This window comes from Microtetraspora malaysiensis (genome assembly GCF_050947145.1).
GTDB classification, from domain to species: domain Bacteria; phylum Actinomycetota; class Actinomycetes; order Streptosporangiales; family Streptosporangiaceae; genus Microtetraspora_A; species Microtetraspora_A malaysiensis.
The window spans coordinates 3,904,032-4,017,996 of sequence record NZ_CP191998.1 but is presented as its reverse complement, the minus strand read 5'-3'; the positions used below and the strand labels follow the sequence as shown (position 1 = coordinate 4,017,996).

Below are 113,965 nucleotides of genomic sequence, written 5' to 3'. Positions count from 1 at the left end.
GGCTCGATGAAGTTCCCGAACTGCGTGGCCGGTGCGCACGGCGAGGTGACCGGCAAGGTCACCTCCTCGGCGGGCGGCCCGATCGCCGGCGCCTCCGTGCGGGTGGGCGGCGGCGGCACCAGCACCGACGCGCAGGGCGCGTACAAGCTGACCCTGCCGACCGGCGAGCACGAGCTGACCGTCTCCGCCTTCGGGTACGCGACGAAGACCGCGAAGGTGGCCGTCCAGGACGGAGGCGCCGTCACGTCCGACTTCACCCTCGACCCCGTGTCCAAGCACCGCGTCTCCGGCGTGGTGAAGGACACATCCGGACACGGCTGGCCGCTGTACGCGCGGATCGACGTGGCCGGACGGCCCGGCGGACCGCTGTTCACCGACCCCGCCACCGGCGCGTACAGCGTCGACCTGCCAAGCGGTGAGTACTCCCTGACCGTCAAGGCGATGTACCCGGCGTACAAGGAGGCCACGGCGGAGCTCAGCGTCGAGAACGGCGACCAGGCGAAGGACTTCGGCCTCGCCGTGGACAGCGCCTGCCTCGCCGCCGGATACAAGTTCAGCTACGGCACCCCGCTGTTCACCGAGCAGTTCGAGTCCGGGGCGACCCCCGAGGGCTGGAACGTGGTGAACCGCACCGCCAGCGCCGGCTGGGTGTTCAACGACCCGAAGAACCGGGGCAACCTCACCGGCGGCACCGGCAAGTACGCGATCGCGGACAGCGACGCGGCCGGATCGGGCACGACCGTGGACAGCGATCTGGTGACGCCGGTCCTGGACCTGTCGGACGTGCCGGCGCCGGTGCTGCGGTTCAACAGCGACTACCGCGCTCTCAACGGGTTCGCCAACGTCGAGCTGAGCGTCGACCGCGGCGCCACGTGGACCACGGTGTCGAACTGGACCACCGCCAGCCGGCGCGGACCGGTCCTGGAGGAGCTGGCCATCCCGGCGGCCGGCGGCAAGTCCGGAGTCCAGATCCGGTTCCACTACCGGGCCAGCTACGCCTGGTGGTGGCAGCTCGACAACATCTCCCTGGTCAACCGGGCCTGCGACCCGATCCCCGGCGGCCTCGTCGTCGGGCGGGTGCTCGACGGCAACACCCACGACGGGCTGAACGGCGCGACCGTGACCAGCACCGACAAGCCCGCCGAGCGGGCAACCACGGCGCCGTCGCCCGACGACGCCAAGGTCGGCGACGGCTTCTACTGGATGTTCTCCTCCTTGGCCGGGAACCACCCGTTCGTCGCGGAGAGCACGGGTCGCGGATCCGCCACCTCGACAGTGGACGTGGCGGCTGACCGGGCCACCCGGGCCGACTTCACCCTCAAGGCGGGCCGGCTGACCATCACCCCGCCGAAGGTGAGCGGTGACCCGTTGCTGGGCCAGACCAAGACCATGAAGACGACCATCAGCAACACCGGCGACGCCCCGGCCACGGTGGAGCTGTCGGAACGCCGCGGCGGATTCGAGATCCTCGGGCCGCGCGGCGCGCCGCTGCAGCGCAACATGGTCAAGGGCGGCGGCGCCTCGCCCGCGTGGCGGGGCGACAGCAAGCCCGGTGACCCGTTCGAACCGTCGCCGTACGCGCCACCGTGGATCAACACGGCCAACTACCCGGTGGCGGTGATGGACAACGCCGCGGCGGCGTGGGACGGCAAGGTGTACTCGGTCGGCGGCGCCTCCGCCACCGCCAACCTCGCCAACGGCTACGTCTACGACCCGGCGGAGAACACCTGGACGAGGATCGCCGATCTTCCCGCGGCCCTGGAGAAGCCGGCGGCGACCTTCGTCGACGGGAAGATGTACGTCTTCGGCGGTTGGGACTCGGCCGGCAACACATCGACCAAGGTGTACGTCTACGACCCGGCCGCCAACACCTGGCAGACCCGGGCCGCGGTCAACCCCGCGCCGCGGGCGGCGGCCGGGCTCGCGGTGGTCGGCGGCCAGATCTACCTGGTCGGCGGATGCGTGGACGGCAACTGCGCCAAGTCCAACGCGGTCGTCAAGTACGACCCGGCGGCCGACACGTTCGCCACGGTCGCGCCGTACCCGGTCCCGGTGGCCTGGCACGGGTGCGGCGGGATCAACGGCACGGTGTACTGCGCCGGCGGCAACGGGACGACGACGCTGAAGAGCACCTACGCCTACCAGCCGAGCAGCAACACCTGGACCCAGCTCGCCGACCTACCGGTCGACTTCTGGGCCGCCGGCGTGGACACCGCCAACGGGCTGCTGCTCCTCTCCACCGGTGTCATCAACAACTCCACCGTGGTAACCAACCAGGGCTGGGCGTACGACCCGGCGGCCAACACCTGGTCGGAACTGCCCAACGCCAACTTCTCCCGCTACCGGGCCGGGGCGGCGTGCGGGTTCGTGAAGATCGGTGGATCGACCGGCGGGTTCACCCCGACGCCGGAAAGCGAGATGCTGCCCGGCTTCGACCAGTGCGCCACCGTCACCGATGTCCCGTGGCTGTCCGCCTCGCCGACCACGGCGACGTTGCAGCCCGGGCAGAGTGTCACGGTGACGGTCACCCTCGACGCCAAGTCGGACGCTGGCGTGGCTCAGCCGGGCGCGTACACCGCCCAGTTGGGCGTCAAGTCCAACACGCCGTACGCGGTGGCGCCGATCGACGTGACGATGAACGTGCAGCCGCCCAACAACTGGGGCAAGCTCACCGGCGTGGTCACCGGGGTCGACTGCAAGGGCGCGAGCGCGTCCCTGCGCGGCGCCACGGTCCAGGCCAGCGGCACGAAGGACTGGGCGTTCACGTTGAAGACCGATCCGGACGGCCGATACGCGATCTGGGGACCGACGAACGCCAACCCGATCCAGATGATCGTGTCCCGGGACGGCTGGATCCCGCAAACAACCAAGATCACCATCAAGGGCAAGACGGTGACCACCGACTTCGCCCTGCGCCCCGAGTCATGCTGATCGGGGTGTGATCCACCGGGCCCGCGCCGCCCCTCGGCGCGGGCCCGCTTTCTCCACGGCGCAGACGACAACCGGCGGCAGAGCGGCGGCCGTCAGCTCACCAGGTCACCCGCAGCGCGTGCAGGCCGTACACGATGCTGAAGACCCGGAAGTCCACCTGCTCGTACGGATCGGCCAGGGCGAGGCCGGGGAAGCGCCGCAGCAGCGCCGGGAAGGCGATGCGCATCTCCATCCGCGCCAGCGGCGCCCCGAGGCAGTGGTGCACCCCGTGGCCGAAGGCGACGTGGCCGGCGGCTCCCCGGGTGATGTCGAGGGTCTCGGGATCATCGATGAAGGCAGGGTCGCGGTTGGCGGCGGGAAGCGAAAGGAGCACGAGCGAGCCCGCGGGGATGGCCTGCCCGGCGATCTCCACATCCGTCGTGGTCGTGCGCGGCGGCAGCGACTGCACGATGGACAGCCAGCGCAACAGCTCCTCGACGGCGGGCTCGATCAGCGCCGGATCCTCGCGGATCATCGCGAGCTGGTCCGGGTGCCGGAGCAGGGCCAGGGCGCCCAGGCCGAGCATGTTCGAGGTCGTCTCGTGCCCGGCCAGCAGCAGAAGTCCGGCGATGCCGATCAGCTCGTCGGTGCTGAGATCGTCGCCGTGCTCGCGCACCAGCATGCCGAGCATGTCCTCGCCCGGGTCCGCCTGGGCGCGGGCCACCAGGCCGGCCATGTAGGTGCGGCCTTCCCGCTGCGCCGCGACGCGCTGCTCCATCGGCAAGGACGTGTCCAGCAGGCGCACGGAACGCCCGTGGAACTCGGCGCGGTCGGCATACGGCACGCCCAGCAGCTCGCAGATCACCAGCGACGGCGCCGGCAACGCGAAGTGCGACACCAGATCGGCCGGTTTACCGGCCCGCTCCAGATCGTCCAGAGCCGTCTGGACGATCTCGGTGATCCGCGGCTCAAGCCTGCGCATCCGACGCACCGTGAACTCCGGGGTGAGTATCCGGCGCAACCGCGTGTGCTCTGGCGGGTCGAACCCGATCAGCTGCCCGGCCTGCATTTTGGCCAGCTCGTCGGCGTCCATCTGCCCGGATCCCGGGAACGGTGTCCGGGCGCTGCTGAACCGGGCCGGATCCGACAGCACCTGGCGAACATCCTCCTGGCGGCAGACCAGGTATGCGGGCAGGCCGAACGGCGTCTCCACCCGCACCACACCCTCACTGTCGCGGGCCCGGGCCAGTTCCTCGACCGGGTCGAACCCGTTCCGCCGCATGTGCAGTGGCAATTCCAGTGCTTTCGTCATCATCTGTCCTTTCGCCCGATGATCGTGTGAGACCGCCTCCGCGCTACCGGACAAGTCAGGCCGGGATCGAGCCGGGCCGCCTCCTGGCTCGGACTGGATGTTCATGGTGCCGTCGGCTCCCTTGGTCGCATTCAGCCCCTACCCGTTCGACGAGACAGCGCCGTGAATTGTCAGGTTGACGCGTCACCTCACGTGTCGGTCGAATGGGCGGCGATCACGGATGGCTGTTCGGCGGGCTACCGTTCGACTCCGCGCGGCCCCCTGGGGTCGGAGTTCGCCCGGTAGGGTCGGCCGCATGTACTCGACGCGGGTCTCCCGGCACGTGAACGCGCCGCGGTCGGCGGTCTACCAGGCGCTCGTGGACGCGGACGCGATCGCGAAATGGCGGGTGCCGGCGGGCATGAGCAGCCACGTCCACGAGTTCGACGCCCGCGAGGGCGGCGCGTTCCGGGTCTCGCTCACGTACGACGCCCCGGGACCGACCGGCAAGTCGGCGGCGCGCACCGACACCTACCATGGCCACTTCGCGGAGCTCGTTCCGGACGAGCGCGTGGTCGAGGTGTTCGAGTTCGAGACGGCGGATCCCGGGCTGCGCGGGACCATGACGATGACAACGACGCTCACCGACGCCGCGGACGGCGGCACCGAGGTCGTCATCGCGCACGACAGGATCCCCGACGTCATACCTGCCTCCGACAACGAGACGGGCACGCGCATGGCGCTGGCGAACCTGGCCGCGCTCGTCGAGCCGGGCCACGCGGCGGCTCCCACCGGCCCCACCAGGTAAGCCCGGGGAAACCCGCACTCGGGCGGGCCGGGCCCAACGCCGGTGCGGCCGTGGCGTAAGGCGCCTCGCCGACCTCGCCTCCTGGGCCATGCCTTCCCGGCCCCGATTCGTGCGCGACGCGCCCTGCGATGCCGTCCGACCTGCGCGAACGCCGGTGTGACGCGCATCACATCGGCCGCGTGTCACGGACGGACCGGCAACTTCCATCTGGTGGTCGTCAACAGCCAGTCGAGGAAGGCAGCACGATGAGCGCACAGCACGAAGCCGGCGTGACGACCACCCACCGCGTGGTGATTCTGGGAGCGGGGTACGCCGGCCTGTCCGCGGCGATCCAGCTCGCGTCCCGGGTCAAGCGGAGCGAGAACGTGCGGGTGACCCTGGTGAACGCGCAGGAGCACTTCACCGAGCGGCTGCGGCTGCACATGACCGCGACCGGGCAGGAACTCGCCGAGCTGAGCATCCCGGAGCTGCTGGAGGGTACGGGTGCGCGGTTCGTCCGCGGCTGGGTGACGGCGGTGGACGCGGACGCGAAGACCGTACGGATCGACGACGAACACGTCCTGCCCTACGACACGCTGGTGTACGGGCTGGGCGGCGTGGCCGACACGGCGGCGGTGCCGGGCGTCGAGGACCACGCGTACGCGCTGAACAGCGCCCAGGACGCCGAGGCGCTGGCCGACCGGCTGGCCCGGCTCGGCCGCGGCACGGTGGTGGTCGCCGGCAGCGGGCTGACCGGCATCGAGTCGGCCGCGGAGATCGCCGAGCGGCACCCGGAGCTGAGCGTGGTGCTGCTGGGCCGGCGTGAACCCGGTGCGGCCATGAACCCGAAGGCCAAGGCGTACCTGCGGTCCGCGCTCGAGCGCCTGGGCGTGCGGGTGCGCAGCGGGGTCGAGGTGGCGAAGGTGCTGCCCGGCGCGGTCGAACTGGCCGGCGGGGAGAGTGTGCCGGCTGACGTGGTCCTGTGGACGAGCGGTACGCGGATGTCACCGCTGGCGGCCGCCGCCGGGCTGACCGTCGACGAGCACGGCCGCGTCGTCACCGACGCCACGCTGCGGTCGGTGTCCCACCCCGAGGTGTACGCCGTGGGCGACGCGGCCGCGATCCGCCAGGGTTACGGCGTCATGCACGGCACCTGCCAGGGGGGTATGCCGACCGGTGTGCACGCCGCGATGTCGATCGTCCGGGCGCTGAAGGGCAAGCAGCCCAAGCCGTTCCGGTTCGGCTACTACCACACGCCGGTGAGCCTGGGCCGCCACGACGCGGTCGTGCAGTTCACCCGCCCCGACGACAGCCCCCGACGGGTGCATCTCACCGGCCGCGTCGCGGCCCGGTATAAGGAGACGGTGACCGCTTCCCCTTGGCCCACGTGGGGCCGTATGAAGAAGATGCCCGCTTCGGGGGCGTTCTGGCCTCGCGGCGGGCGCTTCACCCGGGCCGGTGCGGCGCGGTGACCCAGCCACTGAACCTCGACGAGCAGGTGTTCGTCCGGAATCGGAACCTGCTGTTCTCGGTGGCCTACCGCATCCTCGGCAGTGCGGCCGATGCCGAGGACGCGGTGCAGGACGCCTGGATCAAGTGGTCGGCCGCCGACCGCTCCCAGGTGGCCGACCCCAAGGCGTACCTGACCCGGATCGTGTCGAATCAGGCGCTGGAGCGGCTGCGCTCCACCCAGCACAAACGTGAGACCTATGTGGGGCCGTGGCTTCCTGAGCCCATCCTCACCAGCGGAGACACCGCGGATTCCGTCACGGGCGCCGAGTCGGTGTCGATGGCGATGCTGGTGGTGCTGGAGACCCTGAGCCCGCTCGAGCGCGCGGTCTTCGTGCTGAAGGAGGTCTTCGACTTCAGCCACGCCGAGATCGCGGAGGCGGTGGAGCGCTCCGAGGCCGCGGTACGGCAGGCCGCGCACCGCGCGCGCGAACATGTGCAGGCCCGGCGGCCGCGCTTCGCCGCGGACCGGTCGCGGCAGCGTGCGGTCACCGAGCGGTTCTTCGCCGCCGCGACCGGCGGTGACGTCAACGCCCTGATGGAGCTGCTGTCCCCGGACGTCACGCTCTGGACCGACGGCGGCGGCAAGGTCCGCCAGGCCCTGCGCCCGGTCGTGGGCGCGGCGACGGTGGCAGGCTGGTTCGCGGCCATCGGCACCGTCACCTACCAGGGCATCGAGCCCGCCGACATGAACGCCGAACTCGTCGAGATCAACGGCGGGCCGGGCATCGTCTTCAGCGGCCCGGGCCGTGTGATCGCCACCGTCACCTTCGACTTCGACGGCGACGGCCGTATCACCGCCATCCACAACGTCGCCAACCCGGACAAGCTCCTGGCCGTCGCCGGCGGCACCGCCCGCAGCCTCGGGACGCGGTGAGCTACCCGCCCGTCGGCCGACCGGAAGGCGACCGCGCCGCCCGGCCGGCCGGGCCGGCTCATCCGCGAACGGCTCAGGAAAGCGGCGTTCCTACCTCTGCTGCCGTAAGCAGCATGATCAACTCCCGAGAGGGTTGACAGGTCTGCTCCCAGGGAGACCTGACCCGCATACGGGCGGCTCAGCCCACCGAGGCGATCGCGGTGAGTGACCTTGCTACGGATGGCGCTACGGACGACGACGGCATCCTCGACACCATGACAGCGCCGGCACATGACCGGGATGGCGCTGGACGGAGCACCTGACGCCGGGGCCGTGGCGGACGTAACCGTCAACGGCGCAAGGAAGGCGCGGTGGTTGGCACAAGCGTGTTCTCGGTCAGCACCTACGGAAGCGAGCCGTTTCCATACGCATGAATTGACGGCGAGGAAGCCCAGCGGAGCGATAACCCCAGATATTTCTCAGTAAAAATACCCCCGCGTATTTCAGAGCACGGCAAAACTAGCATTCCGCGGTTTTCGGGAGATTAACATCGGGGATACCGCAAAAGTGGGACATAGCTGAGGAAATGGTTTAACTATGAATCTATCTCCGGCAATATGGGGGGCAACGTCGCACACCAAGGGGTTTCACGTTGCTTCGGTCGGTTCAGGGTAGAAACGCTCTGGGTCGGGTTTCAGCACGTCGGCGCAGTCTCGCCTTGCGCGCGCACGATAGCGCGGACGCCACCCCTCCCTACACCACCACCGGCAAACCCGGCGACTACCGGCCGACCCCATCCGGACTTCAAGGCACGGAGTTCACCAACTGCGGCGCCACCCCATTCCTGCTCCATAACAGCCACCAGTTCCGTGGGTAACCCGGTGTGCTATCTCACAGTGTCGATGCCGGGTCGCGCTGAATGGATGGCACTCCAGCCATCGAGAGGGACATGAGTATGAGTCACGATATTCATCCCCGCATACCGCGCCGGCGGGCCCTGATCGGCGCGCTTGCTCTGATGGGCGCACTTGGTCTGGTCACCGCTTGCGGCGGCCCGCCGCCCCGCGGCCCGGCGTCCCGCGGGATCACCCCGGGCGCCGGCCAGACCCTGCCCGGCAGGCCCGGCGGCACCGGCCCGGCATCTTCCATCCCGGTGATGCCCAACACGGCCACAGCCCCACCCACACGCAGCGCGCCGGCCACGCCGGTGGGCCCGAACTCCGTGGCGATCAAGAATTTCGCCTTCCATCCCGCTGCGCTGACCGTCAAGGCAGGCACTACGGTGACCTGGACCAACCAGGACCCTGAACCGCACACCGTGACGAGCCAGGGCCAGGGCCAGGGCCCGCTCCGCTCCGCCACGCTGGCGTCCGGTGCCAGCTACCCCTACAAGTTCACCACGCCGGGCACCTACAAGTACCAGTGCAGCATCCACCCGTTCATGACCGCCACTGTGACGGTGACCCAGTGACCGGCCCCATCGATCCGCGTGGAGCCGAGCCGACGCCGGAACACGGGATGTCTCGCCGCCAACTGCTGCGCCACGCCGGCTGGTTCGGCGCCGCCGTGGTCTTGTCGGTGGCCGACGGCCAAGTGATCAGCAGCATCGCAGGCAGCCAGGACAGCGCCGCCGCACAGGCCGCCGCCGACTCTGGCGCGCTGCGGTTCGTGCAGATTTCCGACAGCCACATCGGCTTCACCGGCGCCGCCAACACCGACGTGAACCGAACGTTCACCGAAGCGCTCAATCAGGTCAACAGCCTGGGCTTCCTGCCCGACTTCGTCATGCACAGCGGCGACCTCACCCACCTCTCCACCCCGGGCCAGTTCGACCAGGTCAAGCAGATGTTGAGCGGCCTGCGTGCCGGTCGCGTCTTCACGGTGCCCGGGGAACACGACTCGATCGGCGATGCCGGACATGCGTACCGGCAGCGATTCGGCGCAAACACCCTCGGCGAGGGCTGGTACAGCTTCGACACCCATGGCGTCCACTTCATCGCTCTGGTCAACACCCTGAACATGCAGCAACTCGGGCACCTTGGCACCGACCAGATCGACTTCGTCCGCAAAGACGTCAATGGCCTATCGGCTGACACTCCCATCGTGGTGTTCAGCCATATCCCGCTGTTCGCCATGTACCCGGCTTGGGGCTGGGGCACCGATGACGCCATCAAGGTCCTGGGCCTGCTGCGCCGCTTCTCCTCTGTGACCTGCCTGAACGGCCACGTGCACCAGCTGTTCACCAAGACCGAAGGCAACGTCACCTTTCACAGCGCCACCACCACCGCCTATCCGCTGCCCAAACCGGGCATCGGGCCGGGACCCCTCCCGCAGGTGGTGCCAGCCGGCCGCCTCAAGGACGCGCTGGGCATCCGCACTGTCACCTACCGCAAGGGCGTAGCCGGCCTGGCCGTCACCGAACACAAGCTGACATGAAAGCGTCCGCGGCCTCGCCGTCCGCTTGAGCACGGCCGCCGCCATCGCCGTCAGCGGCTACATCCACGCCGACCTGGAAGATCGATGCCGGGGACACCGCGAAGGCGGGACATAACTAGCGTTGAGCGGGCTGTTGCGACGGCCCCGGCGGCCGGGACCATGGGAGGGAGCAGACGGACGTGGGAGCCCCAACGAAGATGTCACCCCGGCCGGCCCGGCTGCGGCTGGCGACGGCCGCCGGGCTCGCCCTGGCCGTGACGGCGGCCTTGTATGCGTTCGGCCGGATACACACACCCGACTACGCCAGCAGCTTGTTCGGGCGCCGCGGCAACGACGCGAACCTTCTGAAGGCGCAAGTCGGCACCGCCCTGCTGGGCCTGGCCTTCTACCAGCTCATATTGGCGCTGTGGATCTACCAGCGGCTACCCGGGGCCGGTGCCGCCCCCCGCCCGGTACACCTCGCCCACCGCATCGGCGGAGCCGTGCTGTTCGTGGTCTCCCTGCCCATCGCCTACCACTGCATCACCGCCTACGGAGTGCAGACGGACAGCGCCCGAGTCGCCCTGCACTCCCTCGCCGGCTGCTTCTTCTACGGCGCATTCGCCGCGAAGGTACTCATCGTCCGCAGCCGGCACCTACCCGGCTGGGCGTTGCCACTCGCCGGCGGCACCCTGGTCACCCTCATCGCGATCTTGTGGTCCGCAGCGGCCCTTTGGCAGCTGACCCAACCCTAGGTCGTGAGGTACTCGACCGCCCTCCCGATGCCCTCGCTCTCCGCCGCTCCGGTCACCGTCGGCAATAGGACGGGAAATTGCCTCCCGGCGTGGCAAAATGCCACGGCATCGGGGGAGCGTGAATACCGGCTGACACGTTCGTGAAATGCACGGGAATCGCGGTGGAAACGGCGGCTTCCTATCGTCCGTTCATGAGGCTCACTCCACACGAACAGGAACGCCTGCTCATCCACGTCGCCGCGGGGGTCGCCCGCGACCGCCGGGAGCGGGGCCTTGCAGATCGAGGCGACCTTCCCCGACGGCACCAAGCTCGTCACCGTCCACCGGCCGATCGCATGATCCCCGGGGAGATCGTGTACGGCGACGCCCCGGTCCCGCTCAACCCGGGCCGGCGGCGGATCACGCTGCGGGTCGTCAACACGGCGGACCGGCCGATCCAGGTGGGGTCGCACTACCACTTCGCCGCGGCCCCACAACGAGTGGATCGGTAGCCACGATCTCTGCACGGTCGGCCGAAGCCGACCGGGGCCCGCGAAGGCGTCCGGCTGACTGCTACTCCCCCGGGCTGACAAGCCTCGTCTCGTAGGCGAGAACAACCGCCTGAGCACGGTCGCGAAGGTCCAGTTTTGCGAAGATGCGAGTGACGTGGGTCTTGATGGTGGCTTCGCTGAGGACCAGTTCGCTGGCCAGCTCACTGTTGGACAGCCCGCGTCCGAGCAACATCAGCACCTCCAGTTCCCGGGGTGTCAGCGCCGCGAGGTCGCGGTGCAGGCTGGGGAGCCGAGGCTCGCCGTTCACCGGCCGACGATCGGGGGCGCTGTTCCGCCCTGCGCTGCCGACGGCGGTCTTGCGGTCGTCTCCGCCGCTCCGCCCGTTCTCGCCGGTGAAGCGTTCCACCAGCCGCCGCGTGATCGAAGGGGCGACAAGAGCATCACCCGTGTGGACGAGGCGTACGGCAGCGGCAAGGTGTTCCGCGGTGACGTCCTTGAGGAGGAACCCGCTCGCGCCGATCGCCAGCGCGGCATAGACGTAGTGGTCGAGGTCGAACGTGGTCAGCATGAGCACCCGGCAGTCCGGTACCTCCGCCAGAATGCGCCGTGCGGCCTCCAGGCCGTCCATGTTGGGCATCCTGATGTCCATGAGGACGACGTCCGGCCGCAGTTCGTGCGCCGCGGTCACCGCCTCGAGCCCGTCGACCGCTTCACCGACCACGTCGATGCCGCGGACGGTGAGGATCATGCGGAAGCCGGTGCGGATCAGCGCCTGATCGTCGGCGATCAGCACCCTGGGGGGCGCTGCGGCGGGTGGCAAGGCCGGCAGGGTCGCGTCCGTCCTGATCAGGTCGTCGGTGCGGTGATCAGCTGATTCTGGCATCGTCATGGCTTGTCCAACGGTATCCGGGCACGGACCCGGAATCCGCCGCCGAGGCGGCGCCGGGCATCGAATTCCCCCCCGTACATGGCAACCCGCTCCCGCAGGCCGACCAGTCCGCGCCCGGCACCGTCCTTGAGGGCCGGGCGCGGCCTCTTCGGCGCCGGGCCGTCGCCGGACACCGCGCTCGGGCCGTTGGTCAACACCTCGACCCGCAGGTGGTGATCGGCATACCGCACCGCCACCTCGGCCTTGGCGCGGTCGCCGTGCTTGAAGGCATTGGTCAGCCCCTCTTGAATGATCCGGTACGCCGTCAGCTCGATGCCGCCCGGGAGATCCCGCGGTTCCCCGGAGATCCGGACCTCGACGGGCATTCCGGCGAACGCGAACCGGTCCACCAGGGGGCTGAGCCGGCGCAGGCTCGGCTGCGGCGTCAACTCCGTCTCGTCGTCGCCGTTCTGAGGGGGCGCCAGCACGCCCAGCAGGTGCCGCAGCTCGGTCATCGCGTCGCGACCGGCGGTCTCCACGACCAGCAGCGCGGTGGCCGCATCCTCGGGCATCGTGGCCAACACCTCGCGGGCTGCGCCGGCCTGGACCACCATCAGGCTGACGTTGTGGCTCACGATGTCATGCAGCTCCCGTGCGATCCGCGCCCGTTCGGCCTCGACGGCGACCCGGCCGGCGGTTTCGCGCTCACGTTCCAGGAGCCAGCCCCGCTGCTCCAATGCCTTGCGGTGGGTACGCCGCGCTCGGACGAACGCCCGGCCGAGCCAGCCCGCAGCAAACAGGACCGCCACCAGTGCGACGAACGGCCAGGTGATCGCAAACCACTTCACCGCTTCATCCTCGCCTCTGCGCGGCCCGAGGGGTACCGCATCAACGTGAACATGCTCAAGCCCTGCGCTGCAGAAACAGAGCAGAGCGCTGTCGCTGGGTGGCACTCCCGCTGCACCTCATCGGGGCGCCCCGGTGCGACGGCCTGTCATTCGCTGTGCAGGACCGTGGCAATTGTGAGACGGGCCGCCGAGCGGGCCGGGATCAGCGCGCCCAGGACCGCGATCACGATGCCCGAGAGGAGCAGAGCGGCCAACTGCGGCGCGTGCCAGACATCCTTCATCGACTCCGGGAAGGCAAGCACGCCGGCGTGGTCCACGAGCACCCGGTGCCCGACCATCCCGATGGGGATGCCGATCAGCCCACCGACCAGGCCCAGTCCAGCCACGGACGTCACCGTCATCACCACGACCTGGCGTGGCGTCATCCCGATCGACTTGAGCACACCCAGCTGGCGGCGGCGCTCCCTCGTGCTCAGCAGGACGCTGTTGAAGACCCCGAGAGCCGAGACGATGGCCAGCAGCACCGTGAATACCGTCGAAAAGCTGATGACAACCGTGCTGGCGGTGTTCTGCGACTGAATCCGCAGCGACGAGTGGAGGCCCGGATCGATCCCCTCGACCCCATTGACGTAGGCCTGGCCATCGGCATGGGGGGCGAGCTGAACCGCGTACTCAACGGCGCTCGCGTCCGGGACGAGTTCGGCGGCGGTCGCCCAGTCCGCCTCCATCGCCTGGTTGTTGCCGAGCATCTCCTCACCAACGACGGTGACGCCGAGCTGCTTGCCGCTCAGATACACGACGGTCCGATCGCCGACCGCGAGCCCGTGCTGGGCCAGGAACCCCGGCCCGGCCGCGACCTCGCCCGGCCCGCTCGGCCAGCGCCCGTGGACGATCTGCTCGGCCGCGGCCGGGGGTTCCCCGCGATAGAGGTTGAGGAACACGGTGTCCGTACTCCCGGCGAGGAGCACCTTGGTGAACGCGCGAGCGGTCACCCGGTCTGCTCCGGGCAGGGCTCGCAACCGCGCCTCGATCTGGCTGTCACTCAGCTGCGCGGCACTCTGGCCCGATGTCTTGCCGTCCGCCGCCACCAGGACCTGCGTGATTCCGCTGCGTTGACCCGCGTTTCCGGCCGCCACCATGGTGCTGGCCAGGCCGGTCGTCAGGGTGACGGTGGTGACCCCGAGGATGACAGCCGACATCGTGAGCATCGCGCGGGCCGGGCGGGCGAACGACTGGCCCAGGCCGAGGCTCACGGAGCGCGGCAGTCGGGTACCGCCGAGTTTGCGCTGGGCAAGCAGCCCGCGGCCGGCCTTCGGCGCGCTACCGGCGCCGATCGCCTCTGCCGCGGAAAGCCGGTGTGCGCGCAACGCGGGAATCAGTGCGGCGATGGCGACGATGGTGGGCATGGCCAGCAGGCAGGCGACCGACACCCAGGGGGTGGTACCGATGGTGGCGGTGCCGGTTTCGACGCCAGCGAACGCAGCCTTGAGGATGGGCTGCTCCAGCACGGTGCCGGCCAGGGTGCCGACCACAGAGCCCACGACGGCTGGAACGGAAATCATTCCAAGGTAGACGGCGACCACCTGGTTCGGGGTGAACCCGAGGGCCTTGAGGACACCGATATGCCGGTAGCCGGAAACGACCGCCCCGCTGACCACGTTGCCGACGATCAGAACGGAGACCAGAACGCCGAGCACGCCGAACATGGTCATGAACGGGAGATAGGAGTCGGCCGACGCGGAGAAGGCCTGCTTGAGGCTGAGGTAGGTCTGGGCATGGGTCAGCGAGTCCGCCGGCTGCCCGGCGGTGGCCGCTTCCAGGTCGCTGTGGAGCTGCCCGCTCGTGGCAGCCGATGCGAAGCGGTAGAGCATCTGGAAGCTGGTCGGGTGCAGGGCGGTCATCTGCTCGGGTGACACCCAGGCGCCGGCGGACTTGCTCATGCTGGTGGCGAACCCGACCACGGTGAGCGGCGGCCCCCCGGGGACGTCGAGCTTCGAGCCCAGCAGGCGGGAGGAGGCGCCGCCGACCGGCGAGTTGACGACAATCTCACCGAGGGCGGCGGCCCAGCGGCCGGCCAGCAGATCGACGCGGTCCACGGGGCCTGCCGGATCGGCCCGCCCCACCACCTGCAGCGGACCGGCCGCCATCCACAGCCATGGCTGGGGGATCTCGATGACGGCCTGGCCGAAGGGACCGGCCGCGGCCTGGACGCCCGGCCGCTGGACGGTCTGCGTCAGTTGCGCCTCCGAGGTCTTGGCGGCATCGAAGGTCGCCACGACGTGGGCGCCGCGTTGGCGGGCGAAGGCGGCGTCGAAGGGCGATGAGGCGGCTGTGAGCACCGTCAACGCAAGCACCGTCGTCATCGTCGAGCACAGCACGACGAGTCCGATGACGATCGTCTGAACCCTGCGGCGCTTGACCGCCGCGCGTGAGGCCTGCCAAACGGCGCTCATGCGGTCGCCTCCAGGGTGCTCTCACGGGCGACCTTGCCGTCGGCGAACTCGATCAGGCGGTTGGCGCACCGGGTGGCCAGATTCGGGTCGTGGGTGACAATGAGCAGGGTCTGACCCATCTGGTTGAGGTCAATCAGCAGGTCCATCACCTGCTCGCCCGAGCGGCTGTCCAGGGCTCCGGTCGGCTCGTCGGCCAGCAGCAGCGCCGGACGGTTCATCAGGGCCCGGGCCGCGGCGACACGTTGCCGCTGACCACCGCTGAGCGCCGCCGGATAGTTGTCCTTGCGGTCCGCCACACCGAGTTCGTCCAGAAGTTCCAGCGCCCGACCACGCGCCTGCCGAGCCGAGCTACCGGTCAGCTGTGCGGCCAGCGCCACGTTGTCCAGCGCCGGCAGGTCGTCGATGAGGTTGAAGAACTGGAAGATCATGCCGATGTGCTTGCGTCGGAACAGGGCCAGCCCAGTCTCGTTCAGTTGCCACAGGTCCTGCCCGTTGACCTCGACCGTCCCCGAGGTCGGACGGTCGAGGCCGGCGACCATGTTGAGCAGGGTGGACTTGCCACAGCCGGAGGGCCCCATCACCGCGACCGCATCTCCCGCGCGGATCTCCAGCGACGCGCCGTCCAGCGCCTTCGAGTCACCGTATTTCTTGTGCATATCCGCTACTCGGACGACGATCTGCTGGGAGCTGCCGGGGTGATTCATCATGGCTCGAATCTAGGAGCGCGGGGACCGCCGGAGCATCCCTCCGCGGATGTATCAGTGCTCGTCATCCTGTGGTTGTAGGGGAGCTGACGTCATGCCGTGGGCGGACGCACAGGTTCACCCGGGTGTCTCTGCAGAGCGCAGTCCACAGTGATCTGGATCGCTTGGTAGACATACCCGCTACCTACTCCCCGAGTTCGCCTCGGTCCCAGCCGCGGCCCGTTCACGTCCAGGGAGATGGTGTGCGGGTGATCTAGACCTGGCGCTGGCACGGCCAGTTGACCCCCCTGAGGAAACATCGCCTTCTCATCCGCGGTTGGCCTGGGAAAGCGGCGTTCCCAACTCTGTTGCTGACGGCGGGGAGATCCCTGCTCGCCACACGATCTTGTGGTCAGGCGAGGTAGGAGAGACGCGCCGACCTGTACAAGCTGATGATGAACCACGCGATGACGATGAAACCGGTGATCGCGACGATGAATGCGATGCCCTGCATCCGGGCGGCCGTATACGCGAGCAGCGACGCGACAACGCTGACTATCGTCAGAATCCAGCGGATCGCGTCGAAAGTCGAAGCGGTGGAGACGTCACCGAAAGCTCGTGCCCGGGTAACGATGCCCGTTGCCACCAGCCATATCGTGACGAGTTTTCCCGCACCGTAAAGCAGGCCGATGACGATGTTCTCCGTCAGCCCGGTGAGCTCCGCGAGCGAGAGCACCAACGTCACGAGGGCGGCCATCCGAGCCTTGCCGAAGGCGGGATCCACCGCCGTTTCCAGGCGCGAGAGCCCCGAAACCACGAGCGCCCATCCGATGGCGTCTACGAGCAGGTCGAATCCGTTGACGCGCAACGCCAGTGAGGCGATGAGGATTCCGGCCGCGATGCGATAGAGAGGAAACACGGTCGAGATCATCTCATGAGCGGCAAAAGTAGATCGACCAATGACTTCTACCCGAATCCGGTCGATCTCCTGACGTGGAAAAATGTCGCGGCGACCGGCAGAGTCGCGGGTCGCCGACTGACACGTCCGCGAAATGCGCGGGAAACGCGGTGGAAACGGCGGCTTCCTATCGTCCGTTCATGAGGCTCACTCCACACGAACAGGAACGCCTGCTCATCCACGTCGCCGCGGGGGTCGCCCGCGACCGCCGGGACCGGGGCCTTCTCCTCAACCATCCCGAGGCCACCGCGCTCATCGCGTCCTTCCTGCTGGAGGGCGCGCGCGACGGCCGCAGCGTGGCGGACCTGATGGACGCGGGCCGCAAGGTGCTCCAGCGCGAGGACGTCATGGAGGGCGTCCCCGAGATGCTGGAGTCGGTGCAGATCGAGGCGACCTTCCCCGACGGCACCAAGCTCGTCACCGTCCACCGGCCGATCGCATGATCCCCGGGGAGATCGTGTACGGCGACGCCCCGGTCCCACTCAACCCGGGCCGGCGGCGGATCACGCTGCGGGTCGTCAACACGGCGGACCGGCCGATCCAGGTGGGGTCGCACTACCATTTCGCCGCGGCCAACCCCGCGCTGGAGTTCGACCGGCGGGCCGCCTGGGGCACCCGCCTGGACGTGCCGGCCGGGACCGCGGTCAGGTTCGAGCCCGGCATCGAGCGCGACGTGACGCTCGTTCCCCTGGCGGGCCACCGCGTCGTCCCGGGGCTGCGTCCGGACTGGGCGGGCCCGCTCGACCGTGAGGAGTCCCGATGACCGCCGTCGAACGGGAACGCTACGCCGCGCTGTACGGTCCGACCACCGGCGACCGGGTGCGGCTGGCCGACACGGATCTGTTCGTCGAGGTGACCGAGGACCTCGCGATGGGCCCGGCCGGCGCGGGCGACGAGGCCGTCTTCGGCGGCGGCAAGGTGATCCGCGAGTCCATGGGGCAGGCCCGCGCGACCCGGGCCGAGGGCGCGCCCGACCTGGTCGTCACCGGCGCCGTGATCCTCGACCACTGGGGCGTCGTCAAGGCCGACATCGGCATCCGCGACGGGCGGATCTCGGCGATCGGCAAGGCGGGCAACCCCGACACGATGGACGGCGTCCATCCGGATCTCGTGATCGGGCCGTCCACGGAGATCCTCGCGGGCAACGGCAAGATCGTCACAGCGGGGGCGGTGGACTCCCACGTGCACCTGATCTGCCCGCAACTCCTGGACGAGGCGCTGGCGTCGGGCGTCACGACGATCATCGGCGGCGGCACGGGCCCCGCCGAGGGGACCAAGGCGACCACGGTCACCGGCACGTGGTACCTCGCCCGCATGCTGGAGTCGCTGGACTCCCACCCGGTGAACGTGGCCCTGCTCGGCAAGGGCAACACCGTGAGCATCGAGGGCCTGTACGAGCAGCTCAGGGCCGGGGCCTCCGGGTTCAAGCTGCACGAGGACTGGGGCACGACGCCCGCCGCGATCGACGCCTGCCTCGGCGTGTGCGAGGCCACGGGGGCACAGGCGGCGATCCACACGGACACGCTGAACGAGGCCGGGTTCGTCGAGTCGACGCTCGCGGCGATCGGCGGGCGGATGATCCACGCGTACCACACCGAGGGCGCCGGAGGCGGGCACGCCCCCGACATCATCAAGGTGGCGGGCTATCGGAACATCCTGCCGTCGTCCACCAACCCGACCCGGCCGCACACCGTCAACACGCACCACGAGCACCTGGACATGCTGATGGTGTGCCATCACCTCAACCCGTCGATCCCCGAGGACCTGGCGTTCGCCGAGTCCCGGATCCGCCCGGCGACGATGGCGGCCGAGGACGTCCTGCACGACGTCGGAGCCATCTCGATGATCGGCTCCGACTCACAGGCCATGGGCCGGATCGGCGAGACGATCATCCGCACGTGGCAGACCGCGCACGTCATGAAGGGGCGGCGCGGCGCGCTTCCCGGTGAGTCCGGTACGGCGTCCGCCCGCGGGACCGCCCACCCCGCCGACAATCTCCGCGCCCGCCGCTATATCGCGAAATACACGATAAATCCGGCGATAGCGCATGGGCTGGAGGCCGAGGTCGGCTCGGTCGAACCCGGCAAACTGGCCGACCTCGTGCTCTGGAGTCCCGCGTTCTTCGGGGTGAAGCCGGATCTCGTGATCAAGGGCGGCGTGATCGCGTACGCGCAGATGGGCGACGCGAACGCGTCGATCCCGACCCCGCAGCCGGTGCTCCCCCGGCCCATGTTCGGCGCGGCGCCGGCCACGGCGGCGGCGACGTCACTGCACTTCGTGTCCCCGCTCGCCATCGAGGACGGCCTCGCCGACCGGCTCCGGATCGCCCGCAGGCTCGCCCCCGTCTCCGGCGTACGGCGGCGCGGCAAGGAGGCGATGGTGCTCAACGACGCGCTTCCCTCGATCGAGGTGAACCCCGACACCTTCGCGGTGCGGGTGGACGGCGAGCTCGTCGAGCCCGCCCCCGCCGAGGTGCTTCCCATGGCCCAGCGCTACTTCCTCTTCTGAGCCGACTGCTGGGCCGACTGCTGGGCCGACTGCTGGGCCGATGACCTCGATCGACCACGACGAAGGACGGTGACCGTGGACGCCGCGCTCCTGCTGCTCGCCGACTCCCGGCTGCCCGCCGGAGGCCACGCTCATTCCGGCGGCGTCGAGGAGGCCGTACGCGCGGGTGCGGTGACCGGCCCCGGCGACCTGGCGCGCTTCCTACGCGGGCGGCTCGCCACGGCCGGCCTGGTCGCCGCCGCGCTCGCCGCCGCCGCCTGCGAGCTCGGCTCCACCTGCGATATCGGCTCCGCCCGTGAACTCGGCTCCGCCGTCATCGACGCTCCGGCGCCCTTGGCGAACGCCCGGCGACGACCGGCCGACCTCGACTCCGAGAGCACCGCGCCGGAGCCGGCCGGCGGCGCGCCGGAGCCGATCGTCCTCTGGAGAAGGCTCGACGCCGAGGCGGACGCCCGTACCTCGTCGCCCGCGCAGCGGGAGGCCGCTCGCACCCAGGGGCGGCTCCTGGTCAGGACGGCCCGGCGGATCTGGCCGTCGCCCGTCCTCGAGACGCTCGCGCGAGCCGTACCCGAGGGCGCGCACCATCCGATCGCGCTCGGCGCGGCGGCCGCGGCGGCGGGCTGCGACCCGGACCAGGCCGCGCTGGCCGCGGCCTACGCGTCGGTGACGGGGCCGGCAACGGCGGCCGTACGGCTCCTCGGCCTGGACCCGGTGGCGGTGCACCGGCTACTCGCCGACCTGGCTCCCTCGCTGGACGAGACCGCACGCGCCGCTCGTACGGCCGCGCGCCCGGAGCGCACGGCCGCCGATCCGGACAGCCGGTGGACCCCCTGCCCGGACGGCGAGGGGGCGGCGGACCCGGATCTCGCCGGTCCGGAGGTCGCGGGCGACGCGTGGTGGGCGGCGTTACCCGCGGCGGCCGCGCCCGCGCTCGACCTTTTGGCCGAGAACCACCTGAAGGCCGCGACCCGGCTCTTCGTCTCCTGACCGGCTCCATCCCTGACGGCTACGCAGAAGGACGGTGACCCGCAGATGGGCGCACACCACGACGACCGGCACGACGCGCCGGACGGCCACGGCCGGGCGCTCCGCCTCGGCGTCGGCGGCCCGGTCGGCAGCGGCAAGACCGCTCTGGTGGCCGCGCTGTGCCGCGGCCTCGGCCGGTCGATGCGGCTCGGCGTCGTGACGAACGACATCTACACGACCGAGGACGCCGACTTCCTGCGCCGCGCGGGGGTGCTCGACCCCGAACGCATCCTCGCGGTGCAGACCGGCTGCTGCCCCCACACCGCGATCCGCGACGACATCGCGGCCAATCTGGACGCGGTCGAGACCCTGGAGGAGCGCTTCGGGCCGCTCGATCTGGTGATCGTCGAGAGCGGAGGCGACAATCTGACCGCCACCTTCAGCCGCGGGCTGGCGGACGCCCAGATCTTCGTGCTCGACGTCTCCGGCGGGGACAAGGTCCCGCGCAAGGGCGGTCCGGGCGTCACCACGGCCGACCTGCTCGTGGTCAACAAGACCGATCTCGCTCCCCTCGTCGGCGCGGACCTGGCCGTCATGGCCCGGGACGCGGAAGCCGTACGCGAGGGCAGGCCCGTGCTGTTCACCTCGATCAGGGGGGACGGCGGCGCGCCCGGCGTCGCCGACTGGGTGTCCGGCGTCGTCCACTCGTGGCGGCACCGGCACGGCCGCACCCATGACCACGCGGACGGGCCGGTTGGGATCCCCATGCCCCTCGACCTGGCATGACGTCGGGTCCGAAGGAGACGCGATGACGGCGCCGCCACTCGGCACCCGGTCGTCCGTGCGGGCGCGCGCGGCGGTCAGGACGGAGCGCGGCCCCGGAGGCCGCACCCGGCTGGAGACCCTGCGGTCGGATCCGCCGCTGACCCTCCGGCAGACCGGACCCGACGTGGTCCACCTCGTCTCGACGGCGGCCGGACCGCTGGGAGGCGACCGCCTCGTGCTCGACGTCGCCGTCGCGCCCGGCACCACGCTGGAGGTCCGTTCGATCGCGAGCACGCTGGTCCTGCCCGGTCCCCGCGCGGCGGACTCCGTCCTGGTCGTCACCGCCCGGGTCGGCGCGGGCGGCTCGCTGCGCTTCGTGCCGGAGCCGACCGTACTGGCCGCCGGATGCGCGCACCGCGTCGCCGTACGGCTCTCGCTCGCGCGGGACGCCGCCGTGTTCTGGAGGGAGGAGATCGTCTTCGGCCGGCACGGCGAGCGGCCGGGGCGGTGCCGGTCCCGGTTCGACGCGGTCGTGGACGGGACGCCGCTGCTCCGTCAGGAACTCGTCGTCGGCGAACCGGCGGCCGACGGCAGCCCCGCCGTGTACGGCACCGCCCGCTGCGTCGGGAGCACCCTCATCGCGGGGCGCGGTCACGCTGCCGACGCCCCTATGGCCGGGGACGGTCTGCCGCGCGGCACGCGACCCGGTTCTCCGGAGAGCGCGCCGCGGCGGGCCGTGCTGGGCAACGGCTGCGCGGTGCTTCCTCTGGCCGGGCCCGGCGTCCTGGTGTCGGCCCTGGCCGAGGACGCCGTCCAGCTGCGCAGGCGCCTCGAATGGGGCGAAGCGCTCGCCGCGCCGTAACCGCCGCCGCGTCCGAGCTCGGGGCGGCGGCGGACAGGGCCGGCGGACGGGGTCAGCGGCCGGCGCCCGGGATCCGGTCGGCGAGGCCGGCGTGCAGGTCCCGCAGCTCGCGCTTGAGGATCTTGCCGCTCGGGTTCTTCGGGAGCGCGTCGACGAAGGCGACCGCCTTGGGCACCTTGAAGGCGGCCAGCCGCGACCGCGTGTGGGCCCGCAGCTCCTCCTCGGTGACGGCCGTGCCCGGCTTGGTCACCACGATCGCGACGACCGCCTCGATCCAGCTGGGATGCCTGACCCCGACGACCGCGACCTCGGCGACGCCAGGGTGCTCGTAGATGACCTCCTCGACCTCCCGGCTGGCGACGTTCTCACCGCCGGTCTTGATCATGTCCTTGATCCGGTCGACGACCGTGAGGAACCCCTCGTCGTCCATCACCCCCAGGTCGCCGGAGTGGAACCAGCCGCCGCGGAAGGCCTCGGCCGTCTTCTCCGGGTCGTCCAGGTAGCCGAGGACGGCGTGCGGGCTCCGGTGGACGATCTCCCCGATCTCTCCCGGCGCCACGTCGTCGCCGTCGGCGTCCACCACCCGGGTCTCGACGTTCAGGGCGGCCTGGCCGGCCGACCCCGCCTTGCGGATCTGGTCCTCCGGCTGGAGCATGACCGCGACCGGGGCCATCTCCGTCTGGCCGTAGAAGTTCCACAGACGCACGCCGGGCAGCCGCTCGCCGATCTCCCTGAGCACCTCGACCGGCATGATCGCCGCGCCGTAGTAGCCCTTCCTGAGGGAGGAGAGGTCGCGCCGGTCGAAGTCCGGGTGGCGCAGGAGGGAGATCCACACGGTCGGCGGGGCGAAGAACTTCGTCACCCGGTGGCGCTCCATCGCCTCCAGCAGGGCGGCCGGGTCGGGGCCGGGCAGGATGTGGCTGACCGCGCCGAGCTGGATGTCCGGCACCAGGAAGCAGTGCTGCTGCGCGCAGTGGAACAGCGGCATCGCGTGCAGCTCGACATCGTTGCGGTCCATGCCGCCGTCGATGACGCAACTGCTGTACTGCGCGATCAGCGCGGCGTGGGACAGCACCGCGCCCTTCGGGCGTGACTCGGTGCCGGAGGTGTAGAGGACCTGGGCGGGGTCGTCGGCGCCGATGAGGACGGCGGGGGCCTCGGCGTCCTCGTGGGCGAGCAGCGCGTCGAACGGCTCCCACCCGTCGGCGTCCCCGTACGCGACGCGGATCCTGAGGCGGTCGGCCGCCTTGGCCGCGTCCCGCGCCACGGGAAGGAGCGCGTCCTGTGCGATCAGCGCGACGGCGGACGAGTGCGCGAGCACGTAGCCGATCTCGTCGGCCCCGAGCATGAAGTTGATCGGCACGAGGACCGCTCCGGCGCGGGCGACCCCGAAGATCGTCTGCACGTACTCCACGCTGTTGCGCGAGAGCACCGCGACCCGTTCGCCGGGCCGCACGCCGCGCGCGATCAGCGCGCCGGCCAGCCGGGAGGCGTCCTCGTCCAGCTCGGCGAAGGTGCGGCTGGTCCTCCCGTCCGACACGGCGAGCCTGCTCGGATGGCGTCGGGCGGAGCGGCGCAGCAGGTCGGCGAGGGACTGCCTGCGGGCGAGGGCGACGTCCGCCGCCGCTTCCGAGGGGGCCGAGGGTCCAGCGAAAGCCATAAAGTTCTCCAACTGGCGCAGCAGACGAAACTTCCGGAAAGCGTAGTGACTTACGCCACTTTTGAGGAGATCTGTAGGGGCCGGAAGCCGCCGCCCAGGCCGCGCGCGGCGCCCGCCGCCATCCCTTGATCGCCCCCCGCCGCACCAAGACACGGTGGGCCTGAGACATTGATGTCTCACATGAGGTATCTTTGTCTCATGGCGTTCGATCGTGACCACGTACTCCGCTGCGCGGCGGACCTGCTCTCGCGCAAGGCGACCGCCACCCAGGACGAGATCGCCAAGGCCGCCGGAATCAGCCGCGCCACCCTGCACCGGCACTTCGCCGGGCGGGACGCGCTCATCCGCGCCCTTGAGGAGCTCGGCCTGCGCCAGCTCCAGGAGGTCGTGGACCGGGCCCGGCTGGACGACGGCAGCGCCACCGAGGCGCTGGTGCGGCTGGTCGAGGCCAGCCACCCGGTCGCGAGCTTCCTCGCCTTCCTGGCCACCGAGAACCAGCTCTTCGAGGGCGAGCAGATCAACGAGGGCTGGGAGCGGATCGACGCCCGGATCGCCGCGCTGTTCATGCGCGGCCAGGAGTCCGGCGAGTTCCGCATCGACCTCTCCCCCGCCTGGCTCATCGAGGCCTTCTACGGACTCGTCTCCGCCGCCGCCTGGGCCATCCAGTCCGGCAAGACCGCGCCCCGCGACTACACCGTGATGATCATCGGGTTGATGCTGGGCGGCCTCGAACGCCGCACCCCGCAGCCCTGATCGCGGCGGCGCTCCACGAACCCCACCCTGTCGAAGGACAACCCGCATCATGACCACCGTTTCGCGGCCGACATCGGAACCGACCGAACGGAACGACAAGCACCCCGGCCGCTGGGCCGCGCTCGGCGTGCTCGTACTCGCCGTCCTCCTGGTCGCCGTCGACGCGACGGTCCTCGCCCTGGCCACCCCGTTCATCAGCGAGGACCTCAAGCCGTCCGGCGTCCAGTTGCTGTGGATCGGCGACGTCTACTCGTTCGTCATCGCCGGCCTGCTCGTCTCCATGGGCAGCCTCGGCGACCGCATCGGCCGCAAGAAGCTCCTGCTGACCGGCGCCGCCGCCTTCGGCGCCGCCTCGCTGCTCAACGCCTACGCCGCCGGCCCCGAACTGCTGATCGCCGCCCGCGCCCTGCTGGGCGTGGCCGGAGCGACGCTGATGCCCTCCACCCTCGCGCTGATCCGCAACATCTTCACCGACCCGCGTGAGCGCTCCCTCGCCATCGGCATCTGGGGTTCCAGCGCCTCGGCCGGGGCGGCCCTCGGTCCGCTGGCGGGTGGATTCCTGCTGGAGCACTTCTGGTGGGGCTCGGTCTTCCTCATCAACCTGCCGGTGATGGCCCTCCTGATCCTGGTCGGCGCGAAGCTGCTGCCCGAGTCGAAGAACCCCGCACCCGGACCGTGGGACCTGCCCAGCGTCGGTCTCTCGCTCGTCGGCATGATCGGCGTCGTGTACGCGATCAAGAACGCCGCGTCGCACGGCTGGTCGACGCAGGTCCGCGTGGCCGGCGCGGTCGGTGTCGCCGCCCTGGTCTGGTTCGTCCGCCGGCAGAAGAGCCTCGCCGCACCGCTGATCGACGTCCGCCTCTTCCGCCACCGCGGCTTCTCCGCGGTCGTCGCCTGCGACCTCTTCGCCGTGCTGGGCCTGACCGGGCTGGTCTTCTTCCTCTCCCAGTTCCTCCAGCTCGTCCAGGGCCTCTCACCGCTCCAGGCGGGCATCGCCGAGCTGCCCGCCACCGCGGGCGCCGTACTCACCGGACTGCTGGCCGGGGCGGCGGTCCGCCGGACCTCGGTCCGCGTCGTCGTCTCCGGCGGACTCGCCGGCATCGGCGTCGCCCTGCTCCTGCTGGCCGGACTCGAACCGGGCACCGGCTACGGGCTGCTGCTCACCACGCTGCTCCTGGTCGGCGTCGGTGCGGGCCTCGCCTTCACCACCACCGCCGACGTGATCGTCTCCAGCGTCCCGAAGGAGCAGGCGGGCGCCGCCTCCGCCGTCGCCGAGACCGCCTACGAGCTCGGCGCGGCGCTCGGCATCGCCATCCTCGGCTCCATCGTGAACGGCGTCTACCAGGGCTTCACCACCCCGCCCGGCATCCCGTCCGCGATCGCCGAGGCCGCGCACGCCTCCATCGGCGGCGCGGCGGAGGCCGCCGCCTCACTCGGCGGAGCCGACGGCCACGCCCTCCTGACCGCCGCCCAGGACGCCTTCACCGCGGGCCTGGCCAGTACGGCGACCGTCGGCGCGGTGGTCCTCCTGGCCACCGCCCTGGCCGCCTGGTTCCTCCTCAAGGGACTGCGGCAGGACAGCGCCGCGGACCACTGACGGCAGGCGCGCCGACCGCCGCGGTCAGCGCGCCGGAGCGCCCGGACGGCGCCCCACGTCCCCACGGGGGCGTGGCGCGCCGTCACTCCTTGATGCGCTTCATGGTGAGGTGGGAATCGACGCGGGAGACCGCGGGCAGCGGCAGGATCCGCTGGCTGAGGAACTTCTCGTAGGCGATCTGGTCGGCGACCGCCACGCGCATGTAGTAGTCGGGGCGCCCGAACATGCGCCGGAACTCCACGACCTCCTCCAGCGCCGCGACCCGGGATTCGAAGTCCTCCACGGTCTGCAGGTCGTTGACCGCGATCTCCACCGACACGACCACTTCCAGGGAACGGCCCAGGGCCTCGGGAGAGATCTGCGCCCGGTACCCGGCGATCACCCCGGCGTCCTCCAGGCGCTTGACCCGGCGCAGGCACGGCGGCGGCGTGAGGCCCACCCGGCGGGCCAGCTCCACGTTCGACAATCGCCCATCCTGGGCGAGATGAAACAATATTTCCTGATCAACGTGATCTAGGCTAATAGAATTGCTCACAGTCCCCATTTCCGCTCACTTTTGAAACCATATTATGCGCTATACGCACTAAAATTGCGTTCATGCGTGGAATGCGAGCGAGAGGCGAAGCGCGGGACTTCGCGGCAGCGGCGGCCGACACCGCCTCGGTGGGGCTGAGCCTTTTCCCCCTCGGGATCAGCTTCGGCGTCCTGGTGGTGCACGCCGGGCTGGCCTGGTGGTGGGCCACGGTGTTCACCGCCGTGATCTACGCCGGGTCGCTGGAGTTCCTGCTGCTGGGCCTGGTCGCCTCGGTGGCACCACTGGGGCAGATCGTGGTCACCGCGCTCCTGGTGAACCTCCGGCACGTTTTCTACGCGCTGTCCTTCCCCCTCTCCCGGGTCCGGCCGCTCGGCCGCGTGTACGCCACCTTCGCGCTCACCGACGAGGCCTACGCCATGACCGCCGGGGAACACGCCCGCTCCTGGAGCGGCGCCCGCATCCTCTGGATGCAGGCGCTGTGCCAGGGCTACTGGGTCGGCGGGGCCACGCTCGGTGCACTCGCCGGCTCGTTGATCCCGATCACCCTGCACGGCCTGGACTTCGCGCTGACCGCCCTGTTCGTGGTTCTGACGATCGACGCCTGGCGGACACAGCGGGACCTGCCCGCTCCCCTGCTGGCCGCGGCGAGCTTCGCCCTCGCCGCGCTCCTCACACCGGGACAGGTGCTGCCGGCCGCGATGGCCCTGTTCACCGCGAGCCTGCTCATCCGGTACGCCCTGCGCCACCGCGCCGGCTCACCCGCGCCCGACGAGCACCACCACCCCGTGCCTGCCGTACCTGCCGTGCCCGCCGTGGCCGCAGCGGGCGGGGAAGGATAGGACCCGCATGCCCACCCCGCTCTACCTGGCCACCTCCGTGGCCGTCAGCGCCGCCGTCACCTGGGGCCTGCGCGCCCTGCCCTTCGCCGTCCTGACCCCGCTGCGCAGCTCGGCCGTCCTGCGGTACCTCGCCCGCCAGATGCCCACCGGCATCATGCTGATCCTGGCCCTCTACACGCTGCGTGAGGTCCGCCCCACGGCCTGGGCGGACGTCGTGCCCACCGCGCTGGCCCTGGCCGCCGCCATCGGGCTGCACCTGAAAACCCGCAACGCCGTGATCAGCGTCCTGGGCGCCACGGCCCTGCACGTGGCGATGTCGACCCTCTGGCCGATCTGAAGACCCGAAATCCCGTCGACAAGGCTGCTCCTGGCCACCTATGTTGCGGATCATGGCAGATAACCCCGTTGCGGCGCAGTGTGACTGCGGTGCGATTGCCGGCCCGCTGGGTGTATGCGTGGACTATTACCACGCGATCCTCTCGGAAGAGCAGGCCGATCCTCAGATGTACAGGTGGCACGCGCCGGTGGTCTGTGCGTATCTCCTGCAGCATCCTGCCAGAGCTCACGAGAAGTACCTTGACGGCCAGTTCCGCCAGCTGCAGCTCTACGTGGACAAGGGCCTTGACGCGCTGCTTCGCGTAGCGGCTCATCAGGTGGCGCGGAACAAGCACGGAGTACGGTCGGGCTACGACATGGCGCCATTGGCGGCATACGAGCCGCTTCCGCTGGCCGGACCTCCCCGGCACTTCCGCGCCACGTTCTCCGGGTTGCCGTTCAGGGACGGCAGCTTCGTGTCTGATGGGCATCTGGCATACGGACACCGCATCGAGGCCATCGCCCAGGCGACCGTGGAGTCCTGGAGATCTATCCAGGCCTGATCCCCGAAGGCCGCGGCGGGGCTCATCCCAGGAAGCGGACCGCGTTGCCCTCGCGACTCCTCCGCTCCCTGAAGGGAGCGAAGGCTCGCCGATATCCGTGCTGGCACGGATCACTCCCCGCCACTCGCGGGCCTAGCTTGAGAGCCGTGGCGCCTCCGCCCACTGGTCTGTCTTCACCGTTTTCCCCGACCATGGCCCGTCCGCCGTGTTCACTGGCAGGTGACAGGACTTTGAAAGCGAGTCTCAAGGGAGCAATCGGAAGCTCCTTCTCAGTGACGAACCATCGGAAGGACCACCCATGATCAACGTTCGGAAGACCCTCACCGCCGTCGCGGCGATCGTGCTCGTCTCCCTCGCCACGGCCTGCAACGACACCGACAGTGGCGGGGTCGCCAGTGGCAAGAGCGGTAAGGACAAGCCGGCCGCCGTCAGTGAGGTCGCGGGCGGTGCCGACGACGGCGGTACGAAAGGTGCCGACGACGGTGGCACGGAGGGTGCCGCGGGCGGCGCGGGCAACCCGGCGATCTGCGCCGAGGCGCTTGCCGCGACGGGCGCCTTCATGTCCAAGGTGATGGCGGCGCCCACCGACCACCAGAACATCAACAAGGCGATTTCGGGCCACGCCGACACGCTCAAGAAGCTCTCCGGGCGGGCCGACGGCGATCTCAAGACGGCCCTGTCCGAGATGGTCGACGCGTTCTCCCAGCTCGACGTCAACTCCGCCACGGCGAGCGAAGTCAGCAAGAAGGCCGACGTGGCCAGCAAGAAGCTCCTGGCCGCCTGCTCCTGACTCCCTCAGTGCCCGTGAACAAACCGGTGGTTACGGCACGGCCCTTGATGGCCCACTGACGGCCCGGCGATCAATCGGGTCGGCTCAGTTCGTGATCGTCCAGTTCGGCCGCCGACTCCGTTGACCCGCCACCCCTGGCAGGGCTCACCGGTGCAGGTCGGGCTGGGAGCCTGGCGGGTCGGCAAGCGCGTGCACGCCTGCGCGAATGCGTTCGATGTCCATGTGTTGATGCTGGCGAAGGTAGTCCATGACGTCGGCGCGGAGCGCGGTGAAGACGGCGTAAGCGAGGTAGGGGGCGTCGACGGCGGGCCGTGCGACACGGATCCGGTCGGTGAGTTCGTCGATCCAGAACTGGCTGGCGGGGTTGGCGTAGTAGGCGTACGGCCCGTAGTGCTCCAAGGCACGGATGAGCGTGCGGTTGTCCAGGACGAAGTCGAACAGGGCATCGAGGTAGGCGTGGAGCCGCGCTCCGGCAGCTCCTCCGGGGCCGAGTGGGGGTTCTCCGGATCGCACGCGATCCTGCAGGGCGGTGACGCGTGGCGCGATGAGCGCTTCGACCAGTCCCAGCAGGTCGCCGAAGCGGCGCATGACCGTGGCCTTGCCGACGCCGGCGGCCTGGGCGATGCGGGCCAGGCTGACATGGTCGAGGTCCTCGCGCTGGAAAAGCGCTTCCGCCGCGGTCAGTACGGCGGCGCGGTTGCGAGCAGCATCGGCGCGTTCGGTCACAGCCACACCTCCTTGCATAAACGGTCCAGTGGACCGTATCTTACCGGACCATAGGACCGGTTCGCGTCCTTCCTGGCTTCGCTCGCCCGATGTCCGCGTTGGGTGAAGTGCCAGTGGGAATGAACGCCACCTGCGGAAAGGGAGCTATGAAACGCGTCTGTCGGGCTGTGATGTTCTCCGAATACGGCGAGGCCGAGGTCCTGCGTGTGGCCGAGTGCGAGGTGCCCGAACCGGGCCCGGGACAGGTCCGCATCGCCGTCCGCGCCGCCGGTGTCAACCCGATCGACTGGAAGATCCGCAGCGGCGTCATGGCCGCGATGATGCCGGTGCGGTTTCCGGCCGTTCCCGGTGTCGACGTGGCCGGCGTCGTCGAGTCCGTCGGGCCGGACGTGACCGATGTCGCCGTCGGAGACGAGGTCTTCGGCAAGGCGGTCTCCGGAAGTTACGCCGAACTGGCGCTGGCAAACTGCGACTCCATCGCCGCGAAACCCGCGGCGGTGTCCTGGGAGGTCGCAGCCGCCCTGCCGGTGGCCGGCACCACGGCCTATCACGCTCTCGCCCAGCTCCGCCTGGCGCAGGGCGAGACGATCGTGATCGACGGCGCGGCCGGCGGCGTGGGAACTGTCGCAACCCAGGTCGCCCGGCATCGCGGACTCACGGTGATCGGCACGGCCAGCCCACCCAACCACCACTACCTGCGCTCTCTCGATGCCATCCCCGTGAGCTACGGCGACGGCCTGGCCGACCGGGTCCGGGCTGTCGCCGCGGACGGTGTGGACGCCGCCGTCGACGCCTCGGGGCGCGGTTCCCTCTCCGCCCTGGTGGAGTTGACCGGAGACCCTGATCGCGTCATCACTCTCGCCGACGCGTCGGCACAGTCACTGGGCGTGCGCCTCGCCTACGGCGAGCCCGACGACATGCCCGGCATTCTGGCCGAAGCGATAGCGCTGGTGGCGGTAGGCACGATCACGATCCCCATCGCCCGCACCTATCCCTTGACCGACGCGGCCGCCGCCCATCGCGACAGCCAGGCAGGGCATGTCCGCGGCAAACTTGTCCTGGCGCCGATCTGACGGCTGCGGCCGGATCAGATCAGGGAGGAACCCGCCGCGGGTAGCCGCTCCCGCCTGACCCGCCCTGCCAAATGGGCCCGCCGAACACGAGCCCCGAACCGCGGCGTGAATGACCCCCGAACTGGGGCAGCACACCCGTATGACCGGCAGACGACAACCGTACGCCAGCGCTGACTACCTGCCGATCGCCGACCACGGACTGATCGGCGATCTGCGTACCGCGGCCCTGGTGGGCACCGACGGCACCATCGATTGGTACTGCTGTCCGCGCTTCGACGCGCCCAGCGTGTTCGGCTCGATCCTGGACGCCGACCGGGGCGGGTCGTTCGAGCTGGCCGCGGACGCGCCGACGAGGACCAAGCAGTTCTACTTCCCGGACACCAACGTGCTGATCACCCGGTTCTTCACCGAGGACGGCGTGGGAGAGGTCCAGGACTTCATGCCGATCACCGACGACGCGGGCGAGCTCGGCCGGCATCGGCTGATCCGGCGCGTGCTGTGCGTGCGCGGCTCGGTGCCGTTCCGTGCGCGGGTGGCTCCGCGGTTCGACTACGCCAGGAAGCCGCACATCGTCCGGCGGCAGGCCGGTCAGATCCTCTTCGAGTCCGCGGACCTCGCGCTCGCGCTGACCGCGACCGTGGCGGTCGAACACGACGCCCAGAACGCGACCGCGTCGTTCAAGCTCGGCGAGGGTGAGTCCGCGGTCTTCGCGCTCGACTGCGTCAGCGACGACATCACGCCACGGGGCTGCCCGCACGCCGAGGCCGAGCAGCAGTTCACCGCCACCGTGGCGTTCTGGCGCCGGTGGCTGTCCTCCTCCCGCTACCGCGGCCGGTGGCGGGAGATCGTGCACCGCTCCGCGCTGACTCTCAAGCTGCTCACCTACGCGCCCACCGGCGCGATCGTGGCCGCGCCGACGACCAGCCTTCCCGAACAGATCGGCGGCGGACGCAACTGGGACTACCGGTACGTCTGGATCCGCGACGCAGCCTTCTGCGCCTACGCCCTGCTGCGCCTGGGCTTCTCCAGCGAGGCCGAGGCCTTCATGAAGTTCCTGCGCGAGCGCGTCAGCCTGCGCGCCGGCGGGCAGGGGCCGCTGCAGATCATGTACGGCATCGACGGTCGCACCGACCTCCCCGAACACGAACTGGCCGAGTTGGAGGGTTACCGCGGCTCCGCCCCGGTACGCGTCGGAAACGCCGCCGCCGATCAGCTCCAGCTCGACATCTACGGCGCGCTGATCGACTCGGTCTATCTCTGCGACAAGTGGGGCCAGCCGATCCCCAGCGACCAGTGGGACAGCGCCTGCGAAGCGGTGGAGTGGGTCTGCGACCACTGGAACCAGCCCGACGAGGGCATCTGGGAAACCCGCGGCGGCCGCAAGAACTTCCTGTACTCGCGGCTGATGTGCTGGGTGGCGATCGAACGGGCCATGCGGCTGGCCCACCGCCGTGGCCTGCCCGCCGACCTCTCCCGCTGGGCACGGGCCCGGGACGCGATCTACCGGCAGATCATGAGCCGCGGCTGGTCTCCCACGCGGCGGGCGTTCGTCCAGCACTTCGACGACGACGTCCTCGACGCCGCGGTCCTGATGATGCCGTTGACCAAGTTCATCTCCCCCACCGACCCGAAGTGGCTCGCCACGCTGGACGCGCTCACCGCCGACCTGGTGTCCGACTCGCTGGTCTACCGCTACGACCCCGCCGCCAGCCCCGACGGCCTGCGCGGTGCCGAGGGCACCTTCTCGATCTGCTCGTTCTGGTACGTGGAGGCGCTCGCCCGTGCCGGGCGACTCGACGAGGCACGGCTGGCCTTCGAGAAGATGCTCACCTACGCCAACCATCTCGGCCTGTACGCCGAGCAGATCAGCCACACCGGCGAGCAGCAGGGCAACTTCCCGCAGGCCTTCACCCACTTCGCGCTGATCAGCGCCGCGTTCAACCTCGACCGCGCCCTCGGCTGACAGCGGCGGCGACGTCGGTGACCTCCATCTGACCACCCGGCAGGGTGGTCACCAGTCCTGATCGGCGTCTCTGAGTAGCTCGGTGAGCTCGGCGTTGGAACTCGTGCGCATTCGAGAGCGGGCCGCGGCCAGCCGAGCCTCCACAGTCTGTGTCGAGAGGAAGAGCGATTCGGCCGCCTCGCTGATCGCGGCCCCGTCGGCGACGAGCCGCGCGACCTGGACCTCCTGCGCCGTCAACCTTGCGAACGCGTGGCGGGTGGCGCGGCAGCGATCCGGCAGGCCAAGAGCCCGTTCTGTCCGTCGCAGCCACGGGTACGCACGCAGTCGCAGGAAGGAGTGCCGTGCTTCCTCGAGGTACTCCCGCGCGAGGGTCGCGTCCCGGCTTGCCCTGGTCAGCAGGTCGGCGCAGGAGAACTGGGTGCGTGCCAGGCTGTAGGGGTCGACGCAACGCCCATACAGCTCGATCGCTCTCGTGAAGTGTTCGAGGGCGAGGTCGGGGTCTGTCGCCAGCAGCCCACGGCAGTGCTCGAGCGACGCATGGACAGAGTCCTGCGGCGAAGGGCCAGCTTCGTCGATGAGCCGATCGAGCGCCTCCTGCGCCTCTCGGCGCCTGCCCGCGTTCACGCAGGCCTCCACCAACCCGGAATGATGGAGGAGGAGGGCACCGTTGCGGACTTCCAGGGCATGCATCCTGGCGTCCAGCCGGAGGAATCGCTCCGCGGCGCAGGCGTGGTCTCCCTGGTTCAGCGCAAGCTCGGCGAGCGGCAGGGCGACGTAGAGGGAGACTCCCGTGTGTTCGAAGGCATCCAGGAGAGGCTGGGCACGTTCGCTGTATTCACGGCATCGCCTGCTCTGCCCTTGACCGGCCTCGATCCGGGCTAGCGTGTAGGCCGCGTAACCGGAAATCGCGACCTGGTCCTGGGCGTCGGCAAGCGCGAGGGCGCGGGCGGCTGTCGCGTACGCGGCGTTCCAACGGCCCCGCCTGAAGTTCAGTTCGGCAAGAGCGGTTGCGAGGTTGGCGACACGCTCCAGGGCGTTGACCGCGCTGAAGCGTTGCAGCGCCGTCTCCATCAGGCGGTACGCCGCAGCATGCTCGTTCAACCACATCAGGCAGAGAGCCGCGAAACCGAAGACCTCGGTGCCATGCTCCAGCGGATCGGCCTCGAAGAGCCGGTGGCCCTCGCGGTGAAAGACCTCGATGGCTTCCGCCGACCGGCCCGACATCGTGAGAGCGGCCATCCACATCACCATCGACGCGACCCTGTCCGACCCGGTGGCCGCACGCGCCAGCGCGTGACCATCCCCCGCCGCGGCGACAGCCTGGGGTATGAGCCCGCCCAAGATGGCCGCGGAGGCGGCTGTGGCGTACATGTCCACCGCCGCCTCCGGCGCTTGTTCCCTGAGCTTGGCCGCCGCGGCCGTCAGTTCGGCGAAGACCTCGCGCGGCGCCGCGCGGAGCTGCCGGATCTGGTTGCGGATGTACCCGATCTCACCGACCAGACCAGGTTCGGTGGTAAGGCTGCGGGCCTGGTCGAGGAGCGGCAAGGCCCTGTCCGGCCACCCTGCGAGGTAGGCGCAGGTGGCCGCGGTCAGCAGTCGGTGCGCACGGGTCTCCGGCAGCGGGGTGAGACCGGCGGCCCGTCGGTACGCCGAGCACGCCGCCGTGAGAGCGCCCCGTCGCCGTGCACGTTCCCCGGCGGCGCAGAGGATTCTTGCCGCATCTTCGTCGGTGCCGAGCGCCGCTTCGGCCAGATGCCAGGCCCGCTGGTCGGCGGCGGCCGCGCTGCCGCCGTTCTGCGCCTGGGCGAGGTGGGCATGGGCCGCGCGTCGCCGGGCCGGCGTCGCCGCGTGGTAGACGGCGGCGCGGATCAGCGGATGCGCGAACTCGACGCGGCTGTCCGCGACAGTGAGGAGGCCGGCGGTCTCCGCCGGTTCCAGATCGGCGAGGCCGTCCTGGCCCAGTGCTCTGGTGAGTTGGGCGAGATCTGATGTGTAGCCGGCGGCGCAGATGAGCAGTGCCCACCGGGTGGCTGGGGGAAGCGGCTCAAGGCGCCGTTGGAAAGAGATGGCCAGAACTTCCGGCAGTGCCGGCGGAGGGCCGTCGTCGGCCGTCTCGCCGAGTGGCCGGCCTGAACGGCACAGCTCCCCCAGCGCAAGTGGGTTCCCGTTGGTGTGGCACATCAGCCAGTCCAGTTCGGCCGTGCTGACCGGGCGGTTGCGGAAACGGCCGGCGAGTTCTGCGGCGGCGCCCCTTGCGAGACCGGTCACGTCCAATGTCGGGTATCCGGTCAGATCCATGGGGCAAGGCGCACCGGAGCGAACTGCCACGACGACCGCGACACCTTCGCCGGCCAGCCGCCGGATAGCGAAGGAGAGCGCGAGGGCGGACGCCTCGTCCATCCACTGGGCGTCGTCCAGGACCATAACCGCCGGTGCCGCCTCCGAAAGGATGCCGAGCACGCCGAGGCCGATCGCGACGGAGCCGGGAGGGGGCTCACCATGCTGAGGGGCGGCCAGCGCCAGTGACACCTCCAACGCCCGCCGCTGAGGCCCCGGAAGTCGAGGCATCAGGTGCGCCACCGGTCGAAGGAGTCCGCTGAGCGTGGAGAAGGCCAGTTCAACCTCACTCTCCACGCAGCGCATCGACAGAGGCAGCATCCCTGGGGCTGAGGCGGCCGTCAGCAGAGCGGACTTCCCGACGCCCGGTTCGCCGCGTACGACCAGAACGCCACTGTGTCCGGCTGCCGCGGCCACGACCAGGGTTTCGACCCGCTCGATCTCGGCAGCGCGGCCGACCAGACTGGATGCCGGCTGCCACGGGCCGTCCGGCCGAGTCGAGGTGCACTCCTGGTTTTCGATGAGGTCACGGCGTTCGAGCCAGGGCGCGGGATCTTCGCCCAGTTCTTTCACAATCGCCGTGAGCAGTTTCTCGGAGGGCATTTTGGTGCCGCCGAAAACTTCGGAAACGGTCGTATTCCGATAATGGAGTCGTCGGGCGAGTTCGCTGCGCGTCATTCCGCGGGCGTCGAGCAGCTTTGTCAGGTCCCGCGCGAGATCCAGGCGGGCACCCTCACCGATGATCTGCTTGGGCCGACGGCCTCGGCGCCGTGGCTCACCGCTTCCTACCTCATTCACGCCCGGCAGCCCGATTCTCCGATCCGCGTCCCGCGCAGGTCGGCCGTTGTCCATTCCATTGTTCGACAAAACGCCCAAATCCTCGCGGAAAAATCACCGTCTTCGCAAGCTTGGTGCTGACGGCCTGCATTTCCTGAAGGCCACGAAGATCGAAAGGAAGGAGCACGGCATGAAAAAGGTCCTAGCCTCGGGAGTCCTCGCCATCACAGCCGCGTTCACGCTCACCGTGGCCGCGGTTCCCCCCGCGTCGGCCGCGGTCGACCAGTGCGTCGGCACGGCGACATGCGACAACAAGTACCCGGACCAGACCACGAACAATGGACACCTGTGCTCGGACGGCGCGTACACACCGGGAGGCGGACAGCGTGTGGTGTTCAACGGTCTGCTGGAGCTGCGTTACGGACCGAACTGCGGGGTGAACTGGGCTCGCTTCAACCCCTACTCCTCAGACGGCCAGTACTACCTGTGGGTTCAGCGCGAAAGCGATGGCTTCAACACCTACGGCGACCAGTTCTTCGGGTGGCAAGGAGACCACTTCTCCCGGCAGGTTTACTCACCGGTCGCCCGATCACGAGCCTGCGTCTTCCGTCACAACGGCACCGACTGGGGCCAGGCGGAATGCACGGCATGGATCTAGCGCGTCTTCCGACAATTCGGCGTGGCGGAGCCAGAGCATCAGACGGCCGATGGTGACGCCAGCGAGGTAGCGGGTGGCGATCGCCCGCCACTGCTGGAGCTTGCCGAAGCAGCGTTCGACCACGTTGCGCCGCTTGTTATGCCTCAGTTGTCGAAAGCGTAGGGGCGGCCACCCCGGCTGCCCTTGCGCTCGCGGTTGGCGATCTGGTCCCTGCGCTCATCGCTCTTGAGGTCATCGCCATCCCCGGCGCTCCTCTTGAGCGGTGATCCCCATGAACCTCCCTCTTCTGCCGGCCAGCCGGGCTCGTCGGCGGTCTGGCGTTGTCCATGAACCGGACACCGCCGACGGGCTTCGGCTGGGCGCGGTTCGCCGTCCTGAGTGCAGAGGCATTCGCGCAACTGCTCCGTCGGGCTGATCCGATCGGCCGAGTCAGCTTGCCTCGCGGAGCGGTTGGAATTGGACGTTGAGACGTACTTCGAGCGCTTCGGCGAGGCGTTCCAACATGGGGATGGTGGGCATGGTGCCGCCGGCCTCGAAGCGAGCGACCGCGGGCTGCTTGAGGCCGGCCCGCTCAGCCAGTTCGGCCTGCGTGAGCCCGAGTTCTTCGCGGCGCTGCCGCACCGCCTCTCCGAGCTCGAACCGGAGACGAGCGGCCTCATAGGCGGCTCCGGCACCGGGACAGCCCATGATCTCAACACGCTTGTCGGCCCACGCCTTGCGGTCGGCCATGGCCCTCACTCCTCATCTGCCGTGTGCGCCTCGGCGATACACCGCTCCATCGCCCGTACCGCCCGCTCGATCTCACCGGCCTCACGCATCCGCTGCTTCTTGAACACCGTGAGCAGGATGATCGGACGTTATACGGCAGGCAAGTGCGCCGTCCTGCGAATGGAGCATCAGCCCAGCATCGGGCCGGGGGCTCCCGAAGGCCGAGGACAGGCGTAACGGATCCGGCCCTCCGGCGGGCGCTCGGCCACGCGCTCGTTGGACAGGGAACGCGCGGAAGGCGCGCGTGCCCGTCAGCGCTCGGCCGTGAGCTCGACGCGCAGGCGCTTGCGGTCGAGCTTGCCGACAGCCGTCTTGGGGATGGCGTCGCGGAAGACGACCGTGCGCGGCTTCTTGTAGGACGCCACCTTCTCGGCTACGTGCGCGACCAGCTTTTCGCGCAGTTCGTCGTCCGGCTCGACTCCGTCGGCGACGACCACGACGGCGGTGACCGCCTCCACCCAGCGTTCGTCGGGGGTGCCGACGACGGCGACCTCGCGCACCGCCGGGTGCTCCAGCAGCACGTCCTCGACCTCTCGCGGATAGACGTTGTAACCACCGCTGATGATCATGTCGGAGGTCCGGTCCTTGAGGAACAGGAAGCCGTTGCCGTCCAGGACCCCGACGTCGCGGGTGTGGACCCAGCCGTCGCGGAAGGTCTGCGCGGTCAGTTCCGGGGCGGCGAAGTACCCGGCGCTCGCCGAGGGCCCGCGCACCACGATCTCCCCCGGCTCGCCCGGGGCGACCTCGCGGCCGTCCTCGTCGAGCAGGCGCAGGTCGATCTCGGTCGCGATCTGCCCGCACGCGGCGAGCCGCGCGCCGTCGTGGTCCTCGGGCCGGAGTACGGCGATGCACAGCGGGATCTCGGTCTGCCCGTAGTACTGCCAGAAGCGCTCCCGGCCCCACGCGCGCATGGCGCGCTCGATGGTGGGACGCGGCATGGGCGAGGCGCCGTAGATGACCCGGCGCATCGTGGAGACGTCGGTGGTCTCGAAGGCCGGGTGCTCGACCAGCATCTGGATCATGGTCGGCACCAGGGTGGTCGCGGTCGCCCCATAGCGCGGGATCGCCTCCAGGAACGCCCCGGGCAGGAAGCCGGGGAGGATCACCGTGCGGCCGCCGCGCAGCCACAGCGGCAGCACGAGCACCCCGCTGGCGTGGATCAGGCTCGCGGCGTGGAGCATGACGTCGTCACGCGTGGCCGGAAAGAGGTTGAGCAGCACGTTCCGGCAGATCGCCGCGTAGGACGCCTGCGTGTGCTGGGCCGCCTTCAGGGTGCCGGTCGTCCCGGAGGTGAACAGGGTCAGGATCACGTCGTCGGGCTCCACCGGGACCTCGGGCAGGCTCGCGGGCGCGTTCTCGGCCCTGCGCAGCAGGCTCGGCTCGTCGTCCAAGCTGGTCTCCAGGCCCAGGAAGACGACCTGCGGGAGCGCGGCGGCCAGTTCACGGGCGCGGTCGGTCAGGTCCGGCCCGAACACCACGAGCTCACATCGGGTGTCGGTGAGCATGGTGACGTGCTCGGCGACCGAAAGCCGGGCGTTGAGCGGGACCCGGTTGATCCCGGCCTTCACGCAGGCGAAGTCGAGCGGGACGCTGAGCAGGCTGTTGTTCACGAGAAGCCCGACGCGCCGCCGGTGTCCGGCCCCCGCTTCCCCCAGCACGTGAGCGAGCCGGTTACTCAGCCGGTCGACCTGCGCGTAGGTCAGCTCCTCCTCGCCGAACACGACGGCGACCCGGTCGGCGTGCTGCCGCGCGCCGCGAACGATCAGCTCACGGGTGGTGGGACTCATGCTGGTCTCCTCTCGGGGTGAAGCTTCCGTGCCTGCCCTCACCGGCGGCGAAGCGGGCGGCGCCGGCCACGCCCTCACGCGCCACGACGGGGACGCCCGCGGCTCCCTCGGCGCGCAGCGCCTCGGCGACGGTCAGATCGAGCCCGGCGTAGACCGAGGCGCGGTCGGTCAGCACGCACTCGAACGGGAAGGCCGCGATCTGGGCGGCCAGCTCCCGCGCCGCGTCGACCGCCCGGCCGGGTTCGACGACCCGGTTGGCCAGTCCCATCGCGAGCGCCTCGTCGGCCTTGACCGGACGTCCGGTCAAGATCAGGTCGAGCGCCCGGCCCAGGCCGACGATCCGCGGCAGGCGGACCGTGCCGCCGTCGATGAGCGGCACCCCCCACCGCCGGCAGAAGACGCCCAGCACCGCGTCACGCTCCACGATCCGCAGGTCGGCGAGGAGGGCCAGCTCAAGTCCGCCCGCTACGGCGTAGCCGCTGATCGCGGCGATGAGAGGCTTGCCGAGCTGTAGCCGGGTCGGTCCCATCGGGCCGCTGCCGCCGCCGGCGGGGTCGAGCTCGTTGCGGCGGGCCGGGTCACCCACCGCGGTCAGGTCGGCTCCGGCGCAGAACGTCCCGCCCGTACCGGCGAGCACCGCCACACGCTGACCCGGATCGGCCTCGAACTCCTCGAACGCCGCCCGCAGCTCCGCGGCCATCGCGCCGTCGACGGCGTTACGCCGGTCGGGACGGTCCAGCCAGATCGTGGTGGTCGCGCCATCGACCTCGACCCGCACATCAGCCATCACTACCTCCGTGGTCCTACAGTGGAGCAACGGAATGCCTTTATAACGCGCCATGGAAATTCTTGTCTAGGAGCCGTTACAAATGACCGAGCTGACGGCCCGCAAGCTCCTGCTGGACCTGGTGACAGCCCGCCCGCACACCAGGTTCTCGATCTCGGCGCTGTGCCGCGCCGGCGAGATCGTGGGACTGAGCGGGCCGAGCATCCGCATGGCCGCGACGCGGTTGAACGAGGAGGGAGTGCTGGACCGCGACGGCCGCGGCACCTACACGCCGCATCCCGACCGGCTGCGCACGTACCCGCACGTCGAGCACTGGGAGGACCGGCACCTGTCCGTCGTTCCGTGGAGCGGACGCTGGGTCGCGGTCGAGAACTCCGCCACCGCCCGCACCGACCGCGCGACCCTGCGCCACCACGAGCGCGCGCTGCACCTCCTGGGATTCCGGGCCTGGCGCGGCGCGCTCCACGTACGCCCCGACAACCTCCGCGACGGCGTCGACGGGCTCCGCCGGACCCTGGGGAACACCGGCATGGCTCCGGGAGCCGCCGTGTTCGGGATCGATCAGCTCGATCCGGCGACCGACCGTGAGCTGCGACGGCTCTGGGACACCGGCGAGCTCGTCGCGCGACTCGACCGGACGGCGGACGAGCTCACCAAGAGCCGCGACCACCTCGGCACACTGAGCGCCGAGGAGTTCGCACGCGAGTCGCTCCTCCTCGGCAGCCGGGCGATCGCGACGATCGTGCACGACCCCCTGCTGCCCGCGGAACTCTGCGACCCCGAGCCCCATCGACGGCTGGTCGCGCTGACCAGGTCCTACCAGGAGACGGCCCAGACCGTCTGGGGACGACTGCTCGGCCTCGACGAACAGGACTGAGCACCCCGGCGAAAAGCCACCTCTCCTCGGTGACCGGGCAGGCTGAGGGGTTGAGCGCGGTGGTGATGGCGGCGAACCAGGCCGGCGCCGCGCATAACTGGCGGACGTCAGCAGCCGCCGGCCAAGCGACTGACGAGGGCATCAGTCGAGGGACAGCCCGGCGGCCGGAGTCACCCGAGCGGCCCGGCGCGCCGGGAGAACAGCGGCGAGGAGTCCGGCCAGGGCGGCGATGAGGACGACGACGCCGAGTGACAGCCAGGGGACGTGCATGGTGGCGTCGCTGAGCGCCCGCGTCACGAGCGTCTCGTAGCCGACCCAGGCGAACCCGACGCCGATCACGGTGCCGAGCAGGGTGGCCACCACCGACAGCAGCACCGCCTCGGTCGCCAGCATCCACCGCAGCTGCCTGCGGGTGAGCCCGAGCGCACGCAGCATCGCGTGCTCGCGGGCGCGTTCGAGTACGGAGAGTCCCAGGGTGTTCGCGATCCCGATCAGGGCGATCACGACGGCGATGCCGAGCAGGCCGAGCGCTGACCAGGTGTAAATTTCCAGCTGTTGGTCCAGCGACTCCCAGGTCCGCAACCCGTTCTCGATCGTCGCGCCAACCGGATCCGCCAGCTCGTCCAGGTCACCGCCAAGTCGAGCCGGGTCGGCGCCGGAGGAGGCGCGGATCCAGATGGCATGTGGCTCGGGGGCGTCGGTGAGCGTCGCCAGCGTCTCGGGCGCGACCACGCCCACCGGGCCCCAGCCGGTGCCGACGGCGACCTGCAACTGGGCTCGCCGGTCGCCGACGCGCACCGTGACCCGGTCACCGGGCCGGAGACTCAGGTCCTTGCCGAAGACCTCGGAATCGATTCCGATCTTCCCCGGCTCCACCCGGGCGAACGTCCCGCCGTCGCGGGCCACGTGCTCCGCGGCCGGCGCGGTGACAACCGGGATCGGTTTGTCGAGCCCGGCCACTCGGGCCACGGCGCCGTCCACTGAAATGGCCTGCTCCACACCGGGAGTGCGACGTACCCGGTTGAGGAGCTCGGTGGTGACCGGCCCCTCGGGCGAGGTGAGCGCGACATCGATGGGGTGGTCCCTACCGATCTGCTCATCCAACGCCGAACGCCACGTGGCCATCCCGGTGAGCACGGCGGTCGTCAGGGTGACGCCGACCAGCAAGGAGGCAGTGGTGGTGGCGGTCTGCCGCGGATTGCGTACAGCGTTCTTGGTCGCCAGCCGCCCGGCAGGGCCGAGCAGCGCGCCGGTGATCCGGACCAGGCGGGGGACGAGCACCGGCCCGAAGAGGAGTACGCCGGCGAACACCGATCCTCCGCCTGCCACCATGAACGCCGTACTGTCCTGGACCATCGCCACCCCGAGCAGGGCCGGCCCGGCAACCAGGAGGATCGCGGCAAGCGCGAGCCGCACCAGGCCGGTGGCCGTGTGTACGTCGACCGCGGCATCCGGGCGAAGCGCCGCCAGCGGGTGCACCCGGACCACACGCCGGGTCGGCAACCAGGACGCGACCATGGTGACCACCAGGCCGGCGGCGAACCCTCCCAGTAGCCAGAGCGTGGGCAGCTCGGCGGCGCCCATCGGGGCGGTGGGCGCGAGGGCGTTGATCAGGGCGATCAGCCCATAGCCGAGACCGGCGCCGACCAGTGTCCCGGTCAGCGACGCGAGCACCCCGACGGCGGCCGCCTCGCGGCGTATCGAACGCACCACCTGCCGCCGGGTCGCGCCGATGCAGCGCAGCAGTGCGAAGTCGCGAAGTCGTTGCGCGAAGAGGATGGAGAACGTGTTCGCGATGACCAGGACCGAGACGAAGAGCGCGATGCCGGCGAACAACAGCAGCATCACCGACAAGCTGTCCACCCTGTTCTGGACATTGGTCAGCCGCTCCGCGGCGAACCCCTCCGGCGACTGCGCCTTCGCGCCTTCCGGGAGCCGGCCTACCTCCCCGCGCACCGCCACCGTGCCCAGATGGAGGTGGTCGCGCCACTGCAGCAACTGCGGCCAGGTGACGTACACCGAGGCCTGAGCCGAGGGCGAGGGCGACTCCACGAGACCGACCACTCGTACGTCGCGCGCGGCGGCGCCCTCGCCGATCCGAACCCGATCGCCGACCGCGACCTTCTCGGCCAAGGCGTAGTACACGTCCACCACCGCCTCGCCCGTGCGTGCGGGGAAGCGACCCGAGCTGAGCTCCTGCCAGCACCACTCCTCCGAGGTGGCGATCGGCCCAACGGCCGTTTCGGAGAGCCGCCGGCCGCCCGCGCGCGCCGGCAGCATCGCCCGGCCGATCGCGAATGCGTTCTCTCCGTGCCGCTCGGCGAATGCGATCACGACCTCCCGGTCCAGCTCGGACGATGGCCACCCCACCGGCGAGACCACGTGGTCGGCATTGCGGTACGGCGCCCCCAAGCCGTTCATGAGTCCGCTAACTGCCCCGGACGTGAGCACGCCGACCACGACGACGAAAGCGACTCCGACGATGACCGCGATCGCCGCTGCGACGTACCTGCGGATGTGGGTGCGCAGCGACGCGAGAAAGACGGTACGCATCAGGCGATCCGCCCGTCCTGCATGGTGACCACGTAGTCGGCGTACGTCGCCGCGTCCCGCTCGTGGGTGACCATCACGACGGTCTGGCCGAGTTCGCGCGCCGACCGGCGCAGGTGATCCAGCACCTCCGCCGACGTGGTGCTGTCCAGGTTTCCGGTGGGCTCGTCGGCGAACAGCAGATCCGGCTCGGTGATCAGGGCCCGGGCGATCGCGACCCGCTGCTGCTGACCGCCGGACAGCTCCGCGGGGCGGTGGCCGAGCCGGTCGGCCACGCCGAGGGTGTCGGCGAGCATGCGCGCGCGCTCCCGTGCCGCGTCGTCGATCCGGCGACCGCCCAGCTCAAGCGGGAGCACGATGTTCTCGCCCGCGGTGAGCATCGGCAGCAGGTTGAACGACTGGAACACGAAGCCGATGTGCTCGCGGCGGAAGATCGTGAGCGCGTCGTCATCGAGTGATCCGAGGTCGGTGCCCGCCACGGTGACGGTGCCGCCGCTGGGCTGGTCGAGTCCGGCCAGGCAGTGCATCAGCGTGGACTTGCCCGACCCGCTCGGTCCCATGATCGCGGTGAACCTGCCTCGTGGGAGGTCGAAGTCGATGCCGCGCAGGGCACGCACCTGGGCATCACCGTGGCCGTAGGTCTTGGTCAGGTTCCGCGCGCCGGCGGCCACGGTTTCCTGCGCGCCTTGCCGGGTGGTGATCGTCATGCCGCCAGTCAAGGCGGCGCGGTGTTGTCAGCACGTATGTGGTTTTCGATATGCCGACGAAATGCTCCGGCTCCTAGCATCGAGAGCATGCGTGTGTTGATCGTCGAGGACGAGCCCTACCTGGCAGAAGCCATCCGCGACGGCCTACGCCTGGCGGCGATCGCCGCCGACATCGCCGGCGACGGTCACACCGCTCTGGAACTGCTGGGCACCAACGCCTACGACATCGCCGTCCTCGACCGCGACATCCCCGGCCCCTCAGGCGACGAGATCGCCAAACGCATCGTCGCCTCCGGCAGCGGCATGCCCATCCTCATGCTCACCGCTGCCGACCGGCTCGACGACAAGGCCTCCGGGTTCGGACTCGGCGCCGACGACTACCTCACGAAGCCCTTCGAACTCCGAGAACTCGTGCTCCGTCTCAGAGCACTCGACCGCAGGCGCGCCCACAACAGACCACCCGTACGAGAGATCGCCGGCCTGCGTCTGGATCCGTTCCGCCGCGAGGTCTTCCGCGACGGCCGCTACGTCGCACTCACCCGGAAACAGTTCGCCGTGCTCGAAGTCCTCATCGCCGCCGAAGGCGGTGTCGTCAGCGCCGAAGAACTCCTGGAGCGAGCGTGGGACGAGAACGCCGACCCCTTCACCAACGCCGTACGCATCACTGTCTCGGCGCTGCGCAAACGGCTCGGCGAACCCGGGATCATCGCCACCGTGGCCGGCGTCGGCTACCGCATCGACACAGCACTCGGCACCGGTGAGGGAGGAGGCCGTGGCTAGGGAGTGTCTGACAAATGCTGCCCGTAGCGAGCGCGGATCCAGGTGGATGCATCGCAAGGCGGAGGAGGAGGCCGTAGCGGAGCCTACGGCCGACGACGACAACGCAGCGAGGCGCCGTCTGGGCCGCGCGCAGCAGGGCTTGATTTGTCAGACACGACCTAGAGCGCCTGGTTTGAGCGTTCGCCTCAAACTCACCCTCAGCTATGCCGGGTTCCTCATGCTTGCCGGTGCCTTGCTCCTCGCGGCCGTGTGGGTGTTCCTCCTGTCCTACGTGCCCGACAGTGCGCGCGGCCTTCTCGGCGTGGCGCCCAACCGCCGCGTCCTCCTGCGTACCTTCGCGCCGGCGGCAGCCGCGGTGTTGGCGTTCCTGCTGGTGTTCGGTCTCGTGGGAGGGTGGATTCTCGCCGGCCGCATGCTCGCCCCGCTGACCCGCATCGCCGACGCCACACGCAGGGCCGCGAACGGATCCCTCTCCCACCGGATCCAGTTGGAGGGCCGCACAGACGAGTTCAGCGAACTCGCCGACGCCTTCGACGCCATGCTCGCACGGCTCGAAGCACACGTCGCCGAACAGCAGAGATTCGCGGCCAACGCCTCCCACGAACTGCGCACCCCACTGGCGATCTCGCAGTCACTTCTCGACGTGGCCCGCAATGATCCGGCACACGACCATGGCGAACTCGTCGACCGTCTTCACGCCGTCAACGCCCGTGCGATCGACCTCACTGAGGCGCTACTCGTGCTAAGCCGCGCTGACCAGAGGTCCTTCACCCGAGAATGTGTCGACCTGTCCCTACTCGTCGAAGAGGCCATCGAAACACTGCTCCCGCTCGCCGAGAAACGTGGTGTCACCATCGATACCTCCGGTGACATCACCCCGGCCATCGGGTCGCACGCGCTCCTGCTGCAGATGACGACGAACCTTGTGCACAACGCGATCGTGCACAACCTGCCCGAACAGGGCACCGTGTGGATCAAGACCAGCGTCCACCCCGAGACCGTGGTACTCACTGTCGAAAACAGCGGCGAGAAGCTGTCTTCACAGTTGGTCTCGACACTCACCGAACCGTTTCAGCGCGGCACCGGACGAATACGCAACGACCACGCAGGCGTCGGCCTCGGCCTGGCAATCGTCAAGAGCATCACCCGAGTACACGACGGATCCCTCACTGTCGTCCCGCGCCCTGCGGGCGGGCTCCATATCGTCGTCCGGCTGCCCGCCCCACCACCGCATGCCGCCAAATAGTCAGGTACCGCACAACGTGGTCGCGTACGGCCACAGAACCGGACGAGCCCCACCGACCATCCCCGGCTTCGATTACCAGCGAGTCCCGGCCGCTGTGCCGAGTGCTCCGGTGACGGACCGAAAAATCCGTCGCCGGAGCGGCCGGGCGTGAATAGGGTTGCCGGATGCCCGACGCGATCTTCAGCCATCCCCGCCTCGCACTCGTGTACGACGCTTTCGACGGAGACCGCGACGATCTGGCGGCGTACCTCGCCATCGCCGACGAGCTGGGCGCGGAGCGTGTGCTCGATGTCGGATGCGGGACGGGGAGCCTGGCGCTCCTGCTCGCCGACGGCGGCCGCACGGTCGTGGGGGTCGATCCGGCCGAGGCGTCGCTTGAGGTCGCGAGGGCGAAGGATCCGGCCGGCAGGATCACCTGGATTCACGGCGACGCCACGACCGTTCCGGCCCTCGACGCCGACCTCGCGGTGATGACCGGCAACGTGGCGCAGGTCTTTCTCACCGACGACGACTGGGCACGGACCCTCCAGGGCGTCCACGCCGCGCTGCGCCCGGGTGGTCACCTCGTCTTCGAGACCAGGCGTCCCGAGCGCCGGGCGTGGGAGGACTGGGCCGCCGACACCGCTCCGGTCACCCTCGACGTCCCGGGGGCCGGATCGGTGGAGCAGCGTCTTGAGGTCACCGACGTGAGCCTGCCGTTCGTCTCCTTCCGCCACACCTACCGGTTCCTGGCGGACGGCGCCGTCGTCACCTCGGACTCGACCCTCCGGTTCCGCGACCGCGACGAGGTGGAGACGAGCCTGGCCGCAGGCGGTTACCGGGTGGTGGACGTGCGAGAAGCCCCTGACCGGCCGGGTCGCGAGTTCGTGTTCGTCGCGGAGCGCGCGTCCTGAAGCCGTCCGGCTTACCCCCTCGCGGGCGCCCAGGGACGGCCGATTCCTTCAAGACACCGGCCTCCTCGCCGAGGCAGGCTGCAGGCATGAACGTCGACCTTTCCGCGGCGGACGCCTTCATGGCCGCGCACGCGCGCGTCCTGGACCGCCGCCGCTTCGAGCTGCTGCTGAACCGAACGGACCCCGCCGCCGCGCTGGCCGCCCTGGACGGCTACCGCAACCCCGACGGCGGATACGGCTGGGGCCTGGAACCCGACCTCCGCTCGCCGGGGAGCCAGCCCGGGGCCGCGCTGCACGCCTTCGAGGTGTTCGAGGACGTCGCACCGGTCATCGCCCCGCACGCCTCCGCGCTGTGCGACTGGCTGGAGTCGGTCTCCCTGCCCGACGGGGGCCTGCCGTTCGCGCTGCCCCTGACCGTCACGGCGGGCACGGCCCCCTGGTGGAGGGAGGCCGACCCCTCGGTGTCGGCACCGCAGACCACCGCCGTGACCGCGGCCGCGGCCTGGCGCGTCGCCGCCCACGACCCCGCCCTGGCCGCGCATCCCTGGCTGGAGCGGGCCACCCGCTACTGCCTGCGCGCGATCGAGGCGATCGACCGCGCCCCCTTGGCGTACGTGCTGCTCTTCGCGGTGCATTTCCTGGACGCCGTGTACGACACCCACCCCGAGGCGGCCGATCTCCTGCGGCGGCTGGGCAAGTACGTCCCCGCCGACGGACGGGTGCGCGTCGAGGGCGGCACGGAGCAGGAGATGGTGCGCCCGCTCGACTTCGCCCCCTACCCCGACCGGCCGGCGCGTGATCTGTTCGACCCGGCGGTGATCTCGGCGGATCTCGACCGCCTGGCCGCCCTCCAGCAGGACGACGGCGGCTGGATCGTCGACTACGCCACGATCTCTCCGGCGGGCTCCCTGGACTGGCGCGGCCACACCACCGTCCGGGCCGTCGACATCCTGCGCCGCAACGGCAGGCTCTGAGTGGGCGCCCGGTAGAGCGCTCCCGTCAGGACGTGGACCGGCTGAGACTCTCGATGCGCAGGCCGTCGAGGAGCGCCTGGAGCCCGGTCTCGAAGATGTTGTCGAGGTCGAAGTCGTAGCCTTCCGCGCCGAGTCCCGTGATCGTCTTGGTGAACATGGGGTACCGGCCGGAGGTGACGAAGGCGCTCATCGTCCGTCCCTGGGTGTCGAGCCACTGGTCGCTGGACAGCCCGGTGGCCGCCATCGCCTGCGTCTCCCGTTCGATGTGCACGGCGAGCCCCTGCACGTGGGCGTAGATCAGGACCTCGATCGTGAGCATGGCCTCGGGCGCGAGCCCGAGGCCGTCCAGCGCGCGCAACAGCTGCTCGCCGTGCCGGAGCAGTCCGGGCAGCGGAAGGGGACGGTCGAGCGGAGTCAGGTTGGGCAGCCACGGATGCCTCCGGTAGATCTGCCACAGCGTGCGCGCGACCGTCTCAAGCCGCTCCCGCCTGCTGAGCGTGCCGGCCGGGTAGCGCCCTTCGCCGTAGGCGAGATCGGCCATGCCGAAGACCAGCTCGTCCCTGCCTCGCACGTGCCGGTGGACCGCCGCCGCCGCGACACCGAGGCGCGCGGCCACCGCTCGGATGGTCACCGCGCCCAGCCCTTCGGCATCGGCGATCGCGGCCCCCTCGCGCACGATCCCCTCGCGCGTCAGCTCCACCGGCCCGGCGCGCCGTCGCGGCCGGCTCCGCGTGGCGGCCACCACCGTCGCCGACCTCGGCCTGGCCTCCACGAGGCCCTCTTCCTTGAGTACGGCGAGCGCCCGCGCCGCGGTGGCCAGCGCGACCGTGAAGTCACGGGCGACCGCGCGGGTCGAGGGCACCTTGTCGCCGGGGGCGAGTTCGCCTGAGTGAATGCGCCGCCGGAGCTCGGCCGCGATCCGCAGGTACGGGGACTCCATCGATCTGTCCTAGTACAGATAAGGCGGGAGACGGGCGGATCTGTTCTAGCACAGTTGGGCGCCGCGCGGCGGACGGGGATACCAAGGACTCATGGCTTCCATCCTGATCTCCGGTGCGAGCGTCGCCGGACCCGCGCTCGCGTACTTCCTCAGCCGGCACGGCTTCACCGTCACCGTGGTCGAACGCGCCCCCGCCCCGCGCCCCGGCGGGCAGGCGATCGACGTACGCGGCGTCGCGCTCACGGTCGCCGAGCGCCTGGGAATCCTCGCCGATCTGCAGCGGTGCCGTACCCACATGAAGGGCATGTCCATGCTGGACGGCGACGGCAACGAGCTGTGGCGGTCCACGGAGGTGGCGCTGTCCAGCGGCCGGCTCGACAGTGAGGACGTGGAGGTGCTCCGCGACGACCTCTCCGGCCTCCTCTACGACAGGACGCGCCAGGACGTCGAGTACGTCTTCGGGGACTCCATCACCTCGATCGTCCAGGACGAGCACGGCGTGCACGTCACCTTCGAACGCTCGGCTCCGCGCACCTTCGACCTATTGGTCGGCGCGGACGGCCTGCACTCGATCGTGCGCAGGCTCGCCTTCGGCCCGGAGCGGGACTTCGTCCGTCACCTCGGGACCTACGTGTCGATCTTCTCCATGGAGAACTACCTGGGCCTGGAGGACTGGCAGACCTGGTTCAACGACGGCACGGTGGGCGGCGTCATCTATCCCGTGCGCGGCAACGCCGAACTCCGCGTCAACATCGGCTTCCAGAGCGAGGACCCGGTCGAGTACGACCACCGCGACATCCAGGCGCAGAGGCGGCTCGTGGCCGAGCGACTCGCGCACGCGCGCTGGGAGGTGCCCCGGCTGGTCAAGGCGATGTGGAGCGCGCCGGACTTCTACTTCGACTCGATGGCCCAGGTGCACATGGACCGCTGGTCGGCCGGCCGGGTGACGCTGCTCGGCGACGCGGGCTACTGCGCCTCACCGCTGTCCGGGCAGGGCACCAGCCTGGCGCTGATCGGCGCGTACGTCCTGGCCGCCGAGCTTGCCAGGTCCGGGTACGAAACCGCGTTCGCCGCCTACGAGGCTCGGATGCGGCCGTTCGTCGAGCTCAACCAGGCGCTGATCGAGCAGAACCGCGAGCACATGGAGCAGAACCCGGAGGGCGAGAGCCCGCTGGACGACGTCAAGAACGCGATCGAGCTCCCGGAGCTGTGAGAAGCCGGGCGGGCGGGACCCGGCGCCGTCCGAACTGAGGAGCCGGGTGGCCGCCGGTCATGCTGGTGCTGTTCGGACCTCAGCCGCTCGCACTGGCAAGCGGCGCGGCCGTGATCGAACATGTCCCGTACCGGATCATCTACTTGGCCGCTGCGGTCGTCCTGCTCGGCACCGCGATCGGCCTGTGGGCACGAGGGGACCGGCGGGAAGACCCCTATCGGTAGCCCTCATACCTGGAGAGGTCCTCGTTGGTGCCAACCAGCCGGAACACTTGTCCTCCCGGGGCTTGAAAGTACAGGTGCGGATCCGGCACCTCGAGTACTTTGACGCCGAAGTCGGCAATTTCCTGCCGCATTTTCGGCTCTTCGAGCTTGATCGGGGAGGTCCGCCGCGCATCTCGGTAGGCGATCACGGTGAGTGACGACCGAGGTGTAGGCCGACCCCGGATATGCGAAGCCCGCGGCTCTTGTGGATCATGACTGTTGTCTAGGCAGCCGATCTTCAAGAAACCACGGGCGTGCACAACACTACAGAGATCTCCTCGAACGCGACACTCCTGCTGGGCCTGGAAGGCCTGGCGGTCACGGCGGTGGAGCGCGGCGACGATGGCCATCGCGTGGCCCACGTGGTCACCGACGATGAGGCCGCACGGGCCTGCCCGACATGCGGGGTACTTTCGACGCAGGTCAAGCAGCGCGTGGTCACCTCGCCGCGTGACCTGTGCGTGGGTGGCGAGCCGATCACGCTGCTGTGGCACAAGCGCCGCTGGATCTGCCGGGAGACGTTGTGCCCACGCGGGTCGTTCACCGAGCAGATCGCGCAGGTCAGTGCCGGGATGCGGACGACGGCCCGGCTGCGCCGCGCATGCGGGCGGGCGGTGGCCGATGGCGGGCGTACGGTGGCCCAGGCCGCCCGCGACCATCGCGTGTCCTGGCCGGTGGCGATGCGCGAGATGCGCGCCTACGCCGCACAGGTGCTTCCCGAGCAGCCCAAGCCGACGGAGGCGATCGGGATCGATGAGATCCGCCGGGGCCGTCCCCGCTGGGAACTCGACCCGGCCACCGGGAAATATCGGCTTGTCGCGGACCGATGGCACGTCGGGTTCACCGACCTTTCGGGCGGTCAAGGGCTGCTCGGTCAGGTCGAGGGCCGCGTCTCGACGGCGGTCGCCACGTGGCTGACCGCCCGCCCCGCCGAGTGGAGAAACGCCGTCACGCACGTGGCGATCGACATGTGCACCGTGTTCCGGTCGGCGATCCGTACCGCATTGCCCCACGCCGTCATCGTCGTCGACCACTTCCACCTGGTGCAGCTGGCCAACACCAAGCTCGCCGAACTGCGACGACGGCTGACGTGGAAGATGCGCGGACGCCGCGGCCGGGCAGGCGACCCGGAGTTCGACCACCGCAGGCTGCTGCGCTCCAACAGCGAGGACCTGACCGACCAGCAGCGCTCCGACCTGGAGCGTGACCTGAAGCGGACCGGCACCTACGGCAAGCACATCCTGGCCGGCTGGCGCGCCAAGGAGAAACTGCGCCGCCTGCTCGCCCTGGCCCGGACCAACCCGGCCCGATCACAGATCAGCCACCGCCTGCATGCCTTCTACGTCTGGTGCGCCGACCACGCCTACCTGCCCGAACTCGTCACCCTCGCCGAGACCATCGCCGCCTGGTGGCCACAGATCGAGGCGTTCCTCCTCACCGGCATCACCAACGCCAAGAGCGAGGGCACCAACCGGGTGATCAAGCTCGAAGCGCGCTGCGCCTACGGCTTCCGCAACACGAGCAACCAACGCCTTCGATCACGCTGCGCAACCACTCGCGCGAGCCGGAGTCGAACCATCCCCGCCTAAATTCGTAGACCCGCATTTTCGCAACGTCCTCCGCCTTCAGCTCCAGGAAGATCGCCTTCAAGAAGTCGTCATCGCTCAGGGCATCCTCCGCGGCATAGGTCACACCTTTGTCCGCCTCGCGCCCGTCACCGCTTTCGTAGAGAAACGCAATATAGAACCCGTCTCCTATTCGAAAGTCGTCCTTGTCGTCGAACTCCCTGGTGAGTTCACAGCCCAGGACATCGCGGTAAAACTTCCGAATTCTGTCCCGTTCCGTCCGGCGCACTCGAAGCGCCGAATGGTTCCCAAAGATTACCTTTGTCATGATCCCGCACTCTCCTGCATGCGGCGGGCGTTGTCTGCGCTACTGCCGCGCGGCATACCGCGGCCAAGCTCGACGTACTGACGCAAGCTCTCAAGGAAGTGATCCCAGCCGCGCGTGCACTGCTCGATGCACTCCAGCTCCTGGGTCAGACCCTGGTGGCGGAACTGGAGTTCGGACGCGTCGCCACCGACCGGGGTGATGGTGAAGGTCGGACGCGTATCAACCCAGTCAGGGAGAAAGTCGCACGAGATGACGGTCCATTGCACCGAAAACGGCCGCGTCGCCTCATCGACATACATCACGCACGGTTCGGCAGGATCGAAGGAAAACTGGAGTTCGCCGCCGGTGTCGCCGGATCCCGTGGCATCCGTCCACCAAGCGGTCAGGCCGGAGGGGATAGTGATGGCGTCGAACAGCTTGTCCGGATGCGCCTGGACGCGGATCGTCTTCTGATAGTCCCCGTTCGCCTTCGCGTTCGTTGCGGGGGGTTGTTCGGTATTCGTCATTGGATTGATTCCTTTCCGGCACGTTTCACCCGCGATGATCGGGCCTACTCGATTTTCGATCGCAGCGCCTGGATCGACTCGGCGATCGTCTTGATGCGACGTAGGCGTGCGTCCCACGCCGCGCCGACCGAGGCCAGTTGCTCGACGGCGCGGGAGAACTGCGCTTCGTTGACGACGTAACGCACCTCGCGGCCGTCCTTGCGGGGCACGACCAGTTCGGCGCGCTCCAGGACACCCAGATGCTTCGCGACCGCCTGGCGCGTCACCGGCAGATGGCCACTCAGGCTCGTCGCCGTGCCGGAGCCGTCGGCGAGCAGCAGGTCCAGCAGGCGACGCCGGGTCGGGTCACCGATGGCCGCCCACAGCTCGTCGTCGATCGTCGGGGTCACGACCGCACCAGGCCCGCCGCGTACGCCGCCAGGTTCGGGAGGTGCTGGTCCCAGCCGGCACAGTGGCTGCGGTAATGCGCCTCGAGCTGTGCGGCCTCCCAGCCGATCTCCCGGAAGCCGGCCTCGGTCAGGCGCAACAGGGTCCCACCGTTGGCAGGCACCAGCTCGAACATCACGAGGAACGAGTTCTGCGGCGTCGCCTGCTGATCCTCTGGGTGAACCCAGCGGAAGACGAATCGCCGCGGCGCGTCCGCCTCGACGACGTGGATCGGCACGACGAGCGTGCCGACACCGTCCCGCCGCTGCTTGGTCATCCGCCCGTCGCCGCCCGGCACGGCCGGGAACGACGCGTCAAAGCCCCACCATTGCACAATGTGCTCAGGCTTCGTGATGACCTCGTAGACCACGTCGGGAGTGGCGTCGATGTGGATCTCGCGCGCTATGGCGCCGTACTCCATGGCCCCTCCTCCGACCAGCAACCATTGGTTGCACTTTAGGTCACGGCGCCCTGACACGCAACCATCGGTTGCTGCGAGTCGGCACACCTCTGACCACCGATGGCGCTCGGCACGCCGCGCAGCGATGATCAACCTATTCCAAGATCCTTTTTGTTAGGAGTTCTTAAAGGGCGGCGCAAGGCGGCTGAAAGGCCCCCGGCCTATCACTGAGGAACACCGACGCCGAGGAGCCCCCCATGAGCAGCCTCTTACCGTTCTCCCGCACGCCACGGCGACTCGTCCGCGACAGCTCCGTGGCACGCCGCCGACGGATCGCCGTCGCCGTGACCGGTGCCCTCCTGTCGAGCCTGACCGGCGCCGTTTCTCTGGCACAGCCGGCGGCCGCCGCGGCCCCGGCGCTGAAAGGCGCCGGAACCTGCGCGAACATCGACATGATCTACCGGCCCGCGTCCGCGTTCCCCGACACCGTTCGGGGACGTTTCGACTTCAGGATGCAGACGAACACAATCGAGTTGGCGGTTCTGTGTCTGGTCAACGCCGAACGGACCGCCATGCAACCGCTGACGCGACCCATCGGGCTGGGCAAAGGGACCCTCACACTCGGCGCCGCCGCGGCCCGACACGCCGCGGACGCCGTCGCCCTTCGCTGGTGGGGAAATGTGGAGCCGGGTAAGAACTGCCTCCCCATGAAGGGCGACCCCACCATGTGCGATCCGCACATCAATCCGGAAACCGGCTCGACCCCGCTCAGCCGGGCCCAGGCGGTGGGCTACGGCCGCCGCTGCGCCTCGTTCTCCGTCGCCGAGAACGCCTACGTGGGGTGGGGGTCCGCTTACGTCACGCCGCGCGCGGCCGTCACGTGGTGGATGAACAGCAAGACGCACCGCGACAACATCCTCAACCCGGCTTTCACCGTGATGTACGCCAAGACCGCCCTGGGGAGCGCGGATCCGGCCGCCGGGTCCATCACTCCCGCGGTGACGTACGTGCAGATGTTCGGCCGCTGCACCTGAACGCCGTCGTCCTTCCTGTCGAGTCGCCCGGGGGCGGAGCGTGCCGGCACGCTCCGCCCCCGGCCTCGATCAGGGTGAACCTGCGGAGTCCGTCGTCAGAAGCGGAGCCAGGTGGCTCCCGTCCGCTGCTGGGACACGCCCGGCTTGGAGTAGTCGCACACCCCGCGAGGGAAGATCGTCCGCAGCCGGTCCCATTGCTCGCCGGTCCACGTCACCGCGTAGCCGTCGCGCCTCGGCGGGGCCAGCCGGCAGGTGATGATGTCGGCGGTGACGTCCTCCCCTGCCACCTCCCGGGGGAAGGACGCGGTCGGATACATCCGCTCACAGGCGCTCGCCGGGTCCCGGACCAGGGACTCAGCCACGAAGCGTGGTTCCGCGTCGCGGGTGTTGCAGCCCTCGACCAGGGTGGCCGGCCGGGCGGCGACGATCCGCGTGATCTGCTTCCCGCCCGGGCGCATGCCGTCGAGGTTGGTCAGCCAGTGGTCCATCTGGGTCACCGCGTGCCGCACCAACGGGCTCTCGGTGCTGAACAGCCCGTATCGGGCGTCCTCCAGCAGGCTGACGTGGTTGGCCGCGGTGCCGTTGGCCTCCCTCAGCCGTTCCCGTACGGAGAACGTGTGGTAGCGGACGTGGATGTCGCCCCAGGACACGTCGTCCCAGTACGAGCGGTAGTCGATGATCGGTATCGCGGCCAGCCCACGGCCGCCGCTCGTCACCCGTCCGGTGTGGTAGGCGATCCGCGTGGCCTCCGGGTCGGCCTCGGTCCGCCGCGGCACGACGTCGGCGTCGGCGTCGAGGCCGCCGACACGTTCGTTGAGGTCGAGGAACTGTTCCGGCGTGATGTGCCCGTCGTTCAGGGCGCCGAGCCCGTACTGGATGCCGACGTTGCCCAGTGGTCTGCGGGCGAAACCGGTGGCCGGGTCGGCGCCGTACACGTTGATCGCGTGGTCGTACACGCCGCAGCGGACGCCGGTCGGGTTGGCGGCCGGGTCGTACCGCAGCTGTTCCGGCACGATCTCGCAGTTTTGCCGCGGGTCGATCCGGGAGGCGCCCCGTGACATGGCGGACACCATGGCGGCGGTGGCGAAGCCGGACGCCCGGCGCTTCTGCTCGTCTGTCCACGGGACCGTCGCTCCCGTGGTGAAGTACGTGTCGAGCAGCCGCGCGTCGGTGAGGAAGTTGACCGTGCTGATGCCGACGTCGGGGAACGAGCAGCCCACGACGATGCCGTCGAAGATGCCCGGGTAGTTGTCGGCGATCTGGTGAGCCTGGTACGACCCGCCGGAGCAGCCGTAGCCGATCGCGTGCTCCACCGGGCCGTGTCTCTCGACGAACAGCTCCTTCGTCATCATCGCCGACTCGGCCGCGACGACGTCGTTGCAGTTGTTCTCGAACACGTTCAGCGAGGACGACATCAGCGCGAACCCGCGGCCGAGCAGGAAGGGGTCGGTGACGGTGCCGGTGCTGCTACCCGACCGGTACCACCCGCCCGCGCAGCCGCCGCCGAGGGTGAACACGGCCCGGCCGTTCCAGCCGGCGGGGCGCACGGTGGGAGACGGCTCCGGTTCGGCCAGCGGGTCGTGCAGCATGGTCATCTGGGCCACCGCGCGGTTGGCGCCGGCCGTCTCCATCCGGACGATGAACGGGACCGTGACGCCGAGCGAGTTCGTCGTGGTGGCCAGGTCGGCGGGGTACGCGGTCGCGTCGGCCGGCCAGCGCCGGTACGCGCCGGCCGACGATCGATAGAAGTAGTCGACCCTGGCCTTGATCGCGCAGTTCGCGTCGAGCGGCTCACCGAGGGTCCCGCCGATCACCGGGATCTGGAACGCCGCGGTCTCGCAGGCGAACGGCTGCTGGTGCGGGCCGGAGAACACCGGGCCGTGCGCCGGATAATTGACCAGCGTGATCGAGCCACGCGGCCGACGCGGGACCTGCGCGGTCACCTCGACCGTGTTCCGCCCCTCCCGCAGGCCGGTCACCAGCCCGACCAGCTCGTCGGCACCCGGTCCGTTCCGGAAGGCCGGCGTGACATCGGTCCGGCCGTTCAATGTCACGCGCAGGCTCTCGCGTGGAACGGCGCGCGGCAGGTCGATCCGGAGCAGCGAGTCGCCCCGGGTCACCATGTCGGCTCTGCCGGAGATCGCGGTGATCCGCAGCTCCCCCGGCCCCGCCTTGTCCGGCGCGGCGGTCACGGTGATCGTGACGGTCGCGGTCGACCGCTTGTCGCCGTCGCCGACCTCGTACGTGAACGTGTCCACGCCGGCGTACCCGCGGTCCGGGCGGTAGCGGAACGCGCCGTCCGGGGAGGTCGTCAGGACGCCGTGGGACGGCTGAAACCAGGCCGCCACCGTGGGGGTGACGCCGTCGGGGAAGGGGTCGTTGCCGAGCACGCCGGGCGCGTCAACCGTCAGTTCGGTCGCCTCCGGCGTGGTGTAGAAGTCGTCGGCGGCTGTGGCCTGCGGCGTGGGCGGCCCCTCACCGGGCGCCCGGACGACCACCTCGTACACGCGGGCCGCGTCCGTGCTGTGCCGCGACTTCTTGGTGATCACCAGGCGAAGCGCACTTGCCACGATGTCGGTGGTGAACGTGACCACCGGCTTGGTGTTGTCGGTCGCCGTGCCGACCGCCACCCAGCCGGCGTCGGTCCGGGCCTCGACGGCGAAGTCCACGAGAACCGTGTCGGCGAAGGGGGTGGGCCAGCCGGAGCCGCTGTATATCCCGACCGTCCCGACCCGGGTCTCGGCCGGAAAGGTGATCGTCAGCGTGGGGGTGGCGTCGCTCGTCGACGACATCCAGCGTGAGGACTCCGCGCACGCGCCGTCGATGGCGTTCTTCGCGCCGTAGGCCGAGCTGTAGGTCGAGGACGCCGTGACGGTCGCCCCCATCGCTCGATGGCCCGTGCATTCGATGTCCTGCGCCTGGGCGGTCTCGGCGGACAGTGGCGCGGCCGTCAGGGAACTCGCTGTCAGCACGGCGGCGGTGGACAGCGCGATTATCGAGGACTTCACGATCTTCCTCGCGATCACGACATCTCCTCGTCAGCTAAGGGGGGTGTAATCCGGGGGCGACAGCCGGCCCGTCGACCGCACGGTCGACGGGCCGGCGACCGCTCAGGGGCCGTCGGGGTAGACGAGGTGAACGCGGATGTTGGTCCAGTTCTGCGGGCAGGTCGCGGCCTGGCAGGTGTCGGGGGCGTGTACCCCGACGAGTTCGGGGCTCGGATGCCACGTCTTGCCGTAGTCGTAGGAGACCTCGAAGTACGTGGACTCGCTGAGGTTGCCCGGGTCGAACGTGGTCCGGGCGTACATCCCGAACACCGGCGCGATGGCCTCCCATCCCGGGGAGAACGAGGGCGCGCCGTCGATGATGTACCGGTCGTCCCTCAGCCGCTGCCGGTCGGAGCCGACCGGGCCGACGATGAGCCACTGGGGCCGGTCGATGAACGAGTTCTGCCCGAGGTCGTTGCTGAGGAACTTCACGTGGTTGGCGGGGACGATCTGGAAGCCGCCGCGGACGTTCTCATCCCAGCTGAACCCGACGTACGGCGAGGTCGAGAACGTCAGCGCGCCGGGGTGGTTGGTGTCCATCTGGCCGACCTGGGCGAACTCCGTGCCGCCGAAGCGCCCGGTGCCCTCGACACGCTGCACGACGTCGGCCACCCGGCTCTTCTCGCCCTTGGCGTAGCCGACGTAGATCCCGCCGTTCTGCGCGTGCGTCCGCCCGGCGACCGTGTCTCCGGCCGCCCAGTTCTCGAACTCGAGGTAGGTCGGTGAGGAGTTCCGCACCACCGGCCGGTAGGCGGTGAAGCGCAGCCGCCGCGGAGGCGCCGCGTTCGGGTCCCGGCGGAAGTGCTCGGCGATGGGGAGCCAGGACTGTCTCGCATCGTCGAAGTAGCTCAGCGGCGAGCCGGTGGGCAGCGAGCTCTTCCCGCCGAAGATCCCCGAGCCACCGCGGATGTCGGTGTAGATGGTGTCGGCCAGCCAGTTGCCGTGGTCGGCGTCGATGTAGCGGTCGGGGCGGATGTTGAGGAGGCTGGTGGTCCAGTCGCGCTGCCCGGTGGCCGGGTCGAAGTTCTCGTAACGCAGCGGGTCGTAGCTCTCCTCGGGCCAGACCTTGGAGCGCAGGACGTAGACCGACGTGGCGAGCAGGTGGCCCGCGGTGCCGTCCACGGCGCGTGAGTACTTCGACGCCCAGAATCCGTCGTTGGCCTCGACGGTCGCGGTCGCCGGCCGTTGCACGTGCCCGAGCACCGTCCGCTTGCCGTCCAGTGCGACGTGCTCGATGGCGCCGCCGGTGACGTTGTCGATCTCGACCTGGAACTGGGCGACGAGGCGCGGCTTGTTCTCCGGCATGGCCTGCGGGGGGATCTGCGCCCCCGCCATGTTGGTGATGCCCGACGACGCGCGGAGTGAGGGGTCCGGGGTGAGAGGCGACGCGCTCGCCGCGGTGGCGGGGACGAGCAGCGCCATCGCGGCGACGCTCGCCCACCACAGCCGGGCGCCGCGGCGCCGACGGTCCGTTGTGGCGTGGGGGGTGTCCGAGCGCGCTGCTCGGCGGGTGGGAACCATGGGGGGCGGCTCCTCCTCTTCTGGTGATGCGCATTATCACGCGTACGGTGCCGTCAGTGTTTCCAGCGAATCGTCGGCCTGTCAATATCCACCCTTGACTGATAATGCGCTTCACCTCCATGATGATGCGCATTATCGGGCTGGGTGCAGCCCGCGGAGGAGGCAAGATGATCAGGAAGTTGCGTGGAGCCTCGCGCCTGGCAGCCGCTCTCGTCGCGGTGACGGTCCTGAGCGCGTGCGGCACGGGCGGCGGCGCGCGCTCAGGCGCTGACGCGGGCACTCTCCGGGTCTGGTTCCCCGGCAATCTCAGCGAGGAGATCGCCTGGGTGAACGAGAAGCTGGTCCCCGCTTTCAAGGCGGAGCACGGGGTCGACGTCCAGGTCGAGTTCGTCGACTGGGCCAACCTGGCCACGCGGCTGTCGACCGCCTTCGCCGGCGGCACGGCCCCCGACGTCTTCGGACACGGCAACGCCGCGGCCGCCGGGTACGCCGCCAACGACCGGGTGATCGCGCTGGACGACTACCTCGCGAAGATGCCCGCCGACGACGTGGCGGACCTGACGTTCCTCGACCAGGGCAAGGTGAACGGAAAACAGGTCATCATGCCGCTGCGCGGCTTCGGCCACCTGCTCGCCTACCGCGCCGACCTGGTCAAGGAAGCGGGCCTCGACCCCGACTCCCCACCCAAGACGTGGCCGGAGCTGCGCTCGGCGGCGGACCGGCTGGTCGTGCGCAAGGGCGACTCCATCACCCGCTCCGGCGTGATCATCCCCGCCGACGACCCGACGAGCATGTCGCAGGCCTTCGGGAGCTTCCTGTTCCAGGCCGGCGGAGCCTTCCTCGACGAGAGCGGCACGACGATCACGTGGAACTCCGAGGCGGGCAAGCGGGCGCTCGGCTTCCTCGTCGATCTCTACAACGGCCCGCAGGCGGTGTCCACCGGCCTGGGCGAGGCGACGAGCGGGGCCGGGGCGCAGCACCCCCTCGTCACCGGGCGAGCGGCCATGGCCGTGATCACCGAGGCCACGCTCAAGAGCATCCACGAGCAGGCGCCCGACGTCGCCGCGCAGATCAAGGTGGCGCCGCCGCTGAAGGACGCCGTGGCGGCATCCTTCGGCGGGGCGGGCAACGGGTTGTTCATCAGCGCCGACTCCAAGCACAAGGACCAGGCGTGGAAGTTCATCGAGTTCCTGCTCAAACCGGCGAACGCCAAGGCGTACGTCCAGGCCGTCGGGGGCATCCCGGCGCGCGCGTCCCTCGCCTCCGACCCGGACCTGGCCGCGAAGCCGTACATCAAGCCGTACATGGACGCCGCGTCCCAGTTCCGCGGGAACCCCAACGTCGAGACGTGGACGCAGCAGCGCGAGGCACTCGCCGCCGAGATCGAAGCCGCGCTGCGCGGCAAGGTGCCCGCCGGTGAGGCGCTCGACCGCGCGGCGGCGAAGGCCGCGCCGCTGCTCAAGCGGAACTGACCGGCGGACGCGAACGGATGAAGCCCCATCATGGTGACTGACACCCTGTCGGCGGGAGCACCCGTCAGCCCTGATCCCGCCCGGACGGCACGCGGGCCGAGGCGGCGCTCGCTCTACTCGGCCCAGCGCCGAGCGGGCTGGATCCTGGTCCTGCCCGCCGTGTTCGCGCTCTCGTTGGTGACGATCGTCCCGATCGGGTACGGCTTCTACCTCAGCCTGACCTCGTACAACCCGGTCGAACGCGGCGGTCCCAGGTTCCACGGCCTGGACGGCTATCTCGCCGTGCTCGCCTCCGGCGAGTTCTGGCACGCCATCTGGGTCACCGCCCAGTACTCCTTCGGCACGCTCGTTCTGGCGGTGCCGGCGGCCCTCGGCCTGGCGCTGCTGGTCAACGGCCGGTTCCCGGGCGTCGCCCTCTTCCGCGCGGTGCTCTACCTGCCGCGCGTGGTGCCGCTGGTCGCGGTGAGCATGATCTGGCTCTGGCTGTACTCCCACGACGGGCTGTTCAACTACCTGCTCGACCTGGTCGGCCTGCCGCCGGTGAACTTCCTCACCGACGAGGACACCGCCCTGGCGTCGTTGATCGTGATGCGGGCCTGGAAGGCGCTCGGAGGCAGCATGATCATCTTCCTGGCCGGGCTCCAGGGGGTCCCGAAATCGCTGCTGGAGGCCGCGTCCGTGGACGGATGCGGGCGCTGGCGGACGCTGCGGCACGTGATCCTGCCCCTGCTCGCGCCGATCACCACCTACGTGGTCGTGGTCGACCTCATCTACCTCGCCCAGTCCTTCTCCGAGATCTACGTCCTGACCTCCGGAGGCCCCCTGTCCTCGACCACCGTCCTCAACATGCTGATCTACAACGAGGCCTTCGAGCACTACCGGCTCGGCAACGCGAGCGCCATGGCGTTCCTGCTGTTCTGCCTGATCTTCGGACTCGCCTACGTCAGCATCCGCACGATGTCGAGAGGAGGCCGACGGTGAACGCGCGACCGAGGATCGGCGGGACCGGACCGCGCAGGACCGTCCTCGCCGGAGCCGCCGCCCTCCTGGTGGCGATGCCGTTCGTCTGGATGGTGTCGCTGGCTTTCAAGCCGAAGACCGAGGTGTTCGGCTACCCGCCGAGGCTGCTGCCCGAACAGCCGACGCTGGACAACTTCTCCTACGTCTGGAACTCCACGAACATCCCCGCGGCGATGACGAACAGCCTGATCGTGGCGGCGCTCACGGTCGCGGGGAACTGCGTCGCGGCGACCGCGGCCGGCTATGCCCTGGCGCGCATCGACTTCCGCGGGTCGAGGTTGCTGTTCACGGCGGTGCTCGGCAGCGCCATGGTGCCGTCCATCGTGCAGCTGATCCCGCTGTTCCTCATCGTCAAGGGCTTCCCGCTGGCCGGCGGCAACGACCTGTTCGGCCAGGGCGGCACCGGGCTGCTCGACTCGCACGCCGGGCTCGTGCTGCCCATCCTGGTGCAGCCGTTGAACATCTACCTGGCCCGTCAGTACTTCCTCGACATGCCCCAGGAGCTGGCGGACGCCGGCCGCCTGGACGGCGCCGGTGAGCTGCGCATCTTCTGGCAGATCTATCTGCCGCTGGCCCGGCCGATCGTCGCCACCATCGCCATCCTGTCCTTCACCGGCGCCTGGGAGGACTTCCTGTGGCCGCTCGTGGCCGTGTCGTCGCCGGAGATGCAGACGCTGCCGCTGGCGCTCAGCTCGTTCGCCGGCAGCGGCGTCACCCAGTACGGCCCGCTGATGGCCGGCACGTTCCTCGCGATCGTGCCCGTCCTCGTGATCTTCATCGCGGGCCAGCGGCACTTCGTCCAGGGGCTGGGCTCGGGAGGGATCAAGGGATGAGCCGACGGACGCCGATCGTGACGTTGCTCCCTCTCGACGACCGGCCGGTGAACACCGGCCACGTCGCCGGACTGGCCGGCATCGCCGGAACCCGGCTGCGCCTTCCGCCGGCCGAGCTCCTGCCTCCTCGGGGCGCGCCCGCGGACATGGACGGAACGGCCCGGTGGCTGGAGCGTTCGGCGGCCGGCAGTGACGCCGTCGTCGTCAGCGTCAACCAGCTCGCCTACGGTGGGTTCGTCGCCTCCCGGCGCACCGCCGAACCGCTGGCCCGGACGCTGGCCCGCCTCGACGTGCTGCGCCGGATCCGGGCCGAGCGGCCGGCGCTCGGCGTCCACGCCTTCGTGACGCTGATGCGGACCAAGCGGTTCGACGGCGCCGGGGCCGAGCCGGAGTACTGGGACCGGTACGGCCGGCGGTTCTTCACCCTGTCCGAGGAGACCTACCGGGCCGAACACGGGCGGCCGAGCGCGGCTGAGCAGGCCCGGGCGACGATACCCGCGCCGTTCGTCGCGGACTTCTTCACCCGGCGGATGCGCCTGCACGCCATGCAGCTCGCCTGTGTCGAGCTGGTCATGGAGGGGGTCGTGGACACGCTGTCGATCCTCGTCGAGGACAGCACGGTCGAGAGCGTGTCCACCGGCGAGCGGGAGTGGCTGGAGAACTGGATCGCCCGCCTCGGCGCGGGCGACCGGGTTCGCTGCCTTCCCGGCGCCGACGAGGCCGGCGCCGTGCTGACCACGCGGGCCGCGCTGGAGCACGCCGGCCTGCGGCCGAGGGTGGCCGTCGTGTGCCTCGACCCGGACGCGCTCCGGCGGATCGCGCCGTACGAGGACGTGCCCGTCCGCGACACGGTCGCGGGCCAGGTCGCCGCTGTCGGAGCCGAGCTGGTCGACGACGCCGGCCGGGCCGACCTCGTGCTCGCCGTGCATCCGCCGGGGGCGCCGCCCCGCGACTGGTGCGCCTGGCCGGACGTGCCGGAACGCGCGGGCGACGACGCGGCGCGGCTCGCCGCACGCCTGCGCGACCAGGTGGACGCCGGGCGCCTGGTCGCGGTGGCGGACGTCGCCGACGCGAACGGCGCCGACCCCGCGCTGATCACGGCGTTGCGCGACGCCGGTCTCCTCCGGCGCCTCGCCGGATACGCCGGCTGGAACACGGCCGGGAACACGATCGGCAGCGCGCTGGCCCAGGGATGCAGCCGGCTGCTCGCCACCGACGACCGGCAACTGGTCGAGCACGCCCGGACCGTCACCCACCGCCTGGTGGATGATTGGGGGTATCAGACCTCGGCGCGGCGCGAGGTTCTCGCCGCGGGGACGGCCGACGGGGGCGGCCGGATCCACCGGGTCGCGCGGGAACTGGACGACCGCCTCGCAGAGCTCGGTCCGCCCGCCGGTGACTTCCGCATCGTGCCAGGCAGCGTGTGCTTCCCATGGGATCGTCCCTTCGAGATCTCCTTTGAGCTGGAGCACCTCGAGGAAAGGAATGATCACCTATGAAGGACGTACAGCGACGCCGGCCTCGCCAGTCCGACATCGCCAAGCTGGCCGGCGTCTCGCAGACGACGGTCTCCATCGTGATCAACGGGAGGGAGTCGGACACGATCCGGATCCCCCCGGAGACGCGGCAGCGTGTCTTCGAGGTGGCCCGGGAGCTGGGATACGTCGCCGATCCGGTGGCGCGCAGCCTCGCCGGCGGCATGAACCGCCTGATCGGCGTCTACACGTTCGAGTCGATGTTCCCGATGGACCAGCACGACTTCTACCACCCGTTCCTGGTGGGCATCGAGGCCGCGGCCGAGGCGCTCGGCTACGACATGCTGATGTTCACCAGCGCCACCGGCTCCGACGGCGGCAGGTCGATCTACCGCGACGGCGTCAACCGGCTGCGGCTCGCCGACGGGTGCGTGCTGCTCGGCAAGGAGACCAACCGGGACGATATCGCCAGGTTGCGGGACGAAGGGTTCAGGTTCACCCTGATCGGCCGTCGTGACGTGCCCGGCCCGATCACGTACGTCACCGCGGACTACGCGACCGCCACGGAGAAGGTCGTCGACCACCTGGTGGAGCTCGGGCACGAACGCATCGCCTATCTGACGGCGGCGGATCCGAGCGAACCGACCGCGGACCGCGACACCGGGTTCTGGGCCGCCCGGGACCGGCACGGGCTGGACACCGACGGGCTCGTCCTGCCGGTCCGCAAGGAGGCGGGACCGACGGCCGACGAGGTTCGGCGGCTGCTGGGAGCCGGGGCCACCGCGTTCGTCGCGCACGAGTCGGTGGTCGCCCTCCGGCTACTCGACCTCCTCGGCGACCTGGGCGTCGACGTGCCCGGCGCGTGCTCGGTGGCCGCGCTCAACGACCCGCCGGACGCCGTACCGGGGCCGGAGCTCACCTGCTTCCGCATACCGCGGCGGGAGATGGGAACGCGCGCGGTCGAGTTGCTGGTCGAGCAGCTCGATCTGGACACGGAGGTCGAGCCGCAGGCGGTCGCGCTGCCGTGCACGTTCGTCGCTGGACAGACCAGCGGCCCCAATCGAAAGGGATCATGAGTGACAGAGTTCCGCGCAGACGTGCTGGTGGCCGGCGGAGGACTGGGCGGCGTCGCGGCGGCGCTCGCCGCGGCCGCGAACGGCGCGCGCGTCGTGCTCACCGAGGAGACGGCCTGGCTCGGCGGGCAGCTGACGACGCAGCTCGTCCCGCCCGACGAGCACCCCTGGATCGAGTCCTTCGGAAGCACGGCGGGCTACCGGCGCCTGCGAAACGGAATCCGTGATTACTACCGGAGCTGGTATCCGCTGCGCTCCGCGTCGCGGGCGCTGGCACACCTGAACCCCGGCGCGGGCCGGGTCGGTCCGCTGTGTCACGAGCCCCGTGTGGCGCTGGCGGTGATCGAGGCCATGCTCGCGCCATGGCAGGCCACCGGGCGGATCGTCGTGCTGCGCCGGCACGTCCCGACCGCCGCCCAGGTCGACGGCGACCACGTGCGCGCGGTGACCTTCCGCGACCTGGAGGGCGGACGTGACGTGACCGTCGCGGCGACGTTCGTCCTCGACGCCACGGAGACCGGGGACGTGCTGCCGATCACCGGCACCGAGTTCGTGACCGGCGCCGAGTCGCAGGCCGACACGGGCGAGCCGCACGCCGCGGCGACGGCGCAGCCGTCGAACATGCAGGCGGTGTCCGTGTGCTTCGCGCTCTCGCATCACGCCGGGGAGAACCACACGATCGACAAACCGGACGACTACGCCACGTGGCGGGATCTGGCGCCCGAGTGGTGGCACGGCCCCCAGTTCGGCTGGGTCGCCCCTCACCCGCACACCCTGGAGCCCCGACGCTACGCCTTCACCCCGAACCCCGACGACGACCCGACCGCCATCGTCGCCGACCAGAGCAAGGACCCGGGGTCGGACGAGCTGTGGTCGTTCCGGCGGATCCTGGCCAGGAACCACTTCCGGCCGGGCATGTTCGACAGCGACATCACCATCGTGAACTGGCCGATGATCGACTACCTCGGCGGCCCCCTCATCGGCGGCACGGCGGAGCAGAACGCGACCCACACCGCGGCCGCGCGGGCGCAGAGCCTGAGCTTCCTCCACTGGCTGCAGACCGAGGCTCCCCGGCCCGACGGCGGCAACGGCTGGCCCGGCCTGCGGCCGCGCCCCGACGTCACCGGCACAGCCGACGGCCTGGCGATGCGCCCGTACATCAGGGAATCGCGACGGATCCGCGGGCAGTACCGGATCGTCGAGCAGGATCTCGCGGTGGCCGTACGCCCCGAAGGCGCGGTGACCTACGACGACAGCGTGGGGGTCGGCGCGTACCGGATCGACCTGCATCCTTCGACCGGCGGGGACAACTACATCGACATTCCCGCCTGGCCGTTCCAGGTCCCGATGCGCGCGCTGGTTCCCGAACGCATGCGAAACGTGATCGCCGCGGGCAAGAACATCAGCACCACGCACATCACCAACGGGTGTTACCGGGTCCATCCGGTCGAGTGGACCGTGGGTGAGTCCGCCGGCCACCTCGCGTCGTTCTGCGTGGCCCGCGGCGCCGAGCCGCACCAGGTCACGGCGACGCCGAGCCTCCGGGCCGAGGTTCAGGAATCGATGGCCAGGCACGGCATGGAGCTGAGCTGGCCGAACGTCACCTACTACTGAGGCGGAGTTCTCGAATGCGTTTGCCTGAATCGCGGCTGGCCGTCCTGGTCAGCCTGCCGCGCAACGAGACCGCTCTCGCGGAGGCGGCGCGGCACGCGGGAGCCGACGGCCTGAAGGTGCACACGAACGTCCGGCACCGGGCCTCCGGGACGGCCTTCGGGTCGCTGGACGCCGAGTGCGAGCGGCTGCGCCCGATCCTCGCGCTCGGCGTCCCGACGGGCCTCGTCGTCGGCGCGGCGGGATCCGTGTCGACGACGGAGATGCTGGCGGCCCGCGACATGGGGTTCGACTACTTCGACGTCTACGCCGCCGACGCGCCCGCCGATTACGTCGAGGCGTGCGGACCGGTGGCGGCCATGGTGGCGCTGGGGCCGGGCGACGGTCCGTCCCAGGCCCGCGCCCTGGTGCGGCGCGGGGCCCAGGCGCTCGAGCTTTCCACGCTCGAACCCGAGCGGTACGGCACGCCGTTGACGCTCGCGACCTTGGCGAGGTTGGAAGCGGTGGCGTCGGTGGTCGACGTGCCCGTCGTCGTGCCGAGCCAGCACGCGCTGGAGCCGCGTGACCTCGCGCTCCTCCGGGAGGCGGGCGCGGCCGCGGTGCTGCTGGGCGCGGTGGTGACCGGCGCGGACTCGGCCACGTTCGGCGCGCGGATCGCCCCGTACGTCGCCGCTGCCCCCTGACGCGGGTTCCAGCCGTTCCGCCGCGGTGAGGACGAAGCCGCCGACGTCACCACCTCGTGGCGCCGGGGTGCCGGCCGCGCCCCGCCGGGCGCTCCGGGGTCATCCGGTGGCGGCGTGGAAGATCAGGACGCCGAGGGCGACGCCGCCCGCGATCGCGATCACGTGCAGCACGATCGACAGGGCGCGGATCGCGGTGTGGTTCATGCGTCGGGTCCGTTCAGCAGGAGGTTCTTCGCCCGGGTGTACTCGGCGTCGTCGATCCGGCCGGCCTGGTGGAGCGCGGCCAGCCGCTCCAGCTCGCCGACCAGGCCGCCTTCGGTCGCCGGCGTATGGAGGGCTCCTCCCGCCGGAGCCGGGGTTCTCGCCGGGTCGGGCACGTGCGCGGGAGCGGCGACCACCCGCCGGGGGATCGGGAGTGGTCCCCCGGCGGGCCCGGACGGCGCCGGCCCCCAGAACACGCCGAGGAAGACGTCCCGGTTGCGCAGGAACAGCAGCGGGACCCCGCCCATCAGGATGAAGAGCACCGCGCAGACCATGAAGCCCCCGTCGACGCCGTCCCCGGCATGCAGGGCCGAGTCGAGGAAGGCGTATCCGAGGCTGAGGAACAGCGCGGGCCAGGCCAGCGGGGTCAGCCGGGGCCCCACCGGGAGCGAGCTCGCGATGTAAAGGCCCAGCCCGGCTATCCCGCCGAAGATCGAACCGGGGATGATCCAGCCGATGCCCTCGGGACAGGGCGTCGCGATCTCGTACGGCCCGCCGGAGCCGCAGGCGCCGCCGATCGACATGACGGTGGAGGAGCCCAGATAGAGCAGGGTCAGACAGCAGCTGACGGCGCCCAAGCCGACGAGCGTCCCAAGGGAGCGCCGGACGAGCCGCAGGGGGGTGAGCACGCTCGCATCGTAAAAGCGGCGTGCCCCCTCAGACCAGAGGATGGAACGATCCCACGCCCCCTCCGGTGCTCCGGGTTGAGGCGGCCGGGCCGTTCCGCAGTACCGGCGGGCGAGGGTGTGCGGCCGACTGGGCAAAGTGCCCACCCTCTCACTGGGCATATGGTGCGACATGCGCAGAATGCTCAAGCGCCGGCCACGTTCTTGAGCGCGGCCAAGATCGTTGCTTGAATTTTGCGCATCCGAAATGTCAGTGAAGGGTGTGCACATAATGACCAGCCCGGTGACCGGCCCGCGGACGACCACTGAGTTCGCGGTGCTACGCGAGGTGGAGAACCGTGTGCTCTGGCTTTCCTCGGCCGTCATCCACCACGCGAACCGGGTGCGGGAGAACCCCTCGGGTTTGAAGGTCGGCGGCCACCAGGCGTCCTCGGCGTCGATGGTGTCGATCATGACGACCCTGTGGTTCCGCCATCTGCGGCCGGAGGACCGGGTGTCGGTGAAGCCGCACGCGTCTCCGGTGCTCCACTCGATCAACTACCTGCTCGGCCGGCTGGACGCGTCGTACCTGCCCCGGTTGCGGGAGTTCGGCGGGCTGCAGAGCTATCCGAGCCGGATCAAGGACCCCGACCCGGTGGACTACTCGACCGGTTCGGTCGGGATCGGGGCGACCGCGCCGATCTGGGGCGCCCTGTCGCGTCGCTACGTCGACACCGTGCTGGGCGGCGCCGGCACCGGCCGCCAGTACTCGCTGGTCGGCGACGCCGAACTCGACGAGGGCGCGGTCTGGGAGGCCGTGCTCGATCCCACGGTCGGCGAACTCGGGGAGGTGGTGTGGGTCGTCGACCTGAACCGGCAGTCGCTGGACCGGGTGGTGCCCAACATCGCGGCCGACAAGCTGCAGGGCATGTTCGCGGCGGCGGGCTGGCAGGTGATCACCGTCAAGTACGGGCAGCTGCTGGAAGAGCTGTTCGCCCGGCCGGGCGGGGCGGAACTGCGCAGGCGGATCGACGAGATGCCCAACCCCGAATATCAGCGGCTGCTGCGGTGCGGCGCGCAGGAGCTCCGGCGGCGGCTCGCCGGGGTGGGCCGAGGCGCGGCGGAGATCCAGGCGCTGGTCGACCAGGTCGACGACGACACGTTGGTGGACGCGATCGCGAACTTGGGCGGCCACGACCTGGAGGCCCTGGACCGGGCGTTCTCCTCCATCGACGACACGCGTCCCACGGTGATCTTCGCCTACACCGTCAAGGGGTACGGCCTGGCGACCAGGGGGCATCCGCAGAACCACTCGGCGCTGCTGACCCAGCAGCAGATGCAGGAGCTGGCCGACCGGGTGGGCGGCGACCTGGACGACCCGTGGCGGGCCTTCTCGCCGGACAGCGCTGCGCACTCCCTCTGCGCGCGGACGGCGGAGCGGCTGCGGAGGCCGGAGACACCGTCGATCCAGCCGCCCGACCTGCCCGCCGACATCGGGCGCACGCCGTCGGGCACCGCGACCACCCAGGCCGCCCTGGGGCGTACGCTGCTCGACCTGACGCGGGCGGCTCCGGAGGCGGCCAAGCGGGTGGTCACCGTGAGCCCGGACGTCAGCTCGTCCACCAACCTCGGAGGCTGGGTGAACAAGGTCGGCGTCTGGTCGGCCAACGAGCGCCTCAACTGGTTCGCCGACGACGCCGAGACCATCCTGCACTGGCACGAGAAACCGACCGGCCAGCACATCGAACTGGGGATCGCGGAGACCAACCTCGTCAGCCTGATCGGGGAACTGGGCACGACCTGGAGCCGGTGGGGCCAGCCGCTGCTGCCGATCGGCGTGCTCTACGACCCGTTCGTGGAACGCGCGCTGGAGCCGTGGTCCTACGGCATCTACGCCGGCGGGCAGTCGATCCTGGTCGGCACGCCGTCCGGCGTCTCGCTGGCGTCGGAAGGCGGCGCGCACCAGTCGATCAAGACACCGTCGATCGGCCTGGAACAACCGGGCTGCGTCTACTACGAACCGGCGTTCGCCATCGACACCGAGTGGACGCTGCTCGCCGGCCTGGCCCGGCTGGGCAAGCCGGACGGCACCTCGGCCTATCTGCGGCTGTCCACGCGTCCCGTCGACCAGACCCTGGCGGCCGTACCCACCGACCCCGCGGCGCGGGAACGGCGGAGGCGGCAGGTGGTCGCGGGCGCGTATCCGCTGCGGCGCGCGGCGAACCCCAAGGTCACGCTCGCCGCGATGGGCGCGGTGGTGCCGGAGGCGCTGGCCGCGGCGGACCGGCTGGAGCTGCTCGGCATTCCGGCGGACGTGGTCTGCGTGACGAGCCCCGACCTGCTGTACCGGGCGGTGCGGGCCCGTCAAGGCCATGAGCAGGCCGAGTCGTGGGTGCTGGACCAGACGTTCCCCGCCGAACGAGCCGCTCCCCTCGTCACGGTGCTCGACGGGCATCCCCACACCCTGTCCTTCCTCGCGACCGTCAACCGGGTGCCGACCACGGCGCTGGGCGTCACCCGCTTCGGCCAGTCGGGGTCGCTCGACGACGTCTACCGGTACCACGGCCTGAACGCCGACAGCATCGTCGCCGCCGCGCTGGACCTGGCCGGCTGACGAACTCGACGGGTTGAGACGACGCCGGCGAATCAGTGGGATACCAAGGTCTGATTCGCCGGCGCCGGTCAGTCCGGCCTTAATTCACTCGCCGGGAAATGAGGCGCTTGCCGAGCCGTTGCGCCGGAGCCTCCACGAAACGCCACGTCAGCGCGCTCAGCCCGAGCAGTGCCCCCACCACGCAGGCCAGCGCCACCAGCCGCGTCCCTAACGGAACAGCCAGCGGCTCCGGCCAGAACCACGCCACGCTTTCCAGCAGCAGCGGGTGCAGCACATAGATCGAGTAGCTGACCAATCCCAGCCACGCCAAAGCCCGCGGCATCCTCCAGTGCCGCAGCGCCATCCCTGCCGCGAAGGTGACCCAGGCGGCGACTGTGGCCGTCTGGAAGCCGAACCCCCCACGCGCGAGCCAGATCCCGGCCACCGGCACCAGCGCCACCCACCCGGCCTGCCGCCACGAGATCTCGCCCTGCTCAGCCCGATACAGCGCCGTTCCGGCGAACATGGTGGCCAGGATCAGCAACCCCTGCCAAGGGCCCGGATAGCTCTGGTTGACCGCCAGCAATCCCAGCACGGTGACTCCGATGACGATCGCGCCGGCGTGCCGTACCGCACCTGCCCCCTTGAGAACTGCGGCCAGGCCCACCGCCAGCAGGACGGTCACCACCAGGGCGACCGTCAGCATCCGGCCCGACCTACCGGCCGACAGCAGCGCGACCGGCAGCGTGCCCGCGCCCAACACGGCCGCCGCGGCGAAGCCGAGCGCGCTCGTGGTGCTCCTCCGGTTCATGCCGAGGGTGAACATCGCGGTCAACAGCAGGTAGAAGGCCATCTCGTAGGACAACGTCCACAGCACGCTGACCAGATTCGGCATGGACTGCAGGTTCTGCAGCATCGTGAGATGCCCCAGGGCCAGGGAGAACGGCCGGGTGCTCCACCAGATGTGCGGATCGTCCCAGCCCAGTGCCACCAGGAGCGCCATGCCTGCCACGGACACACCGAACAGCGGATACAACCGGAAGAAACGAGAGATCCAAAAGGCCCGTACGTCGCCTCGCCGCTCCAGCGACGCGGGCACGATGTAGCCGCTGACCAGGAAGAACACCATGACCCCGTACCAGCCGGGTTCGAAAACCGCCTTGATCGGGAATCGCGCCTCAGGGAGCAGCGGCTGGAGCGCGTGCTCGAAGACCACCACGAGAGCGGCGATACCGCGCAGGGCGTCGAGCCAGGCCATTCGTCGCTGAGTTTGCTGCGGCGGTGACTGAACAGTCAGCATCCGGCCATGCTAACGATCATGAAGCCGGGACTTCCCTGGAACGACACAATCTGGCCAGGTACGGCCTGGACGCCGATGGGTTATCACGCAGCAGTCCACCTGCTCTTCGGGCATGCCCGTCAATGACCGCCAACGGCGCCGGCCGCCGTCGCACAAACTCCGCGGCCGGCGGGCCTCCTGCCAATTTGCTGACAGCTCATGACGCCCAACCGTCACCGGCGACCCTCCCTACCTGGCCCAACGCAACTTCGGGAGTTCCGGGGCCGACACGAAACCTCCACCGAGACAGCCCAACGCAATATCTCGATTACTGTCAGTAACATCACCGTGGATTCGATCAACACGAATTGCCCCTGACAGATCGGGAGCTCCATGGTGATAGCACAACGACCCAGGTCCGCACTCGCCACGCTGGCCTGTGCCCTGACGGCACTGCTGGCCACATCGGCGACGTCGGCGACAGCCGACACCGGTGCACACACCGTCACCACGACGCGGCAGGCCACCACACACGCCGCCCCCGCGCCCTGCGTCCGGCAGGGGCAGGCGAATTACCCCGTCGACTACTACTGGAAGAACGCGCTCGGCATGAGGCTGGGCAGCGGGTCGGTCTCGGTCGTCACCTCCCCCTCCCTGTGGGGCGGGCAGATCGCACCGGGCAGCACCTTCACCCTCACGCTGACGCACCGCACGGCCCAGTGGCCGCTGCTGGTGCGCACCTACACCACCACCTGGGACCTGTCCTCCCTGCTGGCCAACGCCGACATCGTCAGCCAGTCGGGGACCGGCACCATCAACGGCACCACCTTGTCGATCACCTCGCCGGGCTCCAAGACCGACCCGCCCGCCAAGGTGATCACCTTCCAGGTCCGCCAGGGAACCGTCGGAAACAGCATGACCATCCGGCCGACCGGGATCAGCAGCGTCATCGCCGCGCCGGGCCAACTCGGCAACAACACGCCCGCCCCGCCGATCCAGATCGTCAGCGGCCAGTCGATCTCGCCCACCCGGGCTGCCGACGACACCGCCACCACCCAGGGCAACCCCGTCAGCATTCCCGTCCTGGCCAACGACACCGGCACCGCACCGGTGATCAGCAGCGTCACCGCTCCCGGCCACGGCACCGCGACGATCTCCGGCGGCAACGTGGTCTACACGCCCGGCCCCGGCTTCGTCGGCGCCGACACCTTCACCTACACCATCACCACCGACTGCGGAACCAGCACCGCCACAGTCACCGTCACCGTCCCGTGCACCGACACGCCCGTCACCTTGGCCAACGGCAGCTTCGAGTCACCCCCTGTGACCGGGTTCCAGATGCTCCCCGACGCCACGACCAACCCGGGCATCGGCTGGCAGACCACCGCCACCGACCACCTGGTGGAGTTCTGGCGTACCGGCTTCAACGGGGTCCCATCAGCCGATGGGCAGCAGTTCGCCGAACTCAACGCCAACCAGTTCTCCACGCTGTATCAGGACCTGCCCACCGTTCCCGGAACCGTCATGACCTGGTCGCTGTACCACCGGGGCGTCGCGGGCACCGACACGATGCACGTGCTCATCGGCGCCCCCGGCGCGACCGTCGCCCAGACCCCCACCGGAGCGTCCTCACCCGACATCACCGACGGCAACACCGCGTGGCGTCGCTACACCGGGACGTACGTCGTCCCGCCGGGGCAGACCGTCACCCGGTTCTCCTTCGAGTCAGTGTCGACCGCGGGCGGTAACCCGGCGACCGGCAACCTCCTGGACGGTGTCGTCTTCGAGACCCCGCGCTGCCCGGTAAGTTGACGCCCTCTTAGCTTGATCTTTAACCTGTGCGCTGTTGTCGGGCGGTCATGGTGAGGTCTCGTTTGCTGGTCTTTCCGACGTCGTGATGGGGTGCCGGTCTGCGGTTCTTGGAGCCTGGCGGCCGGCCGGGGCCGGGCTTGCTAGGTTTCGGCGCGCTGGCGGGCAGTGCGGTGTTCGCGCGGATGTTCCGGAACCCGCGCCGGACCCGGGCGGGCGTCAACCGTCCTGGCGCGACGGGCTTCTCCCAAGGGCGGCGCAGGTCGACGGCGAGGGGGCGGGCGAGGCGTAGCTGGGTGTAGGCGGCGATGACCAGCCAGGTCCAGCGGTCGGCCGCTGCGGGGTCGCGTATCTTCGGGGCGGTCCATCCCATGGTCTGTTTGAACAGCCGGAAGGTGTGCTCGATATCGAATCTGCGCAGGAACGCCTGCCAGCGGTGGTCGACGTCGGCGGCGGTGATGCCGGTGGCCGAGGACCACAACCACACCGGCTTGGGGTCACGGTCCCCGGGAAGATGCTCCACCTGCAGCCGGATCAAGGTGCCCTCGATGATCGGGAGTTCGCCCTCGTGGTCGAGCCAACTGGTCCGGTGGGTGAGGCGGGGGTGGAGCCGGTCCCAACTACTGGAACGCGCCGTGCCGTAGCGGGTCGTGTCGGTGGTCGTGGTGTGCTGAGGTTCGGGCCACGTGGCGGGTTTGTCCAGGGCGAACTCGGGGCCGTGTTTGGGCGGGCGGCCGATGGCGCCAGGCAGCCGGGAGGGCTTGGGCAGCCGCAGGATGCGGTCGGAGCGGATCCGTCCGAGCACCTCGACGGGCAGGTCGGCCAGGACGAACGCGAGCCGGGTGACGTCGTAGCCGGCATCCATGACGATCAGGATGTCCGGGTCGCCGGCCTGCCAGTGTCCAGCTGAGACGAGACGTCCGACGACCGCGCGGAGTTGGTCGGCGGTCACCGCTGTGGCGTCGTCCGTCGGCCCCAGGCGGACCGCGTCCAGGACTGCGGTCCAGGAGGTGCGGCCCGGTTCCAGCGCCGCGACGAAGGAGTACGGCCAGCCCGGGATCAGCTGGGCCTGATTCTTGCCGCGGCCGTAGACGTGGCAGAACAGGCGTTCCGCGCTGGTCGGTGCGTCTGAGCGCAGCCAGGGGCTGACATCCACGACCAGTACGATCCGACCGTCGACGGTCTTGGGGATCGGCAGGTCGGTCAGGACGGCACGCAGCCGGTTCTCCTCGATCCGGCCGCAGTTCAGCCCGTCGTAGAGGGCGCCGTGCCCGCGCCGGTGTTCGGGCGTCAGTGTCAGATCGACTAGAGATCTGACCGCGCCGTCGGCGCACAGCAGTGCGTCGGTGAGCTCGAACAGCGCGTCTGCCCGAGCGGTCAAGCAGTCATACAGGTCGGTTCGGAACCGGGACAACACGGTCAGCGACTCGACGCGGGCGGGATCGTCTAGCAAACTCATCCTTACGGCCTTGGTTGGTGATCATGGGTGCTTCAGCAACGCACATGATCACGCCAGGGCCGCTCTGCTGTCCGGCGAACGCCAAAGGCCGCCGCCATCTCGCCCAGCCGACCGACGGGTGAGGTTAAAGATCAAGCTTAGCGGATCGGCGATCTCGTCGTGGTGGCCGCCGGCCTGCCGGTCGGCGGCCCCCACGCCGAACGCACCTCGCGCCGCCGGCCCTCGCTGCGGGCCGGGACGGCGCCTCAGGAAGCGTTGCGGCACAGGTCCCGTCTCTCGGACAACTGCTCCAGGCCGGCCGACTGGTAGGTGGCGAAAGCGCCGACATTGGAGCTTTCGCAGCACACGACCACGCTGGACGAACCCAGCTCCTGGAGTGCGCGCGCTGCGGCGACCGTGATCGCTCGGCCGTAACCGTGACCGCGGTGTGCCCGGTGTACCCCCATCGGCTCGATCAGCCCCAGCTTGCCTTCGCCCGCCGACCACACCGTCACGACCGCCACCGCCTCGCCCTGCTCATTGCGAGCGACCAGGCACCGCGCGTCGGCATACGGCGCACCTGCCGCCATCGCGTGCCAGCGCTCGCCGGTGAACGTCGACCCATTGAACGACGCCCGCAGGACCGCGGCCCACTCGTGCGCCTGTGCCGGCCCGAGCACCTCGACGCGAACGCCGGGATCCGGCACAGGCGCGCCGAGGTCACGCCGAAGTAGCGTCCACGGCTCGCCACTCTCCCAGCCGTCCTTGAACAGCAGGTCCTGGACCAGCGCACCCATCGGCGCCTCGACGTACACCTTGCCCTCGGGGAGCACACTGCGCTCAGGCGCCGACGCGTCCTCGACCACCTGCTGCGCCAGCTCCTCGTCTCGCAACGCCTCCGGCGCGAAGGCCAGCCGCAGCAAATCCGCACCATCCAGCAGCCCGACCGCCAGAACCTCCCCAGCCCGGCTCCAGGTCCGCGTAGCCTCCGCCGTCCGCTCCGCACCGAACCGCCAGAACCACCCCACATCTCCCGGATGCAACTGCACGGGCCCTCCGTCGTACTGCCACTGCGCCAGCACCCGCACCATGTCACCGAGCCCGTCGACGCCCGGCCTGCTCATCTTGATCGCCATCCCCCGATCACACACCGCCGCACCGACCCTCCGCACCCGAGTTTCCCGCGGGCAGTCAGTAATCGGAGCGCCTCGCTCCCTCCCGCTCGGCTCCTTCGATCCCCGGTGAACGGTTGCGGACAGCGCAGGCGTATGACACTAGGCGCGTTCCGGCGCGGGGTCGGCGAGCCATCGGTCGAACCAGGCGCGGGTGCGGCGCAGCACGTCGAGCTGGTGGTTGCGTTCCAGGATCGGGTGACCTTCTCTCGGGTAGACGACGAACTCGTGCTCGACCCCGAACCGCCGTAGGGCACGGTGGAAGTACGTGGCCTGGCCGACCGGCACATTCGGGTCGTCCTCGCCGTGCAGGATCAGCACCGGGGTACTGATCTTCGAGGCGTAGGAGATGGGGCTGACCTGATCGTGGCGGTGTGGGCCGGTCCCCTCCCAGCCGCAGCTGCCACCGAGCCCCGCGTCCCAGATCCCCCATTCGCCCGTGGCGAGGAGCATGCCCCAGTCGCTGATGCCCGCGCCCATCACCGCGGCCTTGAACCTGCTCGTCTGCCCGACGGCCCAGGCCGCCATGAACCCGCCGTGGCTCCACCCGCCGATCCCGAGCCGGTCGGGGTCGGCGACGCCGTCGGCGACCAGCAGGTCGATGCCGCTGACGATGTCCGTCCACTCGTCCATGCCGACCGCTCCCGCGACGCTCGCCGCGAAGGCGTGCCCGCGGCCCTCGCCACCGCGCGGATTGGGCAGGAAGACGGCGTATCCCGCGGCCGCGAGCCACTGCGCCGACGGGCTCGTGCCGAGCAGGAACTGGTCGGCGTATCTGTCGTACGGGCCACCGTGCACCAGCGTGATCAGCGGGAACGGACCGTCCTGGCGGGTCCTCGCGACGGGCAGGATCAACAGCCCGTCGAGGTCGAGCCCGTCGGACGCCTGGTAGGACAGCCGTTCCTGCGTTCCCCACGTGATCCCGCGTAGCTCGGGCCTGGTGTCGCTGAGCCGCGCCAGCCGGCCGGTGGGCGGCCCCGCGTGAACGTCTTTCGGCTCATAGGCCGTGCTCGCCACCACGGCGACGACGTCGCCCGACCCGCTGGCGGTCATCAGGCCCGCGTAGCCGTCCAGGCGCGACATCGGCTGGAACCGCCGCGTCTTGGGATCGAGCCGGTGGATCGCGGTGTCGAGCCTGTCGGCGAACAGTGCCAGTGGCGGCCCGTCCGCGACCTGCGCCAGGCCGGACGGGCAGACGGTCATGCCGCTGGTCAGGTTGTACTGCTCCTCCGCGGCGCCGTTCTCGGGCACGGTGAGATCGAAGACGGCGCGGCCCCCGACCGGGCCGGGCGGGGTCGTCGCCAGGTAGCACAGGTGCCAGCCGCCGTCGGCTTTCCACCAGGTCAGGGCGGACGGATCCAACTCGGCCGGGCCGAGATCCCGGACCTTGCCGGTTTCCGGGTCGACCAGGTGCAGCTCGCCGGCGGGGATGACCGGATCGAGATCGGGGGTGGCCCGGGTGAGCACCGCGAGCGGTCCGCCGTCCGGGCGCTGCGCCAGTTCGACGACGTGCCGGTCGCCGAGTCCGTCCACCACGCGTAACCGGCCGGTGTCCAGGTCGAGCAGCCGCAGCCGCCCGTAGGGCACCCGCTCTCCCCACACCTTGGCGTCGTCGCGTTCGGCTTTCCTGCGCTCGTCCTCATCCGTCGGCTCGTCGGCGGCCACCATGGCGACCCGTCGGCCGTCGGCAAGCGGGAGGCAGTCGGAGACCCCGCTCTTCCAGGTGGTCAGCGCCTGCGCCTGCCCGCCGCCGACCGGGATCCGGTACAGCTGGGTGGTGCCCCGCGTCAGCCGGTCGGATCCGAAGAAGAGCGAGGCCGAGTCCGGCGCCCAGCGGGGGTCGGAGTCTCCTGCACTGCCTTCGGTCAGTTTCCTGGGTGGTGAGCTCGCGTCGGTGGCGGCGACCCAGATGGCGCTGCTCGGATGCTGCTCTTCGCGCGTGTACGCGGCGACCGTGTAGGCGACCCAGCGGCCGTCGGGAGAGATCACCGGATGCCGCGGTATGGCGCCGTCCACGATCAGGTCTGGCGTGACCGTACTCATCGAGCTCGTCCTCCAGCGTCAACGTAGGCGAGGCCCCATCACATCAGGCGAGCACGGCGGGCGACAGACCCTTGATCATCACAGGCGGAAGAGCCGCCAGAACGCCAGGGTCACCTCCGCGGCGGGGGCCGGACGGTCGCCGGTGACCCAGTGGGCGATCACGCCGGTGAGGGCACCGGCCAGGTAGGTGGCGTGCACGTCGGCGGGGACGTCGTCGAACCCCCCGGGTCGTGACCCGGCGACGAAGCGCGCGGCCAGTTCGGCGGTCAGCCGTTCACGCATGCGCGTGGCGAACAGCGCGCTGCCCTGGGCGCCCAGCATCCGCCCGTACAGCGTGGCGCGGGCGGCCACGTGCTCGAACAGGTCGATCAGCGGCTCGGGCGCCCGGTCCGGGGGCGCGTCCCGTGGGCACAGTGCGGCGGCCCGCGCGATCTGGGCGATCGTGTCCTCCATGGCGTCGGTCACGAGCGCGTCCACATCGGGGAAGTGCAGGTAGACCGTCGCCCGGTTCACCCCGGCGCGCCTGGCCACCTCGGCCATCGTGATGGCGCCCAGCTCCCTGTCGGCGGCCAGGTCGAGTATCGCGGCCCGCAGGCGGGCCCGGGTGCGTTGCGCGCGGGGATCATCCGGGTTCACGATCCCGACTATACGACACGTGTTGCTTAATCGACATATGTCGCATAGATTCTGGGCATGCGAATCGAGATCTGGGCGGACGTGGTCTGCGGATGGGCGTACATCGGTAAGCGGCGGCTGGAGACGGCCCTGGCCGATCCGGCCCTGGACGGCGTCCCCGTCGAGGTCGTGTGGCGGCCCTTCCGGATCGACCCCACCGCCCCGGCCCAGGCCGTCCCGATCGAGGAGATGTACCGCGATCCGATGGTGGACGCCGCGCTGAGCCGGTGCGCGCCCGGCCTGCCCCCCGCGGAGAACCGGGTCCGCGTCTCCGAGATCGCCGCCGAGGAAGGGCTGGGGCCGCGCTGGGGAGCGGCCTGGCGCGCCGACACCCACGACGCCCACCGGCTGCTCGCCCTGGCGTTCGAACACGGCGGAGCGGCCCGGCAGGACGCCGTGGCCGAGCAGGTGATGAAGGCGCACTTCATCGAGGGTCGTGACATCAGCGACCGCGATGCCCTCGCGGCCATCGCGGCCGAGGCGGGCTTCGCCGACGGCGCCGCGCTGCTGGACACCGACGCGGGCGAGGAGATGGTGAGGGAACTGCTGCTCATCGGCAAGGCCAGGGGTGTGGCGACCTCGCCGACGATCGTCGTCGGCGACCGCGCGCTGGCCGGCGCCCAGCCCGCCGAGGTGATCAGGGACTTCCTCCTCCAGGGCGGCCGACGGCGCGAACTGCCCGAGGAGGTGGAACGCCTGCGCTATGCCGAGTCCCTGCTCGACCAGCGTGATCCGCTTGGCGCGCTCGTCCTGCTGCGCCCCCTGCTCGACGCGCACGGCGACGACCGCAACGTCCGCATGCTCGCCGCCCGCGCCTACTTCACCTCGGCGCAGCTCGGGCGGGCCCGCGACACGCTGGAGCTGTTGGTGGCCGACGTGCCGGACGACTCCTACGTCCGCCACCTGCTCGGCCGCACCCTCCAACGCCAGGGCCTGGTCGCGGAGGCCGCCCCGCACCTGAGCATGGCCGCCGCCATGTCCCCGGAGTTCGCATCGGCCCCGATCCCGGGTCGTTGATGCCATGGCAGGAACGAGTCCTCGTTGTCGAAGCGCTCGCTGAGACGTGAGCACCATCGGAAAGCCTTTGCAGGCGACGCGCTGATCCTTGTGTGACTTGCGTCATAGATGGTGATCATCCACCCACCCGTGAGACATGATTCGAAGCGGCGGTTACCAACCAGTAGGAAGCAGGTCGACCGCCTTTCACCACGTCGTTCTCCCATGCCGGAGGGGATCGTTGTCATTGATCACCATCAAGAACGCCGTCCATGGCGAGATCGCCGTCGGCACCGTGCTGATCTGGACGAAGCAGTACACGGACCATGAGGTGGCCGAATACTGCGAGTTGAGTGGCGCACCGGCGGATCCACTGCCCGAGCACCTGCCGTACCTGCTGGCCGTCGCCCCGCTGACCAAGCTCGGAGGGGATCTCAACTACCTTTCCCGCCAGATGGATTGGACAGCCGCTCGATCGATCCGGCGGAACGAGGCGATCACCGCCGAACTGGAGGTCACCCGCCTGGAGCCGACCGACGGGATGACCAAGATCGCTTTCAACGCCCGCGTCCGGTGCGGAGACGAGCTGGTGATCACCGGCCACAGCAAGGGCCTCATCGTCGGTGAATAGAGAGATCGGACGTACTGCCGTGAGCATCACTCGCACCGCCACGCGCGTCTTCACCTCCGAGGACATCGACACCTGCGCCCGCCTCACCGGCGACCTGGGGTCGCACCACATGATCGGCTTCGGCGACCGCCGGATGACCCAGGGCGTGCTCACCCTCTCCGCGGTGCCCCTGCTCGCCGACCCGGGGGTGCACATGCGCGAGGTCTCCTTCGCCTTCCTCGCCCCGGTCTACGCGGGAGACACGGTCACCGCCACCGTCCGCCTCACCGAGTCCGAGGATCCGCTTCTTGCGACCTGCGAGGTCAGCGTGGTGAAGGGCGACGGCACCACGGTCCTGACCGGCACCGGCATCGCCGAACTGTCCCGCGCGCTGGCCGGCGAACTCGCCACCGAGACGGTGACCGAAGGGAGCTGAACCGCGCCCACCGCGGGCCCGCCGGCGGCCCCGAACCGCGGCGCGGAGCCGTCCGGAAGGAGCCGCGGCCGGGCAACCGCACGGCGAGTCAATTCCCAGCGCAGGACGGCCGATCGCTCGCGGCGACGATCGCCACGCGTTCCGGAATGCTGATCCTGTCCCAGCCGGAGCGGGACGCCGCGACCATCCGGATCATCGAGTATCTGCGGTCGGTCCCTGAGACGGCGCACGGTGAGTTCGAGCTGCCGCTCCTCACCGCCGTTCCGCGGGCCCGGATCGCCCCGGATCGCCCCGGATCGGTAGCCGCCCGGAGCCTCCGGGGTTCGGCCGCGGGAGAAGGTCGCCGCGCGGTGGGCATCATCAACCCGGGCGGCAGGCCACGCCGTACCAGGGCGAACGTCACCGGATGCGGCGCTAAAGTGGGTTCATTCGTTCTCTTGTATAATTCGTGTTTATGAAGGTAGGTTTCGTTCCATGACCGCACCGGGGACCCCGACCACCGCCGAGGAACTGCGCGGTGTAGGCCTGCGGGTGACGGCCGCCCGTGTCGCGATGCTTGAGACCGTCCGGGACGGTGACCACCTCGACGTCGAGGCGATCGCCTCCGGGGTGCGCGACCGTGTGGGCCATGTCTCCCTTCAGGCCGTGTACGAGGCCCTCCACGCGCTCACCGCGGCGGGACTCGTCCGCCGCATCGAACCGGCCGGGAGCCCGGCCCGGTTCGAGGGACGTGTCGGGGACAACCACCACCACGTCGTATGCCGGTCGTGCGGCGTCGTCGCCGACATCGACTGCGCGGTCGGCCAGGCACCCTGCCTGACCGCGTCCGACGGCCACGGCTTCGCCATCGACGAGGCCGAGGTCATCTACTGGGGCCTGTGCCCCGCCTGTTCTACTGCCCGAAGTTCCTGAACATCGTGATCCGCCCAAATCCGGAGGGATTCCATGTCTGAGAACCACGACGCGATCGTCGTAGACACGAATACGGAGACCGAAGGTGGCTGCCCGGTCGTGCACGGGCGCGCCCCGCACCCGACTCAGGGTGGCGGAAACCGCCAGTGGTGGCCGGAGCAGCTCAACCTGAAGATCCTCGCCAAGAACCCCGCCGTGGCCAACCCGCTCGGTGGAGAGTTCAACTATGCGGAGGCGTTCAAGACCCTCGATCTCGCGGCCGTGAAGCGGGACATCGAAGAGGTGCTGACGACCTCGCAGGACTGGTGGCCGGCCGACCACGGTCACTACGGCCCGCTCATCATCCGGATGGCCTGGCACAGCGCGGGCACCTACCGGGTCAGCGACGGGCGCGGCGGCGCCGGCTCCGGCCAGCAGCGCTTCGCCCCCGTGAACAGCTGGCCGGACAACGCGAACCTCGACAAGGCCCGCCGCCTGCTCTGGCCGGTCAAGAAGAAGTACGGCCGGAAGATCTCGTGGGCCGACCTCCTGATCCTCGCCGGCAACGTCGCGCTGGAGTCGATGGGCTTCACGACCTTCGGCTACGCCGGCGGTCGCGTGGACGCCTGGGAGCCCGACGAGGACGTCTACTGGGGCCCCGAGACCACCTGGCTCGCCGACGAGCGCTACACCGGCGACCGGGACCTCGAGAACCCCCTCGCCGCGGTCCAGATGGGCCTCATCTACGTGAACCCGGAAGGCCCGAACGGCAACCCGGACCCGCTCGCCGCGGCGCGCGACATCCGGGAGACGTTCCGCCGGATGGCGATGAACGACGAGGAGACGGTCGCCCTGATCGCGGGTGGGCACACCTTCGGGAAGACCCACGGCGCCGGCCCGGCGGACAACGTCGGCCCCGACCCCGAGGCCTCCCCGATCGAGCAGCAGGGCCTCGGCTGGAAGAGCGCGTACGGCACCGGCAAGGGCGGCGACACGATCACCAGCGGCCTCGAGGTCACCTGGACCAACACCCCGACCACGTGGGACAACAGCTTCTTCGAGATCCTGTTCGGCTACGAGTGGGAGCTGACCAAGAGCCCCGCCGGCGCGAACCAGTGGAAGCCGAAGGACGGCGCCGGAGCCGGCACCGTACCCGACGCCCACGACCCGTCGAAGAGCCACGCTCCGATGATGCTGACGACCGACCTCTCGCTCCGGGTCGACCCGATCTACGAGCCGATCTCGCGGCGCTTCCTGGAGAACCCCGCCGAGTTCGCGGACGCCTTCGCCCGCGCGTGGTTCAAGCTGACCCACCGCGACATGGGCCCGGTCGCGCGCTACCTCGGCCCGGAGGTCCCGGCCGAGCCGCTGATGTGGCAGGACCCGCTGCCGGCGCGGACGTACGAGCTCGTCGACGCCGCGGACATCGCCGCGCTCAAGGGCCGGATCCTCGATTCGGACCTGTCGGTGTCCCAGCTGGTGTCCACCGCGTGGGCGTCGGCCGCGTCCTTCCGCGGCAGCGACAAGCGCGGCGGCGCCAACGGCGCGCGCATCCGCCTCGAGCCGCAGAGCGGGTGGGAGGTCAACGACCCCGACCGGCTGGCGACGGCGCTGCGCACGCTGGAAGGGATCCAGGAGGCGTTCAACTCCGCCCAGACCGGTGGCAAGCAGGTCTCGCTCGCCGATCTGATCGTGCTCGCGGGATGTGCCGCCGTGGAGAAGGCCGCCAAGGACGCCGGCTTCGACGTCGAGGTCCCGTTCACGCCCGGCCGGGTGGACGCCTCGCAGGAGCAGACCGACGTGGAGTCGGCCGCCGTACTCGAGCCGTCCGCCGACGGGTTCCGCAACTACCTCGGGAAGGACAGCCGGCTGCCGGCCGAGTACCTGCTGATCGACCGGGCGAACCTGCTGACCCTGAGCGCGCCGGAGATGACGGTGCTCGTGGGCGGTCTTCGCGTCCTGGGCGCGAACCACCAGCAGTCGCCGCTCGGCGTCTTCACCACGACTCCCGGCTCGCTGAGCAACGACTTCTTCGTCAACCTGCTCGACCTGGGCACGACGTGGAAGGCGACGTCCGAGGACGCGAACACGTTCGAGGGTCGCGACGCCGCCACGGGCGAGGTCAAGTGGACCGGCAGCCGGGCCGACCTCGTCTTCGGGGCGAACTCCGAGCTGCGCGCGGTCGCGGAGGTTTACGCGAGCGACGACGCGAAGGAGAAGTTCGTGCACGACTTCGTCGCGGCGTGGAACAAGGTCATGAACCTCGACCGGTTCGACCTCGTCTGATCACAGCGTCCAGGCCGGCCACCGCGCCGGCCTGGACGTCCTCGGTTCGCATGATCAAGCCCCGCGTGGCCGCCGGACCCGGCGACCACGCGGGGCTTTTCGCCATCTCCCCGGATCGGCGTCGCCCTCCCCCACGCCGACCGTCTGTCCCAGGCCTTCCGACGGCGCAGGCCGTTCTCGTCCCGGGCGCCGTTCACTCACGACGCCGCCGGCGAAGCGGGGCCGTGATCGCGTCGTTTGGAACCACTCGGTTGTAGAGAGCTTCCACCGGGGGGAAGGAACCCACCTCAGCCACATCGGCACCCTCAGCGTCCACGCGATCACCCAAAGTAACCTCCTGGTCCATGACAACGATGGATCGCGAAACTCTCCTGGAGCTCGTCCGCAACCGCCCCCTGCTCGCGGCCGAACTCCTCTGGACCGCCGTATCCATGAGCGACGAGGAGCCGATCGACGCGCACGCGCTCCGGCGCCGACCTCCGTGGACGGGACTCACGAGCACCGACGAGCCCGCTCTCGCCGCCCGATACCGCGAGATCATGTCCGAGGCACGCCGGTCCCGCGCACAGTCGGGCGGTGTCCTGCACGAGGGGTTGATCGCGTTCCTGCATGCCCGACTGGCCGAGGACCTGGACCAGGCCCACAGGTCAGCCGAGGCGAAGGACCCCGGCTGGCGCAAGGCGGAGCGGGAACTGGCCGCGAAGCGGAATCGCGTGAATTTCCTGGAGTCCGTGCTCGTCGACGAGCTCTACCTGTCGGTCGAAGAGCACGCCCAGGCAGAGCACCTGCTGAAGCTGGAGGCGTCCGCGTACGACTGGCATGCCGATTACCAGGACGACTGGCGCCCCTGAGCCCGGTGAACCGTCGTCCGCGCCCGCAAGCGTCCTGGCTGGGTGAGCTCCTCCGCGGTCAGGGCGCTCTCGGTGACGATCGAGCCGAGGTCCGAGGTGGAGCGGCTATGGCAGGCGTGTCGTCGTTGTGGCGGCAGATAGGGCGTAGGTGACGCCGGTAAGGCGTTCGGACAAGTGCCACAGGTGAGTGGCTGTGGCGGTGTCACGGATGGCGCGCTCACGAGTACGACGAGTCGGCTCGCCACGCAGTTGCAGCAGGCCGTCGGGAACGATGTAGCTGCCGCCGGGCAGGTCCGGCATGGTCGCCGCGCATAGGGAGGTCTTCGCCCCTTCCGGGGTAGGCCGGAAGGCCACGCGCACCAGCAGGCGCGTGAGGGTCGCATACAGCCGCCCCCTGCCGCTGTTGGCGCCGCCGGTGAGCACGTTGGTGCGGGTGAGTCCAGGGGCGACGGCCATGCTGCGCAGCTTCAGCCCGGCGGCGTCGGCCCGGCGCTGCAGTTCGACGGCGAAGTAGAGGTTGGCCCGCTTGGACTGCACGTACGCAAACGCCGTGCGGTACCCACGCTCGGCGTTGAGGTTTTCCAGGTCGAAGCCGGCGAACCGCTGCCCCTCGCTGCTGACGGTGACCACCCGCGGATCGGGCGCAGCGAGCAGATGCGGCAGCAGCAGGCCGGTGAGGGTAAAGGTACCCAGATGATTGATGCCGAACTGCGACTCGAACCCGTCGGCCGTCAGCGCGTAGGGCACCATCGCCACCCCCGCGTTGTTGACCAGCAGGTCGAGCCGGTCGCGGTCCCACCCGGCGGCGAATTCCTGGATGGAGGCCAGGCTGCCCAGGTCCACCCGTCGCAGTTCGAGGTGAGCGCCGGGCACCTCACCCTGCATGCGGGCGAGGGCGGCCTGACCGCGTTCGGGGTCACGGCACGCCAGCATGACGTGTGCGCCACGGCGGGCCAGCTCGCGGGCGGTGACGTAGCCGATGCCGCTGTTGGCTCCGGTGACCACCGCGACTCGTCCGGTCTGGTCGGGGACGGCGTGCAGGGTCCAGGGGAGAGAGTTGCGCATGATGTACCGCCTCAACGGTGACAGGATGAATATATCGCAACTCAGAGTTGCGATATATTCATCCTGTCACCCGCCTCGCGAATATCGCAACTTGGAGTTGCAATGCAGTCTGATCAACTCTCTGCCCGGCCGGTCGGCCGCGGCGCCAAGGTGCGTGCCGCCGTCCATGCCGCCACGCTCGCCGAGCTCGTGGACAAGGGTTACGCCGCGTTGAGCGTCGAGAACGTCGCTCAACGCGCCGGGGTCCACAAGACGACGGTGTACCGGCGGTGGAAGGATCGGGAGATCCTGCTCACTGACGCCCTGGCCGAGCACATGGCGATGGACATCCCCGTTCCCGACACTGGAGCGATCGAGACCGACCTGCGGGCATTGGCGCGCTCACTCGTCCAGGCGTTCACCAGCCCCACCGGGCAGGCCATCCTCGCCGCCATGCTCACCGGGGCAGCCCATATTCCAGAGATCGCCGCGGCCCGGCGGCACGTGTTCGACGACCGACTCGCCAGAGCCGAACCGGTGGTGATGCGCGCCATCGAGCGCGGCGAACTTCCCGGAGATACCGATCCCGCCGAGCTGCTGAAAACCCTGGCCGCGCCGATCTACCTGCGCCTGCTCATCACCGCTGACCTGGTCGACGAGACGACCGCCGACCAGGCGGTGCGCGTCACGCTGGCCGCCGCACGCGCCGGTGCCCTGCAGACGGCGCACGGCGATGAGCCGGCTAGTGGCCCGTCACCGAATCTTGGACGGGTAATTGATCTCCGGTGGTGAACCCGTCAGGCTGGCTACCTCTTCAACGTTGGGAGGTGGTCGTGGCTCGCCGACCGGAAGTGTTCGTCCGGCCGTTAACCATGGAGGAAGGCCGCAAGCTGCAGCGGATCACGCGGAGCGCGAAGGATCCGGTCAAGCTGCGGCGGGCGATCGTGGTGATGATGTCCGGCCAAGGCCAAAGCGTCCCGGACATCACCTCGTTGATGCAGGTCAGCGACGACTACGTGCGGGATGTCATCCACGCCTTCAACGAGAAGGGGTTCGACGCACTGGACCCAAAATGGAGCGGGGGCCGTCCGCGAGCGATCAGTAGCCAGGTGCGTGAACACATCTGCCTGATCGCCAAGACGGTCCCCGCCGAATGGGGCATCACCGGACACTCCACCTGGAGCCTGCGCACCCTGGCCGAGCACCTCATCACTCGCGGGGTGGTGGCGGCGATCAGCCGCGAGCACCTGCGGCGAATCCTCCGTAAAGGCGGGGTGAGCTGGCAGACCACCACGACGTGGAAGTCCTCCACCGACCCGCACTTCATCGCCAAGATGCAGCGCGTCCTGGACCTCTACGATCACCCGCCCGCCGATGGGCGGGTGATCTGCGTCGATGAGTTCGGGCCGTTGAACCTGATGCCTCGAAAGGGCAAGCGGTGGCGGCCGGCGGGTTCACCGGCCCGGCTGCGTGCCACCTACAACCGCTACAACGGCGTCATGCACATGATCGCCGCGCTCGACCTGGCCACCGGCAAGCTGTACTACCGGATCCGCAAGCGCAAGCGCTGGCGCGAATACCTGTCGTTCCTCAAGACGTTGCGGGCCCGCTGGCCTGGCGAGAAGCTGTATGTGATCGCCGACAACTACTCGCCGCACAAGCATCCCCAGGTCCGCACCTGGGCTGCTGACAACGATGTTGAGCTGGTGTTCCTGCCGACCTACGGCTCCTGGTTGAACTGGATCGAATCAGAGTTCGCCGCGCTGCGCTACTACGCGCTGAACGGCACCGACCACCGCACCCATGACGAGCAGAACGCGGCGATCGGCGCTTACGTGCGCTGGCGCAACGCCCGAGCCGAGCCCAAGACCAACTTCGCTGCCAGCTCACCGATCAGAAGCTGGACGAGTTACCCGGCCAAGGTTGCGTGACGGGCCACTAGGGCGCGTATCGGATTGTGATCAATCTGCGTGATTCGCCCGGATAGCGAGGCCTGATCCGATAGGCCGTCTTGTGTGACGCGAGTCCAACTAACAGACGAAGAGTGGGAGTTCATCGAGCCTTACCTGCCAATCGGCGGGTTCGGCCCGTACCCCGAGCGGCTGCGACAGCAGTTCGAGGGCGTGATCTGGCGGTTCAAGACGGGCGCGCAGTGGCGGGAGATGCCGAAGGAGTTCGGCGCCTGGCCGACCGTCCACAACCGCTTCCGCCAGTGGCGGGACGCCGGCGTCTTCGAAGCCCTGCTGGAGGGCCTGATCGCGGAAGCCGCGAAACGCGGCAAGGTGGACTTGTCCCTCGTCAGCGTGGACTCCACCACCGCCCGGGCCCACCACGACGCTGCCGGGATGTATCTCGGCCAGGACGTCGTCACCGCCCTGGAGAAGGCCGCCGAACAGGAGGAGAAGGCCCGGCAAAAAGGGGCGGCCCGGAAGGACAAGAAGAGCAGAACGCCGAAAACGACCCAAAGCGGGAAGAACGGCGACGCATCCGGCGCCGGCACAAACTCCGACTGAAAGCTGCCCTGCTCGGACGATCGAGGGGCGGTCAGACCAGCAAGATCCACCTCGCCGCCGACCGCAAGTGCCGCCCGCTGGCGTTCGTCCTGACCGCGGGGCAGGCCGCGGACAGTCCCCAGTTCATCCCCGTGCTGGAGAAGATACGAGTCCGGGGGCCCGTCGGCCGTCCTCGCACCCGGCCCGACGCGGTTGCCGGGGACAAGGCCTACTCTTCCCGCGGCAGCCGCGCCTACCTGCGGAAACGCCGCATTCAGGCTGTCATCCCAGAAAAGAAGGACCAGGCCGCCAACCGGAAGAAGAAGGGCAGCAAGGGCGGTCGGCCCGTCAGCCACGACGCCGACCTCTACAAGGAGCGGAACACCGTCGAGCGCCTGATCAACAAGCTGAAGGCCTGGCGAGGTATCGCCACCCGCTATGACAAGACCCCTGAGAGCTACCTCGCCGGCCTCCACCTTCGCGCCGCGATGATCTGGATCAGAGACCTCACCAGGACCATCCCTTGATCACAACTGAATACGCGCCCTAATGGGTGAGGATGCCGATCGCCGACCTGGGTGACGTCGCTCGCGCATGCCGGCCATCGAGATCGGACTCCTCCAGGTCTGCACTGGCGCCGCCACGGCCGTACCGCTCGTAGATCATGAACCTCCGGGGAAGGTTCGGGTCAGCAGGGGCATGAGCAGGTTGTCCACCATGTCGGTGAGGAAGTCCTGGTCGAGTGGCCGGCCGAGGATCACCCGGCGCACGATCTGCCCCTCGGCCACCTGGTGCGCTCGCTCGGCCGAGGCGTCCATGGGCACCTCCCCCCGGGCCGCGGCCCGCTCCACGATCGTCCGGAACGGTCCGAGGTCCTCGTCCGCCACATGTGACCGCAGCGCGGCGGCCAAGCCGGCGTCCACCAGCATGGCGTGGACGAGCCCGGTCATCATGGTGACGTAGCCTTCGTCGACCTGCGCGCACAGCATGCTCAACGCGGCCAGCAGGTCGTCGCGCAGGGTTCCGGTGTCCGGGACCGCGGCGACGGAGGCGGCGTCGCGTGCGTCCAGCGCGGCCTTGACCAGTTCGGGTTTACCCTGCCAGCGGCGGTAGATGGTCATCTTGCTGGCGCGGGCCCGGTGCGCGACGGCATCCATGGTCAGCGCGGCGTAGCCGACCTCCCCGAGCAACTCGATCGTCGCGTTCAGGATGGCCTGCTCTCGCACGGGACCTCTGGCCACATTGACTCCTAACTGAACGATACCGTATCGTATCGATCACAGGATATCCGCACCCGGTCACGGTCAGCAACCACGCAACGGAAGGCACGGGGCACATGGGCGGCGCGACGACGATCGAGTGGCAGAACGGCATGGTCACTTCCCGGGACGGGACGGCCATCGCCTTTCTCAGCGCCGGCCGCGGGCCCGGGCTGGTGGTGATCCCGGGCAACAATCGGCGCGCCCACCACTACGCACCCCTGGCCCGGCGACTGTCCGGCACATACGCGGTGCACGTGATCGAGCGCCGGGGGCGCGGCGACAGCGGACCTCAGGGGTCGGCCTACAGCATGGAGACCGAGGTCGACGACGCCCTCGCCGTCATGCGGCACACCGGCTCGCACCTGGTCTTCGGGCACAGCTACGGCGGTCTGGTCGCCCTGCACCTCGGGCTGCGCAGGCAGGTGACCGCCCTGATGGTGTACGAGCCGGGTGTGAGCATCGAAGGATCGTTCGACGCGCGCTGGCTGCCGTCCTTCACCCGCCTGCTGGAGGAGGGCGAGCACGCCGCCGCCATGGCCATCTTCCTCAAAGGCACCCGCCTGGCGCCCATAGGTGACGCCCCGACAGCCGTGTTCCGCGCGCTGGCGTTCCTCATGCTCCGTGGGGCTGACGGCCGCGACATGCGGGCGATGATGCCGACGACACCGGCAGAGATCGGTGAGATCGTCCGCCTGGACTCGGACGGCGGCCGGTACGCGGCCGTCGCCTCCCCGACGCTACTGATCGGCGGCCAGAAGTCGCCCACCTACCTGACCGGCGTGCTGCCGCACCTTGCCCGCACGATGCCCGACGCCCGGCATGTGATCCTGCCCGGGCTGGACCACAACGCGCCCGACCTCAACGCCCCGGACGTGGTCGCCGAGCAGATCCGGACCTTCATCCAGGCACGGCCCGACGGCCGCCCATGATCTTCGCGGCGTACTGAGCGCCGGCGCGCACAGTCGTCCGCCGTGCCCGCGGCGCGCTCAGGGGGCGAGCGGTTCGTACGCGGTGACCTCCCGGGAGGCGAGGCGGGCGAGGCAGTCGCCGACGACGTACTTCTGGAAGTGCTCGGAGGCCCGGTGCGCCTCGAAGGCGGCGGCGTCGACGTACCGCTCGTAGATCATGAACCGCCGGGGGTCGTCGGCGCAGACGTGGGCCTCGTAGCCGAGGTTGCCCGGCTCCGCGCGGGACAGCGGGGTGATGGTCCGGATGATGTCGGCGACGGCGTTCTCCTCGCCGTCACGCGCGGTCCAGATAGCGAGCACGACGTAAGCCATGACGGGGGACTTTAGGGTGAATGTCCCCAAATGTCACGCCAACCCCTGGTGCTTGACATATCGAACGGGCTGGGAATAACGTCCCGTCAACCGACAGGCACAGACGAAGACATCCCTGTCAGTGGTCTTCGTCTGTGCTTTTTGTCGTTCCTGGACCGCTGGCAAGGGACTCACCCCCCGAAAGGCGGCTGGGCATGCACGACAGCCCTGCGAACACGAGAGCGACGGTCATCCGCGACGCGGGAGACGCCGCCGCCCTCATCGACACCCTCAAACGCCTGAGCCCCCGGGCGAACTGGATCTGGTTCCTCGCCCTGGCGGGCCTGTTCCTGGACGCCTACTCCAACGCGGCACTGGGCGCCGGCCTGTCCCCCATGGTCAAGCAGCTCGGCCTCTCCCCCACCGAGGTCGGCGTGCTCACCGCGATGGCCCCGGCGATCGCGATCATCTCCAACCCCTTCGGCGGCTGGCTCGCCGCGCGCATCGGCCGGGTCCGGCCGCTGCTGATGACGAAGGTCGTCTTCGCCGTCGGCGCGCTGCTGACCGCGGCCGGTTCCGACTTCCAGACGGTCTTCGCCGGGCGGGGCCTGGTCGGCATCGCGTACGGCATCGACTTCGCCGTGGCGATGGCGCTGCTCGCCGAGTACACGCCCGCGTCGCTCAAGGGCCGGCTCAACTTCTGGCAGGGCGTCTGGTACACCGCGACGACCACCAACCTCCTGCTCACGCTGCTGTTCTACAAGTTCGACGTCGGCGCCGACATCTGGCGCTGGTCCGTCGGCTCGTCGGCCGCGTTCGCGCTCGTCCTGCTCGGGCTGCAGCTGACGTTCCTGGTGGAGAGCCCCACCTGGCTGGCCTCCAAGGGCAGGCTGCCGGAGGCGGCGGCGAACCTGCGCCGGATGTACGGCTTCGCCGTGCAGGAGGGCGCCCCGGAGGCCGGGCAGGCGGACAAGCCCGCGCGCCAGGTCGGGTTCCGGGACGCGGGCGTGCTCTTCCGCGGGCCGTACCTGCCCAGGACCGTGCTGTCGACCGTCATCTCCCTCACCCAGGCCATGCAGTACTTCGCGGTGGGCTGGTACCTGCCGGTGATCAGCCTCGAACTGTTCGGCGCCGAGTTCGAGAAGGCCACGCTGGGCTCCATGGCGTTCAACGCCATCGGCATCGTCGGCGGCTGCCTGTCGGCGTATGTCGGCCGCAGGATCGGCCTGCGGGTCGGGTCGATGGCCGGGTATGTCCTGGTGTTCGTCGCCCTGCTGGTGATGGGGGCGACGTTCAAGCAACTGCCCGTCGCTCTGGCCGCGCTGCTGCCCGTGGTGTTCATCTTCTCCCACTCCGCCGGCCCCGGCCCCAACGGCAAGTCGATCGCGGCGCTGTCGTACCGCAGCGACATCCGCACTCTCGGCACCGGCGTGACCGGCATGCTCGGCAGCCTCGGATCGGTCGCGGGCCTGTACCTGTTTCCGCAGCTCCAGGCGGGCATCGGGGTGGGCAACAGCCTGATGCTGCTGTCGGTGGTGCCGCTGATCGGCCTGCTGACCTGCCTCGCCGTCAAGTGGGACCCGACCCGCGTGACGGTGAACCTCGAGGAGGAGGCGATCAGCCTCCCGGGGCGTACGCCGGTGTCGGCCTGAACGGTGTCCGGCTCGGACACGACGAAAGGACCTTCGCGGATGACAAGGGAACGCCGCCGCGGCGTACTCAGCATCGATGAGGGCACCACGGGAACCCGTGCCGCCGTCGTCCTCGACGACGGCGGCGCGGCTCCCGCCGCGTACCTGCCGATCTCGGTCCGCTCGCGCGACCACCTGCTCGTGGAGCAGGACGCCACGGAGATCTGGGTGAACACCGTCCAGGTCTGCCGTACGGCGCTGGACCGGGCGGCGGCCGACGGTGTGGAGATCACCGGGGTGTCGATCTCGACCCAGCGGGCCACGGTCCTGTTGTGGGACACGGTGACGGGGACGCCGCTGAGCCAGGCCGTCGTGTGGCAGGACCGCCGGTACGCCGCCCGGATGCGGGAGTGGGAGCCGGAATGGGACGCCCACCTCATCGAGCACACCGGCCGCCCGGTCGGCTCCCGGGCGCCGCTGCTGTGGGCGGCGGAGGAGATCGCCGGGAACGAGGCCGCCCGCCGCGCCCACGACCAGGGGCGGCTGGCCTTCGGCTCGATCGACACCTGGCTGGTCTGGAAGCTCACCGGCGGAGCCCGCCATGTCATGTCCGCCACCAACGCGGTCGCGCTCGGCGCGTACGACCTGCGGACCGGGGACTGGCACGGGCCGTGGGTCGAGTTCCTCGGCTGCCCGCGGGACGTGCTGCCCCGGATCGTGGACGAGGACGACGACTTCGGGTTCACCGACCCGGCGGTCCTCGGCGTACGGCTGCCCGTCCTGTCCGTCATGGGCGACCAGCACGCGGCGATGATCGCGCTCGGCGCGCACCGGCCCGGCCAGGCGACCTGCGTCCACGGGACCGGGACGTTCGTGGACGCCGTCGCGGGCGACCGGCCGCCCGCCCACCGCAGCCGGGTGCCCGGCGTACTCACGCTGGTCGGCTGGCGCTCCCGGGGCGTTCCCGTCTTCAGCCTGGAGGGGTACGCCTCGACGACCGGCTCCGCGATGCGCTGGCTGTGCGAGGAGATCGGGCTGTTCGAGTCGCCCGCGCAGCTCGCCCAGCTCGCCCGCGAGCACACCGGCCCGACCCGGGTGATGTTCCTGCCCGCGCTCGCCGGGCTGCGGACCCCCGTCTGGTCGCCGGAGGCCACCGGCCTCCTCACCGGGCTCAGCCTGTCGACGACCCGGGCGGAGCTGGCGCGCGGCATCCTCAACGGCTTCGCGCATTCGGTGTGCGACCTGCTCGAAGGCGTGGAGGAGGCCATGGGCCGGCCGGTCACCGAGCTGTTCTGCGGCGGCGGGCTCGCCACCAGCGACGTGCTGATGTCCAGCCAGGCGGACCTGCTCGGCCGGCCCGTACGGCGGGCGCGCGACAACGAGAGCGCCAGCCTTCGCGGCGCCGCCTACCTCGGCGGCGTACGGGCCGGGCTGTGGCCGAGCGTCTCCGCGGCCGTCGCCGGGCTCGCCGCGGCCCCCGCGTTCGAACCGACCCTTCCCGACGCCGAGCGCCAGGAGGCCCGCGCCGAGTGGCGCGACCTGCTGGCCCGCCACGTCACCGTCGCCGCCCCCGGCGCCCGGCCGTCCGCGCCGGGGCCCCGCGGCCCAGAACCCGATCCACAGGAGGAATCACCGTCGTGATCCGGCTTCCCGAACGCAAGGCGAGGTCAGAGACGAAGAGCGCCATCCGGCGCACCGCGCTGATGCTCGACCGCCAGGGGCAGATCGAACGGCTCGCCTCCCGGCCCGTGGACGTGCTCGTCGTCGGCGGCGGCGTGACCGGCTGTTACGCGGCGCTGGACGCCGTCACCCGCGGTCTGACCGTGGCGCTCGTGGAGCGGGACGACTTCGCGTCGGGCACGTCCTCGAAGTCGTCCAAGATGGTGCACGGCGGCCTGCGCTACATCGAGCAGGGCAACCTGCCGCTGGTCCGGCGGTCACTGCTGGAGCGGCAGCGGTTCCGCCGCAACGCGCCGCACCTCGTGCAGCGGCTGCCGTTCGTCTTCCCCGTGCTCGCACAGGACGGCGTCTTCGACGCGCGCATCGCCACGGCCTTCGAGGGCCTGCTGTGGACCTACGACCTCGCCGGGGGGTGGCGCATCGGCAAGCTCCACCAGCGGCTCAGCGTGCCCGAGGTCCTCGCCCGCGCGCCCCGGCTGCGCGCCGACCAGCTCAAGGGCGGGCTGCTCTACTACGACAGCCGCACCGACGACGCGCGCCTGACCCTGACCATCGCGCGGACCGCCGCCCACTTCGGGGCGACCGTGCTCAACGGCGCCGCCTGCCGCGGCCTCCTCCGCGAGGGCGGCAGGGTGCGCGGCGCCACCGTCGAGGTGGACGGCCGCGAGATCGAGGTGCGGGCGGGGGTCGTCGTCAACGCCACCGGCGTCTGGTCCGACGCGCTCGACGCCATGTCCGACCCCGGCCACCGGCCCCGGGTCCGCCCCGCGAAGGGCGTGCACATCGTGGTGCCCTGGACCCGGCTGCCCGTTGACGGCACCGTCACCGTGCCCGTCCCCGGCCGGGCCCGTCGCGCGACCTGCACCCGCTGGGGCGACGTGGTCGTGGTCGGGACGACCGACACGGACTACGACGGCTCCCTGGACGAGGTGCTGTGCACCGCGTCGGAGATGCGCTACCTCCTCGACGGGGCCAACACCGCCTTCGACGCCGGCCTCACCCCGGACGACGTGGTCGGCTCGCTCGCCGGGCTCCGCCCCCTGGTCAGCGGCAAGGACGGCAAGGAGGGCGCCACCCTCGACATGAGCCGCGACCACCGTGTCTCCACCGACGCGTACGGACTCGTCACCGTCACCGGCGGCAAGCTCACCACCAGCCGGCACATGGGCGAGCTCGTGGTCGACGAGGCGCTGAAGGTGCTCGGCCGCCGGGCTCGCTGCCGTACGGTGCACCTCCCCCTGTTGGGCGGGGCCGGCTACGACGCGGAGGCCACCTCCGCCACCGGGGGGCTCGGCGCCCATCTGGGGCAGCGGTACGGCACCGAGGCCCGCTTCGTCGCCGATCTCTTCGCGGAGGACCGCTCCCTCATGGAGCCGATCGTCCCGGGCACCGCACACCTGCGGGCCGAGGTGGTCTACGCGGCCCGGTGCGAGCTGGCGCGCAGCGTCGACGACGTGCTGTCCCGGCGCACCCGGATGCGGGTGTTCGCCCGCGACCTGTCGGTGCGCGCGGCCCCGGAGGTCGGCCGGCTGCTGCAGCGGGAGCTCGGGCTGTCCGACGACGAGGTGGCCCGGCAGGTCGACGGCTACGTCTCCGGCATCGAGCGTGAGAAGACCGTACTGATGGAGGAAGTTTCATGATCAGCAGGCAGACCGTCACCCATCCGTTCAATCGCGGCGACTACGTCGTCGGCGCGCCGACCCCGCCGCGGTGGGCCGCCGCCTGCCCGCCGGGCCGGGGGAAGGCCAGCCTGCAGGGCGCGGTGGTCGAGGTTCCCGACGCGGTCGTCGCCGAGCTGCGCGCCGTCGCCGCCGCCGTGCACACGGACCGCGACGAGGTGATCCGGCGCACCCGCGACTGGTGGGCGGGCACCTCCATCGGGGAGACGGACGGTGACCCGGCCACGCCGGACGCCGTGATCGTCGAGGCGGCCGACGAGGAGCAGGTGGCGGCGGTGGTCCGCGTCTGCCACGCCCACGGCATCCCGCTGACCGTCTCGGCCGGGCGCAGCAACGTGCTCGGCGCGGCCCTGCCGGTGTTCGGCGGGGTCGTCCTCGACGTCTGTCGGCTCAACCGGATCATCTCGTTCGACGCCGAGTCGATGATCGTCGAAGTGCAGGCGGGCATGTTCGGCGACCTCTTCGAGGAGGAGCTGCAGGAGGTCCACGGCGCCACCACCGGCCACTGGCCGTCCGCGTTCGCGATCTCGACGGTCGGCGGCTGGGCGGCCTGCCGCGGTGCCGGCCAGCTCTCCACCCGGTACGGAAAGATCGAGGACATGGTCGTCGGGCTCGACGTCGTCCTCCCGGACGGGAGCACGGCCAGCTATGGCACCTACCCGCGGGCGGCGGTCGGGCCGGATCTCCGCCAGCTCTTCATCGGCTCCGAGGGCACGCTGGGCGTGATCACCCGGCTGCGGCTGCGGACCCACCGGCTCCCCTCGTACGCCGTGGGGCTCGCGTACGGGTTCGACACCTTCGCCGCGGGGCTGGACGCCTGCCGGGAGATCCTGCAGCGCGGCGCCACCCCGGCGGTGCTCCGCCTGTACGACGCGCACGAGAGCGGCACCCACTTCGGCGAGCCGGGCACCAACCTGCTGCTCATCGCCGACGAGGGGGACCCGGCGCTGGTGGACGCCGCCATGGCCGTGGTCGAGGAGGTCTGCGCGGAGCGGGCGCCGGTGACGCTCGACGGCCAGGCGGTGCTCGCCCGCTGGCTGGACGAGCGGATGCTCGTCGGCAAGTCCGGCGACGGTTTCACCAAGGGCCCCGGCTTCGTCGCGGACACCTGCGAGATCGCCGCCCCCTGGTCGTCCCTTTCGGCGATCTACGACGAGGTGGTCGCGGCCGTCGAGGCGGTGCCGGGGACGCTGCGCGCCTCCGCCCACCAGTCGCACGCGTACACCGACGGCGCCTGCATTTACTTCTCGCTGCGGGGCGACGTGGAGCGGACCCGCCGACGCGAGTGGTACCGGGCCGCGTGGGACGCCGCGAACGAGGTGCTCATCCGGCACGGCGCGGCGATCAGCCACCACCACGGCGTCGGCCTGCTGCGCTCGCCGTACATGGAGCGTGCGCTGGGCGGCGGCTTCGCCACCCTGGTGGCGGTGAAGCAGGCACTCGACCCGGCCGGGATCATGAACCCCGGGAAGCTGGGGCTGCCCAGCCGTTTCGGGTCCGGACCGTACGAGCAGCGCTAACGAATAAGGTGGATCGGTGACCCTTCGTCCGAAACGTCCCATTGATCGGCGGCTGCTGGCCGCGCTTGCGGAGCATCCGGTTATGGCGTCGCTGGTCGGTGTCGAGATGGCGGACCGGTTCACCACGACCTCGACCCCGCTCGGCATCCTCGCCTCGGTCCCGCTCGGCGACCTGGAGGCGACGGTCCGGCGGACGGCCGCGGCCGGCAAGATCGTGTTCGTCAACATGGACTCGACGCCCGGCCTGGGCCACGACCCCGGCGCCCTGACCTACCTCAAGGGCATCGGGGCGGTCGGGATCTGCTCCACCCGAGCGGCGATCATCGAGCGGGCGACCGGCCTGGGCCTGCTGTCCATGCAGAAGGTGTTCGTGACCGACCGCTCCAACCTGCACCGCAGCCTCCAGTCCATCGCCCGGTCCCATCCGGACCTGGTCCAGCTCATGCCCGCGGTCGTGCTGCCCTACGTGGAACGGCAGGCCAAGGAGCTGGGGGTGCCCTACCTGGCCGCCGGGTTCGTCCAGAGCCCGGCGGACGTGGTCGCGGCGCTCGGCCACGGCGCCGCCGGGGTCTGCACGTCGGACGAGAACCTGTGGGAGCTGCGCCGGTCGGCCCTGCGCGCCTCCTGAACCACTCCCCGCCCGCCCCGGCGGGTGTCACGTACCGCACCCGCCCGCGTCGTGCGTCCGCGACGGGGGCGGGTGCGGGGGCGGTCACTCGTTCGTGTCCGCCGTGCGGCACGGTGCCGCGTCGCCTCCCCACGCCCAAAGGCGGGGTCCTCAGGCTCAAGGAGATTCGATGACACCGGTGACACCGGACCTGTCCGGTCCGCGACCGGGGACGCCGTCGTCGCCGGTTCCCGGCGAGCCGCCCGTACCGGCAGGCGGGCCGGGCGAGACGGCGTCCGGCGCGGCGGCGCGGGCGGGCGGCGGCACGCGGCTGATGGCGGTCGCGCCACCCGTGTTCGTCGTGCTGTGGAGCAGCGCGTTCATCGCCGGCATCCCGGGGGTCACGGCCGCTCCGCCGCTGCTCCTGATGTTCGCACGCTTCGCCCTGGCCGGAACGCTGCTCACCGCGTACGCGCTGATCACCCGGGCGCCGTGGCCGCGCGGCCGGGCCCTGGCGCACATCGCCGTCTCGGGCCTGCTGATCCAGGCCGTGCAGTTCGGCGCCTTCTACACCGCGCTCGGCATGGGCTTCCCCGCCGCCGTCATCTCACTCGTGCAGGGGCTCAACCCGGTCGTCGTCGTGCTGGCCTCCCGGTTCCTCGGCGAGACGGTCTCCCGGCGGCAGGCTCTCGGCTTCGTCCTCGGCGCGGCGGGTGTGGTCCTCGCGGTCGCCGACCGGGTGAGTCTCTCCGCCTGGGGCGTGGCGCTGTGCCTGGTCGGGCTGTCCGGGCTGAGCGCCGGCACCCTCTACCAGAAGCGCTTCGTCCCGGTCATGGACGTCCGCACCGGGACCGCCGTGCAACTGCTGGCCAGCGCCCCGGCGGTCGGGTTGGCGTGCGTCGCGCTGGAAACCCCGCGGGTGTCGGACTGGGCGGCCTTCGGCGGATCGGTCGCCTGGATGGTCGTGGTGAACTCCATCGCGGCGTTCATCCTGCTCAACACGATGCTGCTCCGCTGGTCCGCCGGCCGCGTGAGCACCCTGTTCTTCCTGACCCCCTCGGTGACGGCGGTGCTGGCCTGGCTGATCGTCGGCCAGACGCTGCACCCGCTCGCCATCGCCGGGCTGGCCCTCGGCGCCGCCGGCGTCCTGCTCGCCAACCATCGAGCCTCCGCGACGTAGCCGGCCGGCCCATGTTTCCCCGGCGTCCCGGCGAGGCGCCGCCGAAGACAATCCCCCGAAAACCCCCCTGGAGAGATGAGATTATGAGGATCCGCGGAGCCGTTCTGGAGGAGGTCGGCCGGGCCCGCCCCTATGCCGCCTCCCGGCCGCTGTCCATCTGCGAGCTGGAACTGGCCCCGCCCGGCCCCGGCGAGGTCCTGGTCCGGATCGAGGCCGCGGGCGTCTGTCACTCGGACCTGTCCGTCGTCGACGGAACCCGGGTGCGGCCCGTCCCCATGCTCCTGGGCCACGAGGCGGCCGGTCGGGTGGAACGGGCCGGCCCCGGCGTCGACGACATCGAGGCCGGACAGCGGGTCATCATGACCTTCCTGCCGCGCTGCGGCGCCTGCGAGGGCTGCGCCACCGACGGGGTGACACCGTGCGTCCGCGGCAGCGCGGCGAACAACGCGGGGACGCTGCTGTCGCGCGGCGTCCGCCTGCGCCGTGACGGCGCGCCGGTCCTGCACCACCTCGGGGTCTCCGGCTTCGCCACCCACGCCGTCGTCGACCGGCACTCGGTCGTCCCGGTGGACGACGACGTCCCTCCCGAGGTCGCCGCGGTCCTCGGCTGCGCCGTCCTGACCGGCGGCGGCGCGGTCGTCAACGCCGGCCGGCCCGCCCCGGGCCAGACGGTGACGGTCGTCGGGCTCGGCGGGGTCGGCATGGCCGCGCTGATCACCGCCCTCGCCGTGGACGGCGTCACGGTCATCGGAGTCGACGGCAACCCGGACAAGCTCGCCACCGCGCGGAGGCTGGGCGCGCACGCGACGTACCGCCCGGCCGAGCTGGTCGCGTCCGGGATCAGGGCGCCGATCGTGATCGAAGCGGCCGGGAACGTGCGGGCCTTCGAGGCCGCCGTCGCCGCGACCGCCCCCGGCGGCCGCACCGTCACCGTCGGGCTCCCGGCGCCCGACGCGCGGTCGTCGATCTCGCCGCTCGGGCTGGTGGCGGAGGGCCGGACCATCGTCGGAAGCTACCTCGGCTCGGCGGTTCCCGCCCGCGACATCCCGGTCTTCGTCCGGATGTGGCGCGAGGGCAGGCTCCCGGTCGAGGCGCTGGTGTCGACGCGGATCCGGCTCTCCGATGTGAACGAGGCGATGGACCAGCTCGCCGACGGGACCGCCATCCGGCAGGTCATCGTGTTCGACGACGCGCCCGATGAGTGACCGGCCGGTCGGGTCAGCACCAGGTGTAGAGGTGCTCGGGGCGGCCGGTCGCGCCGTACCTGAGCGTCATGGCTACCCGTCCGGACTCGGTGAGGCCCGCGAGGTACCGCTGCGCGGTGGCCCGCGAGACGCCGATGCGGGCGGCGATCTCCGCCGCCGACAGCGGGTTCTCGCTGGCCTGCAGGATGTCGGCGATCAGGCGGACGGTGACCGGGGAGTGCCCCTTCGGCCCGCGCGCGGGGGCCTGGTCGGCGCGGTGCAGCGCGCGCATCGCCTCGTCGATGGACGACTGGTTCATGCCCGTCGCCGAGCCCAGCAGGCGGCGGTAGCGCGCGTACCCCCTGAGCCGGTTGCCCAGGTCCTGCGCGCCGAAGGGCTTGATCACATAGTGCAGGGCTCCCCTGGAGAGGGCGGCGCGCACGGAGGCGGCGTCGTCGGCCGCGGTCAGCACGATGACGTCGGCGGACAGCTCCCGGATCAGGTCCAGCCCGGACCCGTCGGGGAGATAGACGTCCAGCAGGACGAGGTCGGGGCGGAGCCGGGCGGCCAGCTCTGACGCCGCCGCGGCGGTGTGGGCCTGCCCCGCCACCCGGAACCCAGGGACGAGCTCGACGAACCCGGCGTGGACCTGGGCCACGCGGAAGTCGTCGTCGACCACGAGCACATCGATCAACTCAGGACCCCCGGCAGACGAGCGAGGAACATGGTGCCATCCCGTTCGGACCGGGGCGTGCGGCCGGGCGGCTCGGACGGCCGCGCCGCCCCGGCGCGCTCCGTCTCCCCCACGGTCACGACGGCTCCGTGACCGAGGACGATGTCTCCGCCGCGGGCCCGGGCGACCTGACGCGCCAGCGCCAGACCGAGTCCGCGCGGCCGGTCTCCGGTCTTGGTGGTGAAGCCGTCCTCGAACACCGCGTCGGCGAGCTCCGGCGGGACGCCCTCCCCGGAGTCCGTCACCGTGACGTGCAGGTCGGCGCCGTCGCGGAGCAGCTCCACCTCGACGTGCGCCGGCCGGTCGGGCCCCTCCTGGGCCGCCTCGAGCGCGTTGTCGACCAGGTTCCCGACGACCGTCGTCACGTCCAGAGGGCTGACGATCTCGCCGGGCGCCCAGCTCCCCGGCGCCACGATGAAGCGGATGCCGCGCTCCGCCGCGACGGCGGCCTTGGCCGCGAGGAAGGCCAGCAGGTACGGGTCGGTGATGACGTCCCCGGCCGCGCCGGGGACCGCGGCGAGCGGCTCCACCGTGAGCATGTGCAGGTAGTCGGCGGCCTGCTCGTGATGGCCGAGTTGCAGCAGGCCGGCGACGGTGTGCAGCCGGTTGGCGTGCTCGTGCCGCTGCGCCCTGAGCGCGTCGAGCAGGTCGCGTTCCGCGTGCAGCTCCCGGGTGAGCTTCTCAAGGTCGGTGCGGTCGCGCAGGGTCAGGACGGTGCCGAGCTCCCGGCCCTCCCTGCGCACCTGCCGCCGCCCGACCACGAGCACGCGGTCGTCCGCGACGACGAGCTGGCTGGCGGCCTCGTCGGCGCCGCCGAGCGCGGCCTGCAGCCGGGGCGGCAGCGGCAGGTCACGGAAGGGCCGGCCCAGGACCTCTGGTGACTCCTCCCCCAGCCCGAGGAGCCTGACCGCCTCGGCGTTGCACACGGTGACCCGGCCGTCGGCGTCCACCGCGAGCACGCCCTCACCGATGCCGTGCAGCACCGCCTCGCGCTGCGAGATGAGCTCTCCGAGCTCGGACGGCTCCAGCCCCAGCGTCTGGCGGCGCAGGCGGTGACCGATCGCGGCCGAGCCGGCCACCCCGAGCAGCAGCGCCGCCCCGGTGAAAAGGGCGGCCAGCACGAGGACCCGTCCCACGCGCACGTGGATCTGCTGGACGGCGAAGCCCACGCTGACCTCGCCGACGATCCGGCCGTCCGGCGTCCGCAACGGCACCTTGCCCCGCGCCGACAGGCCGAGCGTCCCCTGCTCGACCGTCACCACGTCGCGCCCGGACAGCGGCCCCGACGGGTCGGTGCTGACCCGCCTGCCGATCAGCTCGGTGCGCGGGTGCGACAGGCGGATGCCGCGCCGGTCGGTGACGACCACGAACAGCGCTCCGGTGGCCGCCCGCACCGCCTCCGCCCTCGGCTGGATCAGGTGCGCGGGGTCGTCCAGCGCCGCGGCGACCGCGACGGAGGGGTCGGCGGCCAGCGCCCGGGCCACCGACACCGCGCGCTCGCCGTACTGGACGGTCAGCTCATCGCGCATGAGCCACGCGGCCAGCGCGAAGCCGGAGCCCGCGACCAGCATGACGACGACGATCTGCAGCGCGAGCACCTGATGGGCGAAACGGAGCGAGCGCACGCGTGCACGTTAGCCGAGGCGAGGCGCGAAAGGACCGTGCGGGTAAAGCGCAAAACCCCGGTAATCGCGGTTAACAGCGCGAAAGATGACTTGCGCGGCTTAGCTGCGCAAGGGTTCACCGCGTCCCGGCCGCTCCGTACGGTCCCGGCCATGACATCCGAAACTGTGCCGGTGATCGAACTCGTCGGCGCGACGAAACGGTTCCGGTCCGCGTCGGGCGGCGTTCACACCGCCGTACGCGATCTGGACCTCACCGTCGCGGCGGGCGAGTTCGTCGCCGTCGTCGGTCCCACCGGGTGCGGCAAGTCCACCACCCTCTCCCTCGTCTCCGGGCTGGAGCCGCCCTCGCACGGCCGCGTCGCCGTGAACGGCCGGGAGGTGACCGGCATCCCCGAGGGCGTCGGGTACATGTTCCAGGCCGACGCCGTGTTGCCGTGGCGCACCGTGCTGGACAACGTGACCCTCGGACCGCGCTACCGCGGCGCCACCACGTCCGACGCCCGCGACCGCGCCCGCGACTGGGTCGACCGGGTCGGCCTCGGCGGATTCGAGGACTACTACCCGCACCAGCTGTCCGGCGGCATGCGCAAGCGCGTCGCGCTCGCCCAGACTCTCGTCAACGAACCGCGGATCCTGCTGATGGACGAGCCGTTCTCGGCCCTGGACGTGCAGACACGCGGGCTGATGCAGGCCGAGCTGCTGCGGCTGTGGTCCGGCACCGGCGCCGCGGTCGTCTTCGTCACGCACGACCTGGAGGAGGCGCTGGTCCTCGCCGACCGGGTCGCCGTGATGACCGCGGGGCCCGCGACGGTCAAGCAGGTCTTCGACGTACGGCTGCCGCGCCCGCGCGACGCGGAGGAGATCCGGCTGACCTCCGACTTCCTCGACGTCTACCGCGAGGTGTGGGAGTCCCTCCGCGAAGAGGTCCAGATCACCAGGGAGAGGATGTCCGGCCGTGTCGCATGACGTCGCCCTGCCCGGCGCCGCCGCGCCCACCGACGAGGATCTCGCCGTGTCGTCGGCCCGTGCCGCCGTCCGGCGCAGAAAGCTGGCCGTCACCGGCGTACGGCTGCTGCTCGTCGCCGTCTGGCTCGGCTCGTGGGAGCTGTCGGCCACGTACCTGATCGACCCCTTCTACTACTCCAAGCCGTCGGCGATCGGGGGGAAGCTCGTCGACTGGTTCACGCAGACGACCGCCTTCGGATCCATCTGGACGCAGATCTCGTACACGCTCCAGGAGGCCGTCGCCGGGTTCGCTCTCGGCGGCGTCGCGGGCGTGCTGCTCGGCATCGTCCTCGGGCGCAGCCGGTTCGTCGCCGACGTCCTCGCCCCGTTCATCAAGGCCGCCAACGCGATCCCCCGCATCGTGCTCGCCTCGCTGTTCGTGATCTGGTTCGGGCTCGGCATGTCCTCCAAGATCGCGACCGCGTTCATCCTGGTGTTCTTCGCGGTGTTCTTCAACGCCTTCCAGGGGGCGAGAGAGGTCGACCGGGGCCTGGTCAACAACGCCAGGATCCTCGGCGCGGGCCGCGCGCAGATCCTCTGGACGATCGTGGTGCCGAGCGCCACCTCGTGGATCCTCGCCTCGCTCCACTCGGCGTTCGGCTTCGCCATCATCGGCGCCGTCGTCGGCGAGTACTCGGGCGCCGACAAGGGCCTCGGCCTGCTGATCAACAACGCGCAGGGCACGTTCGACTCGGCCGGCATCTACGCCGGAATGATCATCATCACGCTGATCGCGCTGGTGGCCGAGTGGCTGCTGACGCTGCTCGAACGCCGCCTCCTCCGCTGGCGGCCCGCCGCCTCCGGCTCCCACGACGTGCAGATCTGAACCACCCGAAAGGCGACCCCCCACATGAAGAAGCACCTCGCGCTCACCGCCGCCGGTCTCGTCCTCGCCGGCACGGCCGGCTGCGGCGGGTCGGCGCCGTCGGCCTCCGAGCAAGTCAAGATCATGGTCGGCGGCATCGACAAGGTCATCTACCTGCCGGCCAAGCTGAGCGAGCAGCTCGGCAACTTCACCCAGGAGGGCCTGAACGTCCAGCTGCTCACCGAGCCCGCCGGAGCGCAGGCCGAGAACGTGATGCTGTCCGGCGACGTCCACGGCGTCGTCGGCTTCTACGACCACTCCGTCGACCTGCAGGCCAAGGGGAAGTGCGTGAAGAGCGTCGTCCAGTTCGCCGACGTCCCCGGCGAGGTGGAGATCGTCGCCGCGGACAAGGCGGACGCCATCACCGGGCCCCAGGACTTCGCCGGCAAGAAGCTCGGCATCACCAGCCCCGGGTCGTCCACCGACTTCCTGACTCAGTACCTCGCGGTCAAGCACGGCGTGGCGCCCGAGTCGTACACGCGGGTGAAGGCCGGGGCGGGCGCCACCTTCATCTCCGCCATCGAGAACGGCGGCATCGACGCGGGCATGACCACCGACCCCACCGCCGCGCAGCTCGTGACCACCGGCAAGGGCAAGGTGTTCATCGACATGCGCACCAAGGAGGGCACCCGGGCCGCGCTCGGCGGCCTCTACCCGGCGAGCTCGCTGTACATGACCTGCGAGTGGGTCGACGGGCACAAGGAGATCGCGCAGAAGCTGGCCAACGCGTTCGTACGCACGCTTCGGTGGATCAACGCGCATTCCGCGCAGGAGATCGCCGACAAGATGCCCGCCGAGTTCAAGGGCGCCGACGAGACGCTGTACGTCAAGGCGGTCAACGACTCCAAGGGCATGTTCACCGACGACGGCATCATGCCCGACGACGGCCCGAAGAACGTGCTGGAGGTGCTGTCGGCGTTCAGTCCCGACGTGAAGGCCAAGAAGGACCAGATCGACCTGTCCAAGACCTTCACCACCGAGTTCACCTCCAAGGTCCCCCAGTCCTGACGGTTGCCCGACGTCACGGCGGTCCGGCTGTCCCCTGGCCGCCGTGACCGGGGCGGCCTACCCGAAGGCTTAGTGGTCCGCGCTGAGTGTGCGTAGATCACCCACGGGTGCGGAGGGCCTGGGCGGCGGCGGTGATTGCCTTCCTCTGATAGCCACTGGTGGGCATGGTGGCGCCGTGGGCGTGGCGGATGATGCCCTGGGAGTCAATGAGGATGCTGCCTGACTGCTGCAGCGAGCCGAAGACCTTTCTGCTCAGGCCGATCATCTCGTGCGGATTGCTGTGGCGGCCGGTGAGGACGAGGAACGGGATCTGACGCTTGGCCTTCCATTCGGCCGCTGCTTGGCGGTCCTCGGGAACCGCGACAAGCACTCGGACGTTGTCGGCAGCGAGCTCGTCGCGGCGCCGGATGAGGTCTTGGACGTGTCGGTTGCAGACCGGGCACGACGTCGACCGCATGAAGTAGATGAGCACAGCATGATTGCCCTGGTAGTCGGACAGGCGGACGGCCTGGCCGTCGGTGTCTTCCAGCACGACGTCGGGCGCCGGCGATCCAGCTTCAAGCATGGCGGAACTCCTCTTCAACTCGGGTTGCGGAAATACGGTCTGCTCAGGTCAGGCGCCAGTGGATTCCGGGGTCGTGCGTCCGCCCGTGGCGTCGGTCTTTCCGCCCAGGCCGAGCCGTACCGTGCTACGTGCCCGGTGTAGCTGGGACTTCATCGCGGCGTTGCTCAGGCCGAGCCTCTCCGCGACTACCCGCCCTGGGTAGCCCAGGACGTCCCGCATGATCAACACCCTGCGCTGAACGTCCGGCAGCTCTCTGATCGCCTGCGCGACGATCTCGGCTTCCAGACGCCGGATGACCTCCTCCTCGGCCGACGTCACCAGACCGGCGCCGGCCTCGTCATAGCGATCGAACAGCGACCGAGCCCGGCGTAGGCACTCATTCCGGACGATTCGGAACATCCACGATGCCAGTGCCCCGGTAGCGCGGAGTGAACCGATCTTCCGGTAGAGGATGATCAGCGCTTCCTGCGCGGCGTCCTCAGCATCCTGCGGGGACGCACAAAGATGCTCCGCGAAGCGCCGCACATGAGAGTGGGCACCATGGACCACCGCAGTGATCGACTCTCGATCACCAGCCTGTGCGGCCTCGATGAGCCGCGTGCTCACCCAGCCGCGGTCAGCCACGTCCGCGCCCTTGCCACCGGAACGAGGTCGTGAACAGTGCCTGCCCCACAGCCGGCATCACGACGTCACTCATCCGAATCCCCTTCCCAGCGTGACCGTCATCCCATAAGAGGCCCCCACACCGCGAAAGGATTCACCGTTTCAGGATCAATCTCGCTCGGCGCACCCCGAGCAGTACGCCGACAAGCAGCCTGTCCCCGAAGAGCCGAACCACTTAGGTTCACGCCCAGCGGCGCTGGAGCCAGCCGATCGTCGCTCAGCCCAATCACGCCGCCGGGTTCTCACGCGTTCCAGCCAAGCAGCGGCGGCCGGTGGACGCCAACCGTCAGGCCGGCCAGCCCGCTCAGCCGGCGCGGCGGGCGCGGGCCAGAACGAGCCCGCCCAGAACTACGGCGATCAGCCCCACCACCAGGGCGACGTAACCCCCGACTATTCCGTAGCCGGTGCCGGGACCACCCTTGGCGGCGGCCACGACCACCCCGCCGATGACCAGGCCGGCCAGTCCCGCCACCACGGCCACGACGGCCCCGCGCCTCCCGTCGCCGGTGCCGATGCGACCGGTGGAGCGGGCCAGAGCCAGCCCGCCGATGACCACGCCGACCAGCCCCAGCAGCGCGCCGCCCAAGGACCAGAGACGCCCGGCGGTCAAGGTGTAGGCATCGACGTCGGCCGACTGGACCAAGACGTGCGCGGCCGCCGGTCCGGCGAACCCGAAACCTCCGAGCAGGGTGGCAAGCGGGGGACGGACAGACATGCGGTGCTCCTTCTTCTCTTACGACTGCTTCTCTTACGACTGGACGTCGCCCGATCATGTCCGCCGGCCCCGTCGCCGGTCGTCCTGCTGACGCGGGCAATTCCCGCTGCCGCGGACGCTGCAGGAGCCGCGAAGATACTGCGAGCGCGGTAGCGGCCGATCGTCCGCGCGCAGGAGTTGGCCGCGCGAACATCCCGCTAGGGTGCGCGCATGAGCACAGGACGGTCCGGTGTCCCGGTACGTGTCATGGATTGGGCGATCGCCGTCGGCATGGCGGCGACGCTGCTCGTCACCGGGCTGTCCAAGCAGCACGCCGCCACATACCTCGCCCTGCCCGGCTACGCGCTCCTGACGGCCGGCGGTCTGGCGCTGGCCGCGCGCCGCCGGGCTCCGGTTCTCGTCCTGGCCGTCACCGGGCTGTGTGCGGTGGGTTACCAGGCGGCCGGTTTCGACGTGCCCGCCGTCGCGTACCTGTTCGCGGTGTACGCGGCCGTGCGGGCGGGGCATCGCACCGCCACGGTGGCGGCGAGCGTGACCATGCTGCTCACTCTCCCGCTCGCGGCCCTCGCCTCGGGCCTGCACGACACCGGCGAGGCGTTCGCGCAGGCCCGAGGCGCTCTCGAACTGGCCTGGCTGATCGCGGCCGGCGCCGCGGGCGAAGCGCTGCGGCAGGCCGAGCGGCGGGCGGACGAGGCCGAACGCACCCGCGAGGAGACCGCGCGGCGCCGCGCCGACGAGGAGCGGCTGCACATCGCACGGGAGCTGCACGATTCGCTCACCCACCAGATCTCGGTCATCAAGGTGCAGGCCGAGGTCGCCGTCCATGTGGCCCGCAAGCGGGGTGAGCAGGTGCCGGAGGCGCTGCTGGCGATCCAGGAGGCCTCTCGGGAGGCGACGCGGGAGCTGCGGGCGACCCTGGAGGCGCTGCGCGACGACGACACGACCCCGCCCCCTGGCATCGACCACGTACCGGAACTGGTGAAGCGGGCCCGAACGAGCGGACTGGACACGACGCTGACGGTCGAAGGGCAGCGGTGCGACGTGCCGGCCGCGGTGGACCGGACCGCCTATCGCATCGTTCAGGAGTCGCTCACCAACGTCGCCCGCCACGCCGCCGCCACCACGGCCTCGGTCCGGATCGACTACCGTGCGGACGCCCTCGCCGTACGCGTCGACGACGACGGCACGGCCGCGCCGGGCAGCGCCCCGATGCCGGGCATCGGACTGCTCGGGATGCACGAACGCGTCACCGCCCTCGGCGGGCACCTGCGCGCCGAACCCCGCGACGAGGGCGGCTTCACCGTACAGGCCGAGCTTCCCGTGGACCGTACGTCATGATCCGTGTCCTGCTGGTCGACGACCAGCCGCTCATCCGCAGCGGATTCCGCGCGCTCCTTGACCTCGAGGACGACATCGAGGTGGTGGCCGAGGCCTCCGACGGGAAGGAGTGCCTGGCTCTGGCCAGGGAACACCTGCCCGACATCGCGCTCATCGACATCCAGATGCCGGTCATCGACGGCATCGAGGCGACCCGGCGCATCGCCGCGGACCCGGCCCTGGCCGGGGTGCACGTCGTCATCCTGACGAACTACGGCTTGGACGAACACGTCTTCAACGCGCTGCGCGCCGGCGCGGCCGGATTCCTCGTCAAGGACATCGTGCCCGAGGACTTCCTGCACGCCGTACGCGTCGCCGCGCGCGGTGATGCTCTGCTCGCACCGTCGATCACCCGCAAGCTGATCAACCGGTACATCACCCAGCCGCTCCACGCCGATGCCGGCACGGGGCTGAAAGAGCTGACCAACCGCGAACGCGAGGCCGTCGCCCTGGTCGCGCAGGGCCTGTCCAACGACCAGATCGCCGACCGCATGGTGATCAGCTCATTGACCGCGAAAACCCATATCAACCGGGCCATGGCCAAACTCCATGCGCGTGACCGCGCCCAACTCGTGGTCCTCGCCTATGAATCCGGCGTGGTGGTCCCACGCGGAGGCTCCTGACCTCAACGGGCCGGCCCGCTCTGTACTGCTCCGCGGACGCTCAACCAGCCGTCCCACGCCCGCTCCGGAAATGACGTGAATTCATTCCGTTAATTCGCCAAACAATTCCAACATGCTAGGTTCTGGGCATTACGGCACCTAATTAAGCATGAATTCATTCCGACGGGAGAATCATGGAGTCGCTGGTCGTCGAGCGGGTGGAAACGTTCGTCGTGGAATTGCCGTCCATCCGGTCGTTCAGCATTTCCGGAGGAAGCGTCACCACGGCGGGCAAGCCCACGGAACGAGTGCTGGTCAAGGTCACGGCCGGCGACCGGACCGGCTGGGGTGAGGCGACCCCGACGCCCTCCTGGACGTACGAGACCGTGGAGTCGATCTCGACGACGATCCACGGCTACCTCGCCCCCGCGCTGATCGGACGGTCGGCGTGGGATCTGGATGGCGCCTGCGCGGCCTACGAGAAGGTGATCAACCGTGGCCTGACGATCGGCTCTCCCATCGCCAAGTCCGCGCTCGACATCGCGCTGCACGACCTGATCGGCCGGACCCTCGGCGTCTCCGTCGGTGTGCTCTGGGGCCAGCGCCGCCTCGACCGGATCAAGCTCGGCTGGATCGTGGCCGGTCAGACCCCCGCCGAGGTGCGGCAGGCCGTCGAGGAAGGGCGGGCGCAGGGCTACCAGGCGTACAAGGTGAAGGTGGGCCTGCACGACGAGGCGACGGACGTCTCGGTCGTGGCGGCGGTCAGGGAGGCGGCGCCGGACGCGCCCATCTGGGTGGACGCGAACCAGGCCTACACCGTGGACGGCGCGCTGCGCATGGCGCGCAGGCTGGTCGACCTCGACGTGTCGGCGTTCGAGCAGCCGCTGCCCGCCAACGACATCACCGGCCTGCGCCGGCTGCGCGACCACAGCCCGCTTCCGGTCGCGCTGGACGAGAGCCTGCGTCACCCCTCCGACATGGCCACGTTCGTGAAGCTCGACGCGGTGGACATCGCGATCGCCAAGGTGCAGCGTTCCGGCGGGCTCACGCTCTCGCGGCGGCTCTGCCAGCTCGCCGAGGACGCGGGGCTGCGCATCATGGGGTCGGGGCTGACCGACACCGATCTCGGGTTCGCCGCTTCGCTGCACCTGTTCGCCGCGTTCGGCGTGGACACTCCCGTCGATCTCAACGGGCGGCAGTTCGTCCACTCGGCCTACGTCGGGGACAGCACGGTGGAGGTCGTCGACGGCACGGCCCTGGTGCCGACGGGACCGGGCCTCGGCGTCGAGGTGGACGAGGACGCGGTCCGCTCCCTCGCCTCGGCGCACTGGGTCGCCTGACCGGGAGACGTTCAGGGGCGGCCGGGAGGCGGGGTCAGCCGGCAGGTCGAGTGCCGGAGCCCGGCCCGGGCGAGGACGTCTCGTCGAGCCGGCCGCCCCCCAGCAAAGCTTCAGCCGTCGTCGTACGGGCGTAGAGGATGTACCGCCCGGTGCGGTGCGCGGTGCACAAGCCGGCGTCACGCAGCGCGGTGAGATGCTGGTTGATGCCGGGCTCGGAGAGCCCGACACGCAGGGCCAGGTCGCGGGTGGAGGCGGGTTGATCCAGCTCGGCCAGCAGACGTGCCCGCGTCCTGCCGAGCACGGCGGCCAAGGCCCGCGGCGGCTCCAGTCCGCGACTCTCCCAGAGCGTGCCGATGCCGCGCGGCGAGTAGCGGACCGTGGGCTGGTACGGCGGAGTCGTGACGGAGAGGACCCGCGGCCAGACGAACACGCAGGGCACGAGCAACAGCCCGAGACCGCGCAGTGAACGGGTCCCCGACACGTAGCGGTGTTCCACCCGCAGCGTGCCGTCGTGCCAGGTCACGCTCGGGTCGAGGTCGGTCAGCATGCGCTGCGCGCCGCCCTCCGCCAGGAGCTTGGCACGGTAGAGGATCTCCCCTTCGAGCAGGGACCTGATCCGTGGCCAGTACGGGGCGATGGCCGCCGCCCAGTAGTTCTCCACCTCCTGCGCCAGGCGTTCCAGGCCCTTGCCGGGGTCGGCGTAGAGGGCCTCGACGCGCTTGGTGCGGGGGGTGCCGGCGTCGTCCAGGTCGGTGCGGACCCGGTCGGCCGCGGCCCGCATCGTGGCCAGCTCCAGTTCCAGGTCGGGGATGGAGGTGGCGGGCGGGGTGCAGGTGAAGCCGGCGATCGAGATCGTGGGCACCGGCACGAGGTCCGACAGCAGGCGCCAGTCCACGTCCGCCAGGCGCCGCCGTACCTGCTCCGCCCAGGGACGCAGCAGCGGGTGGGCCGCGGGGTTCTTCACGACGCGGACGCTCGCGACGACCTCGCCGAGCGGGGAGATGGCGAAGCGGATGTTGGCGATATCGCGGGTGGTGAACGTCAGCTCCAGCGTCATGGATTCGCTTCTCACTTAATCGATGGACCTTTGGGCGACATGTCAGCATCTTTGCGGCATGACGGCAACACAAGTGGAAACTCCCCTGCTGCGGCTTCCCGACTTCCGCAACCTCTACGTCGCGGGAGCGATCAGCCAGGCAGGCAGCCAGATCAGCTACGTGGCACTGCCCCTGCTCGCGGTCACCGCGCTGAGCGCAGGCCCGGCCGAGGTCGGCCTGCTGAGCGCGCTGAGCACGCTCACGGTGCTCGTTCTCGGATTGCCCGCCGGCGCCTGGGTGGACCGGGTCAGGCGGCGTCCCGTGATGCTGGCCACCGACCTGGCGCGGGCGCTCGTCCTGTTCTCCGTACCGGTCGCCTGGTGGGCGGGGTGGCTGTCCATGGCGCAGCTCTATCTGGTGGCCATGCTGGTCGGCGCCGGAACGCTGTTCTTCGACGTGGCCTCGTTCAGCCTCGTGCCGGGCATCGTCGGGCGAGATCGGCTGACATCTGCCAACTCGCTGCTTGTGGGCACGAACTCGGGCATGGACGTCGCGGGGCGCAGCCTGGCGGGCGTGCTGGTGCAGACGGCCGGAGCGCCCGTGGCCATCCTGCTCGACGCGCTCAGCTACCTGTGGTCGGCCGCCTGGCTGCGTCGCGTCCAGGAGCCGGTCCAGGCGGCGCCCGACACACCGCGCCCGCCCATCGCGCGGCAGATCTCGGCCGGCGTGCGCTTCGTGTTCGGCAACCCGGTACTTACCGCGGCCCTGCTCCAGGGCTCGCTGTTCAACCTGGCGTTCCCGCTCTGCTCGGTCCTGCTGCCCGTGCTCATCGTGGATCTGCTCGGGCTGCCCGAGTGGGTGTTGGGGGCCTACCTGGCGGCCGGCGGCCTCGGCGTGCTCGCGGGGTCGTCCTCCGCGCACCTGCTCGGCCGCCGCCTCGGCACCGGCCGGGCCGTGTGGATGGTCAGTCTGGTCACCTCGCCGGCGGCGTTCGTGATCCCGTTCCTCGACCGTGGGCCGTTGCTGTGGGCGGCGACGGCGGCGTGGTTCGTGCTGACGTTCCGGACCGGAATCAACAACGTGCTGCTCGTCAGCCTGCGGCAGCGCGTCACGCCCGACGAGATGATGGGCCGGATGACGGCGACGATGCGCCTGCTCCTGATGGGCGCGGTCGGAATCGGGGGGCTGCTCGCCGGAGTGCTCGGGGAGCTGTGGGGGGTACGGGCGCCGATGTGGCTGGGCGCGCTGATCCTGGCGGTGAGCTGGGTGCCGATCCTCTTCTCGCCGCTGCGCCGCGAGCCGTGACCGACCAGACCGGCGGGCCGTGGCCGCCCCCGGCGGTGACGAGCGAACCATCCTGCCGGAGCCGCTCTTCTCGCGCGGATCGGAAGACGCTACGCTGATCACGATGAATACCTCCTCCATCAGATTGGGGGCCCCGTTCACGCAAGGTGAGTGCTGATGCCGCGCTCAACCCCGAACGAGGATCCCCGCCTAACCCTCTGGCTGCGCGTGCGCGAGTTCGCCGTGCCGCCCCCCATGATCGAGTCAGCGACCGCCCGCCGTACTACCGGAGACTGGGCAGCAGCGTGCGCAGCAGCACACGTAGACGTCGATCTCAACCTGCGCCACATAGCGCGCCTCCACGGCCGGGAAC

Annotated in this window: 101 protein-coding genes and 2 pseudogenes (2 of these 103 only partly in view); 66 read left to right on the top strand and 37 right to left on the bottom strand. The window is 70.3% G+C overall.

Going from position 1 to position 113,965, the window contains the following annotated elements; genetic code table 11:
- Nucleotides 1-2,931, top strand: partial view of a carboxypeptidase regulatory-like domain-containing protein gene (locus tag ACQP1V_RS18875; RefSeq protein WP_433424822.1) — the 3' portion only. Its footprint begins 1,635 nt before the window's first position; only the last 2,931 of its 4,566 coding nucleotides appear in the window; its start codon lies beyond the left edge, outside the window; it ends in the stop codon at nt 2,929-2,931.
- A 97-nt stretch (nt 2,932-3,028) separates the two neighbouring features.
- On the opposite strand, the gene ACQP1V_RS18870 is transcribed toward ACQP1V_RS18875, so the two are convergent.
- A complete protein-coding gene (locus ACQP1V_RS18870) occupies nt 3,029-4,222 on the bottom strand; it encodes a cytochrome P450 (RefSeq protein ID WP_433424819.1) in 1,194 nt (397 codons plus the stop codon).
- A gap of 295 nt (nt 4,223-4,517) precedes the next feature.
- On the opposite strand from ACQP1V_RS18870, the gene ACQP1V_RS18865 reads away from it, so the two are divergent.
- From ACQP1V_RS18865 to ACQP1V_RS18835, 7 genes are all read left to right on the top strand, one after another.
- Nucleotides 4,518-5,009: an SRPBCC domain-containing protein gene (locus ACQP1V_RS18865; protein WP_433424816.1), complete on the top strand. Its 492-nt coding sequence runs from the start codon at nt 4,518-4,520 to the stop codon at nt 5,007-5,009.
- A gap of 245 nt (nt 5,010-5,254) precedes the next feature.
- Nucleotides 5,255-6,460 (top strand): NAD(P)/FAD-dependent oxidoreductase, encoded by a 1,206-nt coding sequence (locus ACQP1V_RS18860; protein ID WP_433424814.1) that lies wholly within the window; start codon nt 5,255-5,257, stop codon nt 6,458-6,460.
- The gene (locus ACQP1V_RS18855) at nt 6,457-7,374 is read left to right on the top strand and encodes an RNA polymerase sigma-70 factor (RefSeq protein WP_433424811.1); all 918 of its coding nucleotides are present in this window, start codon (nt 6,457-6,459) and stop codon (nt 7,372-7,374) included. The genes ACQP1V_RS18860 and ACQP1V_RS18855 overlap by 4 nt, the downstream gene beginning before the upstream one ends.
- Nucleotides 7,375-8,371: 997 nt before the next feature.
- Nucleotides 8,372-8,824 (top strand): plastocyanin/azurin family copper-binding protein, encoded by a 453-nt coding sequence (locus ACQP1V_RS18850; protein WP_433424809.1) that lies wholly within the window; start codon nt 8,372-8,374, stop codon nt 8,822-8,824.
- On the top strand, nt 8,821-9,789 hold the full coding sequence (locus ACQP1V_RS18845; RefSeq protein ID WP_433424807.1) for a metallophosphoesterase family protein: 969 nt from the start codon (nt 8,821-8,823) through the stop codon (nt 9,787-9,789). Before ACQP1V_RS18850 ends, ACQP1V_RS18845 begins: the two co-directional genes overlap by 4 nt.
- 179 nt (nt 9,790-9,968) lie before the next feature.
- The gene (locus ACQP1V_RS18840; RefSeq protein WP_433424805.1) at nt 9,969-10,523 is read left to right on the top strand and encodes a DUF6529 family protein; all 555 of its coding nucleotides are present in this window, start codon (nt 9,969-9,971) and stop codon (nt 10,521-10,523) included.
- A 191-nt stretch (nt 10,524-10,714) separates the two neighbouring features.
- A complete protein-coding gene (locus ACQP1V_RS18835) occupies nt 10,715-11,014 on the top strand; it encodes an urease subunit beta (protein ID WP_433424802.1) in 300 nt (99 codons plus the stop codon).
- Nucleotides 11,015-11,075: 61 nt separating this feature from the next.
- Here the strand turns inward: ACQP1V_RS18835 and ACQP1V_RS18830 are convergent, their stop codons facing one another.
- The 5 genes from ACQP1V_RS18830 to ACQP1V_RS18810 form a co-directional block, all read right to left on the bottom strand.
- Nucleotides 11,076-11,903 carry a response regulator gene (locus tag ACQP1V_RS18830; protein WP_433424799.1) on the bottom strand — a complete coding sequence of 276 codons (828 nt, stop codon included), beginning with the start codon at nt 11,901-11,903 and terminating at the stop codon, nt 11,076-11,078.
- Nucleotides 11,900-12,835, bottom strand: coding sequence for a sensor histidine kinase (locus ACQP1V_RS18825; protein ID WP_433424796.1), 936 nt, complete (start codon nt 12,833-12,835; stop codon nt 11,900-11,902). The genes ACQP1V_RS18830 and ACQP1V_RS18825 overlap by 4 nt, the downstream gene beginning before the upstream one ends.
- Before the next feature lie 41 nt (nt 12,836-12,876).
- Nucleotides 12,877-15,183, bottom strand: coding sequence for an ABC transporter permease (locus ACQP1V_RS18820; protein ID WP_433424794.1), 2,307 nt, complete (start codon nt 15,181-15,183; stop codon nt 12,877-12,879).
- Nucleotides 15,180-15,890 (bottom strand): ABC transporter ATP-binding protein, encoded by a 711-nt coding sequence (locus ACQP1V_RS18815; protein WP_433424792.1) that lies wholly within the window; start codon nt 15,888-15,890, stop codon nt 15,180-15,182. Before ACQP1V_RS18815 ends, ACQP1V_RS18820 begins: the two co-directional genes overlap by 4 nt.
- Nucleotides 15,891-16,278: 388 nt before the next feature.
- Nucleotides 16,279-16,797: a hypothetical protein gene (locus ACQP1V_RS18810; protein WP_433424789.1), complete on the bottom strand. Its 519-nt coding sequence runs from the start codon at nt 16,795-16,797 to the stop codon at nt 16,279-16,281.
- A gap of 167 nt (nt 16,798-16,964) precedes the next feature.
- On the opposite strand from ACQP1V_RS18810, the gene ACQP1V_RS18805 reads away from it, so the two are divergent.
- The 6 genes from ACQP1V_RS18805 to ACQP1V_RS18780 all read left to right on the top strand — a co-directional run bounded on the left by ACQP1V_RS18805 (nt 16,965) and on the right by ACQP1V_RS18780 (nt 21,925).
- On the top strand, nt 16,965-17,267 hold the full coding sequence (locus tag ACQP1V_RS18805; protein ID WP_433424786.1) for an urease subunit gamma: 303 nt from the start codon (nt 16,965-16,967) through the stop codon (nt 17,265-17,267).
- The gene (locus ACQP1V_RS18800) at nt 17,264-17,587 is read left to right on the top strand and encodes an urease subunit beta (protein ID WP_433424784.1); all 324 of its coding nucleotides are present in this window, start codon (nt 17,264-17,266) and stop codon (nt 17,585-17,587) included. The genes ACQP1V_RS18805 and ACQP1V_RS18800 overlap by 4 nt, the downstream gene beginning before the upstream one ends.
- Nucleotides 17,584-19,332, top strand: coding sequence for an urease subunit alpha (locus ACQP1V_RS18795; protein ID WP_433424782.1), 1,749 nt, complete (start codon nt 17,584-17,586; stop codon nt 19,330-19,332). The genes ACQP1V_RS18800 and ACQP1V_RS18795 overlap by 4 nt, the downstream gene beginning before the upstream one ends.
- 75 nt (nt 19,333-19,407) lie before the next feature.
- Nucleotides 19,408-20,319 carry an urease accessory protein UreF gene (locus ACQP1V_RS18790; RefSeq protein WP_433424778.1) on the top strand — a complete coding sequence of 304 codons (912 nt, stop codon included), beginning with the start codon at nt 19,408-19,410 and terminating at the stop codon, nt 20,317-20,319.
- A 45-nt stretch (nt 20,320-20,364) separates the two neighbouring features.
- Nucleotides 20,365-21,084 carry an urease accessory protein UreG gene (gene ureG, locus ACQP1V_RS18785; protein ID WP_433424776.1) on the top strand — a complete coding sequence of 240 codons (720 nt, stop codon included), beginning with the start codon at nt 20,365-20,367 and terminating at the stop codon, nt 21,082-21,084.
- 22 nt (nt 21,085-21,106) lie between these two features.
- On the top strand, nt 21,107-21,925 hold the full coding sequence (locus ACQP1V_RS18780; protein WP_433424773.1) for an urease accessory protein UreD: 819 nt from the start codon (nt 21,107-21,109) through the stop codon (nt 21,923-21,925).
- A 52-nt stretch (nt 21,926-21,977) separates the two neighbouring features.
- Here ACQP1V_RS18780 and ACQP1V_RS18775 read toward each other — a convergent pair whose 3' ends face one another.
- The gene (locus ACQP1V_RS18775) at nt 21,978-23,585 is read right to left on the bottom strand and encodes a fatty acyl-CoA synthetase (protein ID WP_433424771.1); all 1,608 of its coding nucleotides are present in this window, start codon (nt 23,583-23,585) and stop codon (nt 21,978-21,980) included.
- 198 nt (nt 23,586-23,783) lie between these two features.
- On the opposite strand from ACQP1V_RS18775, the gene ACQP1V_RS18770 reads away from it, so the two are divergent.
- Both ACQP1V_RS18770 and ACQP1V_RS18765 read left to right on the top strand, forming a co-directional pair.
- Nucleotides 23,784-24,338: a TetR/AcrR family transcriptional regulator gene (locus tag ACQP1V_RS18770; RefSeq protein WP_433424768.1), complete on the top strand. Its 555-nt coding sequence runs from the start codon at nt 23,784-23,786 to the stop codon at nt 24,336-24,338.
- 49 nt (nt 24,339-24,387) lie between these two features.
- A complete protein-coding gene (locus ACQP1V_RS18765) occupies nt 24,388-25,935 on the top strand; it encodes an MFS transporter (protein WP_433424766.1) in 1,548 nt (515 codons plus the stop codon).
- An 82-nt stretch (nt 25,936-26,017) separates the two neighbouring features.
- Here ACQP1V_RS18765 and ACQP1V_RS18760 read toward each other — a convergent pair whose 3' ends face one another.
- The gene (locus ACQP1V_RS18760; RefSeq protein WP_433424763.1) at nt 26,018-26,479 is read right to left on the bottom strand and encodes an Lrp/AsnC family transcriptional regulator; all 462 of its coding nucleotides are present in this window, start codon (nt 26,477-26,479) and stop codon (nt 26,018-26,020) included.
- A 53-nt stretch (nt 26,480-26,532) separates the two neighbouring features.
- Here ACQP1V_RS18760 and ACQP1V_RS18755 point away from each other — a divergent pair, with 53 nt between their 5' ends.
- From ACQP1V_RS18755 to ACQP1V_RS18740, 4 genes are all read left to right on the top strand, one after another.
- Nucleotides 26,533-27,309 carry an AzlC family ABC transporter permease gene (locus ACQP1V_RS18755; RefSeq protein WP_433424760.1) on the top strand — a complete coding sequence of 259 codons (777 nt, stop codon included), beginning with the start codon at nt 26,533-26,535 and terminating at the stop codon, nt 27,307-27,309.
- A 7-nt stretch (nt 27,310-27,316) separates the two neighbouring features.
- The gene (locus ACQP1V_RS18750; protein WP_433424758.1) at nt 27,317-27,646 is read left to right on the top strand and encodes a branched-chain amino acid transporter permease; all 330 of its coding nucleotides are present in this window, start codon (nt 27,317-27,319) and stop codon (nt 27,644-27,646) included.
- A 52-nt stretch (nt 27,647-27,698) separates the two neighbouring features.
- Nucleotides 27,699-28,187, top strand: a complete 489-nt coding sequence (locus ACQP1V_RS18745; protein ID WP_433424755.1) for a DUF5946 family protein — start codon at nt 27,699-27,701, stop codon at nt 28,185-28,187.
- A gap of 298 nt (nt 28,188-28,485) precedes the next feature.
- On the top strand, nt 28,486-28,977 hold the full coding sequence (locus ACQP1V_RS18740; protein ID WP_387410641.1) for a hypothetical protein: 492 nt from the start codon (nt 28,486-28,488) through the stop codon (nt 28,975-28,977).
- Nucleotides 28,978-29,121: 144 nt separating this feature from the next.
- Here ACQP1V_RS18740 and ACQP1V_RS18735 read toward each other — a convergent pair whose 3' ends face one another.
- A complete protein-coding gene (locus ACQP1V_RS18735) occupies nt 29,122-29,703 on the bottom strand; it encodes a TetR/AcrR family transcriptional regulator (RefSeq protein ID WP_433424753.1) in 582 nt (193 codons plus the stop codon).
- A 146-nt stretch (nt 29,704-29,849) separates the two neighbouring features.
- On the opposite strand from ACQP1V_RS18735, the gene ACQP1V_RS18730 reads away from it, so the two are divergent.
- Entirely contained in the window at nt 29,850-30,776 is a 927-nt protein-coding gene (locus ACQP1V_RS18730; RefSeq protein ID WP_433424750.1) for an NADP-dependent oxidoreductase, read from the top strand.
- Nucleotides 30,777-30,885: 109 nt separating this feature from the next.
- Complete coding sequence (locus ACQP1V_RS18725; RefSeq protein ID WP_433424747.1) at nt 30,886-32,739, top strand: glycoside hydrolase family 15 protein; 1,854 nt, start codon at nt 30,886-30,888, stop codon at nt 32,737-32,739.
- A gap of 48 nt (nt 32,740-32,787) precedes the next feature.
- Here the strand turns inward: ACQP1V_RS18725 and ACQP1V_RS18720 are convergent, their stop codons facing one another.
- Nucleotides 32,788-35,928: an AAA family ATPase gene (locus ACQP1V_RS18720; protein ID WP_433425880.1), complete on the bottom strand. Its 3,141-nt coding sequence runs from the start codon at nt 35,926-35,928 to the stop codon at nt 32,788-32,790.
- Nucleotides 35,929-36,043: 115 nt separating this feature from the next.
- On the opposite strand from ACQP1V_RS18720, the gene ACQP1V_RS18715 reads away from it, so the two are divergent.
- Nucleotides 36,044-36,511 carry a hypothetical protein gene (locus tag ACQP1V_RS18715; RefSeq protein WP_433424744.1) on the top strand — a complete coding sequence of 156 codons (468 nt, stop codon included), beginning with the start codon at nt 36,044-36,046 and terminating at the stop codon, nt 36,509-36,511.
- Nucleotides 36,512-36,532: 21 nt separating this feature from the next.
- Here ACQP1V_RS18715 and ACQP1V_RS18710 read toward each other — a convergent pair.
- From ACQP1V_RS18710 to ACQP1V_RS18695, 4 genes and pseudogenes are all read right to left on the bottom strand, one after another.
- Nucleotides 36,533-36,640, bottom strand: a pseudogene (locus ACQP1V_RS18710) (IS5/IS1182 family transposase); the annotation flags it as partial.
- Between the two features lie 300 nt (nt 36,641-36,940).
- Nucleotides 36,941-37,240: a helix-turn-helix domain-containing protein gene (locus tag ACQP1V_RS18705; protein WP_433424742.1), complete on the bottom strand. Its 300-nt coding sequence runs from the start codon at nt 37,238-37,240 to the stop codon at nt 36,941-36,943.
- Nucleotides 37,241-37,530: 290 nt separating this feature from the next.
- Nucleotides 37,531-39,066 carry a class I adenylate-forming enzyme family protein gene (locus ACQP1V_RS18700; RefSeq protein ID WP_433424739.1) on the bottom strand — a complete coding sequence of 512 codons (1,536 nt, stop codon included), beginning with the start codon at nt 39,064-39,066 and terminating at the stop codon, nt 37,531-37,533.
- Entirely contained in the window at nt 39,047-39,853 is an 807-nt protein-coding gene (locus ACQP1V_RS18695) for a crotonase/enoyl-CoA hydratase family protein (protein ID WP_433424736.1), read from the bottom strand. Before ACQP1V_RS18695 ends, ACQP1V_RS18700 begins: the two co-directional genes overlap by 20 nt.
- 82 nt (nt 39,854-39,935) lie before the next feature.
- On the opposite strand from ACQP1V_RS18695, the gene ACQP1V_RS18690 reads away from it, so the two are divergent.
- Nucleotides 39,936-40,730, top strand: coding sequence for a hypothetical protein (locus tag ACQP1V_RS18690; protein WP_433424733.1), 795 nt, complete (start codon nt 39,936-39,938; stop codon nt 40,728-40,730).
- A gap of 141 nt (nt 40,731-40,871) precedes the next feature.
- Here the strand turns inward: ACQP1V_RS18690 and ACQP1V_RS18685 are convergent, their stop codons facing one another.
- Both ACQP1V_RS18685 and ACQP1V_RS18680 read right to left on the bottom strand, forming a co-directional pair.
- Nucleotides 40,872-43,283 carry an ABC transporter permease gene (locus ACQP1V_RS18685; protein WP_433424730.1) on the bottom strand — a complete coding sequence of 804 codons (2,412 nt, stop codon included), beginning with the start codon at nt 43,281-43,283 and terminating at the stop codon, nt 40,872-40,874.
- A complete protein-coding gene (locus ACQP1V_RS18680; protein WP_433424728.1) occupies nt 43,283-43,987 on the bottom strand; it encodes an ABC transporter ATP-binding protein in 705 nt (234 codons plus the stop codon). The genes ACQP1V_RS18685 and ACQP1V_RS18680 overlap by 1 nt, the downstream gene beginning before the upstream one ends.
- A gap of 87 nt (nt 43,988-44,074) precedes the next feature.
- On the opposite strand from ACQP1V_RS18680, the gene ACQP1V_RS18675 reads away from it, so the two are divergent.
- From ACQP1V_RS18675 to ACQP1V_RS18660, 4 genes are all read left to right on the top strand, one after another.
- Nucleotides 44,075-44,767: a response regulator transcription factor gene (locus tag ACQP1V_RS18675; protein WP_433424726.1), complete on the top strand. Its 693-nt coding sequence runs from the start codon at nt 44,075-44,077 to the stop codon at nt 44,765-44,767.
- A gap of 46 nt (nt 44,768-44,813) precedes the next feature.
- Nucleotides 44,814-46,013: a sensor histidine kinase gene (locus ACQP1V_RS18670; RefSeq protein ID WP_433424724.1), complete on the top strand. Its 1,200-nt coding sequence runs from the start codon at nt 44,814-44,816 to the stop codon at nt 46,011-46,013.
- A 164-nt stretch (nt 46,014-46,177) separates the two neighbouring features.
- Entirely contained in the window at nt 46,178-46,906 is a 729-nt protein-coding gene (locus ACQP1V_RS18665; RefSeq protein WP_433424721.1) for a class I SAM-dependent methyltransferase, read from the top strand.
- Between the two features lie 86 nt (nt 46,907-46,992).
- Entirely contained in the window at nt 46,993-47,880 is an 888-nt protein-coding gene (locus ACQP1V_RS18660) for a hypothetical protein (RefSeq protein WP_433424718.1), read from the top strand.
- Nucleotides 47,881-47,905: 25 nt separating this feature from the next.
- On the opposite strand, the gene ACQP1V_RS18655 is transcribed toward ACQP1V_RS18660, so the two are convergent.
- Complete coding sequence (locus tag ACQP1V_RS18655) at nt 47,906-48,820, bottom strand: GntR family transcriptional regulator (protein WP_433424715.1); 915 nt, start codon at nt 48,818-48,820, stop codon at nt 47,906-47,908.
- Nucleotides 48,821-48,911: 91 nt separating this feature from the next.
- On the opposite strand from ACQP1V_RS18655, the gene ACQP1V_RS18650 reads away from it, so the two are divergent.
- From ACQP1V_RS18650 to ACQP1V_RS18640, 3 genes are all read left to right on the top strand, one after another.
- Nucleotides 48,912-50,033 (top strand): FAD-dependent monooxygenase, encoded by a 1,122-nt coding sequence (locus tag ACQP1V_RS18650; RefSeq protein ID WP_433424713.1) that lies wholly within the window; start codon nt 48,912-48,914, stop codon nt 50,031-50,033.
- Nucleotides 50,034-50,092: 59 nt separating this feature from the next.
- Nucleotides 50,093-50,257 (top strand): hypothetical protein, encoded by a 165-nt coding sequence (locus ACQP1V_RS18645; protein ID WP_433424711.1) that lies wholly within the window; start codon nt 50,093-50,095, stop codon nt 50,255-50,257.
- 293 nt (nt 50,258-50,550) lie between these two features.
- Nucleotides 50,551-51,885: an ISL3 family transposase gene (locus ACQP1V_RS18640; RefSeq protein ID WP_433421412.1), complete on the top strand. Its 1,335-nt coding sequence runs from the start codon at nt 50,551-50,553 to the stop codon at nt 51,883-51,885.
- Nucleotides 51,886-52,185: 300 nt separating this feature from the next.
- Here ACQP1V_RS18640 and ACQP1V_RS18635 read toward each other — a convergent pair whose 3' ends face one another.
- Genes ACQP1V_RS18635 through ACQP1V_RS18625 form a run of 3 tightly spaced genes read right to left on the bottom strand, consistent with a single transcriptional unit; the run spans nt 52,186 to nt 53,542 of the window.
- Nucleotides 52,186-52,695, bottom strand: coding sequence for an SRPBCC family protein (locus tag ACQP1V_RS18635; RefSeq protein WP_433424708.1), 510 nt, complete (start codon nt 52,693-52,695; stop codon nt 52,186-52,188).
- A 44-nt stretch (nt 52,696-52,739) separates the two neighbouring features.
- A complete protein-coding gene (locus tag ACQP1V_RS18630; RefSeq protein WP_387410611.1) occupies nt 52,740-53,084 on the bottom strand; it encodes an ArsR/SmtB family transcription factor in 345 nt (114 codons plus the stop codon).
- On the bottom strand, nt 53,081-53,542 hold the full coding sequence (locus tag ACQP1V_RS18625) for an SRPBCC domain-containing protein (protein WP_433424704.1): 462 nt from the start codon (nt 53,540-53,542) through the stop codon (nt 53,081-53,083). The genes ACQP1V_RS18630 and ACQP1V_RS18625 overlap by 4 nt, the downstream gene beginning before the upstream one ends.
- A 236-nt stretch (nt 53,543-53,778) precedes the next feature.
- On the opposite strand from ACQP1V_RS18625, the gene ACQP1V_RS18620 reads away from it, so the two are divergent.
- Nucleotides 53,779-54,555 carry a CAP domain-containing protein gene (locus ACQP1V_RS18620; protein WP_433424702.1) on the top strand — a complete coding sequence of 259 codons (777 nt, stop codon included), beginning with the start codon at nt 53,779-53,781 and terminating at the stop codon, nt 54,553-54,555.
- A gap of 95 nt (nt 54,556-54,650) precedes the next feature.
- Here ACQP1V_RS18620 and ACQP1V_RS18615 read toward each other — a convergent pair whose 3' ends face one another.
- Together ACQP1V_RS18615 and ACQP1V_RS18610 are read right to left on the bottom strand one after the other, a co-directional pair.
- Nucleotides 54,651-57,581, bottom strand: coding sequence for a DUF6351 family protein (locus tag ACQP1V_RS18615; protein WP_433424699.1), 2,931 nt, complete (start codon nt 57,579-57,581; stop codon nt 54,651-54,653).
- 84 nt (nt 57,582-57,665) lie between these two features.
- Nucleotides 57,666-59,123: a hypothetical protein gene (locus ACQP1V_RS18610; RefSeq protein WP_433424696.1), complete on the bottom strand. Its 1,458-nt coding sequence runs from the start codon at nt 59,121-59,123 to the stop codon at nt 57,666-57,668.
- A gap of 167 nt (nt 59,124-59,290) precedes the next feature.
- Here ACQP1V_RS18610 and ACQP1V_RS18605 point away from each other — a divergent pair, with 167 nt between their 5' ends.
- The 7 genes from ACQP1V_RS18605 to ACQP1V_RS18575 are packed head-to-tail and all read left to right on the top strand — an operon-like array spanning nt 59,291 to nt 67,290.
- Nucleotides 59,291-60,595, top strand: coding sequence for an ABC transporter substrate-binding protein (locus ACQP1V_RS18605; RefSeq protein WP_387410603.1), 1,305 nt, complete (start codon nt 59,291-59,293; stop codon nt 60,593-60,595).
- Between the two features lie 30 nt (nt 60,596-60,625).
- Nucleotides 60,626-61,576 (top strand): carbohydrate ABC transporter permease, encoded by a 951-nt coding sequence (locus ACQP1V_RS18600; RefSeq protein WP_433424692.1) that lies wholly within the window; start codon nt 60,626-60,628, stop codon nt 61,574-61,576.
- The gene (locus ACQP1V_RS18595; RefSeq protein WP_387410599.1) at nt 61,573-62,448 is read left to right on the top strand and encodes a carbohydrate ABC transporter permease; all 876 of its coding nucleotides are present in this window, start codon (nt 61,573-61,575) and stop codon (nt 62,446-62,448) included. Before ACQP1V_RS18600 ends, ACQP1V_RS18595 begins: the two co-directional genes overlap by 4 nt.
- Nucleotides 62,445-63,947, top strand: a complete 1,503-nt coding sequence (locus tag ACQP1V_RS18590) for a DUF4127 family protein (protein ID WP_433424688.1) — start codon at nt 62,445-62,447, stop codon at nt 63,945-63,947. The genes ACQP1V_RS18595 and ACQP1V_RS18590 overlap by 4 nt, the downstream gene beginning before the upstream one ends.
- A complete protein-coding gene (locus ACQP1V_RS18585; protein WP_387410595.1) occupies nt 63,944-64,999 on the top strand; it encodes a LacI family DNA-binding transcriptional regulator in 1,056 nt (351 codons plus the stop codon). Before ACQP1V_RS18590 ends, ACQP1V_RS18585 begins: the two co-directional genes overlap by 4 nt.
- Nucleotides 65,000-66,610, top strand: a complete 1,611-nt coding sequence (locus tag ACQP1V_RS18580; protein WP_433424685.1) for an FAD-dependent oxidoreductase — start codon at nt 65,000-65,002, stop codon at nt 66,608-66,610. It abuts the gene before it with no gap.
- A 14-nt stretch (nt 66,611-66,624) separates the two neighbouring features.
- On the top strand, nt 66,625-67,290 hold the full coding sequence (locus ACQP1V_RS18575) for a hypothetical protein (protein WP_433424682.1): 666 nt from the start codon (nt 66,625-66,627) through the stop codon (nt 67,288-67,290).
- A gap of 200 nt (nt 67,291-67,490) precedes the next feature.
- Here the strand turns inward: ACQP1V_RS18575 and ACQP1V_RS18570 are convergent, their stop codons facing one another.
- The gene (locus ACQP1V_RS18570) at nt 67,491-68,180 is read right to left on the bottom strand and encodes an SHOCT domain-containing protein (RefSeq protein ID WP_433424679.1); all 690 of its coding nucleotides are present in this window, start codon (nt 68,178-68,180) and stop codon (nt 67,491-67,493) included.
- A gap of 268 nt (nt 68,181-68,448) precedes the next feature.
- Here ACQP1V_RS18570 and ACQP1V_RS18565 point away from each other — a divergent pair, with 268 nt between their 5' ends.
- Nucleotides 68,449-70,770, top strand: a complete 2,322-nt coding sequence (locus tag ACQP1V_RS18565; protein WP_433424676.1) for a transketolase-like TK C-terminal-containing protein — start codon at nt 68,449-68,451, stop codon at nt 70,768-70,770.
- Nucleotides 70,771-70,849: 79 nt separating this feature from the next.
- Here the strand turns inward: ACQP1V_RS18565 and ACQP1V_RS18560 are convergent, their stop codons facing one another.
- The gene (locus ACQP1V_RS18560; RefSeq protein WP_433424673.1) at nt 70,850-72,007 is read right to left on the bottom strand and encodes an acyltransferase family protein; all 1,158 of its coding nucleotides are present in this window, start codon (nt 72,005-72,007) and stop codon (nt 70,850-70,852) included.
- A 414-nt stretch (nt 72,008-72,421) separates the two neighbouring features.
- Between ACQP1V_RS18560 and ACQP1V_RS18555 the strand changes: the two genes are divergently transcribed.
- Nucleotides 72,422-73,840 carry an Ig-like domain-containing protein gene (locus ACQP1V_RS18555; protein WP_433424671.1) on the top strand — a complete coding sequence of 473 codons (1,419 nt, stop codon included), beginning with the start codon at nt 72,422-72,424 and terminating at the stop codon, nt 73,838-73,840.
- A gap of 19 nt (nt 73,841-73,859) precedes the next feature.
- Here ACQP1V_RS18555 and ACQP1V_RS18550 read toward each other — a convergent pair whose 3' ends face one another.
- From ACQP1V_RS18550 to ACQP1V_RS18535, 4 genes are all read right to left on the bottom strand, one after another.
- The gene (locus tag ACQP1V_RS18550) at nt 73,860-75,296 is read right to left on the bottom strand and encodes an NF041680 family putative transposase (protein ID WP_433415262.1); all 1,437 of its coding nucleotides are present in this window, start codon (nt 75,294-75,296) and stop codon (nt 73,860-73,862) included.
- A gap of 245 nt (nt 75,297-75,541) precedes the next feature.
- Entirely contained in the window at nt 75,542-76,411 is an 870-nt protein-coding gene (locus ACQP1V_RS18545; RefSeq protein WP_433424668.1) for a GNAT family N-acetyltransferase, read from the bottom strand.
- Between the two features lie 138 nt (nt 76,412-76,549).
- Nucleotides 76,550-78,490 carry a prolyl oligopeptidase family serine peptidase gene (locus tag ACQP1V_RS18540; protein ID WP_433424665.1) on the bottom strand — a complete coding sequence of 647 codons (1,941 nt, stop codon included), beginning with the start codon at nt 78,488-78,490 and terminating at the stop codon, nt 76,550-76,552.
- 78 nt (nt 78,491-78,568) lie between these two features.
- The gene (locus tag ACQP1V_RS18535; RefSeq protein WP_387410581.1) at nt 78,569-79,126 is read right to left on the bottom strand and encodes a TetR/AcrR family transcriptional regulator; all 558 of its coding nucleotides are present in this window, start codon (nt 79,124-79,126) and stop codon (nt 78,569-78,571) included.
- 57 nt (nt 79,127-79,183) lie between these two features.
- On the opposite strand from ACQP1V_RS18535, the gene ACQP1V_RS18530 reads away from it, so the two are divergent.
- The 6 genes from ACQP1V_RS18530 (at nt 79,184) to ACQP1V_RS18505 (ending at nt 85,235) form a co-directional block, all read left to right on the top strand.
- Entirely contained in the window at nt 79,184-80,182 is a 999-nt protein-coding gene (locus ACQP1V_RS18530; RefSeq protein WP_433424662.1) for a DsbA family protein, read from the top strand.
- 226 nt (nt 80,183-80,408) lie between these two features.
- The gene (locus tag ACQP1V_RS18525) at nt 80,409-80,792 is read left to right on the top strand and encodes a hypothetical protein (RefSeq protein WP_433424659.1); all 384 of its coding nucleotides are present in this window, start codon (nt 80,409-80,411) and stop codon (nt 80,790-80,792) included.
- A 19-nt stretch (nt 80,793-80,811) separates the two neighbouring features.
- Complete coding sequence (locus ACQP1V_RS18520; protein WP_433424656.1) at nt 80,812-81,207, top strand: hypothetical protein; 396 nt, start codon at nt 80,812-80,814, stop codon at nt 81,205-81,207.
- Nucleotides 81,208-81,681: 474 nt separating this feature from the next.
- Nucleotides 81,682-82,119, top strand: coding sequence for a Fur family transcriptional regulator (locus ACQP1V_RS18515; RefSeq protein WP_067135148.1), 438 nt, complete (start codon nt 81,682-81,684; stop codon nt 82,117-82,119).
- Nucleotides 82,120-82,152: 33 nt separating this feature from the next.
- Nucleotides 82,153-84,384 carry a catalase/peroxidase HPI gene (gene katG, locus ACQP1V_RS18510; protein WP_433424653.1) on the top strand — a complete coding sequence of 744 codons (2,232 nt, stop codon included), beginning with the start codon at nt 82,153-82,155 and terminating at the stop codon, nt 84,382-84,384.
- A 344-nt stretch (nt 84,385-84,728) separates the two neighbouring features.
- The gene (locus ACQP1V_RS18505; protein ID WP_433424650.1) at nt 84,729-85,235 is read left to right on the top strand and encodes a hypothetical protein; all 507 of its coding nucleotides are present in this window, start codon (nt 84,729-84,731) and stop codon (nt 85,233-85,235) included.
- Nucleotides 85,236-85,340: 105 nt separating this feature from the next.
- On the opposite strand, the gene ACQP1V_RS18500 is transcribed toward ACQP1V_RS18505, so the two are convergent.
- The gene (locus ACQP1V_RS18500; protein ID WP_433424648.1) at nt 85,341-86,300 is read right to left on the bottom strand and encodes an oxidoreductase; all 960 of its coding nucleotides are present in this window, start codon (nt 86,298-86,300) and stop codon (nt 85,341-85,343) included.
- A 102-nt stretch (nt 86,301-86,402) separates the two neighbouring features.
- Here ACQP1V_RS18500 and ACQP1V_RS18495 point away from each other — a divergent pair, with 102 nt between their 5' ends.
- From ACQP1V_RS18495 to ACQP1V_RS18485, 3 genes and pseudogenes are all read left to right on the top strand, one after another.
- A complete protein-coding gene (locus tag ACQP1V_RS18495) occupies nt 86,403-87,071 on the top strand; it encodes a TetR/AcrR family transcriptional regulator (protein ID WP_433424645.1) in 669 nt (222 codons plus the stop codon).
- 41 nt (nt 87,072-87,112) lie between these two features.
- Entirely contained in the window at nt 87,113-88,210 is a 1,098-nt protein-coding gene (locus ACQP1V_RS18490; protein WP_433415704.1) for an IS630 family transposase, read from the top strand.
- Nucleotides 88,211-88,294: 84 nt separating this feature from the next.
- Nucleotides 88,295-89,298, top strand: a pseudogene (locus ACQP1V_RS18485) (IS5 family transposase).
- A gap of 135 nt (nt 89,299-89,433) precedes the next feature.
- On the opposite strand, the gene ACQP1V_RS18480 reads toward ACQP1V_RS18485, so the two are convergent.
- Nucleotides 89,434-90,012, bottom strand: a complete 579-nt coding sequence (locus tag ACQP1V_RS18480; protein WP_433424643.1) for a TetR/AcrR family transcriptional regulator — start codon at nt 90,010-90,012, stop codon at nt 89,434-89,436.
- A gap of 95 nt (nt 90,013-90,107) precedes the next feature.
- Here ACQP1V_RS18480 and ACQP1V_RS18475 point away from each other — a divergent pair, with 95 nt between their 5' ends.
- Entirely contained in the window at nt 90,108-90,962 is an 855-nt protein-coding gene (locus ACQP1V_RS18475) for an alpha/beta fold hydrolase (protein WP_433424641.1), read from the top strand.
- Between the two features lie 57 nt (nt 90,963-91,019).
- On the opposite strand, the gene ACQP1V_RS18470 is transcribed toward ACQP1V_RS18475, so the two are convergent.
- On the bottom strand, nt 91,020-91,313 hold the full coding sequence (locus ACQP1V_RS18470; protein ID WP_067135154.1) for a putative quinol monooxygenase: 294 nt from the start codon (nt 91,311-91,313) through the stop codon (nt 91,020-91,022).
- A 194-nt stretch (nt 91,314-91,507) separates the two neighbouring features.
- Between ACQP1V_RS18470 and ACQP1V_RS18465 the strand changes: the two genes are divergently transcribed.
- From ACQP1V_RS18465 to ACQP1V_RS18435, 7 genes are all read left to right on the top strand, one after another.
- The gene (locus tag ACQP1V_RS18465; RefSeq protein WP_433424637.1) at nt 91,508-92,944 is read left to right on the top strand and encodes an MFS transporter; all 1,437 of its coding nucleotides are present in this window, start codon (nt 91,508-91,510) and stop codon (nt 92,942-92,944) included.
- 39 nt (nt 92,945-92,983) lie between these two features.
- Nucleotides 92,984-94,564, top strand: coding sequence for an FGGY family carbohydrate kinase (locus ACQP1V_RS18460; RefSeq protein ID WP_433424634.1), 1,581 nt, complete (start codon nt 92,984-92,986; stop codon nt 94,562-94,564).
- Nucleotides 94,561-96,243: a glycerol-3-phosphate dehydrogenase/oxidase gene (locus ACQP1V_RS18455; RefSeq protein WP_433424631.1), complete on the top strand. Its 1,683-nt coding sequence runs from the start codon at nt 94,561-94,563 to the stop codon at nt 96,241-96,243. Before ACQP1V_RS18460 ends, ACQP1V_RS18455 begins: the two co-directional genes overlap by 4 nt.
- Nucleotides 96,240-97,802 (top strand): FAD-binding oxidoreductase, encoded by a 1,563-nt coding sequence (locus ACQP1V_RS18450; protein WP_433424629.1) that lies wholly within the window; start codon nt 96,240-96,242, stop codon nt 97,800-97,802. Before ACQP1V_RS18455 ends, ACQP1V_RS18450 begins: the two co-directional genes overlap by 4 nt.
- Before the next feature lie 16 nt (nt 97,803-97,818).
- Entirely contained in the window at nt 97,819-98,430 is a 612-nt protein-coding gene (locus tag ACQP1V_RS18445; RefSeq protein ID WP_433424627.1) for a glycerol-3-phosphate responsive antiterminator, read from the top strand.
- A 169-nt stretch (nt 98,431-98,599) separates the two neighbouring features.
- On the top strand, nt 98,600-99,589 hold the full coding sequence (locus ACQP1V_RS18440; protein ID WP_433424624.1) for a DMT family transporter: 990 nt from the start codon (nt 98,600-98,602) through the stop codon (nt 99,587-99,589).
- An 83-nt stretch (nt 99,590-99,672) separates the two neighbouring features.
- Nucleotides 99,673-100,794, top strand: a complete 1,122-nt coding sequence (locus ACQP1V_RS18435; RefSeq protein ID WP_433424621.1) for an alcohol dehydrogenase catalytic domain-containing protein — start codon at nt 99,673-99,675, stop codon at nt 100,792-100,794.
- A 13-nt stretch (nt 100,795-100,807) separates the two neighbouring features.
- Here the strand turns inward: ACQP1V_RS18435 and ACQP1V_RS18430 are convergent, their stop codons facing one another.
- Together ACQP1V_RS18430 and ACQP1V_RS18425 are read right to left on the bottom strand one after the other, a co-directional pair.
- Nucleotides 100,808-101,458, bottom strand: a complete 651-nt coding sequence (locus ACQP1V_RS18430) for a response regulator (protein ID WP_433425878.1) — start codon at nt 101,456-101,458, stop codon at nt 100,808-100,810.
- Between the two features lie 5 nt (nt 101,459-101,463).
- On the bottom strand, nt 101,464-103,131 hold the full coding sequence (locus tag ACQP1V_RS18425) for a sensor histidine kinase (protein ID WP_387410552.1): 1,668 nt from the start codon (nt 103,129-103,131) through the stop codon (nt 101,464-101,466).
- A gap of 150 nt (nt 103,132-103,281) precedes the next feature.
- On the opposite strand from ACQP1V_RS18425, the gene ACQP1V_RS18420 reads away from it, so the two are divergent.
- From ACQP1V_RS18420 to ACQP1V_RS18410, 3 genes are read left to right on the top strand one after another with little or no spacing between them, the layout of a single operon-like run.
- Nucleotides 103,282-104,097: an ABC transporter ATP-binding protein gene (locus tag ACQP1V_RS18420; protein ID WP_387410550.1), complete on the top strand. Its 816-nt coding sequence runs from the start codon at nt 103,282-103,284 to the stop codon at nt 104,095-104,097.
- The gene (locus ACQP1V_RS18415; protein ID WP_067135165.1) at nt 104,087-104,962 is read left to right on the top strand and encodes an ABC transporter permease; all 876 of its coding nucleotides are present in this window, start codon (nt 104,087-104,089) and stop codon (nt 104,960-104,962) included. The genes ACQP1V_RS18420 and ACQP1V_RS18415 overlap by 11 nt, the downstream gene beginning before the upstream one ends.
- A gap of 24 nt (nt 104,963-104,986) precedes the next feature.
- Nucleotides 104,987-106,009: an ABC transporter substrate-binding protein gene (locus ACQP1V_RS18410; protein ID WP_433424616.1), complete on the top strand. Its 1,023-nt coding sequence runs from the start codon at nt 104,987-104,989 to the stop codon at nt 106,007-106,009.
- Between the two features lie 97 nt (nt 106,010-106,106).
- Here ACQP1V_RS18410 and ACQP1V_RS18405 read toward each other — a convergent pair whose 3' ends face one another.
- From ACQP1V_RS18405 to ACQP1V_RS18395, 3 genes are all read right to left on the bottom strand, one after another.
- Nucleotides 106,107-106,574 carry a peroxiredoxin family protein gene (locus tag ACQP1V_RS18405; protein ID WP_433424613.1) on the bottom strand — a complete coding sequence of 156 codons (468 nt, stop codon included), beginning with the start codon at nt 106,572-106,574 and terminating at the stop codon, nt 106,107-106,109.
- A gap of 48 nt (nt 106,575-106,622) precedes the next feature.
- Complete coding sequence (locus tag ACQP1V_RS18400) at nt 106,623-107,198, bottom strand: RNA polymerase sigma factor (protein WP_433424612.1); 576 nt, start codon at nt 107,196-107,198, stop codon at nt 106,623-106,625.
- Nucleotides 107,199-107,541: 343 nt separating this feature from the next.
- Complete coding sequence (locus tag ACQP1V_RS18395; protein WP_433424609.1) at nt 107,542-107,952, bottom strand: DUF6223 family protein; 411 nt, start codon at nt 107,950-107,952, stop codon at nt 107,542-107,544.
- A 210-nt stretch (nt 107,953-108,162) separates the two neighbouring features.
- On the opposite strand from ACQP1V_RS18395, the gene ACQP1V_RS18390 reads away from it, so the two are divergent.
- From ACQP1V_RS18390 to ACQP1V_RS18380, 3 genes are all read left to right on the top strand, one after another.
- Nucleotides 108,163-109,290: a sensor histidine kinase gene (locus tag ACQP1V_RS18390; protein ID WP_433424606.1), complete on the top strand. Its 1,128-nt coding sequence runs from the start codon at nt 108,163-108,165 to the stop codon at nt 109,288-109,290.
- Nucleotides 109,287-109,952 carry a response regulator gene (locus ACQP1V_RS18385; RefSeq protein ID WP_433424603.1) on the top strand — a complete coding sequence of 222 codons (666 nt, stop codon included), beginning with the start codon at nt 109,287-109,289 and terminating at the stop codon, nt 109,950-109,952. Before ACQP1V_RS18390 ends, ACQP1V_RS18385 begins: the two co-directional genes overlap by 4 nt.
- Before the next feature lie 173 nt (nt 109,953-110,125).
- Entirely contained in the window at nt 110,126-111,271 is a 1,146-nt protein-coding gene (locus tag ACQP1V_RS18380; protein WP_157570441.1) for a mandelate racemase/muconate lactonizing enzyme family protein, read from the top strand.
- Nucleotides 111,272-111,305: 34 nt separating this feature from the next.
- On the opposite strand, the gene ACQP1V_RS18375 is transcribed toward ACQP1V_RS18380, so the two are convergent.
- Nucleotides 111,306-112,328, bottom strand: coding sequence for a DUF5937 family protein (locus ACQP1V_RS18375; RefSeq protein ID WP_433424600.1), 1,023 nt, complete (start codon nt 112,326-112,328; stop codon nt 111,306-111,308).
- A 58-nt stretch (nt 112,329-112,386) separates the two neighbouring features.
- Here ACQP1V_RS18375 and ACQP1V_RS18370 point away from each other — a divergent pair, with 58 nt between their 5' ends.
- Entirely contained in the window at nt 112,387-113,613 is a 1,227-nt protein-coding gene (locus ACQP1V_RS18370; RefSeq protein WP_433424597.1) for an MFS transporter, read from the top strand.
- 156 nt (nt 113,614-113,769) lie between these two features.
- On the top strand, nt 113,770-113,965 hold the beginning of the coding sequence (locus tag ACQP1V_RS18365; RefSeq protein WP_433424594.1) for a hypothetical protein. It continues 1,088 nt past the right edge of the window; only the first 196 of its 1,284 coding nucleotides appear in the window; it begins with the start codon at nt 113,770-113,772; its stop codon lies off the right edge, out of view.

Bases quoted from the DNA above. Each gene is read 5' to 3' on its own strand.
- ACQP1V_RS18870 (WP_433424819.1), bottom strand. From the start codon at position 4,222: ATGACGAAAGCACTGGAATTGCCACTGCACATGCGGCGGAACGGGTTC.
- ACQP1V_RS18865 (WP_433424816.1), top strand. From the start codon at position 4,518: ATGTACTCGACGCGGGTCTCCCGGCACGTGAACGCGCCGCGGTCGGCG.
- ACQP1V_RS18860 (WP_433424814.1), top strand. From the start codon at position 5,255: ATGAGCGCACAGCACGAAGCCGGCGTGACGACCACCCACCGCGTGGTG.
- ACQP1V_RS18850 (WP_433424809.1), top strand. From the start codon at position 8,372: ATGGGCGCACTTGGTCTGGTCACCGCTTGCGGCGGCCCGCCGCCCCGC.
- ACQP1V_RS18835 (WP_433424802.1), top strand. From the start codon at position 10,715: ATGAGGCTCACTCCACACGAACAGGAACGCCTGCTCATCCACGTCGCC.
- ACQP1V_RS18830 (WP_433424799.1), bottom strand. From the start codon at position 11,903: ATGACGATGCCAGAATCAGCTGATCACCGCACCGACGACCTGATCAGG.
- ACQP1V_RS18820 (WP_433424794.1), bottom strand. From the start codon at position 15,183: ATGAGCGCCGTTTGGCAGGCCTCACGCGCGGCGGTCAAGCGCCGCAGG.
- ACQP1V_RS18815 (WP_433424792.1), bottom strand. From the start codon at position 15,890: ATGATGAATCACCCCGGCAGCTCCCAGCAGATCGTCGTCCGAGTAGCG.
- ACQP1V_RS18810 (WP_433424789.1), bottom strand. From the start codon at position 16,797: ATGATCTCGACCGTGTTTCCTCTCTATCGCATCGCGGCCGGAATCCTC.
- ACQP1V_RS18805 (WP_433424786.1), top strand. From the start codon at position 16,965: ATGAGGCTCACTCCACACGAACAGGAACGCCTGCTCATCCACGTCGCC.
- ACQP1V_RS18800 (WP_433424784.1), top strand. From the start codon at position 17,264: ATGATCCCCGGGGAGATCGTGTACGGCGACGCCCCGGTCCCACTCAAC.
- ACQP1V_RS18795 (WP_433424782.1), top strand. From the start codon at position 17,584: ATGACCGCCGTCGAACGGGAACGCTACGCCGCGCTGTACGGTCCGACC.
- ureG (WP_433424776.1), top strand. From the start codon at position 20,365: ATGGGCGCACACCACGACGACCGGCACGACGCGCCGGACGGCCACGGC.
- ACQP1V_RS18780 (WP_433424773.1), top strand. From the start codon at position 21,107: ATGACGGCGCCGCCACTCGGCACCCGGTCGTCCGTGCGGGCGCGCGCG.
- ACQP1V_RS18775 (WP_433424771.1), bottom strand. From the start codon at position 23,585: ATGGCTTTCGCTGGACCCTCGGCCCCCTCGGAAGCGGCGGCGGACGTC.
- ACQP1V_RS18770 (WP_433424768.1), top strand. From the start codon at position 23,784: ATGGCGTTCGATCGTGACCACGTACTCCGCTGCGCGGCGGACCTGCTC.
- ACQP1V_RS18765 (WP_433424766.1), top strand. From the start codon at position 24,388: ATGACCACCGTTTCGCGGCCGACATCGGAACCGACCGAACGGAACGAC.
- ACQP1V_RS18760 (WP_433424763.1), bottom strand. From the start codon at position 26,479: ATGGGGACTGTGAGCAATTCTATTAGCCTAGATCACGTTGATCAGGAA.
- ACQP1V_RS18755 (WP_433424760.1), top strand. From the start codon at position 26,533: ATGCGTGGAATGCGAGCGAGAGGCGAAGCGCGGGACTTCGCGGCAGCG.
- ACQP1V_RS18750 (WP_433424758.1), top strand. From the start codon at position 27,317: ATGCCCACCCCGCTCTACCTGGCCACCTCCGTGGCCGTCAGCGCCGCC.
- ACQP1V_RS18745 (WP_433424755.1), top strand. From the start codon at position 27,699: ATGGCAGATAACCCCGTTGCGGCGCAGTGTGACTGCGGTGCGATTGCC.
- ACQP1V_RS18740 (WP_387410641.1), top strand. From the start codon at position 28,486: ATGATCAACGTTCGGAAGACCCTCACCGCCGTCGCGGCGATCGTGCTC.
- ACQP1V_RS18730 (WP_433424750.1), top strand. From the start codon at position 29,850: ATGAAACGCGTCTGTCGGGCTGTGATGTTCTCCGAATACGGCGAGGCC.
- ACQP1V_RS18725 (WP_433424747.1), top strand. From the start codon at position 30,886: ATGACCCCCGAACTGGGGCAGCACACCCGTATGACCGGCAGACGACAA.
- ACQP1V_RS18720 (WP_433425880.1), bottom strand. From the start codon at position 35,928: ATGGACAACGGCCGACCTGCGCGGGACGCGGATCGGAGAATCGGGCTG.
- ACQP1V_RS18715 (WP_433424744.1), top strand. From the start codon at position 36,044: ATGAAAAAGGTCCTAGCCTCGGGAGTCCTCGCCATCACAGCCGCGTTC.
- ACQP1V_RS18705 (WP_433424742.1), bottom strand. From the start codon at position 37,240: ATGGCCGACCGCAAGGCGTGGGCCGACAAGCGTGTTGAGATCATGGGC.
- ACQP1V_RS18700 (WP_433424739.1), bottom strand. From the start codon at position 39,066: ATGAGTCCCACCACCCGTGAGCTGATCGTTCGCGGCGCGCGGCAGCAC.
- ACQP1V_RS18695 (WP_433424736.1), bottom strand. From the start codon at position 39,853: ATGGCTGATGTGCGGGTCGAGGTCGATGGCGCGACCACCACGATCTGG.
- ACQP1V_RS18690 (WP_433424733.1), top strand. From the start codon at position 39,936: ATGACCGAGCTGACGGCCCGCAAGCTCCTGCTGGACCTGGTGACAGCC.
- ACQP1V_RS18685 (WP_433424730.1), bottom strand. From the start codon at position 43,283: ATGCGTACCGTCTTTCTCGCGTCGCTGCGCACCCACATCCGCAGGTAC.
- ACQP1V_RS18680 (WP_433424728.1), bottom strand. From the start codon at position 43,987: ATGACGATCACCACCCGGCAAGGCGCGCAGGAAACCGTGGCCGCCGGC.
- ACQP1V_RS18675 (WP_433424726.1), top strand. From the start codon at position 44,075: ATGCGTGTGTTGATCGTCGAGGACGAGCCCTACCTGGCAGAAGCCATC.
- ACQP1V_RS18670 (WP_433424724.1), top strand. From the start codon at position 44,814: ATGCATCGCAAGGCGGAGGAGGAGGCCGTAGCGGAGCCTACGGCCGAC.
- ACQP1V_RS18665 (WP_433424721.1), top strand. From the start codon at position 46,178: ATGCCCGACGCGATCTTCAGCCATCCCCGCCTCGCACTCGTGTACGAC.
- ACQP1V_RS18660 (WP_433424718.1), top strand. From the start codon at position 46,993: ATGAACGTCGACCTTTCCGCGGCGGACGCCTTCATGGCCGCGCACGCG.
- ACQP1V_RS18655 (WP_433424715.1), bottom strand. From the start codon at position 48,820: ATGGAGTCCCCGTACCTGCGGATCGCGGCCGAGCTCCGGCGGCGCATT.
- ACQP1V_RS18650 (WP_433424713.1), top strand. From the start codon at position 48,912: ATGGCTTCCATCCTGATCTCCGGTGCGAGCGTCGCCGGACCCGCGCTC.
- ACQP1V_RS18645 (WP_433424711.1), top strand. From the start codon at position 50,093: ATGCTGGTGCTGTTCGGACCTCAGCCGCTCGCACTGGCAAGCGGCGCG.
- ACQP1V_RS18635 (WP_433424708.1), bottom strand. From the start codon at position 52,695: ATGACGAATACCGAACAACCCCCCGCAACGAACGCGAAGGCGAACGGG.
- ACQP1V_RS18625 (WP_433424704.1), bottom strand. From the start codon at position 53,542: ATGGAGTACGGCGCCATAGCGCGCGAGATCCACATCGACGCCACTCCC.
- ACQP1V_RS18620 (WP_433424702.1), top strand. From the start codon at position 53,779: ATGAGCAGCCTCTTACCGTTCTCCCGCACGCCACGGCGACTCGTCCGC.
- ACQP1V_RS18610 (WP_433424696.1), bottom strand. From the start codon at position 59,123: ATGGTTCCCACCCGCCGAGCAGCGCGCTCGGACACCCCCCACGCCACA.
- ACQP1V_RS18605 (WP_387410603.1), top strand. From the start codon at position 59,291: ATGATCAGGAAGTTGCGTGGAGCCTCGCGCCTGGCAGCCGCTCTCGTC.
- ACQP1V_RS18600 (WP_433424692.1), top strand. From the start codon at position 60,626: ATGGTGACTGACACCCTGTCGGCGGGAGCACCCGTCAGCCCTGATCCC.
- ACQP1V_RS18590 (WP_433424688.1), top strand. From the start codon at position 62,445: ATGAGCCGACGGACGCCGATCGTGACGTTGCTCCCTCTCGACGACCGG.
- ACQP1V_RS18585 (WP_387410595.1), top strand. From the start codon at position 63,944: ATGAAGGACGTACAGCGACGCCGGCCTCGCCAGTCCGACATCGCCAAG.
- ACQP1V_RS18575 (WP_433424682.1), top strand. From the start codon at position 66,625: ATGCGTTTGCCTGAATCGCGGCTGGCCGTCCTGGTCAGCCTGCCGCGC.
- ACQP1V_RS18565 (WP_433424676.1), top strand. From the start codon at position 68,449: ATGACCAGCCCGGTGACCGGCCCGCGGACGACCACTGAGTTCGCGGTG.
- ACQP1V_RS18560 (WP_433424673.1), bottom strand. From the start codon at position 72,007: ATGGCCTGGCTCGACGCCCTGCGCGGTATCGCCGCTCTCGTGGTGGTC.
- ACQP1V_RS18555 (WP_433424671.1), top strand. From the start codon at position 72,422: ATGGTGATAGCACAACGACCCAGGTCCGCACTCGCCACGCTGGCCTGT.
- ACQP1V_RS18550 (WP_433415262.1), bottom strand. From the start codon at position 75,296: ATGAGTTTGCTAGACGATCCCGCCCGCGTCGAGTCGCTGACCGTGTTG.
- ACQP1V_RS18545 (WP_433424668.1), bottom strand. From the start codon at position 76,411: ATGGCGATCAAGATGAGCAGGCCGGGCGTCGACGGGCTCGGTGACATG.
- ACQP1V_RS18540 (WP_433424665.1), bottom strand. From the start codon at position 78,490: ATGAGTACGGTCACGCCAGACCTGATCGTGGACGGCGCCATACCGCGG.
- ACQP1V_RS18530 (WP_433424662.1), top strand. From the start codon at position 79,184: ATGCGAATCGAGATCTGGGCGGACGTGGTCTGCGGATGGGCGTACATC.
- ACQP1V_RS18515 (WP_067135148.1), top strand. From the start codon at position 81,682: ATGACCGCACCGGGGACCCCGACCACCGCCGAGGAACTGCGCGGTGTA.
- katG (WP_433424653.1), top strand. From the start codon at position 82,153: ATGTCTGAGAACCACGACGCGATCGTCGTAGACACGAATACGGAGACC.
- ACQP1V_RS18505 (WP_433424650.1), top strand. From the start codon at position 84,729: ATGACAACGATGGATCGCGAAACTCTCCTGGAGCTCGTCCGCAACCGC.
- ACQP1V_RS18500 (WP_433424648.1), bottom strand. From the start codon at position 86,300: ATGCGCAACTCTCTCCCCTGGACCCTGCACGCCGTCCCCGACCAGACC.
- ACQP1V_RS18495 (WP_433424645.1), top strand. From the start codon at position 86,403: ATGCAGTCTGATCAACTCTCTGCCCGGCCGGTCGGCCGCGGCGCCAAG.
- ACQP1V_RS18475 (WP_433424641.1), top strand. From the start codon at position 90,108: ATGGGCGGCGCGACGACGATCGAGTGGCAGAACGGCATGGTCACTTCC.
- ACQP1V_RS18470 (WP_067135154.1), bottom strand. From the start codon at position 91,313: ATGGCTTACGTCGTGCTCGCTATCTGGACCGCGCGTGACGGCGAGGAG.
- ACQP1V_RS18465 (WP_433424637.1), top strand. From the start codon at position 91,508: ATGCACGACAGCCCTGCGAACACGAGAGCGACGGTCATCCGCGACGCG.
- ACQP1V_RS18460 (WP_433424634.1), top strand. From the start codon at position 92,984: ATGACAAGGGAACGCCGCCGCGGCGTACTCAGCATCGATGAGGGCACC.
- ACQP1V_RS18450 (WP_433424629.1), top strand. From the start codon at position 96,240: ATGATCAGCAGGCAGACCGTCACCCATCCGTTCAATCGCGGCGACTAC.
- ACQP1V_RS18440 (WP_433424624.1), top strand. From the start codon at position 98,600: ATGACACCGGTGACACCGGACCTGTCCGGTCCGCGACCGGGGACGCCG.
- ACQP1V_RS18435 (WP_433424621.1), top strand. From the start codon at position 99,673: ATGAGGATCCGCGGAGCCGTTCTGGAGGAGGTCGGCCGGGCCCGCCCC.
- ACQP1V_RS18420 (WP_387410550.1), top strand. From the start codon at position 103,282: ATGACATCCGAAACTGTGCCGGTGATCGAACTCGTCGGCGCGACGAAA.
- ACQP1V_RS18410 (WP_433424616.1), top strand. From the start codon at position 104,987: ATGAAGAAGCACCTCGCGCTCACCGCCGCCGGTCTCGTCCTCGCCGGC.
- ACQP1V_RS18405 (WP_433424613.1), bottom strand. From the start codon at position 106,574: ATGCTTGAAGCTGGATCGCCGGCGCCCGACGTCGTGCTGGAAGACACC.
- ACQP1V_RS18395 (WP_433424609.1), bottom strand. From the start codon at position 107,952: ATGTCTGTCCGTCCCCCGCTTGCCACCCTGCTCGGAGGTTTCGGGTTC.
- ACQP1V_RS18390 (WP_433424606.1), top strand. From the start codon at position 108,163: ATGAGCACAGGACGGTCCGGTGTCCCGGTACGTGTCATGGATTGGGCG.
- ACQP1V_RS18385 (WP_433424603.1), top strand. From the start codon at position 109,287: ATGATCCGTGTCCTGCTGGTCGACGACCAGCCGCTCATCCGCAGCGGA.
- ACQP1V_RS18380 (WP_157570441.1), top strand. From the start codon at position 110,126: ATGGAGTCGCTGGTCGTCGAGCGGGTGGAAACGTTCGTCGTGGAATTG.
- ACQP1V_RS18375 (WP_433424600.1), bottom strand. From the start codon at position 112,328: ATGACGCTGGAGCTGACGTTCACCACCCGCGATATCGCCAACATCCGC.
- ACQP1V_RS18370 (WP_433424597.1), top strand. From the start codon at position 112,387: ATGACGGCAACACAAGTGGAAACTCCCCTGCTGCGGCTTCCCGACTTC.